115 protein-coding genes (2 of these 115 running past the window's edge) are annotated in these 111,178 nt (G+C 61.9%); 47 read left to right on the plus strand and 68 right to left on the minus strand.

What is annotated here, in order from left to right; genetic code table 11:
• Positions 1-866, plus strand: partial view of a DUF418 domain-containing protein gene (locus SKZ59_RS09600; RefSeq protein WP_319991545.1) — the 3' portion only. Its footprint begins 316 nt before the window's first position; 866 of the gene's 1,182 nt are visible here — the last part of the coding sequence; its start codon lies beyond the left edge, outside the window; it ends in the stop codon at positions 864-866.
• Between the two features lies 1 nt (position 867).
• Here the strand turns inward: SKZ59_RS09600 and SKZ59_RS09605 are convergent, their stop codons facing one another.
• A complete protein-coding gene (locus SKZ59_RS09605) occupies positions 868-1,581 on the minus strand; it encodes an SOS response-associated peptidase (protein WP_319991546.1) in 714 nt (237 codons plus the stop codon).
• Positions 1,582-1,723: 142 nt separating this feature from the next.
• Here SKZ59_RS09605 and SKZ59_RS09610 point away from each other — a divergent pair, with 142 nt between their 5' ends.
• Positions 1,724-1,945: a hypothetical protein gene (locus SKZ59_RS09610; protein WP_034756009.1), complete on the plus strand. Its 222-nt coding sequence runs from the start codon at positions 1,724-1,726 to the stop codon at positions 1,943-1,945.
• 7 nt (positions 1,946-1,952) lie between these two features.
• Here SKZ59_RS09610 and SKZ59_RS09615 read toward each other — a convergent pair whose 3' ends face one another.
• The 10 genes from SKZ59_RS09615 to SKZ59_RS09660 form a co-directional block, all read right to left on the minus strand.
• A complete protein-coding gene (locus SKZ59_RS09615; protein ID WP_319991547.1) occupies positions 1,953-2,198 on the minus strand; it encodes a hypothetical protein in 246 nt (81 codons plus the stop codon).
• 73 nt (positions 2,199-2,271) lie between these two features.
• A complete protein-coding gene (locus SKZ59_RS09620; RefSeq protein WP_034756011.1) occupies positions 2,272-2,577 on the minus strand; it encodes a hypothetical protein in 306 nt (101 codons plus the stop codon).
• Between the two features lie 233 nt (positions 2,578-2,810).
• Positions 2,811-3,017: a hypothetical protein gene (locus SKZ59_RS09625; protein WP_034756014.1), complete on the minus strand. Its 207-nt coding sequence runs from the start codon at positions 3,015-3,017 to the stop codon at positions 2,811-2,813.
• 87 nt (positions 3,018-3,104) lie between these two features.
• Positions 3,105-3,674, minus strand: coding sequence for a manganese efflux pump MntP (gene mntP, locus SKZ59_RS09630; protein ID WP_034756017.1), 570 nt, complete (start codon positions 3,672-3,674; stop codon positions 3,105-3,107).
• Between the two features lie 60 nt (positions 3,675-3,734).
• On the minus strand, positions 3,735-4,589 hold the full coding sequence (locus SKZ59_RS09635; RefSeq protein WP_319991548.1) for an undecaprenyl-diphosphate phosphatase: 855 nt from the start codon (positions 4,587-4,589) through the stop codon (positions 3,735-3,737).
• Positions 4,590-4,699: 110 nt separating this feature from the next.
• Entirely contained in the window at positions 4,700-5,551 is an 852-nt protein-coding gene (locus tag SKZ59_RS09640; RefSeq protein ID WP_319991549.1) for an alpha/beta hydrolase, read from the minus strand.
• Positions 5,552-5,636: 85 nt separating this feature from the next.
• Positions 5,637-6,272 carry a hypothetical protein gene (locus SKZ59_RS09645; RefSeq protein WP_319991550.1) on the minus strand — a complete coding sequence of 212 codons (636 nt, stop codon included), beginning with the start codon at positions 6,270-6,272 and terminating at the stop codon, positions 5,637-5,639.
• Between the two features lie 104 nt (positions 6,273-6,376).
• On the minus strand, positions 6,377-6,709 hold the full coding sequence (locus tag SKZ59_RS09650) for a hypothetical protein (RefSeq protein WP_319991551.1): 333 nt from the start codon (positions 6,707-6,709) through the stop codon (positions 6,377-6,379).
• A gap of 25 nt (positions 6,710-6,734) precedes the next feature.
• Entirely contained in the window at positions 6,735-7,415 is a 681-nt protein-coding gene (locus tag SKZ59_RS09655) for a hypothetical protein (RefSeq protein ID WP_319991552.1), read from the minus strand.
• 97 nt (positions 7,416-7,512) lie between these two features.
• Entirely contained in the window at positions 7,513-9,186 is a 1,674-nt protein-coding gene (locus SKZ59_RS09660; protein ID WP_319991553.1) for a DUF6138 family protein, read from the minus strand.
• Between the two features lie 248 nt (positions 9,187-9,434).
• Here SKZ59_RS09660 and SKZ59_RS09665 point away from each other — a divergent pair, with 248 nt between their 5' ends.
• Both SKZ59_RS09665 and SKZ59_RS09670 read left to right on the plus strand, forming a co-directional pair.
• Complete coding sequence (locus SKZ59_RS09665; RefSeq protein ID WP_034756033.1) at positions 9,435-9,692, plus strand: DUF1488 family protein; 258 nt, start codon at positions 9,435-9,437, stop codon at positions 9,690-9,692.
• A 304-nt stretch (positions 9,693-9,996) separates the two neighbouring features.
• Complete coding sequence (locus SKZ59_RS09670) at positions 9,997-10,689, plus strand: DUF3334 family protein (RefSeq protein WP_034756036.1); 693 nt, start codon at positions 9,997-9,999, stop codon at positions 10,687-10,689.
• Between the two features lie 69 nt (positions 10,690-10,758).
• Here SKZ59_RS09670 and SKZ59_RS09675 read toward each other — a convergent pair whose 3' ends face one another.
• From SKZ59_RS09675 to SKZ59_RS09685, 3 genes are all read right to left on the minus strand, one after another.
• A complete protein-coding gene (locus SKZ59_RS09675) occupies positions 10,759-11,205 on the minus strand; it encodes a GNAT family N-acetyltransferase (RefSeq protein WP_319991554.1) in 447 nt (148 codons plus the stop codon).
• A 65-nt stretch (positions 11,206-11,270) separates the two neighbouring features.
• Complete coding sequence (locus SKZ59_RS09680) at positions 11,271-11,924, minus strand: hypothetical protein (RefSeq protein WP_319991555.1); 654 nt, start codon at positions 11,922-11,924, stop codon at positions 11,271-11,273.
• A gap of 12 nt (positions 11,925-11,936) precedes the next feature.
• Positions 11,937-12,485 carry a DUF2939 domain-containing protein gene (locus tag SKZ59_RS09685; protein WP_319991556.1) on the minus strand — a complete coding sequence of 183 codons (549 nt, stop codon included), beginning with the start codon at positions 12,483-12,485 and terminating at the stop codon, positions 11,937-11,939.
• A gap of 210 nt (positions 12,486-12,695) precedes the next feature.
• Here SKZ59_RS09685 and SKZ59_RS09690 point away from each other — a divergent pair, with 210 nt between their 5' ends.
• From SKZ59_RS09690 to SKZ59_RS09705, 4 genes are all read left to right on the plus strand, one after another.
• Positions 12,696-14,294 (plus strand): ABC-F family ATPase, encoded by a 1,599-nt coding sequence (locus SKZ59_RS09690; protein WP_034756044.1) that lies wholly within the window; start codon positions 12,696-12,698, stop codon positions 14,292-14,294.
• A gap of 214 nt (positions 14,295-14,508) precedes the next feature.
• Complete coding sequence (nadA, locus tag SKZ59_RS09695) at positions 14,509-15,642, plus strand: quinolinate synthase NadA (RefSeq protein ID WP_070302520.1); 1,134 nt, start codon at positions 14,509-14,511, stop codon at positions 15,640-15,642.
• Positions 15,639-16,505, plus strand: coding sequence for a carboxylating nicotinate-nucleotide diphosphorylase (gene nadC, locus SKZ59_RS09700; protein WP_319991557.1), 867 nt, complete (start codon positions 15,639-15,641; stop codon positions 16,503-16,505). The genes nadA and nadC overlap by 4 nt, the downstream gene beginning before the upstream one ends.
• Entirely contained in the window at positions 16,505-17,263 is a 759-nt protein-coding gene (locus SKZ59_RS09705; RefSeq protein ID WP_319991558.1) for a substrate-binding periplasmic protein, read from the plus strand. The genes nadC and SKZ59_RS09705 overlap by 1 nt, the downstream gene beginning before the upstream one ends.
• A 50-nt stretch (positions 17,264-17,313) precedes the next feature.
• On the opposite strand, the gene SKZ59_RS09710 is transcribed toward SKZ59_RS09705, so the two are convergent.
• Complete coding sequence (locus SKZ59_RS09710) at positions 17,314-18,204, minus strand: neutral zinc metallopeptidase (RefSeq protein WP_319991559.1); 891 nt, start codon at positions 18,202-18,204, stop codon at positions 17,314-17,316.
• 153 nt (positions 18,205-18,357) lie between these two features.
• On the opposite strand from SKZ59_RS09710, the gene SKZ59_RS09715 reads away from it, so the two are divergent.
• Entirely contained in the window at positions 18,358-19,251 is an 894-nt protein-coding gene (locus tag SKZ59_RS09715) for a GNAT family N-acetyltransferase (RefSeq protein ID WP_319991560.1), read from the plus strand.
• 9 nt (positions 19,252-19,260) lie between these two features.
• Here the strand turns inward: SKZ59_RS09715 and SKZ59_RS09720 are convergent, their stop codons facing one another.
• Positions 19,261-19,959, minus strand: a complete 699-nt coding sequence (locus SKZ59_RS09720) for a DAPG hydrolase family protein (protein WP_413774539.1) — start codon at positions 19,957-19,959, stop codon at positions 19,261-19,263.
• Between the two features lie 107 nt (positions 19,960-20,066).
• Between SKZ59_RS09720 and SKZ59_RS09725 the strand changes: the two genes are divergently transcribed.
• Positions 20,067-20,741, plus strand: a complete 675-nt coding sequence (locus SKZ59_RS09725; RefSeq protein ID WP_034756065.1) for a TetR/AcrR family transcriptional regulator — start codon at positions 20,067-20,069, stop codon at positions 20,739-20,741.
• Here SKZ59_RS09725 and SKZ59_RS09730 read toward each other — a convergent pair.
• From SKZ59_RS09730 to SKZ59_RS09760, 7 genes are all read right to left on the minus strand, one after another.
• Entirely contained in the window at positions 20,704-21,384 is a 681-nt protein-coding gene (locus SKZ59_RS09730) for a DNA alkylation repair protein (RefSeq protein ID WP_319991561.1), read from the minus strand. The two genes, SKZ59_RS09725 and SKZ59_RS09730, sit on opposite strands and share 38 nt — an antisense overlap.
• 66 nt (positions 21,385-21,450) lie before the next feature.
• Positions 21,451-22,227, minus strand: coding sequence for a peptidylprolyl isomerase (locus SKZ59_RS09735; protein ID WP_319991562.1), 777 nt, complete (start codon positions 22,225-22,227; stop codon positions 21,451-21,453).
• A 111-nt stretch (positions 22,228-22,338) separates the two neighbouring features.
• The gene (locus tag SKZ59_RS09740) at positions 22,339-23,118 is read right to left on the minus strand and encodes a peptidyl-prolyl cis-trans isomerase (RefSeq protein ID WP_034756076.1); all 780 of its coding nucleotides are present in this window, start codon (positions 23,116-23,118) and stop codon (positions 22,339-22,341) included.
• A 113-nt stretch (positions 23,119-23,231) separates the two neighbouring features.
• The gene (locus SKZ59_RS09745) at positions 23,232-23,534 is read right to left on the minus strand and encodes a BolA family protein (protein WP_235194306.1); all 303 of its coding nucleotides are present in this window, start codon (positions 23,532-23,534) and stop codon (positions 23,232-23,234) included.
• The gene (locus SKZ59_RS09750) at positions 23,531-24,160 is read right to left on the minus strand and encodes a septation protein A (protein ID WP_219328973.1); all 630 of its coding nucleotides are present in this window, start codon (positions 24,158-24,160) and stop codon (positions 23,531-23,533) included. The genes SKZ59_RS09745 and SKZ59_RS09750 overlap by 4 nt, the downstream gene beginning before the upstream one ends.
• 80 nt (positions 24,161-24,240) lie before the next feature.
• Positions 24,241-24,642 carry a peptide-methionine (R)-S-oxide reductase MsrB gene (gene msrB / locus SKZ59_RS09755; RefSeq protein WP_034756083.1) on the minus strand — a complete coding sequence of 134 codons (402 nt, stop codon included), beginning with the start codon at positions 24,640-24,642 and terminating at the stop codon, positions 24,241-24,243.
• A 9-nt stretch (positions 24,643-24,651) separates the two neighbouring features.
• The gene (locus SKZ59_RS09760; RefSeq protein ID WP_413774548.1) at positions 24,652-26,157 is read right to left on the minus strand and encodes a protein adenylyltransferase SelO; all 1,506 of its coding nucleotides are present in this window, start codon (positions 26,155-26,157) and stop codon (positions 24,652-24,654) included.
• 199 nt (positions 26,158-26,356) lie between these two features.
• On the opposite strand from SKZ59_RS09760, the gene SKZ59_RS09765 reads away from it, so the two are divergent.
• Entirely contained in the window at positions 26,357-28,009 is a 1,653-nt protein-coding gene (locus SKZ59_RS09765) for a 3-(methylthio)propionyl-CoA ligase (RefSeq protein WP_319991564.1), read from the plus strand.
• Positions 28,010-28,014: 5 nt separating this feature from the next.
• Here SKZ59_RS09765 and SKZ59_RS09770 read toward each other — a convergent pair whose 3' ends face one another.
• From SKZ59_RS09770 to SKZ59_RS09785, 4 genes are read right to left on the minus strand one after another with little or no spacing between them, the layout of a single operon-like run.
• Positions 28,015-29,541 (minus strand): chemotaxis protein CheW, encoded by a 1,527-nt coding sequence (locus SKZ59_RS09770; protein WP_319991565.1) that lies wholly within the window; start codon positions 29,539-29,541, stop codon positions 28,015-28,017.
• Complete coding sequence (locus tag SKZ59_RS09775; RefSeq protein WP_051991744.1) at positions 29,528-30,052, minus strand: chemotaxis protein CheD; 525 nt, start codon at positions 30,050-30,052, stop codon at positions 29,528-29,530. Before SKZ59_RS09775 ends, SKZ59_RS09770 begins: the two co-directional genes overlap by 14 nt.
• Complete coding sequence (locus SKZ59_RS09780; RefSeq protein WP_319991566.1) at positions 30,049-30,873, minus strand: protein-glutamate O-methyltransferase CheR; 825 nt, start codon at positions 30,871-30,873, stop codon at positions 30,049-30,051. Before SKZ59_RS09780 ends, SKZ59_RS09775 begins: the two co-directional genes overlap by 4 nt.
• A 3-nt stretch (positions 30,874-30,876) precedes the next feature.
• Positions 30,877-32,574 carry a PAS domain-containing methyl-accepting chemotaxis protein gene (locus SKZ59_RS09785; protein WP_319991567.1) on the minus strand — a complete coding sequence of 566 codons (1,698 nt, stop codon included), beginning with the start codon at positions 32,572-32,574 and terminating at the stop codon, positions 30,877-30,879.
• A 566-nt stretch (positions 32,575-33,140) separates the two neighbouring features.
• On the opposite strand from SKZ59_RS09785, the gene SKZ59_RS09790 reads away from it, so the two are divergent.
• Complete coding sequence (locus SKZ59_RS09790) at positions 33,141-35,228, plus strand: 3-hydroxyacyl-CoA dehydrogenase NAD-binding domain-containing protein (RefSeq protein WP_319991568.1); 2,088 nt, start codon at positions 33,141-33,143, stop codon at positions 35,226-35,228.
• 144 nt (positions 35,229-35,372) lie between these two features.
• Here SKZ59_RS09790 and SKZ59_RS09795 read toward each other — a convergent pair whose 3' ends face one another.
• The 3 genes from SKZ59_RS09795 to SKZ59_RS09805 all read right to left on the minus strand — a co-directional run bounded on the left by SKZ59_RS09795 (position 35,373) and on the right by SKZ59_RS09805 (position 37,058).
• Complete coding sequence (locus SKZ59_RS09795) at positions 35,373-36,221, minus strand: alpha/beta hydrolase (protein ID WP_319991569.1); 849 nt, start codon at positions 36,219-36,221, stop codon at positions 35,373-35,375.
• Between the two features lie 100 nt (positions 36,222-36,321).
• On the minus strand, positions 36,322-36,720 hold the full coding sequence (locus SKZ59_RS09800) for a VOC family protein (RefSeq protein ID WP_219328978.1): 399 nt from the start codon (positions 36,718-36,720) through the stop codon (positions 36,322-36,324).
• 98 nt (positions 36,721-36,818) lie between these two features.
• Positions 36,819-37,058 (minus strand): DUF2798 domain-containing protein, encoded by a 240-nt coding sequence (locus SKZ59_RS09805; protein WP_070302497.1) that lies wholly within the window; start codon positions 37,056-37,058, stop codon positions 36,819-36,821.
• Between the two features lie 110 nt (positions 37,059-37,168).
• On the opposite strand from SKZ59_RS09805, the gene SKZ59_RS09810 reads away from it, so the two are divergent.
• Together SKZ59_RS09810 and SKZ59_RS09815 are read left to right on the plus strand one after the other, a co-directional pair.
• Positions 37,169-38,107, plus strand: a complete 939-nt coding sequence (locus SKZ59_RS09810; protein WP_319991570.1) for a LysR family transcriptional regulator — start codon at positions 37,169-37,171, stop codon at positions 38,105-38,107.
• A gap of 116 nt (positions 38,108-38,223) precedes the next feature.
• A complete protein-coding gene (locus tag SKZ59_RS09815; RefSeq protein WP_070302494.1) occupies positions 38,224-38,427 on the plus strand; it encodes a hypothetical protein in 204 nt (67 codons plus the stop codon).
• Between the two features lie 88 nt (positions 38,428-38,515).
• Here the strand turns inward: SKZ59_RS09815 and SKZ59_RS09820 are convergent, their stop codons facing one another.
• Positions 38,516-40,216, minus strand: a complete 1,701-nt coding sequence (locus SKZ59_RS09820) for an MFS transporter (protein WP_034756115.1) — start codon at positions 40,214-40,216, stop codon at positions 38,516-38,518.
• Between the two features lie 228 nt (positions 40,217-40,444).
• Between SKZ59_RS09820 and SKZ59_RS09825 the strand changes: the two genes are divergently transcribed.
• The 3 genes from SKZ59_RS09825 to SKZ59_RS09835 all read left to right on the plus strand — a co-directional run bounded on the left by SKZ59_RS09825 (position 40,445) and on the right by SKZ59_RS09835 (position 43,217).
• On the plus strand, positions 40,445-41,623 hold the full coding sequence (locus SKZ59_RS09825) for an acetyl-CoA C-acyltransferase (RefSeq protein ID WP_034756118.1): 1,179 nt from the start codon (positions 40,445-40,447) through the stop codon (positions 41,621-41,623).
• Positions 41,624-41,750: 127 nt separating this feature from the next.
• Positions 41,751-42,053 (plus strand): Dabb family protein, encoded by a 303-nt coding sequence (locus tag SKZ59_RS09830; protein ID WP_219328980.1) that lies wholly within the window; start codon positions 41,751-41,753, stop codon positions 42,051-42,053.
• A gap of 165 nt (positions 42,054-42,218) precedes the next feature.
• A complete protein-coding gene (locus SKZ59_RS09835; RefSeq protein WP_319991572.1) occupies positions 42,219-43,217 on the plus strand; it encodes an NADP-dependent oxidoreductase in 999 nt (332 codons plus the stop codon).
• 73 nt (positions 43,218-43,290) lie between these two features.
• Here SKZ59_RS09835 and SKZ59_RS09840 read toward each other — a convergent pair whose 3' ends face one another.
• Positions 43,291-44,487 (minus strand): FAD-dependent monooxygenase, encoded by a 1,197-nt coding sequence (locus tag SKZ59_RS09840; RefSeq protein WP_319991573.1) that lies wholly within the window; start codon positions 44,485-44,487, stop codon positions 43,291-43,293.
• Between the two features lie 125 nt (positions 44,488-44,612).
• On the opposite strand from SKZ59_RS09840, the gene SKZ59_RS09845 reads away from it, so the two are divergent.
• On the plus strand, positions 44,613-45,413 hold the full coding sequence (locus tag SKZ59_RS09845) for a helix-turn-helix transcriptional regulator (RefSeq protein WP_319991574.1): 801 nt from the start codon (positions 44,613-44,615) through the stop codon (positions 45,411-45,413).
• 68 nt (positions 45,414-45,481) lie between these two features.
• Complete coding sequence (locus SKZ59_RS09850) at positions 45,482-45,907, plus strand: GNAT family N-acetyltransferase (RefSeq protein WP_072453544.1); 426 nt, start codon at positions 45,482-45,484, stop codon at positions 45,905-45,907.
• Positions 45,908-45,981: 74 nt separating this feature from the next.
• On the opposite strand, the gene SKZ59_RS09855 is transcribed toward SKZ59_RS09850, so the two are convergent.
• The 9 genes from SKZ59_RS09855 to SKZ59_RS09895 all read right to left on the minus strand — a co-directional run bounded on the left by SKZ59_RS09855 (position 45,982) and on the right by SKZ59_RS09895 (position 55,492).
• Complete coding sequence (locus SKZ59_RS09855; protein WP_034756126.1) at positions 45,982-46,992, minus strand: ABC transporter permease subunit; 1,011 nt, start codon at positions 46,990-46,992, stop codon at positions 45,982-45,984.
• Positions 46,993-47,028: 36 nt separating this feature from the next.
• Positions 47,029-48,528 (minus strand): sugar ABC transporter ATP-binding protein, encoded by a 1,500-nt coding sequence (locus SKZ59_RS09860; RefSeq protein ID WP_319991575.1) that lies wholly within the window; start codon positions 48,526-48,528, stop codon positions 47,029-47,031.
• A gap of 83 nt (positions 48,529-48,611) precedes the next feature.
• Positions 48,612-49,547: an ABC transporter substrate-binding protein gene (locus tag SKZ59_RS09865; protein ID WP_319991576.1), complete on the minus strand. Its 936-nt coding sequence runs from the start codon at positions 49,545-49,547 to the stop codon at positions 48,612-48,614.
• Between the two features lie 53 nt (positions 49,548-49,600).
• Positions 49,601-50,551, minus strand: a complete 951-nt coding sequence (tal, locus tag SKZ59_RS09870; RefSeq protein ID WP_319991577.1) for a transaldolase — start codon at positions 50,549-50,551, stop codon at positions 49,601-49,603.
• 2 nt (positions 50,552-50,553) lie between these two features.
• Entirely contained in the window at positions 50,554-52,038 is a 1,485-nt protein-coding gene (gene xylB, locus SKZ59_RS09875; protein WP_413774549.1) for a xylulokinase, read from the minus strand.
• Positions 52,039-52,069: 31 nt separating this feature from the next.
• Positions 52,070-53,077: a LacI family DNA-binding transcriptional regulator gene (locus SKZ59_RS09880; RefSeq protein WP_319991579.1), complete on the minus strand. Its 1,008-nt coding sequence runs from the start codon at positions 53,075-53,077 to the stop codon at positions 52,070-52,072.
• 282 nt (positions 53,078-53,359) lie between these two features.
• Positions 53,360-54,097, minus strand: a complete 738-nt coding sequence (locus tag SKZ59_RS09885; RefSeq protein WP_319991580.1) for an NRDE family protein — start codon at positions 54,095-54,097, stop codon at positions 53,360-53,362.
• Positions 54,088-54,378: a DUF4936 family protein gene (locus SKZ59_RS09890; RefSeq protein ID WP_070302473.1), complete on the minus strand. Its 291-nt coding sequence runs from the start codon at positions 54,376-54,378 to the stop codon at positions 54,088-54,090. Before SKZ59_RS09890 ends, SKZ59_RS09885 begins: the two co-directional genes overlap by 10 nt.
• 7 nt (positions 54,379-54,385) lie before the next feature.
• On the minus strand, positions 54,386-55,492 hold the full coding sequence (locus SKZ59_RS09895; protein WP_319991581.1) for a folate-binding protein: 1,107 nt from the start codon (positions 55,490-55,492) through the stop codon (positions 54,386-54,388).
• Between the two features lie 176 nt (positions 55,493-55,668).
• On the opposite strand from SKZ59_RS09895, the gene mltG reads away from it, so the two are divergent.
• The 10 genes from mltG (at position 55,669) to SKZ59_RS09945 (ending at position 62,972) form a co-directional block, all read left to right on the plus strand.
• Positions 55,669-56,655: an endolytic transglycosylase MltG gene (gene mltG, locus SKZ59_RS09900; RefSeq protein ID WP_034756592.1), complete on the plus strand. Its 987-nt coding sequence runs from the start codon at positions 55,669-55,671 to the stop codon at positions 56,653-56,655.
• Between the two features lie 24 nt (positions 56,656-56,679).
• On the plus strand, positions 56,680-57,321 hold the full coding sequence (gene tmk / locus SKZ59_RS09905) for a dTMP kinase (RefSeq protein ID WP_319991584.1): 642 nt from the start codon (positions 56,680-56,682) through the stop codon (positions 57,319-57,321).
• Positions 57,322-57,336: 15 nt separating this feature from the next.
• On the plus strand, positions 57,337-58,365 hold the full coding sequence (locus tag SKZ59_RS09910) for a DNA polymerase III subunit delta' (protein ID WP_319991585.1): 1,029 nt from the start codon (positions 57,337-57,339) through the stop codon (positions 58,363-58,365).
• Between the two features lie 105 nt (positions 58,366-58,470).
• Positions 58,471-58,857: a VOC family protein gene (locus tag SKZ59_RS09915; protein ID WP_034756595.1), complete on the plus strand. Its 387-nt coding sequence runs from the start codon at positions 58,471-58,473 to the stop codon at positions 58,855-58,857.
• A 56-nt stretch (positions 58,858-58,913) separates the two neighbouring features.
• On the plus strand, positions 58,914-59,546 hold the full coding sequence (locus tag SKZ59_RS09920; RefSeq protein ID WP_034756156.1) for a carbonic anhydrase: 633 nt from the start codon (positions 58,914-58,916) through the stop codon (positions 59,544-59,546).
• Positions 59,547-59,638: 92 nt separating this feature from the next.
• Positions 59,639-60,418, plus strand: coding sequence for a TatD family hydrolase (locus tag SKZ59_RS09925; protein WP_034756159.1), 780 nt, complete (start codon positions 59,639-59,641; stop codon positions 60,416-60,418).
• A 16-nt stretch (positions 60,419-60,434) separates the two neighbouring features.
• The gene (locus SKZ59_RS09930; protein ID WP_319991586.1) at positions 60,435-61,085 is read left to right on the plus strand and encodes an ankyrin repeat domain-containing protein; all 651 of its coding nucleotides are present in this window, start codon (positions 60,435-60,437) and stop codon (positions 61,083-61,085) included.
• A 253-nt stretch (positions 61,086-61,338) separates the two neighbouring features.
• Positions 61,339-62,262 (plus strand): methyltransferase domain-containing protein, encoded by a 924-nt coding sequence (locus SKZ59_RS09935; RefSeq protein ID WP_034756162.1) that lies wholly within the window; start codon positions 61,339-61,341, stop codon positions 62,260-62,262.
• A gap of 100 nt (positions 62,263-62,362) precedes the next feature.
• Entirely contained in the window at positions 62,363-62,611 is a 249-nt protein-coding gene (locus SKZ59_RS09940) for a hypothetical protein (RefSeq protein ID WP_034756165.1), read from the plus strand.
• Between the two features lie 163 nt (positions 62,612-62,774).
• The gene (locus SKZ59_RS09945; protein WP_128143192.1) at positions 62,775-62,972 is read left to right on the plus strand and encodes a hypothetical protein; all 198 of its coding nucleotides are present in this window, start codon (positions 62,775-62,777) and stop codon (positions 62,970-62,972) included.
• Between the two features lie 63 nt (positions 62,973-63,035).
• Here SKZ59_RS09945 and SKZ59_RS09950 read toward each other — a convergent pair whose 3' ends face one another.
• The gene (locus tag SKZ59_RS09950; protein WP_070302464.1) at positions 63,036-64,154 is read right to left on the minus strand and encodes a phospholipase A; all 1,119 of its coding nucleotides are present in this window, start codon (positions 64,152-64,154) and stop codon (positions 63,036-63,038) included.
• A gap of 298 nt (positions 64,155-64,452) precedes the next feature.
• On the opposite strand from SKZ59_RS09950, the gene fusA reads away from it, so the two are divergent.
• Both fusA and SKZ59_RS09960 read left to right on the plus strand, forming a co-directional pair.
• Positions 64,453-66,561, plus strand: coding sequence for an elongation factor G (gene fusA, locus SKZ59_RS09955; RefSeq protein ID WP_319991587.1), 2,109 nt, complete (start codon positions 64,453-64,455; stop codon positions 66,559-66,561).
• A gap of 177 nt (positions 66,562-66,738) precedes the next feature.
• Positions 66,739-67,269 carry an SRPBCC domain-containing protein gene (locus SKZ59_RS09960; RefSeq protein ID WP_319991588.1) on the plus strand — a complete coding sequence of 177 codons (531 nt, stop codon included), beginning with the start codon at positions 66,739-66,741 and terminating at the stop codon, positions 67,267-67,269.
• 250 nt (positions 67,270-67,519) lie between these two features.
• Here SKZ59_RS09960 and SKZ59_RS09965 read toward each other — a convergent pair whose 3' ends face one another.
• The 3 genes from SKZ59_RS09965 to SKZ59_RS09975 all read right to left on the minus strand — a co-directional run bounded on the left by SKZ59_RS09965 (position 67,520) and on the right by SKZ59_RS09975 (position 69,790).
• Positions 67,520-67,849: an SH3 domain-containing protein gene (locus SKZ59_RS09965; protein ID WP_319991589.1), complete on the minus strand. Its 330-nt coding sequence runs from the start codon at positions 67,847-67,849 to the stop codon at positions 67,520-67,522.
• Positions 67,850-67,905: 56 nt separating this feature from the next.
• Positions 67,906-68,715 carry a hypothetical protein gene (locus tag SKZ59_RS09970; RefSeq protein WP_319991590.1) on the minus strand — a complete coding sequence of 270 codons (810 nt, stop codon included), beginning with the start codon at positions 68,713-68,715 and terminating at the stop codon, positions 67,906-67,908.
• 169 nt (positions 68,716-68,884) lie between these two features.
• Positions 68,885-69,790 carry an alpha/beta hydrolase gene (locus SKZ59_RS09975; RefSeq protein ID WP_319991591.1) on the minus strand — a complete coding sequence of 302 codons (906 nt, stop codon included), beginning with the start codon at positions 69,788-69,790 and terminating at the stop codon, positions 68,885-68,887.
• Between the two features lie 140 nt (positions 69,791-69,930).
• Here SKZ59_RS09975 and SKZ59_RS09980 point away from each other — a divergent pair, with 140 nt between their 5' ends.
• Positions 69,931-73,131 carry a PAS domain-containing protein gene (locus SKZ59_RS09980; RefSeq protein WP_319991592.1) on the plus strand — a complete coding sequence of 1,067 codons (3,201 nt, stop codon included), beginning with the start codon at positions 69,931-69,933 and terminating at the stop codon, positions 73,129-73,131.
• Here SKZ59_RS09980 and SKZ59_RS09985 read toward each other — a convergent pair.
• Genes SKZ59_RS09985 through SKZ59_RS10000 form a run of 4 tightly spaced genes read right to left on the minus strand, consistent with a single transcriptional unit; the run spans position 73,128 to position 81,567 of the window.
• Positions 73,128-76,016, minus strand: coding sequence for a PAS domain S-box protein (locus tag SKZ59_RS09985; RefSeq protein WP_319991593.1), 2,889 nt, complete (start codon positions 76,014-76,016; stop codon positions 73,128-73,130). The two genes, SKZ59_RS09980 and SKZ59_RS09985, sit on opposite strands and share 4 nt — an antisense overlap.
• A gap of 7 nt (positions 76,017-76,023) precedes the next feature.
• Positions 76,024-77,214: a hybrid sensor histidine kinase/response regulator gene (locus SKZ59_RS09990; protein WP_072453562.1), complete on the minus strand. Its 1,191-nt coding sequence runs from the start codon at positions 77,212-77,214 to the stop codon at positions 76,024-76,026.
• Positions 77,204-78,085, minus strand: coding sequence for a CheR family methyltransferase (locus SKZ59_RS09995; RefSeq protein WP_319991594.1), 882 nt, complete (start codon positions 78,083-78,085; stop codon positions 77,204-77,206). The genes SKZ59_RS09990 and SKZ59_RS09995 overlap by 11 nt, the downstream gene beginning before the upstream one ends.
• Positions 78,085-81,567 carry a response regulator gene (locus SKZ59_RS10000; protein WP_319991595.1) on the minus strand — a complete coding sequence of 1,161 codons (3,483 nt, stop codon included), beginning with the start codon at positions 81,565-81,567 and terminating at the stop codon, positions 78,085-78,087. The genes SKZ59_RS09995 and SKZ59_RS10000 overlap by 1 nt, the downstream gene beginning before the upstream one ends.
• Before the next feature lie 282 nt (positions 81,568-81,849).
• Between SKZ59_RS10000 and SKZ59_RS10005 the strand changes: the two genes are divergently transcribed.
• The gene (locus tag SKZ59_RS10005; protein ID WP_034748582.1) at positions 81,850-82,302 is read left to right on the plus strand and encodes an Hsp20/alpha crystallin family protein; all 453 of its coding nucleotides are present in this window, start codon (positions 81,850-81,852) and stop codon (positions 82,300-82,302) included.
• 367 nt (positions 82,303-82,669) lie between these two features.
• Here the strand turns inward: SKZ59_RS10005 and SKZ59_RS10010 are convergent, their stop codons facing one another.
• The gene (locus tag SKZ59_RS10010) at positions 82,670-84,016 is read right to left on the minus strand and encodes an MFS transporter (RefSeq protein ID WP_034748049.1); all 1,347 of its coding nucleotides are present in this window, start codon (positions 84,014-84,016) and stop codon (positions 82,670-82,672) included.
• A gap of 217 nt (positions 84,017-84,233) precedes the next feature.
• Between SKZ59_RS10010 and cyoA the strand changes: the two genes are divergently transcribed.
• The 7 genes from cyoA to SKZ59_RS10045 all read left to right on the plus strand — a co-directional run bounded on the left by cyoA (position 84,234) and on the right by SKZ59_RS10045 (position 91,002).
• Positions 84,234-85,217: a ubiquinol oxidase subunit II gene (gene cyoA / locus SKZ59_RS10015; RefSeq protein ID WP_046682726.1), complete on the plus strand. Its 984-nt coding sequence runs from the start codon at positions 84,234-84,236 to the stop codon at positions 85,215-85,217.
• Positions 85,218-85,301: 84 nt separating this feature from the next.
• Positions 85,302-87,305 carry a cytochrome o ubiquinol oxidase subunit I gene (cyoB, locus tag SKZ59_RS10020; protein ID WP_034748052.1) on the plus strand — a complete coding sequence of 668 codons (2,004 nt, stop codon included), beginning with the start codon at positions 85,302-85,304 and terminating at the stop codon, positions 87,303-87,305.
• Complete coding sequence (gene cyoC, locus SKZ59_RS10025) at positions 87,298-87,936, plus strand: cytochrome o ubiquinol oxidase subunit III (RefSeq protein WP_034788486.1); 639 nt, start codon at positions 87,298-87,300, stop codon at positions 87,934-87,936. The genes cyoB and cyoC overlap by 8 nt, the downstream gene beginning before the upstream one ends.
• On the plus strand, positions 87,933-88,319 hold the full coding sequence (cyoD, locus tag SKZ59_RS10030; RefSeq protein WP_034748058.1) for a cytochrome o ubiquinol oxidase subunit IV: 387 nt from the start codon (positions 87,933-87,935) through the stop codon (positions 88,317-88,319). Before cyoC ends, cyoD begins: the two co-directional genes overlap by 4 nt.
• Complete coding sequence (locus SKZ59_RS10035) at positions 88,316-89,143, plus strand: SURF1 family protein (protein WP_319991597.1); 828 nt, start codon at positions 88,316-88,318, stop codon at positions 89,141-89,143. Before cyoD ends, SKZ59_RS10035 begins: the two co-directional genes overlap by 4 nt.
• On the plus strand, positions 89,127-90,476 hold the full coding sequence (locus SKZ59_RS10040; protein WP_319991598.1) for an ATP-binding protein: 1,350 nt from the start codon (positions 89,127-89,129) through the stop codon (positions 90,474-90,476). The genes SKZ59_RS10035 and SKZ59_RS10040 overlap by 17 nt, the downstream gene beginning before the upstream one ends.
• Positions 90,466-91,002, plus strand: a complete 537-nt coding sequence (locus SKZ59_RS10045) for a response regulator transcription factor (RefSeq protein ID WP_319991599.1) — start codon at positions 90,466-90,468, stop codon at positions 91,000-91,002. Before SKZ59_RS10040 ends, SKZ59_RS10045 begins: the two co-directional genes overlap by 11 nt.
• Here the strand turns inward: SKZ59_RS10045 and SKZ59_RS10050 are convergent, their stop codons facing one another.
• The 5 genes from SKZ59_RS10050 to SKZ59_RS10070 all read right to left on the minus strand — a co-directional run bounded on the left by SKZ59_RS10050 (position 91,003) and on the right by SKZ59_RS10070 (position 93,693).
• Positions 91,003-91,662 (minus strand): hypothetical protein, encoded by a 660-nt coding sequence (locus SKZ59_RS10050; protein ID WP_319991600.1) that lies wholly within the window; start codon positions 91,660-91,662, stop codon positions 91,003-91,005.
• A gap of 227 nt (positions 91,663-91,889) precedes the next feature.
• On the minus strand, positions 91,890-92,474 hold the full coding sequence (locus SKZ59_RS10055; protein WP_319991601.1) for a hypothetical protein: 585 nt from the start codon (positions 92,472-92,474) through the stop codon (positions 91,890-91,892).
• A 28-nt stretch (positions 92,475-92,502) separates the two neighbouring features.
• Positions 92,503-92,997, minus strand: coding sequence for a GNAT family N-acetyltransferase (locus SKZ59_RS10060; RefSeq protein ID WP_319991602.1), 495 nt, complete (start codon positions 92,995-92,997; stop codon positions 92,503-92,505).
• A gap of 14 nt (positions 92,998-93,011) precedes the next feature.
• Positions 93,012-93,362: a hypothetical protein gene (locus tag SKZ59_RS10065; RefSeq protein ID WP_319991603.1), complete on the minus strand. Its 351-nt coding sequence runs from the start codon at positions 93,360-93,362 to the stop codon at positions 93,012-93,014.
• A 160-nt stretch (positions 93,363-93,522) separates the two neighbouring features.
• The gene (locus SKZ59_RS10070; protein WP_161781473.1) at positions 93,523-93,693 is read right to left on the minus strand and encodes a hypothetical protein; all 171 of its coding nucleotides are present in this window, start codon (positions 93,691-93,693) and stop codon (positions 93,523-93,525) included.
• Between the two features lie 84 nt (positions 93,694-93,777).
• Here SKZ59_RS10070 and SKZ59_RS10075 point away from each other — a divergent pair, with 84 nt between their 5' ends.
• Positions 93,778-94,011 carry a hypothetical protein gene (locus SKZ59_RS10075; RefSeq protein ID WP_319991604.1) on the plus strand — a complete coding sequence of 78 codons (234 nt, stop codon included), beginning with the start codon at positions 93,778-93,780 and terminating at the stop codon, positions 94,009-94,011.
• Here the strand turns inward: SKZ59_RS10075 and SKZ59_RS10080 are convergent.
• From SKZ59_RS10080 to SKZ59_RS10140, 13 genes are all read right to left on the minus strand, one after another.
• Positions 94,004-94,648: a hypothetical protein gene (locus tag SKZ59_RS10080; RefSeq protein WP_319991605.1), complete on the minus strand. Its 645-nt coding sequence runs from the start codon at positions 94,646-94,648 to the stop codon at positions 94,004-94,006. The genes SKZ59_RS10075 and SKZ59_RS10080 overlap by 8 nt on opposite strands.
• Positions 94,649-94,704: 56 nt before the next feature.
• Complete coding sequence (locus SKZ59_RS10085) at positions 94,705-95,070, minus strand: hypothetical protein (protein WP_319991606.1); 366 nt, start codon at positions 95,068-95,070, stop codon at positions 94,705-94,707.
• Between the two features lie 26 nt (positions 95,071-95,096).
• Positions 95,097-95,900, minus strand: a complete 804-nt coding sequence (gene phnE / locus SKZ59_RS10090) for a phosphonate ABC transporter, permease protein PhnE (protein ID WP_072453570.1) — start codon at positions 95,898-95,900, stop codon at positions 95,097-95,099.
• Positions 95,897-96,709 carry a PhnE/PtxC family ABC transporter permease gene (locus SKZ59_RS10095; RefSeq protein WP_072454139.1) on the minus strand — a complete coding sequence of 271 codons (813 nt, stop codon included), beginning with the start codon at positions 96,707-96,709 and terminating at the stop codon, positions 95,897-95,899. The genes phnE and SKZ59_RS10095 overlap by 4 nt, the downstream gene beginning before the upstream one ends.
• 11 nt (positions 96,710-96,720) lie before the next feature.
• Positions 96,721-97,533 (minus strand): phosphonate ABC transporter ATP-binding protein, encoded by an 813-nt coding sequence (locus SKZ59_RS10100; RefSeq protein WP_319991607.1) that lies wholly within the window; start codon positions 97,531-97,533, stop codon positions 96,721-96,723.
• Between the two features lie 131 nt (positions 97,534-97,664).
• Positions 97,665-98,531, minus strand: coding sequence for a putative selenate ABC transporter substrate-binding protein (locus SKZ59_RS10105; RefSeq protein WP_219329010.1), 867 nt, complete (start codon positions 98,529-98,531; stop codon positions 97,665-97,667).
• Between the two features lie 25 nt (positions 98,532-98,556).
• The gene (gene selD, locus SKZ59_RS10110) at positions 98,557-99,621 is read right to left on the minus strand and encodes a selenide, water dikinase SelD (RefSeq protein ID WP_070302355.1); all 1,065 of its coding nucleotides are present in this window, start codon (positions 99,619-99,621) and stop codon (positions 98,557-98,559) included.
• A 45-nt stretch (positions 99,622-99,666) separates the two neighbouring features.
• Positions 99,667-100,758 carry a tRNA 2-selenouridine(34) synthase MnmH gene (gene mnmH, locus SKZ59_RS10115; protein WP_319991608.1) on the minus strand — a complete coding sequence of 364 codons (1,092 nt, stop codon included), beginning with the start codon at positions 100,756-100,758 and terminating at the stop codon, positions 99,667-99,669.
• Positions 100,759-100,848: 90 nt separating this feature from the next.
• Positions 100,849-101,661 carry a hypothetical protein gene (locus tag SKZ59_RS10120; protein ID WP_319991609.1) on the minus strand — a complete coding sequence of 271 codons (813 nt, stop codon included), beginning with the start codon at positions 101,659-101,661 and terminating at the stop codon, positions 100,849-100,851.
• Positions 101,658-102,743, minus strand: a complete 1,086-nt coding sequence (locus SKZ59_RS10125) for an HBL/NHE enterotoxin family protein (protein ID WP_319991610.1) — start codon at positions 102,741-102,743, stop codon at positions 101,658-101,660. Before SKZ59_RS10125 ends, SKZ59_RS10120 begins: the two co-directional genes overlap by 4 nt.
• Positions 102,744-102,807: 64 nt before the next feature.
• Complete coding sequence (locus SKZ59_RS10130) at positions 102,808-103,899, minus strand: hypothetical protein (protein ID WP_319991611.1); 1,092 nt, start codon at positions 103,897-103,899, stop codon at positions 102,808-102,810.
• 94 nt (positions 103,900-103,993) lie between these two features.
• Positions 103,994-104,683 (minus strand): LrgB family protein, encoded by a 690-nt coding sequence (locus tag SKZ59_RS10135; protein WP_319991612.1) that lies wholly within the window; start codon positions 104,681-104,683, stop codon positions 103,994-103,996.
• Entirely contained in the window at positions 104,680-105,138 is a 459-nt protein-coding gene (locus SKZ59_RS10140; RefSeq protein WP_319991613.1) for a CidA/LrgA family protein, read from the minus strand. Before SKZ59_RS10140 ends, SKZ59_RS10135 begins: the two co-directional genes overlap by 4 nt.
• Positions 105,139-105,241: 103 nt before the next feature.
• Here SKZ59_RS10140 and SKZ59_RS10145 point away from each other — a divergent pair, with 103 nt between their 5' ends.
• The 6 genes from SKZ59_RS10145 to SKZ59_RS10170 all read left to right on the plus strand — a co-directional run.
• Positions 105,242-106,150 (plus strand): LysR family transcriptional regulator, encoded by a 909-nt coding sequence (locus SKZ59_RS10145; RefSeq protein WP_319991614.1) that lies wholly within the window; start codon positions 105,242-105,244, stop codon positions 106,148-106,150.
• A 25-nt stretch (positions 106,151-106,175) separates the two neighbouring features.
• On the plus strand, positions 106,176-106,994 hold the full coding sequence (locus SKZ59_RS10150) for a glutaminyl-peptide cyclotransferase (protein WP_319991615.1): 819 nt from the start codon (positions 106,176-106,178) through the stop codon (positions 106,992-106,994).
• An 81-nt stretch (positions 106,995-107,075) separates the two neighbouring features.
• A complete protein-coding gene (locus SKZ59_RS10155; protein ID WP_319991616.1) occupies positions 107,076-107,930 on the plus strand; it encodes a hypothetical protein in 855 nt (284 codons plus the stop codon).
• Positions 107,927-108,574: a hypothetical protein gene (locus tag SKZ59_RS10160; RefSeq protein ID WP_319991617.1), complete on the plus strand. Its 648-nt coding sequence runs from the start codon at positions 107,927-107,929 to the stop codon at positions 108,572-108,574. Before SKZ59_RS10155 ends, SKZ59_RS10160 begins: the two co-directional genes overlap by 4 nt.
• Before the next feature lie 269 nt (positions 108,575-108,843).
• Positions 108,844-110,868 (plus strand): ferritin-like domain-containing protein, encoded by a 2,025-nt coding sequence (locus tag SKZ59_RS10165; protein WP_319991618.1) that lies wholly within the window; start codon positions 108,844-108,846, stop codon positions 110,866-110,868.
• Positions 110,868-111,178 carry the beginning of a DUF692 domain-containing protein gene (locus SKZ59_RS10170; RefSeq protein ID WP_319991619.1) on the plus strand. 625 nt of this gene lie beyond the right edge of the window, so only the first 311 of its 936 coding nucleotides appear in the window; the start codon lies at positions 110,868-110,870; the stop codon falls past the right edge of the window. Before SKZ59_RS10165 ends, SKZ59_RS10170 begins: the two co-directional genes overlap by 1 nt.

The raw sequence follows: 111,178 nt of genomic DNA on the forward strand, positions 1-111,178 counted from the left end.
TCGTGTTTGGCCTGCTGCATGGTTTCCTTATCTGGAGCGGCGACGTGCTGACTTCGTATGCGGTGGCCGGCATGCTGATCCTGCCGCTGGCAGCGGTCAAGCTCAGCCGCATACGCAACCGCGCCTGGCTGGTGGCCGCCGGTTTTCTGCTGTTCATGTGCTTGCTCATTCCCGTGGGCCAGCAGGGCGGCGCGCCGGACATCGCGCGCGACCTGCAAGGCTTTGCGGACCGCTACGCCATCTACACGCAGGGCAATGTGCTGGCCGTGGCCAGACTGCGCGCCAACGATTTCCTCGTCTCCCTGCTATACGCCATCGTCATGCTGCCGCACATCATCGTGCTGTTCCTGCTGGGCATCTTGTCCGTGCGCTTGGGCTGGCTGACGCAGCCGCGGCGCCACCAGCTGCTGTGGTGCCGCGTGCGCGCCGTGGGGCTGGGCGTAGGATTGCCATTCAACCTGCTGGCCGCGGGCGCCGTCGCGTGGCAGGTGGCCGATCCGTATCAAACCGTATTCGACACGGCCCTGTTCGAAGTGGGCCTGTTCGCCGGCGGCCCCGTGCTGGCGGCCGGCTATGTGGCGGCGCTGATGCTGGCCGGTCCTTTCATGCTGCGCTGGCTAGCGGTATGGCTGGCGCCCGTGGGACGCATGGCGCTGAGTAATTATCTGCTGCAATCGATAATCGGCACGTGGCTGCTGCAAGGGCCGGGCCTGGGCTGGGGCGCAACACTGCGTCCGGCCGAGATGCTGGGACTGGCCGTGCTGATCATGGCAGGGCAGGTGCTGCTCAGCCGCTACTGGCTGCGACATTTCCGCCAGGGGCCGATGGAAGCGCTGTGGCGCCGGCTGGCGCGATTGCCCGCCTGAGTTAGTCGCCCCAGTCGAACGCGCCTTGCGCCGCGGCCGGTGGCGGCGGCTTGGGTTTAGCCGACGGCACGAGCGGATTGTCGACGGCATGCCATTCGAACAGCTCCACGTCGAGCATGCAGGTGCGCGCCAGGTGCAGCGCCTGCTCCGGTGTCAAGGCGGGGTCGAGCCAGCGGTGCGCGTCTTCCAGGCTGACGGCCACGGGCCGGCGGTCGTGGATGTCGACCATGCCACCGAGGCTGTCGGCCGTCACCAGCACGAAGCCGGCTTCTTCGCGGCTGTGCTTGTACGGCCCGAACTGGGCCAGCGCCAGCAGGAACAGGGGCGCGCGGTCCTTGCGGTGGATGTGCCACGGCTGCTTGCTGCCTTTTTCTCCCGTCCACTCATACCAGCCGTCCACGCAGACGATGCCGCGTCCCGCGCGCAGCAGGGGCTTCCAGTAGGACGCGGCAAGTTTTTCCAGGCGGGCGTTGATGGCGATGGGGATTTTTTTCTTGCCGGGCGCGGGCACGGCTTGCGCGGCCCAGGCGGGGCGGTAGCCCCAGAAGACATCGTCGACCCTGCGCACGCCATCCTGGATATGCAGCACGGGCCGGTAAGTGCCAGGCGACACGTTCAGGTGCGGCTCGGCCTCGCTGTCGAACACCGCGTCGGTCCAGCCGAACGATGACGCCAGCTCGGGCGCCGTACCATTTTGATCGAGTCGTCCACACATGCTGAAATCATACCCGATCACCGGGCGCCGCGAGGCAGGCGCGTGCGTGCTTTCTGTGTGTGATCAAGCGTACAGACTGCTTGCGCGCGCGGGCGCACAGTAAGGTCTGTCAGGTCCCTGACGCTCTCGCCTCGGAGGAAATATGTCTTTTGAAAATCCCACCATCCACAAAGGTTTTATCATCAGCGCCACGGCCAGCCAGCGCCGTGATGGCCGCTGGGTAGGTTCGTATGTCAGCCAGAACCAGGCGTGCGGCGCCTATGCGGATACCTGCGACTATGACGATTGCAGCAATGAAAAAGAAGCGCAGCAACTGGCCTTGTCGATCGGCTGGCGCTTGGCCGATGGCGTGCCGGCGCGCTGAAGCGGCCTTAGCGCTTGCCCCGCAAGGCCAGCACCAGGCCGGCGAACGGCATCAGCAGGGCGGCGCCCAGGCGCACGGAGGTCAGCGATGCGATCTCCACGCCCAGCACATGGGGCAAGGCCAGCAGTAGCAGGGGTGCGGGAACGGCAATTGCGAAGAAAAACAGATACCACGAGTAGCCGTTTTTCTTGGCCAGCAAGGCGATCAGCGCGCAGCCGACGAGGAAGACCAGCGGTAAATTCACAAATTCCATGGTGTTGAGTTTTCATCCGGGAAAGCGCGTCATTATACGCGCCGCCCCGAATGACCGGACGGGCTTGCCCGTGTCAGTTGCCGACGAAATCCGGCGGCTGCGGCGCCTGTTTTCCGGCTAGCTGGCCATCGGCCGGCAGCAAGGCCTTGATGGCGCCGTTATAGATGAGTTCCTGCGCATACGCCGATGCCTCGATCAAGGCCGCATGCACGGACTTGAAACTGCTCGCCGTTTCTATCAATACGGGCTTGGCATACACCTGCTGCGTATCGCCGCGCTTGCTGATCAAAATCATGCCCCGGTAGCGCCCATCCTTCTCCAGCGCCCCCGCCACATGAAATTCATAGCCCCTGATCTGGTGTTTTTGTCCCTGATCCATGTCTCCCGCCTCCAGACCTGATTGTCATGGCTTTGGACTATCCATTCGATTGGAACGGTTGAGTGTTTGATTTGAATCAATACGTTCACAGAAAAGCTTTAACGAGCGTATCGACGTTTGCCGCAAGCGTAGCGAGCGGAGGGGATGTGTGGCTGAGAAGCGCAACCGCACTGAAGTGCGGTGAGCATCGCCAGCCGCAAAGCCCCCCGCGCAGTAGCTTGCGGCAGCCGTCATCACCCAGCGCGAATGGCGCGGATCTGCTGGGCCGTTTCCTCAATCTCCCGATACGCTTCCTGGATATAGCCATTGATCGGGTGTCCATCCATCCACTCGAAATAGGCGCGCTCGTCGTGTTTGATGGCAAAAGGAACGTGGTGGTCGCGTATCGATTCGGCAGTTTCGCGCACCAGCGAGGCAAAAAGCAGCTCAATAGTTTCCATGATGGTCACCTTGTGAGACAGGAATGCAGAGCATTGAATGTAGCACAAAGCGCGCCGCCGGGGCCGCGCGCATCGCTTGTCCGGACCTCAGGCCGGATGGCCGATATGCTCGTACAGGATCACGCAGCCGATGACGATCAGCACGAGGCCGCCCACCAGTTCGGCGCGCCGGCCCGCCACCGTGCCCAGCACGCGGCCCAGCATCACGCCCAGGGTCACCATGACGAAAGTGGAAAAGCCGATGGCGGCGGCTGTGACGACAATATTCGCGCCCAGCAAGGCCAAGCCCGCGCCCACGACCATGGCGTCGATGCTGGTCGCCAGACCGGTGACGGCCAGTACCCAGAACGAGTGCGACTGGGCCGGCGCTTCCTCCTCGTCGCTATCGCTCAAGGCATTGCGTATCATCAGCAAGCCGATGATGCCGAGCAGGCTGAAGGCGATCCAGTGGTCCCACGCTTCCACGTAGGGCGCCGCCACGCTGCCCAGGGCCCAGCCGATGATGGGCGTGATGGCTTCGATGACGCCAAAAATCAGGCCCGTGCGCAGCGCCTCGCGCCATTGCGGCTTGTGCAGAGCGGCGCCCTTGCCCACGGCAGCCGCGAAGGCATCGGTGGACATGGCAAGCGAGAGGGCGGCGGTGGCGGCGAAATTCATCGTTGGCTTTCAGTAGAACCTGGCTGGGATGGGTAGTTGCAAACTATAAACCCGGCGATTTTACCCTACGTACAGCACCACCAAGGAGGCCAGCAGGCAATACGCGCCAAAGAAATGCCAGCGTCCTTGTTCCAGCCAGCGCGACAGCCAGCGCAGGGCCAGCAAGCCGGCCAGGAACGACAGCAGCATGCCCAGCAGGCTGGGGCCGAGCAGATGCAGCAGGCTGTTGCCGTGTTCCAGATGGTCCAGGCTGCCATTTGCCACGGCCTGGTAAAAGCGCCAGCCTTCCTTGACCAGCACGGCCGGCGTCAGCACGACGGCCAGGGCGAAGCTGAATTCCTCGGCGCGGCGCTGCGGCACGCCCATGGCGATACCGGCGGAAATGGTCGCGCCCGAGCGGGAAAATCCCCGGAAGGGCAGGCACAGGCCTTGCACGGCGCCGATCACCATCGCCTTGCCGATGGACAAGGTGCCATGCTGGCGCGCTTGCTGGCGTGAGGACACAATGATCAGTACGCCGGCGGCGGCCAGCGCGGCGGCCATCAGTTTCGCGTTGCCGAACAGGTGTTCGATTTCAAAGCCGGGCGCATCCTTGCTCATGACGTGCGTAATACCCTTCAGCAAGCCAAAGCCGACGATGCCCGTCAGGGCCGTGGCCGCTGCGAGCAGCAGGACATTGCTGCGAAAAGCGCTGGCCGAACTGAAATACGTGGCGCGCCAGGATGCCCAGAAATACACGATGACGGCGAACATGGTGCCCGTGTGCAGCATCACCAGCAGCATGGTCAGCTCCGGCGATGTCGGATCCAGCCCCATCAGCTTTTCCGCCATGATGACGTGGGCGGAGCTGGACACGGGCAGCAGCTCGGCGAAGCCCTGGACGATGGAAAGAATAAATAGTTGAAGAAAACTCATGGGTATCGGTAATCGGGCGGGGAAAGAAGGGCCGCCGATTTTACCTGCCAGGTCCCGTGCTGGCCCCTTGCGCCAGATTACAGTTTGTCCATGTCTTGCTGCCCGGCCGCTTATTGCGGTTTGAACACGGCGCGGAAAGCCTTCAGGGCTGCCGGGTGATAGATCGTGCCATGGGTTTCTTCCGGCATCTTTTCCACATGCCATTGCAAGCCCGACGGCGCCTGTTTCTCCAGCACGTCTGCCAGGCGCTGCACTTCGATGGCGATGCCTGACTCGCTGCTCGACGCCAGGTACAGGCTGCGCTTGCCTGGCTTGCCCTTGGCCAGCAAGGCTGCCGCTTCGCGCGGCAGGGCGCCGCGATTCCACCACAGGCTGGGGTCGAATGCCAGGTAGTGGTCGAACAGCTGCGGTTCCAGCAGATACGTTTCCACGACGAACAGGCCCGCCAGCGATTCGCCGACGATGGCCGTTTCGCCTGTCGTGCGGTAGCGGCGCGCAATTTCCGGCATCAGTTCATCGCGGATGAAGGCCCGGTAGGCGGACGCGCCGCCCACCACGGGAGCGATCTTGCGGTCTTCCGCGCTGTCCGTCGGCCCCGTCAAGTTGCGCCGGCGCTGCGTGTTTTGCATGCCGACCAGCATGAAGGGGCGCATCGTTCCATTCGCTACCGACACTTGCAGCAAGCCGGCCACGTGCAGGAAATCTTCCGCGACGCCACCGTCCGGCATGTACAGCACGGGCAGCGGTGCATCGGGCGCAGTATCCCAGGCACGCGCCATGTACACATTGATGTGGCGCTTTTCCTGCAGCGCCTGCGAATCGATGTTGAAACTTTCACCGATGACGAGCGGCGTAGCCGCGCTGGAGGCCGCGGTAACGGCGGGCGCGGCAGTGGCGAGATGGAAGGGGCTGGACAGCAGCAGGGCGGCGGTGAGGTGCAGTGCAAGGCAGGGGCGGCGCATGTTTTCCTGTGATAAGAGTTGGATCGATGGCATGTACTCGTATGGACATGCCATCGGGCGATTCTATCTTATCTTTGAGGCAGCATTACTTGATCGTCAAGAGTTGCCGATCGCGCACGATGCCGGCCTTGTCGACCGTGTAGCCAACCAGCAGCGCGCCATCCTCGGCGCAGGCATGGCAGGTCATCAGGGGCGTGGAAAACAGCAGGCGCTGGCCGCCATCGTCGGTGGCCGTGCTGCCGACGAAATCGGCGGGCGCAAACGGGACGGAGTCCGGATGGGCGGCGGCAAACGCGCGCCAGGCCCGTGTGGCGCGGTCTTCCTCGCGCACGGAACCTTCGTCGATGTCGATGGCCGCGCCATCGCTGCCGATCAGCAAGGTGCCTTCATTCGTGTTGGCGCGAAACGGATAGGTGACGGTGGCCAGGGCCGCCTTGCCCAGCGGACGCCAGGCCGAGATGAAGCCCGCCTTGTTTGCTTTCACCAGCATCCTGGCGGCGGCGATGGCTTGCGGACGCGCGCCGCTGCGCTGCATGGTGCGCAGCAGGCAGACGTCGGGCGCCGTCGGCGATTGTTCGCTGCGGCAAGCCGACAGCGAGCGTTCCTGCCAGACGGCGCGCGCGTCGATGGGGCCGGTAGCTTGGGCATGGGCCGCCTGCATGGCGGCCAGGCCGGTGAAAGCAAGGGCGCTCAATACGCGGCGGGAAGATCGTGTGGACATGGGCGTCTTTCAATAGCGGAAACAGAAGAGCTTCCGATTATAGGAGGGGGCTGGAGTGGAAGCGCGCACGGGATGGTCTTGCCGGCGTCCGGCTTGTGCCTCGGTCAGCGCTTTTTTGCCGCCGCCTGGCGCAAGGCCTTGGCTTCCTGCTTGTTGGGGATGTGCGGGCGCGTGGCCAGCTCGGCCTTGACGGCGGCGATGGCGGCGCCGAACAGCTGTTCGGCCTGCTCGACGCTGGCGCCCGCATAGTGCTGCTGGTTGGATTGGGCGGCGCGCAGCCGGCGCAGCAGCGCCAGCAATTGCTTGCCGTACAGGGCGTGCAGATCTTGCGCCAGCACTTGGGCGCCCAGCGTGACCTCCACATGCTCGGGGGCGAGCATGCGCAGCAAGGCCTGGCCTGCGGGTTGGGCGACTGGGGTCAGTTTGGGCTTGTCCATCGGCAGTGTATAGCTCCGTGAAGAATTACAGGTATTCCCAGATTTCATCGAAGGTTTCGCGCGCGAAATCGTTGCGCCAGGCTTCCGAATTCTTTTCGCGGCTGACGGCAAACACGGCGCGCCATGTCTGCTTTGGCGAGCTCGTGTAGGTTGCGGCGATCGTTTGCAGGCCGGCCGTGCATTGCTCGACCTTGCAGCCGCTCTTCGCCAGTTGCTGGGCGGCAGGCGCCCATGCCACGGGCACCTTGACGACCTGGCATTCGAAGCTGACGGCCGTCGTTTGCATGCCGTTTTGCACCGTCACGGGGTCCGCCTTGGTGACTTGGCACACGGCGCCATTCTTGGCGGCGATGACATTGGCGGCCAGCAGTTCGGCGGCCGGCGTGACGGCTGCGCGCATGTCGGCGGGGAACAGGTCGGCGATCAGCTTGCCTGTTTGCGTTGGAAACTGGGCGTCCGCTGCCTTCAGGGCGCTGTACGACGCGTATTCGGCGCTTTGATGGCCCGCCAGGCGCGTGGGGCGCAGGTAGGCGTTGAGTTTGGCGACGCTGGCTTCATCCTGGTTGATGATGGTCTTGATATACAGGTCGGCGACGGCCAGCGGCGCCAGTTCGACGGCGGTGGATTCAGCCGCCATGGCGGACTGCATCAGCGCGGCGGCGAGGGTGGCGGCCAGCAGTCTGGCGGCAGGAAATGGCTTGTGCATGTGTTTTCTCCATGATTCAATGTCAGGCGCCAAAAGATGCTTTTCGGCAATTTCGGCGCCCGCATTATAGATGGTGAAAGTCATAACGTTGCACACTTCAGGCGTGCGCCTTGCTGGCCGCTTCAAGCAAGGCCAGCAGCAGCTCCTTGCGCCGGCCTTGCGCCTTGCGCGCCAGTGCCGCCAGTTTTTCCAGCTTGCCCCAGACCGGATACAGCATGTGCTCGACCAGATAGCCGTCCAGCCCTTGCAGTTGCTGGCAGAACAGTTCCAGTTTCTCGATATCCTCCAGTTCCGCCTGGATCCTGACCTTTGCGTTATCCGTGCACGCGCGCAGGCACGCCGCCAGCACAGGGGCGGAGTCGCGCGTGACGCCATGTCGTTCGGCAAAGGCCGCCGTGAACTGGTCCTGCACGGACTGGTGTTCCTCGTCGACGTTGGCCATGTAGTGCTGCACGAGCGGGAAATAGCGGGCATCGAGCAAGCCCAGCCCAAACACGGCATAGCTGCCGGGCATGCAATTCTTTTCGCCTTCCGTGTCGGCATAGAATTCGAATTGCTCGATGGCGGCGCGCGCATACGCTTCCAGTTGCGGCCGCAGGGACGCATGGGCGAGGGCGTTGGCAAAGAATCGGTGCGTATCGGATTTGGCCAGTCCCTTGATCGGCAAATATGCCTTGACCTTGGATTTGAGCTTGATCTGGTAGCTTTTCGGGAAACCGGCTTGCAGCAGATGCGTGATGAAGGCCAGCGCCTGCGCATACGCGCCGTCCTCTTCCTGTGTGATGGTGATGCTGATCGTGGCAAACACATCGTTGGCGCGGCATTCCAGCAGCGCGTTTTTCACGTGGATGTCGGCATCGGGGAAGGTGCCGCTGCCTTCCTTGAGCATGCGCACGGCCCGTTCGCTGCCCAGTTCGCGCGCGATTTCCAGGAATTTGAGGCCTGTCGATTTGGCATAGCTCGGTTCGTGCCGCAGTATCATGACGGCGCCATACAGCAGCAGGTCGATCGGCGCCAGCGCCTGCGCGTCTGGCGCCGCGCCCGCCTTCAAGCTGTATTCCGCGCTGCGGTAGCTCGATTGCCGCACATCATAGAACTGCGGCAGGAATTGATTTTCCGCCCAGGCCGACACGGCCCGGATGATATCGCCGCGATGTTCGGCCAGCGCCTGCGGGCGTGATTTGTTCAGCTGCTCGATGCGTTCGAATTGCGCCAGCGTCCAGCCGATATCGGGCTGCGGAAACAGCTGGGGATCGAGCAGGTGGCGCGACAGGAAGAAGGTTTCCAGCTTTTTCGTTGGCCGCTTGCCGTGTTCAAGTTTTTGCGTGACGTAGCTGTGTATGCGCTCGAGCAGGGTCTTGCGCTTGCCTTCGTTGACGTAGTCGAGCAGGTTCAGGTGCAGCATGCCCTGTGCCGTCTGGAATTTGCCGCGAAAGTTGAAGCGGTAGTCGATCAGGGGCGTGTCCGCCAGTGTTTCCAGCTTCGCTAGCACAATGGCAACCAGTTGGGGCGCGATGATGTCGCGCACGACGGCTTCATCGAGGCGCGATGGCGTCCTCCTTGGTGCGAAATCCTCGGCATCGGCCAGCTGGAAATCGTCGGCCATGCTGCGTCCAGGTTTGTAGTCGAGCAATAACTCGTTGAAGATGCCCATTTGTAAGGTGGTGCGATTCACGGCGCTTTCCAGGTCGGTGCGCTTCAGGCGCTCGACAAACCACTCTTCTACGGCTGCCATCATTTCCCCCGTTGCCTGCTCTAACAGTGTGCTCATTGACTTCCTTGCATTGTGGGCGACGGTGCCATCGCTTGCCGTCACGATCATGTTTAATATAAAACACTATTTTAGGTGCCATGCCTGGCTGCAACAAGGGCCACACACGAGCGACTACTGGTATGCACTTATGTTCGGTGGCAGACGGTAGCTTGCGCACCTTGCCGCTATTCTCGGCGTATTCCCAGCGGGAAATGGCGCCGAGCTTGCGCCATTGCCGCGACAACCTTGCCAGGAGCCGCCCGGCCATGCCCTATGAAATTCTCCGCGACAGCATCGCGCTCGAGCAGGCGGGTGACGCCATCCGCTTCCACTTGTCCGTCTTCGGGGCGGAAAAGACGTGCCGCATCACCGTCACGGCATTGCACAGCCTGGACCAGGGGCAGGGCGGCGACTTGCTGGCCATCTTCGACACCCACCGCCTGCGCATCGGCCAGCGTGCCTTCTCCTACCTGAGCCGCGATCTGCTGGTCAGCGGCGTGGTGTTGCGCGCACTTGATTTCTAGTCACTTTTTCCTGCGACCATGCCCGTGACCTGGCCAGGTATGGTATTTCCGCACAGATCGTCAAGTAAATGCAGGTATGGCTGGACGGAAATGTTACATCTCGGTATTCTGCGCATGATACTTATTTCTATACAGAAAAAGGTAAGAGGGCGGTTCGGGCCGGCGGCAACGCGGCGCGCGCTGCCACGCAAGGTCAGGCATGCAAAGGTGAAGTCGTCCGCTTGCTGAGCGAAACGGTCGTGTTTCGGCTCGCGGCGGGCAGGGAACAGTGCTGTCATCTTTAAAATAGTAGGAGAGGTTGCTCATGGATGCAGAAAAGGATGTTGTGTACGGTACAGAAGATTTGTTGATGAGTTTGTGCAACTCGGTGGTTCGGGTGCTCAACGTTGCAACACAAAGCAAGGTCAATTATTCAGGCATGGTGCAGCGCATCACCAAGACGGGCCTGAAGCCGGACATCGGCTGCTTCGTGATGTTCGATGGCGGTTTCACGGGCCTGGTCGTGCTCAATTTTGCCGCCGATACGGCGATGGAAATCTACGAGCGCTACATGTTGCACATGGGTATGCCGAAGTCGGAGCTGGCCAGCTTCTACACATCGGACGAAGTGTCGAACATCATGGGCGAGCTGATGAACCAGATCGTGGGCGACTTCACGGGCAAGGTACGCCGCGAGCTGCAAACGAACATCACCCAGAGCCAGCCGAAGATGCTGGTGCTGAACAAGCAGGTGATGCTCAGTGTCGACACGCCGCTGGACCGCCCGGAAATGCGCCGCGTCACTTTCTACACGGAAAAGAACAATATTTTCTATCTGGAACTGGCGATCGACCGTACCGAGTTCATCAAGCTGCACGATTTCGATTCGCGCGAAGTCGATGCCGACTCGCTGATGGATGGCGAATTCGCGAACCGCGAACGTAACGCCGCCCCGGCACCTGCGGCGGAACCGGAAGACGACGACAACGCCGACCTGCTCAAGTCGTTGGGCATGTAAGCAGCGCTTGTTGACCGTGGTTGACAATGGCTGGCGGCAGTTTTGCCGCCAGCCATTGCTGTTTACAGCCTACAAGGTCTTGCTCATGAACACCCGGCTCGTCCCTTCGGGGCTGCAGGCAATGTCGCCGAAGCGGCGCCAGCCGCGGCGCTCGTAAAATTCGGGCGCCTGGAAACTGATGGTGTACAGCACCGCCGAGCCGCAGCCGCGCCGGCGTCCTTCTTCTTCGAACTGCCCCAGTATCTGGCTGCCCAGGCCCAAGCCTCGCAAGGCGGCGGGCAAGTAAAACAAATCGAGAAACAGCAGGCCCAGCGAGGTCCGGCCCATGGCGCCGCCCAGCACCCGCTGGCTGTCGCGGTCGCGCACGACCACGCTCAATACCTGCCTGTCCTGGTATCCCGTGATCGCATCGTTATAGGCGTTCAAGCCCTCGAGGATGGTTTGTTCGACCTCCGCGTCGATCGTGGCGCTGACACAGATGGTGTAGGGTAATTCGCTGAGCGGGTGTGCAGGCATGCTGGGCAGGCAAATAGTAAATAACTGTATAAATATACAGTATTTTGACTATTTTCGCCCGCTTATTATTGCAACGTCAATGTGTCCATGCGGCGCTTGCCGACCATGCCGCCTTGCTGGCTGTCGTCGAGCGACCAGTACTCAAGCGCATACGCATAGCTGCCATCAATGATGGTCAGCGTTTCCTTCTGGCGGCCGTTGGGCGCCTTGTAGTACAGGCGCCGCGCGGGCCTGCCATCCACCGTCTGCTTGAACGATTGCGCCGCCATGCTGGCGCGCTTGCCCGTCTTGCCCGCCATCGACATCGCCGTGATCGTCACGTAGGCCCGGTCCGGGCAGCGGGCCAGCAGGTGGGCGCCGCTGAGGACGGTGGGCTGCGTTTGGTCCAGCGGGAAACCGAACGGTTGCACGCCGACGATATCCTGGCATCCCATCTGTCGCGCCAGGCCGGTCAGCGTTGCCGGATCGAGCGCGCTCGTATAGTGTTTTTCAACGGCCTGCGCCTGACCCAGCGCCAGGCGGCGCTCCAGTTCGGCCAGCGAGATGTCGCTGGGCACGGGCAGCGGCGCGGGCGCGTCGGGATCGGCCGCACTGGATGTTTCCGCCCGCATGCGCGAGGCGACAGAGTGGCTGCTCCCGGCCGTGCCATCGAGGGCATGGGCGAGTGACGTGGCGCTGGCAAGGGCGATTGCCAGCGATAAAGCTGGGTGTTTCAGCATGAAATGTCCCGGTTAACGTGCAGCCATCGCCGACGCAATCTCGATCGAACTCAGTTTCCAGCCCCACACGCCATGGCGCAGCAGGACCAGCGCACCTTCCTGTGCATTACCATCCTTCGCGCGCACGACGAAGGTGTTCAAGCCGGCATAGCCTGCCGAATACCCGGCCTTTTTCTGCGCGCCGTCGGCGGGTGCATCCGCGTTCGTATTCGCATCCGCCTGCGGGCTGACGGCGCTCTTGTTGACCAGCGCGACGACGCCGGCAGGCGAGACCATGGTGTCGACCATCTTGCCCAGCATGGCGCTGGCGATCGACTGGCCCAGGGCGGCCAGCGGGTTGTCGCTGCCGGCGGTCGCTGCGATGCTGCGCTCCATGCTGGCCTCCAGCTGCGTCTTGACGCTGGCGCGCAGGGCGGGGAAGTCCACGTGTTCGGCCAGGGCTTCGGCGTTGCGCTCGGCCAGCGCAGCCTTGATCTGGTGCAAGGCGTAATACGGCGAGGCATAGGCGGTGGCGGCGATGGCAACGATGGCCACGGCCGCGGCAATGGTGATTTTTTTCAAGTGAAGCCTGCTAGGTGGAGGGTGGAAAATGGATGGCACGCAGCGTATCTGCTAAATGGAAATACGGCAATCATATTTTCTTGCCATTATTTCTCCGCATGCACTCGGGGCGCCCTCGGCGGACCACTATAGAGTGATGAGGGTGGGTGCTGTATAATGGGAGAAAAGTATTTAACTAGCTGTTTTAACTGAATAAAGACCCAATATCACATGCTATCTACAGCAAATATTACGATGCAGTTTGGCGCCAAGCCATTGTTTGAGAATATCTCCGTCAAGTTCGGCGACGGCAACCGCTATGGTTTGATCGGCGCGAACGGCTGCGGCAAGTCGACGTTCATGAAGATCCTGGGCGGCGACCTGGACCCGTCGGGCGGCAACGTCATGCTCGATACCAATGAGCGCCTGGGCAAGCTGCGCCAGGATCAGTTCGCGTTTGAAGACATGCGCGTCCTCGACGTCGTCATGATGGGCCACACGGAAATGTGGGCCGCCATCCAGCAGCGCGACGCGATCTACGCGAACCCGGAAGCGACGGACGACGACTACATGCAGGCGGCCGAACTGGAAGGAAAAGTGTCCGAATACGACGGCTACACGGCCGAATCGCGCGCCGGCGAACTGCTGCTGGGCGCCGGTGTCGCCATCGACCTGCACCAAGGCCCGATGAGCAATGTGTCGCCAGGCTGGAAGCTGCGCGTGCTGCTGGCGCAGGCGCTGTTCTCGAACCCGGACATCCTGCTGCTCGACGAGCCGACGAATAACCTGGACATCAACACGATTCGCTGGCTGGAAGACGTGCTCAACGAGCGCAACTCCACCATGATCATCATTTCCCATGATCGCCACTTCCTGAACCAGGTGTGCACCCACGTGGCCGACATGGACTACGGCACCCTGAAGATTTATCCAGGCAACTACGACGAATACATGTTCGCCTCGACCCAGGCGCGCAACCAGCAACTGGCCAACAACGCGAAAGCGAAAGACAAGGTTGCCGAGCTGCAGGAATTCGTGCGCCGCTTCGCCGCGAACAAGTCGAAGGCCCGCCAGGCGACGTCGCGCGCCAAGCAGATCGAAAAGATCAAGGTCGACGACATCAAGCCATCGTCGCGCGCCTATCCGTTCGTGCGTTTCGACGGCGAAAAGAAATTGCACCGCCTGGCCGTGGAAGTCGAGAACATCTCGAAAGGCTTCGATCGCCAGCTGTTCAAGAACTTTTCCATCATGGTCGAGGCGGGCGAACGCATTGCCATCATCGGCGCCAACGGCGCCGGCAAGACCACCATGCTGCGCTGCATCGCTGGCGATATCGCCGGCTTGCAGCCTGATCAAGGCCGCGTGAAGTGGGCGGAAAACGCCAACGTCGGCTACATGCCGCAAGACCCGACGGAAGATTTCGCCAAGGACACGAACCTGACCGACTGGATCGGCCAGTGGACGAAAGAGGGCGACGACGACCAGGCCGTGCGTTCCATCCTGGGCCGCTTGCTGTTCGGCGGCGACGATGTCAAGAAGGCCGTCAAGGTGCTGTCCGGCGGTGAAAAAGGCCGCATGATGTACGGCAAGCTGATGCTGGGCCGCCACAACGTGCTGATGCTCGATGAACCGACCAACCACATGGACATGGAATCGATCGAATCCCTGAACATCGCGCTGGAAAAATACGCGGGCACCCTGATCTTCGTGTCGCATGACCGCGAATTCGTTTCTTCGCTGGCCAACCGCATCATCGAGATCAAGGAAGATGAAGTGGTTGATTACCGTGGCAATTACGAAGACTATTTGAAGAGCCAGGGTATTGATTAATTTGTAGGGTAACGTTGTGTCGGATTATGCGCTGTGCGCTAATCCGACCTACGCTAGTAGGCAGGCCATGTAGGTCGGATTAGCGTAGCGTAATCCGACAATGCCGGCCAGCGAGGCCACCCAGCACCACACCGACGCGCCGCGGTCCATTCGTTCCGGCGCAACTGCTTTATTGCAATCGTGCCGGTCTATCCCGTTTTTGTTTGACACAGCCATGCAAACTTTAGCCATCAAATCCGTCGAGTACGAACATCCACAAGACGGAGCCAGCTGCACTGCCCACGCCTGGGCACGCACGCCAGCGACGCCGTCCCCGGCCGAGAAAGCCGAACTGATCACGCGCATCAAGCGCCTGCTGATCGAGCGCGAAGCCGTGCTCGTTGCCCACTACTACGTTGATGCCGACCTGCAAGACCTGGCCGAAGCCACGGGCGGCTGCGTCTCCGATTCCCTGGAAATGGCCCGCTTCGGGCGCGACCATCCGGCCAAGACCCTCGTCGTGGCCGGCGTGCGTTTCATGGGTGAAACGGCAAAGATTCTCAGTCCCGAGAAAACCGTCTTGATGCCCGACCTCGACGCGACCTGTTCGCTCGACCTCGGTTGCCCGGTCGATGAATTCACGGCCTTCTGCGACGCCCATCCGGACCGCACGGTGGTGGTGTACGCCAACACCAGCGCGGCCGTCAAGGCGCGCGCGGACTGGATGGTGACCTCGTCCATCGGCCTCGACATCGTGGCCCACCTGCATGCGCAGGGCAAGAAAATCCTGTGGGCACCTGACAAGCACCTGGGTTCCTACATCCAGAAGCAAACGGGCGCCGACATGCTGCTATGGCAGGGTAGCTGCCTCGTGCATGACGAATTCAAGGGCATCGAACTCGATCTGCTCAAGGAAGAGTATCCGCAAGCCAAGGTGCTCGTGCACCCGGAGTCGCCCGCGAACGTGGTGGCGCTGGCCGACATGGTGGGTTCCACGTCGCAAATGATTGCGGCAGCGCAAACCATGGACACGGACACTTTTATTGTCGCCACCGACAACGGCATCCTGCACAAGATGCGCGCGGCCGCGCCAGGAAAACGTTTCATCGAAGCGCCCACGGCCGGCAACAGCGCCACCTGCAAGAGCTGCGCGCACTGCCCGTGGATGGCCATGAACGGCTTGCTGAACCTGGCGCAGACGCTGGAAAATATGCACAACGAAATCCACGTCGATCCTGCCGTCGGCCAGCTTGCCGTGCGCTCGATCAACCGCATGCTCGACTTCGCCACCGCCAAGAAGGCGGGCCTCAAGCCGGGCGCGGACCTGGCAAAAGAAACCACATTGTTCCAAGGAATCGGTCCAGCATGAGTACCCTCGTTAATTCTTTCGCCCCTTTCGATCCGGCCCTGGCGCGCGCGTTCGAAGGCAATTTGCTGGCTGCTTTGCTGGAAGACGTGGGCCAGTGCGACCTGACGGGCGAGCTGGTGCCGTCCGACCACATCGTCACTGCCCGTGTGATCGTGCGCGAAGCGGCCGTGCTGTGCGGCGCGCCGTGGTTCGAAGGCATCATGAAAAGCCTGGATCGCAGCATCGACATTGCCTGGCATTACGCCGAAGGCGACATGATGACGGCCGACAGCGTTGTCTGCACGATTGAAGCGCCGGCGCGCGCCTTGCTCACGGCCGAGCGCAGCGCCCTCAATTTCCTGCAACTGCTGTCCGCCGTGGCCACGGCCACGCGCCAGTATGTCGACGTGATCGCCGGCACCAAAGCGTCCATTCTCGACACGCGCAAGACCTTGCCAGGCCTGCGCCTGGCGCAAAAGTATGCGGTGCGCGTCGGTGGCGGCAAGAACCAGCGCCTGGCCCTGTACGACGGCATCCTGATCAAGGAAAACCATATCGCGGCCGCGGGCGGCGTCAGCCAGGCCCTGGAAAACGCGCGCAATCTCGACGCGGGCGTGCCCGTGCAAATCGAGGTGGAAACCCTGGCGCAATTGCGCGAAGCGCTCGATGCGGGCGCTGTCTCCGTCTTGCTCGATAACTTCAGCAACGACATGATGCGCGAAGCCGTGGCCTTGACCGGTGGCCGCGCCTTGCTCGAAGCGTCGGGCGGCATCAATTTCGACACCGTGCGCGCCATTGCCGAAACGGGCGTGGACCGCATCTCGATCGGCAGCCTGACCAAGGATGTGCGGGCCACCGATTACTCCTTGCGCATCGTCGGCTGATGAAAAAAGCAGGGCGGCGCCTGCTGGCCTTGGCGCTGCTGTGGCCGGCATTTGCCGTGCCCCTGCAGGCACGCGAGCTGCTGGCCGTGGGCGCGCAGTTCGAACGCGTGTTCGAATACCAGGAGGGTGGCGAGTATGGCGGACTGGGCGCGGAACTGCTGCGCCTGATGGCGGCACGCACGGGTAACACCGTGCGTTTTCGCATGGTGCCGTGGGCGCGCGCGCAAGCCATGCTGGTGCAGGGCCAGGCCGATATCTTGATCGGTCCCTACAAGACGCCCGAGCGCATTGCCAGCATGGCCTTTTCCGACAAGCCGTTTTACCAGGACCAGATGGTTTTTTATACGCGCCAGAACGCCAGCTTCAGCTGGGACGGCGACTACGCGATGCTGAAGAACCGCAGGGTGGTGCTGCTCAATGGCTGGGCCTATGGCGCGGAATGGGAGCGCGTGCGGCCCGGCTTGCAGGTCAGCGTGGCCAACAACGTGGAAAATGGCTTGAAGATGCTGGTGCACAATCACGTCGACGTCTTCGTCAGCAACCGTCGCAATACCGATCCCGTCATCGCCCGCCTCGGCTATGGACGCCAGGTGAAACCCCTGCCCAGAATCATCGAACTGCAAAACGGCTATTTTGCCTTCCCCCGTTCGCCCACTTTCGACAAGCTGCGTGTGCAGTTCGACCAGGAACTGAATAACCTGATCGAGACGGGCGAGCTGAAAAGACTGGGCAAGCGCTACGACGTCAGCTTGCCTTGATAGACGCATGCCGGCCGGCAGGGCGGCATGCGTGGGTCCTCGTGAATCATTTACAACTGGCGTGCCTCGAACGTATTGCACTGGGCAATCTGACCGCTCTCGATGCCCTTGGTAAACCAGCGTACGCGCTGCTCCGAGGTGCCGTGTGTAAATGAGTCCGGCACGACATGGCCTTGCGCCTGGCGCTGCAGCGCATCGTCGCCGATGGCCGTGGCCGCTTTCAGGGCCGCTTCCACATCGCCCTGCTCGAGGATCTTGCGGTCCTGATTCGCGTGATAGGCCCATACGCCGGCAAAGCAGTCGGCCTGCAATTCCAGGCGCACGGACATGGCGTTGGCCTGGCGCTCCGATTGCGTGCGGCGCGCATTGTCGACCTTTTCCGACAGGCCCATCAGGTTTTGCACGTGGTGGCCCACTTCATGCGCGATCACGTACGCTTCGGCGAATTCGCCCGAGACCTTGAAACGCTGCTGCATCAGGTTGAAAAAATCGAGGTCCAGATAGACTTTCTGGTCGCCGGGGCAGTAGAAGGGCCCGCTGGCGCTCTGGCCCGTGCCGCAGGCCGTCGGGATACTGCCCGAGAACAGCACCAGCTTGGGTTTCACATAGCTGCCGCCCTCGGCCTTGAACAGGGCGCCCCACGTGTCTTCCGTATCGGCCAGCACGGTTTTCACGAAGCGGGCCATCTCGTCCGATTCGGGTGGCTGGCGCGCCGGGACCTGGCTTTGCTGGGTGCTGACCTGGCCGCCACCGCCGCTGAGCAGATTGAGCAAGGTCAAGGGATTGACGCCCAGTACATACGAGCCGACGAGGGCGATGACGATGGTGCCAATGCCGATCGAGCGCCCGCCAAAACCAAAGCCGCCACCGCCGCCTCCGCCGCCATCTTCGCCACGGCGATCTTCCACATTGTCGCTTTCGCGATTGCCTTCCCATTTCATGATATTTACTCCTGCTGCGATTTGCGATTGATTGGTGACGTCTGAATATGTTTCTTGCGACGAATCTTGTTATTATCGCAGTAAACTGCGTCGCGAAAGAGGTGACAATGTTACCCTTTGCAACTTTCCACCCACTCCACAACAGGTACACGCATGGCGCTTGCCAACGATACACTCATTTCGCCAACGGCGGTGGTCCAGGCGCAACTGGACGCCTACAACGCGCATGACGTGCCGGCCTTGCTGGCCATCTACGCAGATGATGCGCAGCAATTCCAGCACCCCGATACCTTGCTGGCGCAGGGCGGCGCGCAGATCGGCCCCCGTTTCACGGCCCGTTTCGCGGCAAGCCGGCCGCGGGCGCAGTTGCTCAATCGTATAGCCTGCGGCAAGCTGGTGATCGACCATGAAATCGTCCATGGCGATACGGACGATGGCGTGTCGGCACAGGAACTGGTGGCGACGTATGAGGTGGAGCAGGGACGCATCAGCCGTGCCTGGTTCAACTTTGGCGCGTTGACGCGCTTGCGCGTGGTGCTGCCGGCCGATGTGCCGGCAATGAATGCGCTGATCGCCCGTTCCGGCGTGGCGCTGAGCGCGGGGTTTTATACGCAGGAACAGGCCGAGGCCGTGACGCGCCACGTGTTCGGCGTCGATACGCAGCTCGTGGCGGACCGGACGTATTTCGTGATCGAACGCGATGGCGCCATGCTGGCTTGCGGCGGCTGGAGCCAGCGCGCCACCCTGTATGGCGCCGACCGCGCCAAGAGCGGGCCGGATCCGCTGCTCGATCCGGCCAGCCAGCCGGGCCGCATCCGCGCCTTCTTTGTCGAACCAGGCGCCGCCCGCCAGGGCCTGGGCAGCATGCTGATGCGCCATTGCGAACGCCAGGCGCTGGCCGCCGGTTTTACCGCCCTGGAACTGGCCGCCACCTTGCCCGGGGTGCCGCTGTATCTGGCCAGCGGCTTTGCCGTGACGGAAGAGTTTCATCTGGACTTGCCCGATGATATCAAGCTGCCGCTGGCGCGCATGCACAAGCAGTTGTAAAACCATGTTTTACCAGGGCAGCGGCGCCTTTTCCCCGTTGGCATGCTCACCGTAATACAGCGATGGCAGGAAGCGCGACAGATAGGTAAATTCGCTGTAGCAATGGCGCAGCAAATTCAGGCCCAGTACGTCGGGCACGTCGCGCACGGGGTCCAGGCTATTGCGGCCCAGCAAGAAGCGGCTGCGCAGCACGCAACCTGTGGGCGTATCACGGGTCAAATGCAGCATCTCGCCATCGAGCGGGTCGCCCAGCGGGTCCAGTTGCACGTGCTCGCCAAAGCCGATGCGCGCGCAGATGGCAGCCGACAGGGTGCCGCTATCCTTGGCCTGCTGCAGTTGCGCCGGATCAAATACCTCCTTCGGATCATGGAACTTCAGCTTGGCTTTCACGGGCGGAATGTCGCCCAGCGATTCCACGGCCTCGATCGAGGCGCCATAGTAACTCTCTCCCTTTTTCCACGCATTGTTCCAGCCGTGATGTGCCACGTGGTCGTGCGGATGCCACCACTTGATGTGCTGGGTCGTTTCGAAAAACGTAAACCACCAATCCAGCATGCGCCCGCTGCAGCCGTGCAGTTCCGTGCGCGCCGCCACCAGCAGACAACCGTCTTCCAGGCGCTTGATGCCGGTTTCCAGGTGCAAGGGAAACGGGTCGAGCAAGTCGCCCGTGCTGATGATGCTCCATGGGAATTCCATATGTTTCGTCATATCGTTCTCCTTTGTTGGGGTGGACCAATTATATATTAAAGAAACGATTTTCGTTTCCTAAATATGTTTCAGTGTAAAATTGCCCATCGATCAAGCTTGGAGCCGGCATGCAGGAAGAAGAGAGCAAGGCTGTGCGTGGACGGGGCCGTCCGGCGCGCCCGCCCGAGGAAGCGCGCGAGGCGGCTGTGCAAGCGGCCACCTGGCTGCTGCTGCACGAAGGCTATGCGGCCACGACCATGGAAGCGGTGGCGCGCCACGCGGGCATGGCCAAGAAGTCGCTGTATCAATACGCGGCCAACCGCGAGGAACTGGTCGCCCTGGTGGTGCGCGGCTGGACGGATGCGTTCCTGCCTGCCATGGCGCACGATGCGGCCGGGCCTGGTGACGTCTTGCCTCTGTTAAAAGAGATATTGCAGGCGATGGCGGCGCGCGTGCTGACGGCGGATGCTGTGGGCCTGTTCCGCCTGCTGTGCACGGAGTTTCCCGCGCGTGCGGACTTGCTGGCCGTGTATCAGCGCAACGGCATCGAGCGGGGCACGGCGATGCTGGCCGAATGGCTGGGCCGCCAGGCCGCGCGCGGCCACATGACGATCAGCAATGCGCCTGAACTGGCTGGCCTGCTGCTGGCCATGGTGATTGCCGAGCCGCTGCGGCAGATGGCGCTGGGCTTGCTGGCGTCCGTGCCGGCCTGGGATGCCGCGCCGCGCATCGACGCCGTGCTGCGTCTGCTGGGCGGGTCGGCGTTCAGCGTGGCTGGTGCTTCAACGCCTCGCGGTAGCTGAGCGCAGACAGTTGCTGGCGGTGCTTCGTTGCAAAAAACAGCACCTCTGCCGGCGCGTGGCGCGCGTAATCGCGCAGGGCCCAGCCGATGGCCTTGCGGATGAAAAACTCGTCTTCATGGGCCAGCGCCAGCGCCGCGCCGAACAGCCAGCCGGCATCTGTGTCGGCGCGCCAGCCCAGCTGGTGCAGCATGGCGATGCGGCGCAGCCAGAAGTCTTCATGGAGCAGCGCGTCATCCATGTGCGCATGGCCGTCGCCGCCGCGCTGGTGCTCCGCCTGCAGCACCTCGCCGACGATGCCCGCCATGCCGTCGACGCTGTCCCACCAGGCCCGCTGGCGCGCCAACGCCAGCAGGGCGGGGAGGTGAGCGATGTTCAGCTGGCGCCAGTGCAGGGCCAGCATGTCGAGCGCCACGTGCTGGTATTCGCGTTCCGGCTGTTGCCACAGCAGCTGCGCGTGCTCGAGCAAGGTCGCGGCATCGATGCCCTTCAAGCCCGCCAGCAAGTCCCTGGCGGCCAGTCGCCGCTGCGGCGCTGCAACGCCCAGGAAAACGAACTGGTCGCGCATATACGCCTGCATGGGCGCCGCGCGGCCCGGTTCGGCAGCAGCTTCGAGTGCGATTTTTAATTCCGTGTGCAAGTCCATGCTGTTTTCCCATGTTCAGACGTAAAAAAAGCGCTCCGTGGAGCGCCTTTTCATCTTCATCCGATATTACTGGATTTTTGCTTTCTTCATCAAGTCATCGCGGTAAGCGGCGAGTTTCTTCTGTTGCAGCGACTCGGCCACTTGACCCTTGACTTCTTCCAGTGCCGGCAGCTTCGTCGGACGGGTTTCTTCCAGCTTGATCACGTGGAAACCGAATTGCGATTGCACTGGCGTTTGCGTGACCTGGCCTGGTTTCAAAGCAACCATGGCGTCGGAGAATGGCTTCACGTACGAAGCTGGGCTGGCCCAGTCCAGGTCGCCGCCATTGGCTGCGGAACCGTCTTTCGATACTTTCGCCAGTTCTTCGAACTTGGCGCCGCCTTTCAGCTTGGCGATGATGTCTTTCGCTTCCGCTTCGGTGGCCACCAAGATGTGGCGTGCATGGTATTCCTTGTCGCCCGCTTGTGCCTTGAACTTGTCGTACTCGGCCTTGATTTCAGCATCCTTGACAGGGTTCTTCTTGACGTAGTCGGCCAGCAGGGCGTTGATGATGATGCTTTGACGGGCATTGTCGATCTGCGACTTGACTTCCGGACGCGTGCCGTAGCCTTGCTTGTCGGCTTCCTGGATCAGCACTTCACGGCCGATCAGGTCTTTTTTGATGGCTTCGCGCAATTGCGGAGAATCCGCTTGCTTGCCTTGGGCGACGACTTGCTTGACGACCTGGTCAACGCGCGACGACGGGATGGCCTTGCCATTCACTGTGGCGACGTTTTGCGCGAACGCAGGGATCGCTACAACGGCGACCAGGGCTAAGATCAAACGGGCTGGCTTCAAAATCATGTTCATTCCTAATAAATATACTAAAAATCGATACGCGCGGCTGTCGCGCAGTGCGCATTCAGGCGCAGAATACACGACCGGCGCCGAAAAGGGCGCCGGGGAGGTCAGTTCTTACTGAACTTTCGCTTTTTTGATCATTTCTTCCTGATACGCTTGCAGTTTCTTTTGCTGCAGCGCTTCGGCGATCTGTGGCTTGACTTCTTCCAGGGTCGGCAGTTTTGCCGCGCGGGTGTCGTCCAGCTTGATCACGTGGAAACCGTTAGGCGTTTGCACCGGGGTGTCGGTGACCTGGCCTTTTTGCAGTTTCACGAAGGCGTCCGAGAATACTTTCGGGAACGACGATGGGGCTGCCCAGTCCAGGTCGCCGCCGTTGTCGGCTGAACCGGTATCTTTCGATTGCTTGGCCAGATCTTCGAACTTGGCGCCGCCTTTCAGCTTGGCGATGATGTCTTTCGCTTCCGCTTCGGTGCCGACCAGGATGTGGCGCACGTGGTATTCCTTGTCGCCGGTCTGGGCCACGAACTTGTCGTATTCGGCCTTGATTTCAGCGTCGTTGACCGGGTTCTTTTTCAGGTAGTCGCCGACCAGGGCGTTGATGACGATGGCCTGGCGTGCGTTCTCGATTTGCTGCTTGACTGCTGCATCTTTACCGAAACCTTTGTTTTCCGCTTCTTGCATCAGCACTTCACGGCCGATCAAGTCTTTCTTGATCATTTCGCGCAGTTGCGGCGAATCCGGTTGCTGGCCTTGGGCGACGACTTGCTTGACGACTGCATCAACGCGCGACGATGGGATAGGCTTGCCATTAACAACGGCAACATTTTGCGCAAAAACAGGTACCGCGACAACGGCGAGTAGTGCGATCAGCAAGCGGGCTGGCTTAAAAGTCATTATTAAATCCTGTTAGGGAAAGTTTCGTAAAAAACGCATGGGAAGAAAACGCGTGCATGGCGCTTGCGGCAAACGGCATACCAAGTTGCCCCGGTACGCCAAAAACGCCGTCCTTACACTACTTCGGACGGCGCCAGGGCCACAATCGCCAATGCATGTATCTCATTATGCATCATATCGTGCACGGAATCATACACCAGTCGATGGCGCATGACGAGCCTGAGCCCTTCAAATTGACTAGAAATTATGCGTAGATTGTAATGGCCTCCGCCCGAGGCGGCGCCCGCATGGCCCCGGTGGCGCGCCGAGTCATCTTCCAGCACACATTCCAGAGGGGAAAGTGCCGTTTCCAGGCGGGTACGAATGCGCTGCATGCGCGTTTCCGGCGCGGTGTTTTCAGTGGTGGAGTTCATCATGCGTCTTCCTTGATATGTTTGGCCAGGAACAGGGTTTGCGCCACGATAAAGGCAAAGAAGATGCCCGTCGCGCCAAACGCCTTGAAGCTGACCCAGGCGGCCATGTCGCCCTTGTACAGCACGAAGGCCACGAACAGGTTCAGTGCGCCGATGGCGCCAAAGAAGATGATCCATGCGGCAAGCAGCTGGTTCCACACAACTTCGGGCAATTGCACTTGCGCTTCCATGGTCTTGCGGATCAGGTTTTTCTTGAAACCCACGTGGGCGATCAAGAGGGCCAGGCCGGACAGCCAGTAGATCAGGGTCGGCTTCCATTTCAGGAAGAAATCGTCATGCAGGTAAATGCTGGCGCCGCCGAACACGACAAAGATGAACAGCGACAGCCACAGCATGCCGTCCACCTTGCGCCCGCGCAGCAGCAGATAGCTGACCTGGCAGGCGGTGGCGACGATGCCGACGAGGGTGGCAAGTATCCACGGCGCCTGGTCGGCCTTGATCAAGCCGCCTGACACGAAGCCGGACAAATATTGCTGCACGAAATCGTGCGTGGCCGCTTCATACATGCCGCCCAGCTTGAAGGCGGCGAAGAAGGCGATCAGGGGGAATAGGTCGAATAGAAATTTCATGGCGAGACTTTACACGGGTCTTGTTACATTCATCTTAGGAATGGCTTAGGAGCAAGATGCCCGCCCGCCATTCCAGTGTCTCACGGTTGCGGATCGAAGCGCAGCGATGCCGAATTGATGCAATAGCGCAAGCCGGTCGGCGGCGGGCCGTCCGGGAAGACGTGGCCCAGGTGGGCGTCGCAGACGGCGCAGACGATTTCCGTGCGCACCATGCCATGGCTGCGGTCGACGATTTCCGTCACGTTGGCCGGGTCGAGTGCCTGGAAATAGCTGGGCCAGCCGCAGCCCGAGTCGAACTTGGTGTCCGAGGCAAACAGGGGGGTGTTGCAGCAGACGCAGGTGTAGACGCCATGTTCATGGTGGTCCCAGAACTTGCCTGTGAAGGCCCGTTCCGTGGCCGCGTGGCGCGTGACTTCGTATTGCATCGAATCGAGCATGGCGCGCCATTCGGCGTCGGTTTTCTTGACTTTATTCGTGGTCATAATGACTCCTCAGGATGAGCAACTGACTTCAAGGTGGCTGGCCCAGTCGGGCGGCAGGGCCGCATAGTGCTGGTGTTCGGGCTGTTCGTCAAATGGCTTTTGCAAAACTTCCAGCAATGCCGCCACTTCCGTGTAGTCCTGCTGCTGGGCTTTCTCGATGGCCACTTGCGCCAGGTAGTTGCGCAGCACGTATTTCGGGTTGACCTGGTTCATCGCTGCTTGCCGCTCGGCATCAACGCTGTGCTCCTGCCGCAGGCGCGCGCGGTATTGTGCCGCCCACGTATCGAAGGCGGGGCGGTCGATGAACATGTCGCGCAGCACGGTGTCGTGCTCGGGCGCGGCCACCTGCAGTGTCGACAGGGCACGGAAGAAGTTCGTGAAATCCACGTGATTGGCTTGCATCAGCGCAAACATGCTGTCGAACAGCTGCGTATCGTCGTCCTGGCTCGTTTGCAAGCCCAGCTTGGCACGCAGCAAGGCATTCATCTTCTCCGCAAAAGCGGGCTGGTAGCTGTCCAGCGCCGCCTGCGCCAATGCCACTTCGCCGATCAACGGCAGCAGGGCCTGGCCCAGCGCATAGCAGTTCCAGTGGCCCACCTGCGGCTGGTTGGCATAGGAATAGCGGCCTTGCTGGTCCGTATGGTTGCAGATGTGCTCGGCGTCAAACGCTTCCATGAAGCCGAAGGGGCCGTAATCGAGGGTCAGGCCCAGGATCGACATATTGTCCGTATTCATGACGCCATGCATGAAGCCCACGGCTTGCCACTGCGCAATCATGTGCGCTGTGCGCACGCACACTTCGGCCAGCAAGGCTTGATATGGATTTGATGCGGCGCGCAAATGGGGATAAAAACCATCGATAACGTAATCGGCCAGGATTTTCAGCTCGTCCGGCTGCTTGCGGTAAAACCAGTGTTCGAACGAGCCGAAGCGCACGAAAGTGGGCGCCATGCGCGTGACGACGGCGGCCGTCTCGACGGTTTCGCGCATGATGCCTTGCTGTGAACCCATGATGGACAGTGCGCGCGACGTGGGGACGCCCAGCGCCGCCATGGCTTCCGAGCACAGGAATTCGCGGATGGACGAGCGCAGCACGGCGCGGCCATCGCCCATGCGCGAATACGGCGTGGCGCCGGCGCCTTTCAGCTGCAGTTCCATCGGGCCATCAGCCGTGGCGATATCGCCGAGCAGGATGGCGCGGCCGTCGCCCAGCTGGCCGGCCCAGACGCCGAACTGGTGGCCCGAATACACGGCCGACAGGGGCATCGAACGCTCGGCCACGGCATTGCCGCTCAGCAGCGCCACATAGTCGGGTTCGGCCAGGTGCGCCGCATCGAGGCCGATGAGGGCCGCGGCTGGCGCGCTGGCGGCCACGAAATACGGGGCGGGCAGGGGCGTGGGCATCAAGCGCGTATAGAACGCGGGCGGCAAGGCCGCAAAGGCGTTATCCAGTGGTAAGGTATGAGCGGTGATGGCAATTCCAGTCAAATAAGAGGTGGCGGCACGGTGCGCCAGCCTGGAATGCGATTTTACCGCACAGCGCCAAGGCGCGTGGCGGGCGCGGTAGTGGGTATCCGCACGGCAAAAAACGGAACCGAAAATTCCATGCTGCGTCGCAATATCGAAATGCGTTGACGATTTCCGCACGACCGTACGAAACTAGGGAAAATCTTTAATTTCCAACAATAAGCAAGTATCCAACCCAGGAGACACGATGTCGGCATTCCCCTTGAGTCCAGTGATGGGCCAGATGATGAATCAGCCCCTGCTGATTTCCAGCATTATCGAGTTTGCAGCGCGTCATTATGGGGGCAGCGAAATCATTTCGCGGCGGGTCGAGGGCGATATGCACCGCTATACCTACCGCGATTGCCACCAGCGCGCGCGCCGGCTGGCGAACGCCTTGCATGGCCTCGGTGTCGGCATGGGCGACCGCGTCGCCACCCTGGCCTGGAATGGCTACCGCCACCTGGAAGCGTACTATGCCGTGTCCGGCTCGGGTGCCGTGCTGCACACGATCAATCCGCGCCTGTTTCCCGACCAGATCGCCTATATCTCGAATCATGCGGAAGACCAGGTCTTGCTGTTTGATTTGACCTTTTTGCCCGTGGTGGAAAAGATCGCCGCCGACTGCACCTTCGTCCGCCATTTCGTGCTGATGTGCGACCGCGAACGCATGCCTGCCACCAGCACGATCCCCGATCTGCTGTGCTATGAAGACTTGATCGCCACGCATTCCGACGACTACACGTGGCCCCTGTTCGACGAGAATTCGGCCGCTACCCTGTGCTACACGTCGGGCACGACGGGCAACCCCAAGGGCGCCCTGTATTCGCACCGCTCGACCGTGCTGCACGCGTACGCGTCAGCCATGCCCAGCGCCCTGAACGTGCGCGCTTCGGACACCGTGCTGCCCGTCGTGCCCATGTTCCACGTGAATGCCTGGGGCTTGCCGTATTCCGTGCCCCTGTCCGGCGCGCGCATGGTGTTTCCCGGCGCGGCGCTGGACGGCAAGTCGCTGTACGAACTGTTCGAGGCGGAAAAAGTGACGTTCTCGGCCGGTGTGCCCACTGTCTGGCTGGGCCTGCTCAACCATGCCTTGCAGAATAATCTGCAATTTTCCACCTTCCGCCGCACGGTGATCGGCGGCGCGGCGTGTCCGCCAGCCATGATGGATACCCTGATCGACAAGTTCGACGTGGAAGTCATCCACGCCTGGGGCATGACGGAAATGTCGCCGCTGGGCACGGCCGGCGGCTTGCAGACCAAGCACCTGGACTTGCCGAAGGACGAGCAGCGCAAGATCCTGCAAAAGCAGGGCCATGCGATCTACGGCGTGGACATGAAGATCGTCGACGACGATGGCAAGGAATTACCGTGGGATGGCGTGGCGTATGGCCATCTGCTGGTGAAAGGGCCGTGGATCATTTCCGCGTATTACAAGAATGAGGGAGGCGACGTATTGCAGGATGGCTGGTTCCCCACGGGCGACGTGGCCACCATCGACACGGACGGCGATATGCAGATCACGGACCGCAGCAAGGACGTGATCAAGTCGGGTGGCGAGTGGATCGGCACCATCGACCTGGAAAACCTGGCCATGGCGCACCCGGCCGTGCTGCAGGCGGCTTGCATCGGCGTGTTCCACCCGAAATGGGACGAACGCCCCGTGCTCGTCGTGGTGCTGCGCCCCGGCATGACGGTCACGCGCGAAGCGCTATTGCAATTTTTCGAGGGCAAGATCGCCAAGTGGTGGACACCCGACGACGTGCTGTTTATCGACGCCTTGCCCATGGGCGCCACGGGCAAGATCCAGAAGAACAAGCTGCGCGAGCAGTTCAAGGGGCACCGGCTGCCGGGGATGTAAGCAAGCTAGGCCGCCTGCGGCAGCGCCGCCCCCAGCGTTTCCAGCAGATGGTCGCACTGGAAGACGGACAGGGTCTGGCGCTGCGCATCCGTGCCGATATCGATCATCTCATCCATTTCGCTGCGCAAGTCCTCATGTTCTCCCGTGCGGATGATTTGCGGCGCCGCAAAGCGCTGGCTGTCGGAGATGGTCATGATGTTGTCGACGTGGTCGACGAGAAAGCCGTAGCGCTCGGCGCCCCGTTCCACGATCAATATCTTGCCGGTGCTATCGTCCGGCAAGGCCGGCATCGCGTACAGCTGGCGCAAGTCGATGATGCTGATCATTTGCTGGCGCAGGTTCAGCATGCCCCGCATGCAGGCCGGCATGCCCGGCGGCGTCGTGATGGCGCCGCTGAAATCAATGATTTCGCGTACTTGCCCGATTTCCACGGCGAAGCGGGTTTCCACCGTAAACGTGATGTAGACGCGGCGTTGCGCCTTGTGCGTGGCGGCCGTGTTCGCGTCCGTGTCGGCCGGATACAGGCGCGCGTGGCCGTCGCGCATCTCGATAATTTCCGCCTGCGACAGGATGCCCTTGTGGTCGAGGAAAATGATGTCGCCCAGCCCCTCTTTCGTGATGCAGCCGGCGAACATGGCGGCGCGCGCCTTGCTCAGCAGGGGAATCGGCAGCACTTCGTCGCCAAAGAAATGCACGATGCTGTCGACGGAGTCGACGAGGAAGCCCACGGTCGTGTCCTCGAGGCGCACGACGATGATGCGTTGGTCCAGCGTGGCCGCCGTGCCGGATGCGGGCGCCTGCAGCAGGGCGCCGAAGTCGACGACGGCCACCTGGCTGCCGCGGAAATGCATGCGCCCCAGGCACAGCTCGCTATTCAGCAGGGAGCTGTGCAGTTCCGGCACCCGTATGATTTCCTGGATGGCCAGCATTTCGAAGGCAAACGTGGCGCCGGCCGCGTGGAAGCTGACGCACTGGCGGCGTTCGCTTTGCGCGTGGTAGCGGGCCGTGCTCAGCTTGGCGCCCGTTGCCTGCAGGGCTAGCACATGGGGCACGTTTTCAATGCGCAGCAGGGCGTGCGGGTCGAGCACCTGCAGCAGGCGCGCGCCGCCATCGAGCAGGATCGTGCCGGCGATGACGGCATGGCTGTCGCCGGCCGCATATTGCAGGGCGCTGCGGGCGCTGGCGGGCACGCGCAGGATCTCTCCCGTATCCTGGAAGACGATGCCGATCAGCACTTGCTGGAAATCGAGGATGGCGATCTTGTCCGTGGCCATGGCGCGTGGCGCATCGGCGCGGAACAAGCGGCCCAGGTTGACCACCGGGATGACGCTGCCGCGCAAGGTGAACATGCCTTCCAGATACACGGGCGACAGGGGCAGGGCGGTGACTTTCGCGGGATAGTTCACCACTTCGCGGATGCAGCTGGCGGGCAGGGCGAATTCATCGCCGCCCAGGTGGAAGGAGCCGAACAGTTCGGTGGCCGTGTCGCTTGTGCCCTGCGCTTGCAAGCCCGTCGCTTCATGCATATCCATATGCGCCTTCCTTGCGTGGAATCAATTCAGGTTGCGCCACCACATCGGTGACGGCGTAGCTGTGCCGGGCGCAATCGATCAGCAACTGGCGCCCGTGGCGGCCGCCCAGCGCGCAAAAGCTGACGTGCAAGCCGCACTGGTCCAGGTATTTTTGCGCCGCTTCCGCGTTTTGCCGGCCTATCTGCAGCCGCCCGTTGCGCGGACCAAACATGCTGGCGCCGCCCGCCAGCACCACGTCGATATCGGGGTAATCGGCCTGGCGCACACCCATCAGGCGCAGCAGCGAAGGCACGGCCTGGCTCACATAGCGCGCGCCAAGGGCGCTGTCGGCGCCGGGCGCTTCCGGCAGCAAACAATGGGCCAGGCCGCAGCATGGGCCATTCTTCCAGATGAAGCCGATGCCGATGCAGGAGCCGAGCAAGGCTTGCAGCTGCTCGCCGTGCGTGCCCACGCTCAGTTGGCCCATGCCGACATGGTGCAGCGGCAGGCGATGATCGATGATGATGCTCATGCGGTACCCGCCTTATAAATCATGGGAAACTCGAATTGGTAGCCGGTGCCGAGGCGGGTGATGGTTTCCGATTCGCCCAGGATCAGCCGGCCTTCATCCTTGAGGCTCAGGCGCGCTTGGCGCAGCACGGTTTCCTGGTGTTCGGCATCGAAATAGATGAGCACATTGCGCAGGAACACCAGGTCGAACTGCCGCGCCGGGCGCAGCGCTTCGAGCAGGTTGTGCTGGGCAAAGCTGACATGTTGCCGCAATTCCTCGTTGACCTTGACGCCATACGGTGCTGGCGTGAAATATTTGCGCAGCAAGTCCGGGTGCGACAAGCGGATGCGCTCGACGGAGCGCCCGCTATACTGGCCGGCCCGCGCCGCGCCCAGGATCTGCTGCGAAATATCGCTGGCCAGGATCTGGTAGCGGAAAGACGGCGCTTGCAGCTTGAATTGCTCGCACAGCATGGCGATCGAATACAGCTCCTCGCCGCTGGCGGCCGCTGCCGACCAGATGGCCAGGCAGCCATCCGGATGCGCGCGCGCCCAGGCGGGCAGGTAGCGGTCGCGGAAGTAATCCCAGATCTGCGGCGTGCGGAAGAACAGCGTGTCGTTGGTGGTCACCAGGTCGATGAAATGGGCCACCTCGTCGCGGTCGCTGGCCACGCGCTCCAGGTAAGCCTGGTAGCTGTGCAGGGACAGCGCCTGCAGCCGTGGCTGCAAACGCCGTTCCAGCAAGACGCTCTTGCGCGCCGTCATGGCGATGCCCGTGTGCTGGCGTACCAGCGCGATCAGGGTCGTCAGCACCTCGGGCGTCAAGGTGGCCGCGTGGCTCATCGCCTACACCACGAAGCCGGAGACAGTCTGGTTCAGGCTGCCTGCGCGCTCGTTCAAGCCATCGGTCGAGCGGGCGATGCTGTCGCAGTTGGCGGCCGACTTTTCCGTTTCCTCGGCGATGTACTGGATGGCAGTGGACACTTCGCGCGCCGTCAGCAGCTGCTCGTTGGCCGCCTTCGAGATGTCGGAAATGGCCAGGGTGGTCTTCGCCACGCCCGAGACGATCTTGTCGAAGGCGTCGCTGGCCTGGCGTGAAATCTCGCTGCCTGTCGACACGCGCTTGACGGATTCGTTGATCAGCTTGGAGATTTCCTTGGTCGCCTGCGACGAGCGCTCGGCCAGCTTGCGCACCTCGTCGGCGACGACGGAAAAGCCCAGGCCGTGCTCGCCCGCGCGCGCCGCCTCGATGGCCGCGTTGAAGGCCAGCATGTTGGTCTGGTTGGCGATCTCGCTGATGACCTTGACGATTTCACCGATGTCTTCCGACGAGCGGTTGATCAAGTCCATCGCCTCGATCGACTTGGCGACGGCGCGCGCGCCCGCTTCCGCTTCCTGCTGCGTGGCTTTCGCCAGGGAATCGGCGTTCGAGGTGTTTTCCGCGATGGAATTGATGGAAAACGTCAGGCCGTCGATGGAGGCGTTCATTTCTTCCACCGTGGCGCCCAGCGCCTGCGTGCCCACGGCCACGCCCGTGGCCCGTTCGGCGATGGCGTTCGACGCGTCGGCAAAGCCGTTGGCCGCCGACACCACGTTGCCGATCACGCCGCGCAAGTCGACGATCATCTTGCTGATGCCGCCGGCCAGCAGGTCGATCGGTTCGCTGCCTTCGGGCACGATATTGCAGGTCAGATCGCCTTGCGCCGCGCGCGCCACCGAGTCGAGCAGGGCATTGACCTTGCGGCTGTCGTTGGCGGCCTTGGCCTGGATGCTGTTTTCCAGGTTCACCTGGTCCGTGATGTCGATGGCGAACTTGACCACTTTATACGGTTTGCCGTTCAGGTCCAGGATGGGGTTGTAGGTGGCCTGTATCCACACCACCTTGCCATGGTTGCCCAGCCGCTTGTAGCGGCCCGCGTCGAATTCTCCGCGGTTGAGCTTTTGCCAGAATTTCTTGTACTCGGTGCTGCTGGCATACTCGGGTTCGCAGAACATGCGGTGGTGCTCGCCCTGGATATCGCTCAAGTCGTAGTCCATGACGGCAAGGAAATTGTCGTTGGCGTCCAGCACATTGCCCTGCATGTCGAATTCGATCACGGCCTGCGCCTTGCCGATGGCGCTGACCTTGCCTTCGTATTCGACATTGCGCTTTTTCAGGGCCGTGATGTCGGTAGCGAACTTGATGACTTTATACGGCTTGCCGTCCGCGTCGAGGATGGGATTGTAGGAAGCATTGATCCACACCTCGCGCCCATCCCTGGCGCGGCGCTTGTATTCGCCCTGGTCGAATTCGCCGCGTCCCAGCTTGGCCCAGAAGTTGCTGTATTCGTCCGTTTTGACATACTCGGGGTCGCAGAAGATGGCGTGGTGCTTGCCTTGCACTTCGGCCAGGGTATAGTCGACGACGCGCAGGAAATTGTCATTCGCATGCAGGATGGTGCCGTCAAGCTCGAATTCGATGACGGCCTGGACACGGTTCAATGCAGTATTTATCGCTTGTAAGTCCAGATCCTGCGAGTGGCTGACATGGCTGGCTGCGTCCATAGTATTTCCTTCGGGGTGAGAAGAGGAATGGGGGCAATAATGCTGCATTTATTATTTTTTCCGCTATCGGTTTAAGGCAGGGATTAAGGCGGCGATGTTATTGCATTGCCGGCATCTGGTGATAATCGGTGAGAATGTGCGCGATCAACGGCCGCCAGTGTTCGTCCTGCGGTTTGCCTTTAGTAGATAAATTGTAGAGTATTGATTTGAATCAACAATTTTATTATTCCCCAGCGTCTGGCGAAAAACAAGGGGCGGGAATAAATAATGTAAAAACTGTCGTAATTGCCCCATGTCGGCATATAACAAACCCATTCTTTTACATAATAAAACGTTGTTATTATTATTGTTATTTTATTATTTAAATGAATATCCAAGTGATAGCTTCTACAAGAGCTTGCCGCTTGCAGCAGAATCTTTCCGCAAACGATGTTGTACCATGGCGTAGCATGCTGGCGCCGGGTGCGCCACGACAAAAATAATACGAGCGTTCTTTTATGCGGTATAGTGAAGCTTCATCCCTTGCAACCACCTCATCGCTGAGCAAAAATCAATAAGGAAGAGACATGAGTGCTGAATATCAAGTGAACGGCGCCGTTGCCGTCATTACCCTGGCCAACCCGCCCGTCAATGGCCTGGGCCTGGCGACGCGCACGGCCGCCGTGGCCGGCATCCGCCAGGCGCTGGCCGACGAGACCGTCAAAGCCATCGTCATCACGGGCGCCGGCAAGGCCTTTTCGGGCGGCGCCGATATCAAGGAATTCAATTCGCCCAAAGCGCTCACGGAACCGACTCTGCACACCCTGATCAACGTCGTAGAGCAATCGACCAAGCCGGTCGTGGCGGCCATCCACAGCGTTTGCATGGGTGGCGGCCTGGAGCTGGCGCTCGGTTGCAACTACCGCGTGGCCGCACCGGGCGCGCAGATGGCCTTGCCGGAAGTCAAACTCGGCATCTTGCCGGGCGCGGGCGGCACGCAGCGCCTGCCGCGAGTGCTGGGCCTGGAAATGGCCCTGAACATGATCGTCTCGGGCACGCCCGTCGCGTCCGAAAAACTGGCCGGCACGGCCCTGTTCGACGAAGTCATCGCGCCTGGCGCCGATTTGCTGGCCGCCGCCGTGGCCTTCGCCACGAAAGTGGCCGACGTGCGTCCGCTGCCGAAGGTGCGCGAGCGCAAGGTCGACTACCCGAACCACGAAGCGTTCTTGCAGTTTTCGCGCAATACCGTCAAAGCCATGTCCGGCCCGTTCCCCGCACCGCTGAAATGCGTCGATGCCGTGGCGGCCGCCGTGACGATGAAATTCGACGACGGCTTGAAGTACGAGCGCGAACTGTTCATGCAGCTGGTGCAGTCGCCCGAATCTAAAGCCCTGCGCCACGCCTTCTTTGCCGAGCGTGTCGCCAGCAAGGTGCCCGACGTGCCGTCCGACACGCCAGTGCGCGCGATCTCCAGCGCGGCCATCGTCGGCGCCGGTACCATGGGCGGCGGCATCGCCATGAACTTCGCCAACGCGGGCATCCCCGTCATCTTGCTGGAAACCAAACAGGAAGCGCTGGACAAGGGCCTGGCCACAATCCGCAAGAATTACGAGAACACGGTCAAGAAGGGCAAGCTGACGCAGGAGAAGGCCGAGCAGCGCATCGCGCTCGTTTCCGGCACCTTGGCCTATGCGGACATTGCGCAAGCCGACATCGTCATCGAAGCCGTCTTCGAAGAGCTGGGCGTCAAGGAAACCGTCTTCAAACAGCTCGATGCCGTCATGAAGCCGGGCGCCATACTCGCCTCGAACACATCGACTTTGGACCTGGACAAGATCGCCGCGTTCACCAAACGCCCGCAAGACGTCATCGGCACGCATTTCTTCAGCCCCGCGAACGTCATGAAACTGCTGGAAATCGTGCGCGGCAAGGAAACGGGCAAGGACGTGCTGGCCACCGCGCTGGCGCTGTCGAAAAAGCTGAAGAAGACAGGTGTCGTCTCGGGCGTGTGCGACGGCTTCATCGGCAACCGCATGATCGAGCAATACAGCCGCCAAGCCGGTTTCCTGCTGGAAGAAGGCTGCCTGCCGGAACAGGTCGACAAGGCGGTCGAGAAATTCGGCTTCGCCATGGGCCCGTTCCGCATGGGCGACCTGGCCGGCAATGACATCGGCTGGGCCATCCGCAAGCGCCGCTACGTGGAAAAACCGGACGTCACGTATTCGAAGACGGCCGACCTGCTGTGCGAACTGGGGCGCTATGGCCAGAAGACGGGCGCCGGCTGGTACGACTACAAGCCGGGCGACCGCAAGGCGTATCCGTCGGAGCAGGTCAACGCCATGATCATCCAGCACTCCGCCGACATCGGCGTGGCGCGGCGCAAGATCAGCGACCAGGAAATCGTCGAACGGCTCGTGTATGCGCTCGTCAATGAAGGCGCGCGCATCCTGGAAGAGGGCATCGCCTTGCGTGCCTCGGACATCGACATGGTGTATTTGACGGGCTACGGCTTCCCGCTGTTCCGCGGCGGCCCGATGTTCTATGCGGACACGGTCGGCTTGCCGAACGTGCTCGACACGATTGCCGGCTACGCCAAGGGCCGCCACGGCGAAGCGTGGACGCCGGCGCCGCTGCTGGTGAAGCTGGCGGGCGAGGGCAAGGGGTTTAATAGCTAAGCCGACGCCAACAATATTGTCGGATTACGCGCGGCTTTGCCGCGCTAATTCGACCTACGCCTCTACGAGGGCTCAAGAGCCGGGTAGATCGGATTAGCGCGCAAGCGCGTAATCCGACACCACCACGGACGCCAGCAAGCATGTTTACTTCTTCTTCGCCACCATCTTGACCGCCTCGTTGACGATGACGGGGTTGTCTTTCTGGATGTAATAGCCGGCGCCCGTGATGCGCTCGATGGCGGGTGCGCCGGACAGGCGCTGCCAATCCTTTTCCTGGGCCCGCACCACGTTCTCGAACGAACCCATTTCCTCGATGCCGAACTTGTCGCGCACCAGAAGCATGGCGGGCACGCGCAGCGGGCTGCTCATGTCGACGTGCTGCAGGCACTGCGTCTGGGCATCGAATTCGGTCGATTCCGTACTGTTGAACATGAGTTTACGCCGCGTTTTGACGAGCATGGCGTAAGTGGACGCGTCCGTCTGCAGGCGGTTCCACTGCTGCGGGTGCGTGGGATCGAGCAGGACCAGCCCGGCCACGTCCTGCGGGTACAACCTGGCATACACATACTGGTACAGCCCGCCCAAGCCATGGCCGACGAGCACATACGGCGGCTTCAGGCCCGCTTGCGTCAGCAGGGCCCGCTGCTGGGCGGCGATGGTGCAGGGATCGCGCGGCGTGGTGGTTTTCTGGCTGTCGCCGTAGCCGGGGCGGTCGTACACGAGCACGCGGTGCTGCTTGGCCACTTCGGGCACGACCTTGGCCCACACATCCTTGCCGTCGCCCATGGCCGACTGGAAGACCACGGGCAAGCCGTTCTGGCCGCTCAGGGTATAGGCGATGCTGGCGTCGGGCAGGGCCGCGGTGGCGGGAATACCTGGCGTGACTGGCGTGGATGGCAACAGGGAGCAGCCGGAAAAACAGCCAGCCAGCAGCAAGCCGGCGCTGGAGAGGAGCATGGTGCGCGCGGGGCGGCCGACGAATAGATGATGCATGAATCTCCTTCTTTGTTCACGGACCGGTATGGCGTGCCAGCCATTATAGGCAAATCGTCCCGAAGTGGAAATGCCGAACAGAGCCGGGTTTCCCGTCCTGTCAGCCGGCGTCGGCGCGATGGCAGACGGCTTCGATGCGGTTGCCGTCCGGATCGAACAAAAAGGCCGCGTAATAACTGGCGTGATAGTGGCGCAGTCCGGGCGCGCCCAAGTCGATGCCGCCATGCGCCAGACCCGCCTGCCAGAACGCTTCCACGGCCGCGCGCGAGGAAGCCTTGAAGCAGCAATGGCGGCGCGGCGCGTCGTCGGGCTGCGGGCCCAGTCGCACGGAAAAGTAGCTGCGCTCAGGATGCTGCGCGTCGCTGCGCTCGCCGTAGCCTATCCAGGCGTTGGCGTGGTCGCTGCCCACCTTGGGCACGTCCAGCGCGGCGAAGACGGCGTCGTAGAAGCGCTCGGCGCGTTCCAGGTCGCTGACGGTTAGGGAAACGTGATCGAGCATGGGCACTCCGCAGTAAAGAAGACGGCTATAGCATAGCCCGGATCAGGGCGGCCGTGGGCGGGAGTGACCGAGTGGTACTGCCGGCGGACGACTGCCGGTCAAGCGCTGCTGGCGAGCCGGGCCACGATGTTGCGGCTCATCAGCTGCACGCGGGGGGCGAACAGCATCACGGCGCAGAAGGCCACGGGCCAGGCGGCAAAGAAGGCATGGCGCCAGCGGGGCAGGAAATCGGCCTGCAGGCCGATATTGAGCCAGGTGACCCAGGCGCTCATCAGCAGGGTCATGAGCAGCGACATCAGGAAGGCAAATACGCAGCGCAAACGCAGGGCTTCGGACATGGAGCACTTTCAAATGGTGAAGATATGGCAGCGTAACAACTTGCAGCAATCTATACTAGAGCCATATTTTTAATTTCAAATTCCGAAAATGCAATCATGCTCGACGAATCATGCTTGATGATTTAGCCCTGTTTGTCTCCATTGTCGAGGCGGGCAGCCTGCATGCGGCGGCCGTCAAGGAAGACTTGCCCGCCGCTACCGTCACGCGCCGGCTGCAAAAGCTGGAAAGCCAGCTCGGCTACCGCTTGCTCAACCGCAGCGCGCGCCGCCTGCAGCCGACGGCGGAAGGCTGGCAATACTATGAGCAGTGCCGTCCCTTGGTACACGCCTTGCGGCAAGCGACGCAGCAGCTCGACGCCAGCCTGTCGGCCGTCTCGGGCAGCATCCGCGTCTTGGCGCCCGTCAACTTCGCCAGCGGCTTGCTGACGCCGGCCTGGGTCAGCTTCATGCAGCAGTACCCGGACATCCGCCTGGAACTGGAGCTGTCGAACCTGCTGCAAGACCTGGTGGGCAGCGGCGCCGACCTGGCCATCCGCGTTGGCGCGCTCGACGATTCCTCGCTGATGCAGCGCCGGCTGGGCAGCGCTTCGCTGGTGATGGTGGCCGCGCCAGCCTACCTGGCGCGCGCCGGCGTGCCGCGCGACTTGCAGGAACTGGAAAAGCACGAGCTGATCGTGGCCGAGCCGCTGCGCAGCTGGCGCTTGCGCCGGCCCGGCGACGGCGCCGAAATGGTGATCGAACCGCAGGCGCGCCTGCGCGTCAATGAAATGCGCCTGGCCGTGGAGATGGCCGACGCAGGCATCGGCATCCTGCTGTGTCCACTGCTGCAATGCCGCGACGAAGTGGCCAGCGGCAGCCTCGTGCGCGTCCTGCCCGACTGGATGCCGCAGCCGCGCCACGTGTATGCCGTGTGGACGCAGCGGCGCTACCTGCCGGCCCGCGTGCGCGTGCTGCTCGAGCACCTGGCGGCGTTCGCGGCCGGCAATCCGCTGTTGAACGAGGATGCCAGCGCCGGTCAGCTCGTTGCGCCGGGAATCCTTTCCATTTAGTAATACCGAGCGCTTGTACTTTCCGCCGGGATCGCGTTAAGATAAAGCTGCTTGCTTATCCAGCGGGCAATCTGGTGTTTTTTCGCGCAATCCCGTCCCTATCCATGAGAGTAGCAATGAAATATCTGATCGTTCCCTTCTTGCTGGCGATGACCGGCTGCGAAGTACTGTATGACGCGAACCGGGACAAGATCGGCGAGTATTGCAACAGCCTCAATAATTTCGACGACCGCAATGCCTGCCGCAAGCGCAACCAGACCAGCTACCAGGAATACGTGCAGCAGCGCGACCAGCTGAAAAAGGGCAAGAGCGACAAGTAAGCTTGCAAGCACATAAAAAAACGCCGCTGACCAGTCAGCGGCGTTTTGCTTTGCGGGCCCCGGCCTTGCGGCCGGGGCTTGCGCCGTATCAGTCGTCGGCGTAGATATTGTTGTCCTTCGTTTCCTTGACGAACAGGGTGCCGATCACGACAGTCGCCAGGGCGACGACGATCGGATACCACAGGCCGTAATAGATATCGCCCTTGAAAGCCACCAGCGCGAAGGCTGTGGTCGGCAGCAAGCCGCCGAACCAGCCGTTACCGATATGGTAGGGCAGGGACATCGAGGTGTAACGGATACGCGTCGGGAACATTTCCACCAGCATGGCGGCGATCGGGCCGTACACCATGGTCACGTACAGCACCAGGATGAACAGCAGCAAGACGACCATCGGCTTGTTGATCTGGTCCGGGTCGGCTTTCGCAGGGTAGCCCGCTTCCTTGATGCCGGCGCCCAGTTCTTTCTTCAGCGCCACTTCTTTGGCCTTGCTGTCCGCATCGAAGTTCAGGCCGTCCGGCGTCATGACGGCGTTAAACGACGTGAATTCCTTCGTGCCGATGCGTACCTTGGCGATGCTGCCGGCCGGTGCGTCTTCCTTCGTGTAGTTCACCGAGCTGTTCGACAGGAAGCCGGTGGCGATGTCGCACGACGATGGGAATTTCTTCGTGCCCGTCATGTTGAACTGGAAGTGGCAGGAAGCGGGATCGGCCACGACCACCACTGGCGAGTTCTTCAGAGCCGCTTCCAGCTGCGGGTTGGCGAAGTGGGTCAGGCCGTTGAAGATCGGGAAGTAGGTGGCCGCGGCGATCAGGCAGCCGCCGAGGATGATGTACTTGCGGCCGATGCGGTCGGACAGGCTGCCGAAGAACAGGAAGAACGGCGTGGCCAGCAGCAGGGCGATGGCGACGAGCACGTTGGCCGTTGCCAGGTCCACTTTCAGGGTCTGGATCATGAAGAACAGGGCGTAGAACTGGCCCGTGTACCAGACGACAGCCTGGCCGGCGGTCAGGCCGATCAGGGCCAGGATGACGATCTTCAGGTTTTTCCACTGGCCGAATGCTTCCGTCAGCGGGGCTTTCGAGGTCTTGCCCTCGGCCTTCATCTTGGAAAACGCCGGCGATTCATTCATGGCCAGGCGGATCCACACGGAAATACCGAGCAGGATGACGGAGACGAGGAAGGGAATGCGCCAGCCCCACGCTTCGAAATCCTTCTCGCCGGTCGCCAGGCGGGTGCCCAGGATGACCATCAGCGACAGGAAGAAGCCCAAAGTTGCCGTCGTTTGTATCCACGCCGTGAACGCGCCGCGCTTGCCTTCAGGCGCGTGCTCGGCCACATAGGTGGCTGCGCCGCCATATTCGCCGCCCAGCGCCAGGCCTTGCAGGATGCGCAGGAAGACGAGGATGATCGGCGCGGCGATGCCGATGGACGCGTGGCCCGGCAGCAAGCCGACGATGAAGGTGGAGCCGCCCATGATCAGAATGGTGATCAGGAAGGTGTACTTGCGGCCGATCATGTCGCCCAGGCGGCCGAAGACCAGCGCGCCGAATGGACGCACGATGAAGCCGGCGGCGAAGGCCAGCAGCGCGAAGATGAAGGTGGTGGTGGGGTCGCCGATGAAGAATTGCTTGGCGATGATGGAAGCGAGCGAACCGTACAGATAAAAATCGTACCATTCAAAAACGGTGCCGAGCGAGGACGCAAAGATGACCTTGCGTTCCTCGGGCGTAATCGGCGTTCCCTTGGTCGAAGTTTTCCGTACGTCGGCCGAGCCGGATGGTGATGCCATGGTTTGTCTCCCTATGTTTTATAGTGAACTGGTGCCGCGGTCTTTTTGACCATTCTTGCAACAGCTGGAGGCGAGTGTGTTCTCCGAACCTTACGTCATGCTTGCTTGAAACTTACACCAAGCTTACAAATCGAAGTCCGGCAGAACTTTGCGAACGACCGTACTTAAATGTGCTATTCTCATTCCGCAGATACCCCACCCAATAATATCCCCACAAGGAGACACAGCATGAATGAAGCCGTCATCGTATCGACCGCCCGCACGGGCCTGGCCAAGTCCTGGAAAGGCGCGTTCAACATGACGCATGGCGCCACCCTGGGCGGCCACGTGCTGGCGGCCGCCGTCGAGCGCGCGCGCATCGAGGCGGAGGAAGTGGAAGACGTGCTGGTCGGCTGCGCCTTTCCCGAAGGCGCGACAGGCGGCAATATCGCGCGCCAGGTGGCCTTGCGCGGCGGCTGCCCCGTGACGACGGCCGGCATGACCGTCAACCGTTTCTGCTCGTCGGGTTTGCAGGCCATCGCCCTGGCCGCGCAGCGTATCATCGCCGGCGAAGGCGATATCTATGCGGCGGGCGGCGTGGAATCGATTTCCTGTGTGCAAAACGAAATGAATACGCATATGTACCGCGAGGTCTGGCTGCAGCAGCACAAGCCGGAACTGTACTGGCCCATGCTGCAGACGGCCGAAACCGTGGCCAAGCGTTACCAGATTTCGCGCGAGCGCCAGGATGCCTACGGCGCGCAAAGCCAGCAGCGCGCAGCAAGCGCCCTGGCAGCCGGCCTGTTCGACGCGGAAATCGTGCCGATGACCACCATCATGGGCGTGGCCGACAAGGCCAGCGGCATGCTCGTGTCGCGCGAAGTGACGATTGCCGCCGACGAAGGGATCCGTGCCGACACGACGTATGACGGCGTGGCGAAGATCCGCCCGGCAATTCCTGGCGGCGTCATCAGCGCAGGCAATGCCAGCCAGTTTTCCGATGGCGCGTCCATGGCCATCGTCATGAATGCGAAAGTGGCCGAAGCGAAAGGCTTGCAGCCGTTGGGCATCTTCCGCGGCTTTGCCGTGGCCGGCTGCGAACCCGATGAAATGGGCATCGGCCCCGTCTACGCGATTCCGAAACTGCTGAAAAAGGCGGGCTTGACTGTCGCCGACATCGGCCTGTGGGAACTCAACGAAGCGTTTGCCGTGCAAGTGCTGTATTGCGCCGATACCCTGGGCATTCCCATGGACCGCCTGAACGTCAACGGCGGCGCGATCGCCGTCGGCCACCCGTACGGCGTGTCGGGTGCCCGCCTGACGGGCCACGCCTTGATCGAAGGCAAGCGCCGCGGCGTCAAATACGTGGTCGTGACCATGTGCATCGGCGGCGGGCAGGGCGCTGCAGGGCTGTTCGAAGTGCTGTGATGTTTGCGTGAACCCGGTCTGCGGGCGGCTTCCAGAGCCGCCCGTTTGCATTGCGCGCCCGGTTCCTGCAAGGCGCGCCGATAGCGGTTACAGTAATGCTTCATTAATAAACAAGCAGCCTGCCACCATGATCAAGCACATCGTTTTCTGGAAACTCAAAGACCAAGCCGAAGGCGCCGACCGCGCCACGAACGCCTTGAAACTCAAGGCTCTGCTCGATTCCTGTTCCGGCCTGGTGCCCGGCATCCTGAAATTCGAAGCCGCCGTGGCCCAGCCGGGCCTGGAAGCGACCTACGACATCGTCCTGTACAGCGAGTTCGCCAGCCGCGAAGCGCTCGATGCTTACCAGAACCATCCCGAGCACGTGAAAATCAAGCCGTTCTTTGGGGCGGTGCGCGAAGCGCGGCAATGTATGGACTACGAAGTGTAGTGACACCGAACCAAACCTACTGCGCGTCGGTATAGGCGGCCTGCGATGCTCACCGTACTAGAGTACGGTTGCGCGTCTCGACCACCTCTCCCTTCCGCTCGCTACGGTTTTGTTCGGTGTCGTGAATATCAATAGTAGTCATCAACTTTATTGACAGGAGCATTCATGACCACCTACCAACGCATCGTCCTCGCCTCGCGCCCCGCCTCCAATGAGGAAGTCCAGCCGGCACATTTTCGCCTGGAAACTCAAGAGATTCCCGCCATCACGGATGGCCAGTTGCTGGTGCGTAACCAGTACCTGTCGCTCGACCCTTACATGCGCGGGCGCATGAGTGCCAATAAAAGCTATGCGGCACCGCAGGCGCTTGATGAAACGATGATCGGCGGCACGGTGGGCGTGGTGCTTGAGTCGAAGCATCCGAAGTTCGCCGTGGGCGACATGGTCGTGGGTACCCTGGGCTGGACGGAAGTGGCTGTATCGGATGGGACGATGCTGCGCAAGGTCGACACGACACACATTCCTGCATCCGCCTACCTCGGTTCCGTCGGCATGCCGGGCATGACGGCCTGGTATGGCTTGAACCAGATCATGGCGCCGAAGTCGGGTGAAACCGTGGTCGTGTCGGCCGCCAGCGGCGCCGTGGGCAGCGTCGTGGGCCAACTGGCGAAATTGAAAGGTTGCCGGGTCGTCGGCATCGCGGGCGGAGCGGAAAAATGCCGCTATGTTGTCGAGGAACTGGGTTTCGATGCCTGCGTCGACTACAAAGCGGGCAATCTCGAGGCCGATTTGGCGGCGGCGACGCCGGACGGCATCGACGCCATCTTTGAAAACGTGGGCGGCGCCATCTTCGATGCGGCGCTGGCGCGTACCAATGCGTTTGGCCGCGTGGCCGTGTGCGGCTGGATCGCCGGCTACAACGGCGAACCGACGCCGCTCGACAATGCGCGCCTGATCCTCACCAACCGCCTGACCGTGCGCGGCTTTATCGTTTCCGAGCAGCCGGAATTCTGGCCGCAGGGACTGGCGGAACTGGGTTCCCTGGTGGCGACGGGCAAGCTGAAATTCCGCGAATCCGTGGCCGATGGCCTGGCCAGCGCGCCGGAAGCCTTCATCGGCCTCTTAAAAGGGCGCAACTTCGGCAAGCAGCTGGTGAAGTTGTAAGCGGGCTGTTTTGAAATGACCGAGCGCGCCGCCAGTTCCTTGCCCGGCTGCGCCCGGTAGCACAGCAATGCTTTCAATAGATCGGCAGCGTGAAATCCTCGTCGATCCTGCGCGCCCTGGTCTTGGCGTTCGCTTGCAACAGCGTCTGGATCAATGCGCTGCCGACGCACCGTTGCAACAGATGCGCGATGGCTATGCCGAGCCGCGTCCGCACGTGCATGAGCCGGATGAGACGAGGGCTGAGCTCCTGCTGTGTACGCTCGGCATACGGGCGAAGGATGCGTTCGTATGCCTGGAAAGCCTGGGTGTGGGTCGCGCACCTCTTGATTTCCCCTGCCAGCACGTAGGCCCCCACCAACGCCAGCGCCGTGCCTTTGCCCGTGAATGGCGTCGGGCAGTGCGCCGCATCGCCCAGCAAGACCAGCCGGCCTTTTGACCAGGTCGATGCTTGCACCTGGCTCATCGGTCCGAAGTAGAAGTCCTGGACGGTATCCAGCTCGGCGATGATACGATCGGCCACCTTGCCCCGGCCTGCCAGCGCCGCACGCAGCATTTCGCGCGGCGACGGCGCCGTCGGACTCCGCACGCCAGGCTCAGCGGCTGGAAAGGTCATCAGCACGGTAGTTTCCGTCAAGCCACCTGGCCTGAGATTGATCATCGTACCGCCTATGCCGTTGACGGAGCAGGCCCAGAAGTCGTCTTCCGGCCGCCGGGGAATGTTGAAAAACGCCATGTAGGCGCCGAGGTAACGCATGCGCGTTTCAGCGGCCAGCACCAGGTCTCTGGTCGGCGAGCTCACGCCGTCGGCGCAGATCACCAGCGCGAAGTCCTCTGCCGTGCCATTGGCAAAGGTTGCCCGCACACCATTTTCAATCTCTTCAACGCGGCTGACGGACGTGCCAAAACGGTATTCGCAAGTGCCGCGGGTCGCATCGAACAAAATACGGGCGAAATCGCCGCGCAGGATTTCGAAATCGCAGGTCAGTCCACCGATACTACCTTTGGGAAAAACAGCCACCACCTTGCCGGCCGCGTCGAGCCACTTCTGTCCGCATTCCAGCGTGTCGCGTGCCTCGACCTGTTCCTTCAAACCCATGCGCTTGATGACCTGCTGCGCGGCGTCCTTCACATCGACGTTCTGCCCGCCGACCCTGAGCGCGCCGGCCTTTTCGACGAGCACCACGGAGTAGCCGTACCTGGTCAGCCACCAGGCACACGCAGGGCCGGCGATGCCGCCGCCGCAGATCAGGATTTTCTTCGTTTGTTCCATATGACAGCTTTCGTGGTTGTGATGTCAGCGCCCATCTTAGGCGCGCCACGTGTTGGTCACAATGAGCCAACAGGCCATGTTATATTGAATTCTTGCCACTGATTCTGACCCTTGAAAGGTGCCCGATGCCTGTTTTCAGCGACGATTCGTCCAGCGACTGGGAAGACCCAGACTGCGTGCCAAGGCCGGTGGTCACGCTTGGCGCCGTTGGCCGCGAGATGGATAGCCGTCAGGAGAAGGATTTTCATCACCATCGAAAAGGCCAATTCCTGCTCTGGATGCGCGGCGTGCTCACCTGCGAGGTCGACGGCGGCTTCTGGCTGGTGCCGCCGGGGAGCGCCATTTGGGTACCCGGCGGCACACAACATCGAATGGATGGGGCCGGCACGGTCGATTGTTATGTCGTGTATGTCGACCCTGCGGTGGACGACGCCTTGTCGCGGGAATGCTGCACCTTGTCGACCACGCCGCTGCTGCGTGAATTGGTGATCCGTTCAGCGGCATTGCCGATGCGCTATGAAGAGGGCGGCATGGCGTCACGACTGATGACACTGCTTCTCGACGAAATGGCGCTGGCGCAGCCCGGCCAGGTTCATCTTCCCCTGACGACAGACAAGCGGTTACGCAAACTGGTCGAGTGGATCATGGCCCGTCCGTCCGATCCAGGCAACATCGAATCGTGGGCGCAGCGGATAGGCATCAGTGCGCGCACGCTGTCACGCCTGGTGTCTCGGGAAACCGGCATGAGTTTCGGACGCTGGCGCAGGCAACTGCATATCCTGCTCGCCTTGCAATGGATGGCCAGGGGCGCCACGGTCCAGCATGTCGCAGAGGGCCTGGGCTACGAGAACGCAAGCAATTTTGTCGTCATGTTTCGCAAGGTACTCGGTGAAACGCCTGGACGTTACCTGAAATCGAACGCTTGAGCCGCACGGCCTGCCAAGGCGTGGCAGGCCGTGCGACAATGGCGGCCTGATTCTTTCTACCGTACACCATGACCAAGCACACCATCCGCCTCGGCGACTGGGCCACCCTGGGCCCTGACGCTACCGCCATCCGTTTTGAAGTCTTTGTCGATGAACAGAAAGTGCCGGCCGAGATCGAACTCGACGACATGGACGCCGTCTGCCTGCACGCCGTTGCCTATGACGCCGTCGGCAACGCCATCGGCACGGGCCGGCTATTGCCAGACGGCCACATCGGCCGCATGGCCGTGCGCCATCCGGGCCGCGGCACGGGCGTGGGCGGTGCCATTTTGACCTTGCTGATGGAGAAAGCCCGCGAGCGCGGCGATGCAGCGGTGGTCTTGAATGCGCAAACCGTGGCCGCGCCATTCTATGCGCGCCACGGTTTCGTGCAGCAGGGGGAACAATTTGAAGAGGCGGGGATTGCGCATGTGGAGATGCGCTTGCAGTTTTAAGTGCTGGGGTCAGACCCCCGATAACGTTGGCGCAGAGCTTTGCGTTAGCGGTGTTGAGGGTCTGACCCCGGATTTTAATTTTGCGCGTGCGACTGGCGCCATTTGTCAAGGATCACCGCCAGCACGATCACGACACCCTTGGCCACATACTGCCAGAACGACGACAGACCCAAAATCGTCAAGCCATTGTTCATCACGCCGATGATCAGGGCGCCGATGACGGTGCCCCAGACGGAGCCCACGCCGCCCATCAGGCTCGTGCCGCCGAGCACGACGGCCGCAATCGCATCAAGCTCATAGCCCGTGCCCCAGTTGCCGTTGGCCGCATACAGACGGCTGGCCGACATGGCGCCGCCCAGGCCGGCGAACAGGCCGCTGATCGTGTAGACAAACATCAGGACGAGGCCAACCTTGATGCCGGTCAAACGTGCCGCCTGGATATTTCCGCCGACAGCGTAGATATGCAGGCCCAGTGTCGTTTTGCGCAGGATGAACCAGGTCAGCAGCACCACGGCCGCGGCCAGCCAGATCAGCCAGGGCACGGCCAGGAAGCTGCCGTTGCCCATCCATTCAAAGCTAGGGATTTCCGTGTTCAGCACGCTGGTGCCGTCCGCCAGCAGGTAGGCGGCGCCGCGCAGGGCCGTCATGGTGCCCAAAGTCACCACGAAGGGATTCAGGCCGACGAGAGCGACCAGCACGCCGTTCAACGCGCCCAGCAGCAGGCCGACGATGAGGAAGGTGGGGATCGAAAAGCCGGCGAACTGGGCCGACAAGGACATCAGCATGCCTGCCACGGCCGAGACGGCCAGCACGGAACCGACGGACAGATCGATGCCGCTGGTCAGAATGACGAAAGTCATGCCGGATGCCAGCACGATGTTGATCGACACCTGGCGGAAGATGTTCATGGTGTTATTGCTGGTCATGAACGTCGACGTGCCGTCGGCAGAGAAATACACGGTCAGGCCATACATGGCCAGGTACAGCACCACCAGCACGGGCAGCATGCCCAGGCGGCGCATCAGGTTCGAGGCATTGAAGGGTTCGCCGGCGCGCGCGGCGCCGCTGGTGGTACTCGTTGTCATGGTTTATCTCCTGAATGATTATGCTAATGCGTATTTTTATGCCGCTTCCAGATGGGTGGCATAGGCAAGGATTTTTTCCTGCGTGATATCGTCGCCCGTGACTTCGCCCGTCATGCGTCCTTCGCACATCACCATCACGCGGTCGCAGATGCCGACCAGCTCGGCCAGTTCGCTGGAAATGCACAGCACGGCCGTGCCCGCGTCCGCCAGTTGGTGGATGATCTTGTAGATTTCGCTCTTCGCGCCCACGTCCACGCCGCGCGTCGGTTCGTCGAGGATCAGCACTTTCGGGGCGATGGCCAGCCAGCGCGCCAGCAAGACTTTCTGCTGGTTGCCGCCGGACAGGCCGCCGACGATGCCGTCCGGTCCCGACACTTTCACGTTGAGGTTGGCAATCGCCTCGCGCGTCAGCTGGGTCAGGGCGCCACGGTTGACGACGCCCGCCGTCGCATGCTTGGACAGGATATTCATCGACATGTTTTCCATGGCCGACAATTGCATGAACAGGCCCAGGCTCTTGCGGTCTTCGGGCAGGTAGCCGATGCCGTGGCGGATGGCTGCCAGCGGCCGGTGGATGTGCACTTCCTGGCCGTCGAGCCACACTTGCCCCGTTTGCTTCTTGTCCGCGCCAAAGATCAGGCGCGCCAGTTCCGTGCGGCCCGCGCCGACGAGGCCGGCAAGACCCGTCACCTCGCCCGCATGCAGGGTGAACGAGGCAGGCTTGACCTTGCCGCCGCCCACGTTTTCCACGCGCAAGCGTTCGGCGCCGCGCGTGGTGCGCCGCTGGTGCGAATAAAAGTCGTCGGCGGGGCGGCCCACCATCATTTGCACGACTTTCTTTTGATCGAGTTCATCCTTGCCCAGCTCGCCCACATAGGCGCCGTCGCGCAGCACCGTGATGCGGCGCGCCAGGCGCTCCACCTCGGCCATGCGGTGGCTGATGTACAGCACGGCCAGGCCCTTGTCGCGCTGCTCTTCGATGATGCGGAATAATTGTTCTGTTTCCCGGTCGGACAGGGCGGCAGTGGGCTCGTCCATGATCAGGATGCGGCTTTCGTGCACGAGGGCGCGGGCGATTTCCACCTGCTGCTGCTCGGCGATCGACAGCGTCGAGACCATGGTGTCGGCATCGAAACGGGAACCGAGGTCGGCCAGGATGGCGTTCGTGCGCGCACGCATCTCGCCGGCCTTGACGGTAAAGAACGGTCCCTTCGGCTCGCTGCCCATGAAGACGTTCTGCGCCACCGTCATGTTCTTGGCCACGCTCAGTTCCTGGTAGATCAGGTTGATGCCGAGCGCGCGTGCCTCGCCCGGGTTGCGGATGCGGATCGGCTTGCCGTCGAGAATGATCTCGCCCGCGTCCGGCGTGTACACGCCCGATAAAATCTTCATCAAGGTACTCTTGCCGGCGCCATTTTCGCCCATCACGGCATGGATTTCGCCGCTGCGCACCGTCAGGTGCACGCCGCGCAGCGCGCGCGTGGCGCCAAAGCGCTTCTCGATGCCGCGCATTTCAAAAATAATATTGTCGCTCATGACTGTCCTTCCTTGCTTTTGAAACTGTTGCCCGCCCTTGGCCCGGGGCCGGGGCGGGCAACACGTGGTTCAGGTCAGGCAGATCAGTTCTTTACCCAGCCCGTGTAGGTGGCGACGTTTTCCTTGGTGATGGCCGGGGTCGGCAACAGCACCATCGTTTGTTTCGGCGTGCGGCCGTTCATGATGTCGTAGCCCATCTGCACGGCGTCGGTGGCCATGCGGTACGGGTTTTGCGCCGAGGTGGCGGCAAACAGGCCGGTCTTGTTTTTCAGGGCGTTCTGGCCATCGGGCGCGCCATCGACAGCCGTGATCAGTTTGACGTCCGTGCGCTTCGCTTGCTTGATCGCCAATTCGGCGCCGATGCCGGTCGGATCGTTGATGGCGAACACGCCGTCGATCTTCGGATAGGCCGTCAGCAAGTTCGACATCACGGTCATGCCGCCGTCGCGGCTGCCGCCCGCGTTCTGGTTGTCGGACAGGATCTTGATATCCTTGAACGCGGCCAGGGTTTTCTTGCAGCCATTGACGCGGTCGATCACGGACGTGACCGGCGGGCCGTTGAGGATCACGACATTGCCCTTGCCGCCGATCTGCTTGGCCAGGTAGGCGCACGACACGTCTCCCGCCATGGTGTTGTCGGACATCACGGTGGCCGAAGCGCCCACGGCGCCCACGTCGACGGCGATCACGACCACGCCCGCATTGCGCGCTTTCTTGATGGCTGGGGCGATGCCCTTGGAATCGACGGCGTTCAGGATGATGATGTCGGTCTTGTTGGCAATAAAGTTTTCAATCTGGTCCACCTGGGTGTTCAGGTCATACTTGCTGGACACCGTGGTGACTTTCACGCCAGGGCCGCCCAGTTTTTTCGCGCTTTCTTCCGCGCCGCGGCCGATGGCGACAAAAAACGGGTTGGCCAGGTCGCCCACGCTCACGCCGATGGATTTCAGCGGTTTGTCAGCGGCGAAAGCGCCACAGGCGGCGGACAGCAACAGGGAGGCGGTAATGACTTTTTTCATGAGGATCTCCAAGGGTTTTTATTGTGAAAAACAAACGGTGCTACGGGTGAAACTTATTGATTGCGTAATTTCTCGATCATGGCGTCCAGCTTGCCCGCGTCGACGGCAAAGCCGCGGATGCCTTCGGCCAGCTTTTCGGTCGCCATCGCGTCGTCGTTCAAGGCGTAGCGGAAAGCGGCCTCGTCATACGTGACGGCCGGCTGCGCGGCGCCCAGGTCGGCGCCCAGGGCGCGCTCGAATGGCACGTCGGATGCTTCGAGTTTCGCCAGCAGGTCCGGGCTGATGGTCAGCAAGTCGCAGCCGGACAGGGCCGTGATCTGCCCCACGTTGCGGAAGCTGGCGCCCATCACTTGCGTGGCGATGCCATGTTGTTTGTAGTAATTGAAGATGCGCGTGACCGACTGTACACCCGGATCGTTGGACAGGCTGCGCGCCGCTTCGTCCCATGCGGCGCCCATCGACTTCTTGTGCCAGTCGTAGATGCGGCCCACAAATGGCGAAATCAGGCGCACTTTCGCGTCGGCGCAGGCGACGGCCTGGCAAAACGCGAACAGCAGGGTCAGATTGCAAAAGATGCCGTCTTTTTCCAGCTCGCGCGCCGCCTGGATGCCTTCCCAGGTGGCGGCGACCTTGATCAGCACGCGCTCGCGGCTGATGCCAGCCGCTTCATACAGGGCGATCAGGCGGCGCCCGCGGGCCACGGTGGCGTCGCGGTCAAAGCTCAAACGGGCATCGACTTCCGTCGATACGCGGCCCGGCACCACTTTCAGGATTTCCAGGCCGAAGCGCACCAGCACCTGGTCGACGATATCGTCGAGCGATGCATGTTTGTGGGCAGCGACCGTGCTTTCCAGCAAAGGCGCGTAATCGGGCTGCAGCACGGCTTTTAAAATCAGCGACGGGTTGGTGGTCGCGTCCTGCGGCGCGAAGCGCGCCAGTTGCAAAAAGTCGCCCGTGTCGGCGACGACGGTGCTGTACTGTTTTAGTTGTTGCAGCTGATTCATTACTATTCCTTATCACTGAGTTGGTGCAAGGCTTGCACGGCGGGAAACAGGCTACGGTAGCGGCCGTAACGGATGCTCAAGGCTGCGCTGTGCGCGGCATCGGGCAGGAAAGTGTTTTTGATGGGCAAGCTGGTGGCCAGCAACTGGCGCTGGCCGATGGCGGCAAAGCCCAGCTTGGCCGCGCCCAGGCTGGCCGACAGTTCGCTGTTGTGCAGGGTGCGCATTTCGCGGCCCAGCACATTGGCCAGCAACTGCGCCCAGTACTGGCTGCGCGCGCCGCCGCCCACCAGCATGCAGTGGGGAACGACGGCACCCGTCGATGTGACGGCGGCCATGGCGTCGCGCAAGGCAAAGGCCACGCCTTCGAGTACGGCATAGCCGAGTTGCGCTGGCGTGCTGTCGTGGCCCAGCTGCAGGAAGGCGCCACGCACTTGCGGGTCGTTGTGCGGCGTGCGCTCGCCCGACAGATACGGCAGGAACAGGGGCGCGGACGGCGCGATGGCGCTGTCCAGCGGCAGGGCGCTTTCCACGAGGGCCAGCAGGGCTGCCTCGTCGGGCTGGCCCAGCACGCCGGTCGCCCAGCGCAGGCAGCTGGCGCCCGACAGGATCGCGCCCATCGCATACCAGCGGCCGGGCAGGGCGTGGCAAAAGCTGTGCACGCCGCCGGCCGGGTTGCCCAAAGGCGCTTCGGTGACGGAAACGATGGCGGCGCTGGTGCCCAGTGATATAAAACTGTCGCCGCCATTGACGGCGCCAATGCCCACGGCCGAGACAGGATTGTCACCGCCGCCGGCTGCCACCACCACGTCCGATGGCAAGCCGAGCTTGTCCGCGACGGCGGCCAGCACGGTACCCGTGGCCGCATCGCCTTCGGCCAAGGCCGGCATCTGTTCCGGCGCCAGGCCGCATGCGGCCAGCATGGGAGCGAACCAGGCACGCTTGGCCTCGTCCAGCCACAGGGTACCGGCCGCGTCGGACATGTCGGTGACCTTGTTACCCGTCAATTGCAAGCGCAGATAATCCTTGGGCGACAGCAGGCAGGCGATGGCATTGAAAGCGTCAGGCTCGTGCGTTTGCAGCCACAGCAGTTTCGGCGCCGTCAGGCCTGCCATGGGCAGGCTGCCCGTCACGTCCGCATAGGCGGGATAGTCGCGCGCCAGACTGGCCGCTTCGGCTTCGGCGCGCGCATCGTTCCACAGGATGGCGGGACGGATCACGTTGTCGTTGCTGTCGAGCAGTACGGCGCCATGCATCTGGCCCGACAGGCCGATGCAGGCGATGCGCGCGTATTCCTGCGGCCAGCCGGCGCGCAGCTGGCGCAGCGCGTTGACGCAGGCGGCCCACCAGTCCTGCGGCGCTTGTTCGGACCAGCCCGGCTGCGGGCGGCTGGTATCGATGCGCAAGGAAGCCTGGCCGCATACCGTGCCCATGCTGTCCATCAGCACGGTTTTCAGTTCGGAAGTACCGAGATCGATACCGAGGGAAATCGCTGGATGCATATTGGTCTGCTGTAAAAGGTCAGGGGCAGCCGCAGGAATTGCGCACGCGCAGGGTCGGCGACAAGCGCTGCACGTGCCGGGCGCGGCCCGGATTGGCGATGCGGTCAATCAAGAGGTCGACGGCCATGGCGCCCAGCTCTTCGAGCGGCTGCGCCATCACCGTCAGGCGGGGGCTGAAATAATCGGCCCAGTCGAAATCATCGAAGCCTGCCAGGGACACGTCTTGCGGTACCGCAATGTGCGCGTCGCGCAAGGCGTGCATGGTGCCGATGGTCATCAGGTTATTGCCGGCAACGATGGCCGTGGGACGCTGTCCGGCGGGCAGGGCCAGCAATTCGCGCGTGGCCGCGCCGCTGCGCTCGAGGTTGGAGTCGCCCGAGCGCAGCAGCGCTGTATCGAAAACGATATTGGCGCGCTGCAAGGCCAGGCGGTAGCCATCGATACGCTCGTCCGTCGTGGACAGGCCGGGCGCGCCCGCGATGAACCCGATGCGGCGGTGGCCGTGGACGGTGATCAGGTGGCCGACCAGTTCGGCCGTCGCCTCGATATTTTCCACGCCCACCTGGTCGAACGGTTGTGCCGACATGCGGTCGACCAGCACGGAAGCGATCTTGTTGCTGGTCAAATAGTCGAGCGTGCGGTGGTGCGTGTCGCCCGACGGCGCCAGCACGATGCCATCGACCCGGCGCTGGTGCAAGTTCTGCACCACTTTGAGTTCCTGCTCGGGATCGTCATGCGTATCGGAAAACAGCATCATCAGGCCGTGGCGCGTGCAGGCCGCCTCGATGGCGCGCACGGTTTCGCTGAAGTAATGATTGGTGAAGGCGGAAATGGCCACGCCGATGGTGCCAGAAGAGGAACCGGCGAGGGCGCGCGCCAGCATGTTCGGCACATAGCCGATCTGCTGCATGGCCGCGTTGACGGCGGCGACGGTTTTCGGGCTGACCTTGCGGGTGCCGTTGAGTACGTGCGAGACGGTCGACAGCGATACGTCCGCCGCCCGCGCTACATCTTCCATGGTGGCCATGGTGTCTCCTGATGGTTTTATTATTATTGTGTGCTGCGATTGAGTACGGCTGTGTCGCCGCGTTTGAATCTATCGTAAACAAAAGAAAGCGCTTGCGCAAGCGCTTTCTTTTTTGTGCGTGCGGATGGCTAGAGGTTTTTTGATGCGAGTCGGGATGCGCGCGTAGGTCGGATTAGCGCGCCGCAGGGGCGCGTAATCCGACGTTGGTGACGGCGGTGATGCCGGTTGAGTGTGGTGGTGTTGTCGGGTTACGCGCTTGCGCGCTAACCCGACCTACCCGACCTACTGTATCACCAGCTCATGCAATTCGCCGGGAGAGTCCGGGAACAATTTGACGACGGTGGACGTGCGCGTGCCGTAGCCCGGCGTTTCGATGCAGACGGCGGACAGCACGCGCTCGAGGTCGAGCGGCACGCCTGTGTCCGGCAAGCGGAAGTCGGGCGCGCGCGCGGTGTCGGCCAGCATGTCGAAATACGCTTCGTCGGGCGCGCCCTGGCACAGCAGGCTGGCGAACTGGGCCTTGGTCTTCAGGACCTTCGGCCACGGCGCGTCGAGCAGGGCGTTCGACAGGCCGTAGATGCCCGGTTCCAAAGGCTGGCCATTGCGCGCATCGCCATCGCCCCGGTTGGAAAACCAGATCAGGGTGTCCGCATCGCCGAGCACCAGATTGAAACCGTTGTAGGCTTTGCATCCGGGGCGGATTTGCGCGATGTAGTCTTGCGGCGACATGTTGCCGGCCAAATAGTCGGCCACGAGGGCGCCGCGCGAGGGGGCGTCGGGGTTGCGGTCTTGCGGGCTGCGGATATTCGTGATGGCGGCAAAGCGCGAGCTGCCGCCGCCGGCCTGGGTGATGCCCATCCAGCTGCCGCCCGCCTGCAGGTCGCGGCCCGCATACACTTGCGGGTGTTCGGGCCAGGCGCCGGCGGGGGCGCTGGCGCGTTCATAGAATTCGTCGCGGTTGGCGGCGGCAATCAGCGGGATGTGCGGATTGACTTTCCAGGCAAAAACGATCAGGCACATGGAGGCAAATCCATGAACACTTCCGTATGGCGCGCGCCAGCCGTCAGGGACAGCAAGCCCGCTTCGTCGGATGCGCCGGCCAGCAGCTCCGTAAAACCTTCACCGACGACAGGGTAGATCTCCATCCACGTCTGCAAGCCATCCTTGGCTTCCGGACGGCGCTTCAGCTGCGGCGCCACGCCGGACGCGGCCGCCAGTTTCGCCTGCATGGCGCGGACCCGGGCTTCCAGCGCCTGGGCGTGCTCTTCTTTTACCTGATAGTAAACGTACAGATCTTTCATGGCATTCTCACAAGTCGAGTGCGTCGAGCACGTAAGGCATGGGCAGGAATTGCACGGCAACGCCCTGGGCCGAGCCGTAGCGCACGGCGCCGGCGGCGCTTGAACCTTCTTCGATCGCCCCCAGCTTCATTTCAACGAGGGCGTCGATGCCGCCCACGCCGTTCGGCGCCGCGTTGACGACCATGCCGCACGGTTGCTCGGGGTCGCTGACGGCGAACAGTTCGCCGCCGGCCACTACCGAGGGATCGGCGATGCTGACGAGGGTGGTACGGCGCTTGAGCTTGCCCAAGTACTGGCTGCGCGCGACGATTTCCTGGCCCGGGTAGCAGCCTTTCTTGAAATTGACGCCGCCCAGCAGCTCGAAGTTGACCATCTGCGGCACGAACTGCTCTTGCGTGGCGGCCGTGATCTGCGGGATGCCCGCATGGATATCGGACAATTGCCAGGCGTCATTGCCGCCCTTGGCGAGAGTTTCGGCCAGCTGCTGCCACACGTCCTGCGCCGTGGCGGCCGACGTCAGCCATTCATAGCGGGCGCTGCCGAACGCATCGGCCACGCGCAGCAGGGTGCCCAGTGCATGCTCGACCTTGCTGAACGGCGTGGCGGGCAGCGCCGGGAACCAGGCGGACAGGGCCGCGCTGGCCCTTTGGCCGCCCAGGCCCAGGACGACTTGATTGGCATCATCGGCGGACGCATCGTGCAGCTTGGCCTTGGCGCGCAGCACGAACATCTGCAGCCGCTTCTGGATGGCCGGCTGTATGGCGCGCGGCAATTGCAGATAAATGGTGGTGGCGTTGCGCCACATCAGGAAACTGGCCAGCAGGCGGCCTTTCGGCGTGCAGTAGCCGGCCAGGCGCACTTGCTCCTGGTTCAGGTGTTCCACGTCGTTGGTCAGCTGGCCGTGCAGGAAACTGGCTGCATCGTCGCCGTTCAAGCCGATCAAGCCCTGGTCCGTGATGGCTGCGACAAAACCTTCTTGCAGCTGGGCCACTGTCAGGGACTGGCCGAAATCGGCGACAGGGGAGTTTGCGGTGCCGTCAGGCGCGCCATCGCCGGCAACGGGGCGGGCGCCTTGAGCGGTTAAAAATTGATTCCAGTTATTCATAATTTCCATTAGATCAGCGATTAAGCATTATCATTACGGGTTCATTATAGTGATGTCGCGCAAATTGCGTCGGCAGCGGCAAGATTGCCAGTGTTGGCGCCGCTTTGCGCGCACTTGCTTCACAAATGAACGATCATAACAAGCGCGCGCTGCCTGCCAGCGGGCGCATCACAAGAATCGGAACAATGGCTTTCTTTAAAAAACTTGTAGTCAGTTCAGTCATCGCCGCCATCGGCGTCGGCGGTACTTTTGTGTATTGGGCGCAGCAGCCCATCACCACGGACGGCGAAGCGATCCCGTTTACGATCAGCCCGGGCAGCGGCGCGCATGCGGCCGGCCAGCAGATCGCGGACGCGGGCGTGCCCATCGTGCCCATCCTGTTCAACATGCTGGCGCGCATCGAAGGCAAGACCTCGAAGATCAAGGCCGGTTCCTACGAATTGAAACCGGGCACCACGCCGCAGCGTCTGATCACGCAGCTGGCACGCGGCGAGTTCGCGCAAGAGTCGCTGACCATCATCGAAGGCTGGACGTTCAAGCAGATGCGCCTGGCGATGGCGAATCACCCGGGACTCAAGCACGATACCGTGGGCCTGTCCGACAAGGAACTGATGGCGAAGATCAGCCCTGAATATGTGCTGCCGGAAGGTCTGTTCTTCCCGGACACGTATCTGTTCGCCAAGGGCGCCAGCGAAATGCAGATTTTCAGGCAGGCGCACACGGCCATGATCGGCCGCCTGTCCGAAGCGTGGGACAAGCGCGATCCGGCCTTGCCATATAAAAACCCGTACGAAGCGCTGATCATGGCTTCCATCGTGGAAAAGGAAACGGGACAAAAGTCCGAGCGCGCCATGATCGCCGGCGTGTTCGTCAACCGCCTGAAGACGGGCATGCTGCTGCAGACGGACCCGACCGTGATCTATGGCATGGGCGACAATTACCAGGGCAAGATCCGCAAACGCGACCTGGAAGCTGACACCCCGTACAATACCTACACGCGCGGCGGCTTGCCGCCCACGCCGATCGCCCTGGCCGGTGCGCAATCGCTGACGGCGGCGCTGGCGCCGGCCCGCACGCAGGCGCTGTATTTCGTCGCCCGCGGCGACGGCACCAGCCAGTTCTCGGCCAACTTGCCCGACCATAACCGCGCCGTGAACCAGTATCAGCGTTAATATCATCACAAGATTAAGAGTTTCATGACACAACACTATCAACCCCGCTTCATCACCTTCGAAGGCATCGATGGCGCGGGCAAGTCGACGCATATCGGCTTTGTCACCGACTACCTGCAGCAAAGGGGGGTGAGCCTCGTCTCGTCGCGCGAACCGGGCGGCACCAGCCTGGGCGAAAAGCTGCGCGAACTGCTGCTGCATGAAAAGATGCATCTGGAAACGGAAGCCTTGCTGATGTTCGCCAGCCGCCGCGAACACATCGCGCAAGTCATCGCGCCCGCCCTGGAACGGGGCGAGTGGGTCATTTCCGACCGTTTCACCGATGCCAGCTTCGCCTACCAGGGCGGTGGCCGCGGCATGGATCTGGGCAAGATGGAAGCGCTGGAAGCGTGGGTGCACCCGCACTTGCAGCCGGACTTGACGTTTTTGTTCGACGTGCCGCTGGCCGTGGCCCGCGCCCGCCTCGATGCGACGCGCGCACTGGATAAATTCGAGCAGGAGCGATCGGACTTTTTTGCCGCCACGCGCAACGAATATCTGCGCCGCGCGGCCCAGTTCCCGGAACGCTTCCGCATCATCGACTCCACGCAAAGCATTGCCGACATCCAAGTGCAACTCGCGCAATTGCTTGATATTTTGCTCGAACAAAGCGTCGCAACACGCTGATTTACAAAGAATAAAATGACCAGTTCTCTCTATCCGTGGCAACAGGACGCCTGGCAGCAATTGCAAGCCTTGCGCCCGCGCATGCCGCACGCCATTTTGTTCCATGGCGCGCAGGGCATCGGCAAGGCCGACTTCATCGAGCATTTCGCGCAAGCGCTGCTGTGCGAAGACGTGCGCGCCGACGGCCATGCTTGCGGCGCCTGCGCCTCGTGCGGCTGGTTTAGCCAGGGCAACCATCCCGATTACCGCCGCGTGCGTCCGGAAGCGCTGGAAGACGAGGTGGCCGACGACGGCGAAGAGGGAGAAGGCGCGAAGAAAAGTACCAAGACCAAGACGCCGTCGAAAGACATCAAGATCGAGCAGATCCGTAACCTGGCCGACTTCATGAACATTTCCACGCACCGCCAGGGCTTGCGCGTGGTCGTGCTGTACCCGGCCGAGGCGCTGAACACGCCCGCGTCGAACGCCTTGCTGAAGACGCTGGAAGAGCCGCCGCCGGGCACCTTGTTCCTGCTGTCCTCGAACAGCCTGGACCGCTTGCTGCCGACGATTCTGTCGCGCTGCAGGAAATTCGCCTTGCCCATGCCCAGCCACGAGCAGGCCTTGACGTGGCTCAAGCAGCAAGGCTTGAACGATGCGGACAGCTGGCTGCGCGAGCAGGGCGGCGCACCGCTGGCCGCGCTGGCCCAGTCCGAGTCGGGCGGCCGCGAAGAGACGGAACAGTTGCTGCAAGTGCTGGCCAATCCCGGCGTCGAAGCGGCCCTGAAGGCTGCCGACAAATTGCAGAAGGCGCCGCTGGCGCCGCTGGTGGCATCGCTCCAGCGCTGGCTGTACGATGTGTTTTCCGTCAAATTGTCGGGCACCATCCGCTACTACCCGCGCCACAGGCGCGAACTGGAAGCCTTGGCAGGACGCATCAACGTGAGCCGTTTGATGGCCGCTATCAAGGCGGCGAACGAGCGCCGGGCGATTGCCGAGCACCCCTTGTCGCCCAAGCTGTTCCTCGAAGATATGCTGCTCGATTACGCTTCCAGTTGCCAATAAAATCAAGTGCTTGCGTTGCTGATTTAATGTAACTTCTCTTTGTTTCGTTTGCCACGCTTGGCCCCTGGTGTTACAGTCAAGGCCTGGACAGCAATGGAGGCGTGCATGAAACGAGTCACTGGCATCGGCGGCATCTTTTTCCAGGCGCAAGACCCGGCCTCGCTGCGCGCCTGGTACCAGCGCCACCTGGGCCTGGACGTGCAGCCGTGGGGCGGCGCCGCCTTTAGCTGGACGGATGCGGACGGCCAGCCCACGGCGGGCACCACCATCTGGTCCGTAGCAGCCAAGGGCAGCGAGCAATTCCTGCCCGGCAAGGCTTCCTTCATGATCAATTACCGGGTCGACGACCTCGATGCGCTGTTGCAAGCCTTGCGCGATGAAGGCTGCACGGTGCTGGACAAGGCGCCCGATTCGGAATATGGCCAGTTCGGCTGGGTCATCGATCCCGAGGGCAACAAGGTGGAGCTGTGGCAGCCGCCACAGGGGCAGTAGGCGGAACCTGCCTCGTTCAGCGATAATACCGGCTCAGATAACGATCCCTATTTATTATGCGCGACATTATTGCTGGATTCCTACGCTTCCAAAAAGAGGTTTTTCCTGAGCGCCGCGAGTTGTTCAAGACCCTGGCCACGGGACAAACCCCGAAGGCCCTGTTCATTTCCTGCTCGGACAGCCGCATGGTGCCGGAACTGGTGACGCAGCGCGAACCCGGCGAACTCTTCGTGATCCGCAACGCGGGCAACATCGTGCCATCGTACGGCCCGGAACCGGGCGGCGTCAGCGCCACGGTCGAATTTGCCGTGTCCGCCTTGAACGTGAGCGACATCGTCATTTGCGGCCATTCCGATTGCGGCGCGATGAAGGCGATCGCCACCTGTGCCTGCCTCGATCACATGCCGGCCGTGCGCAGCTGGCTGCACCATGCGGACGCGGCGCGCATGATCAACGAATCGGTCGACCATCCGACGGAGCAGTCGCGCATCGACGGCATGGTGCGCGCCAACGTGGTCGCGCAACTCAATAACCTGCGCACCCATCCTTCGGTGGCCTTGGCCATGGCGCAACACCGGCTGACCCTGCACGGCTGGGTGTACGACATCGAGAACGGTTCTCTCGACGCGCTCGACGAGTCGACCGGCAACTTCGTCCCGCTCGCGGAACATCCTGCCTCGCAGATGTAATCGGCTGCAAGCCTCCGAACCGCTCCGGCAGGGGATGCGCGCCGCCGCCGTTCCCCTGCCAATTTTTGCTCCCTCCGGTACAATCCCGCCTTATGTATATCGATTCCCATTGCCATATCAATTTCCCCGAGCTGGCTGCTCGCATGCCCGAGATCCTTGCCAAGATGGCGGAGAACAAGGTGACGCATGCCCTGTGCGTGTCCGTCGACTTGCCGGACTTCCCGCAGGTGCTGGCCCTGGCCGAGCAGTATCCGCATATCTTTGCGTCCGTCGGCGTGCATCCCGACTATGAAGACACGCCTGAACCGTCCGTGGAAGACCTGGTGCGATTGGCGGACCACCCGAAGATCATCGCCATCGGCGAGACGGGCCTCGATTATTTCCGTTTGACGGGCGACCTCGAGTGGCAGCGCGAGCGTTTCAGAACTCACATCAAAGCTTCAAGAATCACGCGCAAGCCCTTGATTATTCACACAAGAGCGGCCAGTGAAGACACGATACGCATCATGCGCGAAGAGGGCGCTGGCGTGGCCGACGGCGGCGTGGCCGGCGTCATGCATTGCTTTACGGAATCGCTGGAAGTGGCGCGCGCCGCCATCGACATGGGTTTCTATATTTCGTTTTCCGGCATCGTCACGTTCAAGAGCGCCAAGGATTTGCAAGCCGTGGCCCTGGAAGTGCCGCTCGAGCGCATCCTCATCGAGACGGATTCGCCGTACCTGGCGCCCGTGCCGTTCCGTGGCCGCATGAACGAACCGGGCTATGTAGCCCACGTGGCGGAATACCTGTCGACCCTGAAAGGCATCCCACTGGAGCAGGTGGCGCGCCAGACGACGGACAATTTCTTCAAGTTATTCAATCAGTTGCCATAACTTCTTAAGGTCAGACATGATGAAAAAACTCGCGCTGGCGATGCTGCTGTGCTGCGCTAGCGCCAGCCACGCGGCGCCGGAACCGGACGCCTTCTTCCGTGCCGTGTCCGTCAACAACGCCAGCGGCGTGCGCGACATGCTGGCCGAGGGCATGAACCCGAACCAGCCCGACGCGCAGCGCGGCGACATTCCCCTCGTGCTGGCCTTGCGCGACGATGCGGACAAGGTGTTCAAGTTGCTGCTCGACGCACCCGGCATCGACATCGAAGCCCGTTCGTCCAACGGCAACACGGCGCTGATGATGGCCGCCTATAAACACAAGCAGGATGCCGTGGAAGCCTTGCTGGCCAAAGGCGCCAAGGTCAACCAGAGCGGCTGGACGGCGCTCCACTATGCGGCGTCGGCGGGCGACCTGCCGATCATGAAGATTTTATTGGACCGCGACGCCGTGGTCGATGCGCGCGCGCCCGCCAACGTCACGCCGCTGATGTTTGCCGCCCGCGAGGGACAGGAGGGCGCCGTCAAGCTGCTGCTGTCGTGGGGTGCGGACGCCAGCCTGAAAAGCGACCATGGCTGGACGGCCGTGCAGTTTGCCCAGGCCGGCGACAAGCCGGGCGTGGTCGCCATCATCGAAGCGGCACAGAAGGCGCGCGCCGCCCGTAAGTAATTTTTTGGCAATACTTTCCATGCCAGCGCTGAAACTGGCATGGAATTGCCTCTTAGCTCAGCCCTTTGTTCTCCGTGCCGATTAACGATAATGATCGTGTCGCATTAATCAGGAGATTTTTCGCATGGGCAATCACATCAACGTCAGGCGCCGGCTGGTTTGTCGCCGCCCCTCGCGCAGCCCGTGCGATAACACTGCTTTCTGGAATGACAAAACCGATCGGCCATCGGAGCCAGACTCCAAGAGGACAGACATGCTGAATGAACGAGAAATCGAGAGTTGTTACCTGGGGCAATTTATCCCCGTCCATTACCACCACAATATGTTGATGGACCAGAACCGCATGCACGGGTTCAAGTCGGCGATCGATTACGCGGTGAAGCCTGGCATGAAAGTGCTGGAGCTGGGCGGCGGCACGGGTGTGCTGTCGTGGTTTGCGGCCGCGCGCGCCGACAAGGTGTGGTGTGTGGAGTTCAATCCGGACATGGTCAAGGAAGCGCGCAAGATGCTGGCGCTCAATCCCAACGGTGAAAAAGTGGAAGTCGTCCACGCGGACGCGTTTGAATACCTGCCGCCCGAGCCCGTCGACGTGGTCATCTGTGAAATGATTCATGTAGGCATGCTGCGCGAAAAGCAGGTGGAAGTGATCGAATCGTTCAAACGCCGCTACCTGGCCCGTTTTGGCGGCCCGCTGCCCATCTTCCTGCCCGAAGCCGTCATCATGGCCGTGCAGCCGATGCAGCAGGAATACGATTTCGAGGGCTTTTATGCGCCCATCGTGCAATTCCAGGAAACCACGGCGATCCACCCTGGCGTGCAGGAGTTGGCGCCGCCGTCCGTCTATAGCATCATCGACTTCAGCCAGCCGACGGACAGCGTCTTCGGTTTCGACGGCAAGTTCGTCGTCGAGCGCAGCGGCACCTTGAATGCCTTGCGTTTCGTCACCAAGAACATCCTGGCCGTCGTGCCCGAGCGCTCGACCACCATCGACTGGCTGAACCACTACATGTGCTTGCCGCTGGCCACGCCGGTGGCCGTGAAGGCGGGCGACGTGCTGCAAGTGAGCTTCCAGTACCGCGCCGGCGGCTCGATTCCTTCGCTGGAAACGTCGATCCGCGCGCAGGTGATCTATGACGTGAACTTACAGCCTGTCACGCAGAACGCCGTCTACGCATAAGTAGCGTTAATCCAAAGGCAACGCCGCAGCGATTTCATCCTGCGGCGTTTGTCCATTCAGGGTATATTTCGTCTTTTACCCACTGGACAGCTTTACTATCATGGAACAGATCGATCAGCGTTACCTCGTGCAACAGAACAAAATCAGCGATGGCGAGACCAAGCCGCCCGTGTTTGCCAAGGTAATGCGCAGCAAGGAAGGCGTGTTTGAAGGCGTGTCCTTCATCAAGTCGAAGGACAAGGCCTCGATCCTGACCATCGAAGATGCCAACCAGGCCATCAAATGGGCCACCAGCAAGAAACCGAACGCGCATGAATACATCACGAAAGTGATTTGCGTCGGTCAATAAATGTCTCCGCAGGCGCCGTTCATTCCCGTTTTTGCACCGTTCATCCCCCCAGCACGCAGTTCATCGCACGGCCGTTGCCGCCGTGGCGGCGCTTGCATATAGTGGCCTCACGGTAGCGGGGCAAGCACGGCTTGCTCCGCACATTTCATTCTAGGGGGACGCAATGCTGGGATTTGTGCTGTGGCTGCTGCTCTTGCTCGTGTGCTGGCCCCTGGCCTTGCTGGCCCTCGTGCTGTATCCGCTGGCCTGGCTGCTGTTGCTGCCATTCCGCTTGATCGGCATCGGCGTCGAAGGCGTGTTCGAATTGCTGCGCGCCATCGTCATGTTGCCGGCCCGCGTGCTGGGCGGCGGCCCGCGATAAACCAGATATTTTCCATAAAAAATGGCGCCATCGGCGCCATTTTTGTTTGCGGTACTGCTTGGCTTACAGGTCGACCATGAAACCGGCGCCGATCGATTTCTGCGAATAGTTGTAGTCGATCAAGCTCTGGCCATAGCCGGAGAACAATTGCAGATAGCCTTTCAGGTTGGCCTTCAATGGGAAAGCCCAGCTTGCCTGCATGGAGCCATGCTTCTTGCTGAAATTGCGGCGGGCCGTCACGGCATACTCGTGGCCCTTGTTGCGGTAGCTCACGCGCAAGTCGCCATGCCCCAGGTAATCGGTGATGTCGATATTGTCATTGTCGGTCTTGCCATTGTCGAGGCGGTGCCAGACACGGGCCGTGACAGCCAGATTGTCTTTTTCCATGCCCAGTTCGGCATACACGCGGTTCCAGCTGCGCGATAGCGTCGACGTCTGACCGTTGGACTGGTGCACGAGGCCGAAGTTCAGGTAATTGAATTCCACGCCCGCGAAATTCTTGTTGATCGGCATGATCAGCATCAGTTCCGGCTGGTAATTGGTCTCGCGGAACGGGCTCGAGGCCTTGCGGTTATACGCCTGCCAGAAACTTTGCTGCGTGTAGCCGAACCACATGTCGAGCGGCGTGCCGGCGATGTCTTCCAGCAGCTTCATCTTGAAGCTCAGCTGGAATGTCAGTTCCACATGCTGGCTCTTGATGCCGGCCGGCGTGAAATCCTGGAACGGCTCGTCGTTGGACGCATCGCTGTAATTGGCCAGCAGCAGATAGGTGTCGCGGTGCGGGCGGAAGTTGAACAGGCCGCGTTTCGAGGCCTCGTTGAGTTCCCACGATTGCTGCGTGCGCGAAATCGGCGCTTCCGGCGGCGCCGCGCCTGTCTGTGCGACGGCGGGAATGGCCGCGTTGACGGCGTCCGGCGTGGCCACGCCAGGCGGGCTGACGGGGGTGATGGGGGCGGCCTCGGCTGCCGCTGCCAGGGTGACGGCCGCGGTGGCGGAATCACCTCCGGCGGCGATGGTGGCTTTTTCCGCCGCCTTGGCCAGGGTGTCGAAGCACCCCAGGCGGGCGCTGGCGTCGCCAAGCACGGCGCAACGCTGCATTTGCTGTTCCAGTTCGCCGGCCATGGCCAGCGCCGGCGATGCCAGCAGGGAAGAGAGGATTATTTTTCTTAGTTGGATAGTCATAGGCTGAGTAGGGCATGTCGTTCGGTGCGCACCTGGGCTGCATGCCGGCGGCGTCGCCTTGCATGGCAGGATGCCATGCGTATTGATTTTTATTAATCTTTGTTGAATTAAAGTTCAAAAATTAACGTCTGGAAGTATAGCCGAATCCGCAATTAGTCTCCGTGCGCCTGACGTGTGTGCGCCTGCCAGTGTTGCGTGCATGGTAAACAGCCCGCTGTCGTGCCGGCCAAATCGATGTCTGCTACACTGCAAAACCGGCGCAAACCGAGGCGTGCCGGGGCTAGCCATGGAGATTGTGATGACCCGCAAAACACCTATCGAGCGCTACCGCAACATCGGCATCAGCGCCCATATCGACGCCGGCAAGACCACCACCACCGAGCGCATCCTGTTTTATACGGGGGTCAATCACAAGATCGGCGAAGTGCACAATGGTGCCGCCACCATGGACTGGATGGAGCAGGAACAGGAACGGGGCATCACCATCACCTCGGCCGCCACCACGGCCTTCTGGAAAGGCATGGCCGGCAATTTCCCCGAACACCGGATCAACATCATCGATACGCCCGGCCACGTGGATTTCACGATCGAGGTCGAGCGTTCGATGCGCGTGCTCGACGGCGCCGTGATGGTGTATGACGCCGTCGGCGGCGTGCAGCCGCAGTCGGAAACCGTCTGGCGCCAGGCCAACAAATACCACGTGCCGCGCATCGCCTTCATCAACAAGATGGATAGGGTGGGGGCCGATTTCCTGCGCGTGCGCAAGCAGATCGCCGACCGCCTGAAGGGCGTGGCCGTGCCCATCCAGTTGCCGATCGGCGCCGAAGACCATTTCACGGGCGTGATCGACCTGTTGAAAATGCGCGCCATCACCTGGGACGACGCCAGCCAGGGCGTGCAGTTCAGCTATGGCGAGATTCCCGCCGAGCTACAGGCGCAGGCACAGCAGTGGCATGAGCACATGGTCGAACACGCGGCCGAAGCCAGCACCGAGATGACGGAACGCTACCTGAATGGCGACACCTTTACGGAAGCCGAACTCAAGCAAGCCTTGCGCGCGCGTACCATCCGCAACGAAATCGTGCCCATGCTGTGCGGCAGCGCCTTTAAAAACAAGGGCGTGCAGGCGATGCTCGACGCCGTCATCGAATACCTGCCGTCGCCCATGGAAGTGCCGCCCATCATGGGCCATGACGAGCACGATAACGAGGTGGAGCGCCATCCGACGGACGACGAGCACTTTGCCGCGCTCGCCTTCAAGATCATGACGGACCCGTTCGTGGGGCAATTGACCTTCTTCCGCGTGTATTCGGGTGTGGTGAATTCGGGCGACATGGTCTACAACCCGACCAAGAGCGCGCGCGAACGGCTGGGGCGCATCCTGCAGATGCATGCGAACGAGCGCAAGGAAATCAAGGAAGTGTATGCGGGCGACATCGCCGCCGCCGTGGGCCTGAAAGCCGTCACCACGGGCGACACCCTGTGCGCCATCGACCACATCATCGTGCTGGAAAAGATGATCTTCCCGGAACCCGTGATTTCGCAGGCGGTCGAACCGAAGACCAAGCCTGACCAGGAAAAGATGGGCATCGCCCTGAACCGCCTAGCGCAGGAAGACCCGTCGTTCAAGGTGCATACGGACGAGGAATCGGGCCAGACCATCATGTCGGGCATGGGAGAATTGCACCTCGAGATACTGGTCGACCGCATGCGCCGTGAATTTGGCGTGGAAGCCAATGTCGGCAAGCCGCAAGTGGCGTACCGCGAAACCATCACGCGCGCGGTGGAAGACGTGGAGGGCAAGTTCGTCAAGCAATCGGGCGGGCGGGGCCAGTACGGCCACGTGGTGCTCAAACTTGAACCCTTGCCGCCAGGCACCGGCTACCAGTTCGTCGACGCCATCAAGGGCGGCGTGGTGCCGCGCGAATTCATCCCCGCCGTCGACAAGGGCATCGTCGAAACCTTGAAGTCGGGCGTGCTGGCCGGCTATCCGGTCGTCGACGTGAAGGCGACCTTGACGTTCGGCTCCTACCACGACGTCGATTCGAACGAAAACGCCTTCCGCATGGCCGGTTCCATCGCCTTCAAGGATGGCATGCGCAAAGCCCACCCCGTGCTGCTCGAACCGATGATGCAGGTGGAGGCGGAAACGCCGGAAGAGTTCATGGGCAACGTCATGGGCGACCTGACGGCCCGCCGCGGCATGGTGCAGGGCGTCGACGACGTCCCCGGCGGCGCGGGACGCATCGTCAAGGCGCTTGTGCCGCTGGCCGAAATGTTCGGCTATTCCACCACCTTGCGCTCGCTGACCCAGGGCCGCGCCACCTACACGATGGAATTCAAGCACTATGCGGCCGTACCCAAGCATATCCTCGACCAGGTGGCATCTGCTGGCAAAGCGAAGTAGGTCGGATTAGGCCCAGCGGGCCGTAATCCGACACCATCGTTGGCCTGAGCCGCTGGTGATGGTGTCGGCTTACGCGCTGTGCGCTAACCCGACCTACGCTCAAGATGGCGTACGGGCCTTTCCCATTTTCGGCGCCGCTGTTACATTAACTGCCAGTCCACCAACACAGGAGAGAGCATGGCCACCGCAGAACAGAAGCAGGAAGGACAGCACCGCGACAGCAGCGACTTTGTCATCACGCAGACTTTCGACGCACCACGCGATCTCGTGTTCCGCTCGTGGGTGGAGCCCGAGCGCCTGGCGCAATGGTGGGGACCGGTGGGTTTCGAATTGAGCGTGCTGGCGCTGGACCTCAAACCGGGCGGAGTCTTCCATTACGGCATGCGCGCCGACAATGGCTATGAGATGTGGGGCAAGTTCACCTACCAGTCTATCGAAGCGCCTGAACGCATCGTTTCCATCCTGTCGTTTGCCGACAAGCAGGGGAATGCCGTGCAGCACCCCGTCAGCGCTACTTGGCCGCTGGAATCGTTCAATGTCATGACGCTTAGCGAAGAGAATGGCAAGACGACGATGACTTTGCGCTCGACGCCGCACAAAGCGACGGATGAGCAGCATGAGACTTTCAAGCAGGGGTTTGAGTCGATGACGCAGGGGTTTAAGGCGACCTTCGCCCAGCTAGCCCAGTACTTGGCGCGTGTTCAGTGAGTTAGTGTTGAAGGCTTAAAAACGGCGGGCCAGAGCCGCGGGCCTGAGAAAATGTCCATGGCTGCGTTGCTTGGGCTCGCCGTACATGCGTACTGTCTTCGCCCGCGCGCCTTGCCCTGGCCATTTTTCAGGCTCGCTGGGCCCGGGGAGCCTGGGTTTGGGACTTGGGTTGTTTGGATATTTACAGGTGAAGATGTGTACTAATCAACTCGACTTTTAAGAACATGTGAAAGTAGATATTTGAATCGAATCAGCTTCTGAATTTTTCTGTATATCGGGTAAACACCCAGCCTGTAATTGTAGTGCCATCTCCATATTCGTATACCACCTTCGTCCAATCTCGATCTTTAGATAACACACCAATGACTTGCCCAAATTTCAACTGACCAACAATCGCAGATGTTGAGCTAGGAGTTTCTCTAATTAAGAGAACATTTTTTGTTATGAATCTGTAATCTTTTAGCTCTATAGCCAACTCCGGAAAAGATATTTTCTTAATGATTTTTATTTTTTCTCGCTGTGATGCATCTTTTGCATTGTCGAGATACAAGGTGACATAGGGAGTTAGTAAATTTCCCATTATTCCGCTAGTTACGCCAGGTAGAATTGGAAAAATTAAATTCATAAAAATGAAAATTAGAAAAAATTTAAATATTCCTGGGGTTTTTTTAGTAACTTTGAGAATTCTTGTGATGTTTCTGTAGATCCAATTTCAAGAAGTAAAGTGTCAATATTTTCATTGTCTAGTGAATCAATCTCTGAATGCTCTATTTTTCTTGTTTCTGAGTTTCCCTCTTCAAAATTCTCGAGTAGCAAATCAAAATATTCAGAACTACGCAGTCGCTCTAGTGAACTTGTAAATTGGTTACTGGAACCAACAGAAATTGCCAATTTTTGTAAGGATGTTGTATTGCTAAAATCTTTTAAATATTTACTATATGAACTCCCTACAGAAAATGCGTCGAAAAGTTTCCTCCATGAACCATTTTCGCCAATATTTCTTAATTGATCTGAGATCGCGCTGCTTGCATTGAATGAGTGTGTCATTTCCCGCCATTGCCGACCTACATCAACATTTCTTAACTGTTGCAATAGAGTATTTGATGTGGGAAATGAATTTGCCATTTCTTTCCACTGGCTATGGATGTCAATTTTTTTTAGTTGCTCAGATAGAGTGTTTGTTGCAGTTATTGAACGGATCATTTCCGCCCACTGTCTTTCTATATTAACGCTTCTAAATTGCTCATAAACGAGGTTCGCTGCGGTCAACGAGCGTGTCAATTCTCTCAATCGACTGCTTGAGTCGAAGTTCTTCATCTGTTCTGATAGCGAATTTGCCACATTTAAAGAGTGAGTGATGTTTCTCAATGCGCTATCTTCTTCAATTTTTTTTAGTTGGGCGGCAATTGAGCCGGCACTAGTCAATAACTCGTTACGAATTATCATAATCTCTTTCTTGTAAAAATTTTTGAAAAATTCTTATCTACCGATGGTGTTCTTAGAGAGTATATTAAATATACTCTCTACTGACGCAGAAATAATGCAGAGGGAAGTTGTGTATTCACGCCCATTGTCTGCGCATTGTTGACTGAGTGGTGTCGGCGGCGAACGCTCTTCATTGCGCCTCCATCCCCAACATCCCCCGAACCACCACCAAAATCATCCCCCACGCATTCGACGTCGCCGCAATCTCGTCATAATGACTTGCCCCAGGCAAAATCAGCACTTCCGCATGGTCGCCAGCCAGCGTGGCCTTGGCCGCATAGTCGTGCGCCACGCGGGGCGGGGAGATGGTGTCCAGTTCTCCCGTGACAAGGACGGTGCGGCTGCCGTTGGGGATCAGGTCGGCGGCGTTGGTGTCGCTGTAGATGTCGGGGCGCGTTGCGCTGGGCTGGCCTGCCAGCTGGGCGATGTCGCGCTCGCAGCTGGTCTTGATCAAGTCCTTTTCATGGCGCAGGTCGGCCAGGCCGCCCAGGCTGACGATGTTTTTGACTGGCAGGAACTTGTCGCGGTACAGGGGGCTGGTCTTTGGCAGTTTTTCCCGTCCGGCGATCCATTGCACCAGCTGGCCGCCGGCCGAGTGGCCCATCGCCAGGATGCGATTCACGTCCAGCTGGTATTGGGGCGCGTGCTGTTGCAGGCTGTCGAGTGCCGCGTGCATGTCTTCGTAGGTGCCCGGATAGCCGCCGCCCGGCTCGTCGACGCGGCGGTACTCGACATTCCACACGGCGATGCCTTGCGCGACGAGGGCGCCGGCCACGTTGCGCATCTGCTTGATGCCGCCAAAGGCCACCGTCCAGCAGCCGCCATGCACGAGCACGACGACGGGGAACGGGCCGCTGCCGTCGGGTAGGAACAGCTGCGCGTATTGCGACGGCGCGGGGCCATAGGCGATCTGCGCCGTGGGCGGGGGGCCGTTCAGGGCCAGGTAGTCGTCCAGGCTCATGGGGGCAGCGACGGCGCCGTGGGCACAGGCGAGCAGGGCGGTGGCGATCAGGGAGGACGGCAAGGAGGTAGGCATGCTGGAATTCGCTTGAGAAGAGAGCAACACTTTAGCATAGCGGCACGTGCACGTAGAGATCAAGCGATGCGCTGTTTTCCTCCTGCAAGAGGGTTGCCCCATGGTATATTCCGGGCATCAGTTTTCCCCTTATCGACACGGTGCACGCAAACAACATTCTTTCCTTGCTGGACGCCGAGCATAGTGCGCTGGGCAGCATTGCGGCAGGCGCTGACCTGGCCCACGCATTGGAGCATTTGTTGCTGGCGCTGCAAGCGCTGGCCGACGGCGGCGCCCATGCCTGCCTAGTGCTGATCGACGAGTCCGACCGCTTTTGCGGCTTGTCCGCGCCCAGCCTGCCACAAGACCTGTGCCTGGCCTTGCGCCACGGCGGCGAACAGCCATCCCCGTTCGGCACGGCGGCCTTTTCCGGCGCGCCCGTGTATTGCGGCGATATCACGCGCGACGTGCACTGGAGCGCGGCGCGCAAGGAAGCCTTGCTGCACGGCTACCGCGCCTGCTGGGTTGCCCCCATATTCGGCGCCAAAGGGCATATCCTGGGCGTGCTGGGCCTGTTTTTCCAGGTGACATGCCATCCCACGCAACCGGAGATCGAACTGCTGGCGCTGGCCGCGCGCGTGGCCGCGCATGTCATCGAGCGGGGCCAGCTGGAACAGGCGCTGCACGACAGCCGCGAACACTTTCATTACGCCATCGAACTGAACACGCAAGTGCTGTGGACGGCCGATATCGACGGCAAGCTCGACTATGTCGCGCAGCGCTGGCGCGAATGGACGGGCGGCAACGGCCTGGGCACCAACTGGCTGGAAGCCATCCACCCCGAAGACATTCCCCATTCCTTGGCGGCCTGGAGCGAAGCGGTGGGCAGCGGCCAGCCTTTCGACCAGGAAATGCGCGTGCGCCGGCAGGATGGCCAGTACCGCTGGGTGCATTCGCGCGCATATTGCCGCCGGGACGAACGCGGCCAGGCCGTGAAATGGTATGGCTCGTGCGAGGATATCGACGAACATTGGCAGGCGCGCAATGCCTTGCTAGACAGCGAGGCGCAGTTCCGTTCGCTCGCGTCCACCATGCCCAACCAGGCCTGGCTCGCGCATGGCAGCGGCGCCACCTACTGGGTCAACGAACAGGTGTGCGAATACACGGGACAATCGATGAAGTCGCTCGTGTCCAGCGGTTTCCGCCACTGCGTGCATCCAGACGACGTGCAGACCACGCAGAGAAGCTGGGACCGGGCCGTCGCCACCGCCAGCGCCTATGAACAGGAGTTCCGCATGCGCCGCGCCAGCGATGGCGCCTACCGCTGGTTCCTCGCGCGCGCCTTGCCCCTGTTCGACGAGGCGGGCAAGGTGCTGCGCTGGGTGGGCACGAATACGGACGTGCAGGAACAGAAGAACGTGCTGGAAAAGATGGCCTACCTGAATTCCTCGCTGGAAGTGGAAATGGCCAACCGCACGGCCGACCGCGACCGCATGTGGCGGCTGTCGACCGACATCATGCTGGTGGCCGATCTGTCCGGCATGATCATCGCCGTCAATCCCGCTTGGAGCAAGATACTCGAGCGCCCGGAAGTCGAATCGCTGGGCATGGACTTCATCAGCCTCGTGCATCCCGACGACCGCATGGCAGCCTTGCAGGACTTGTCGCGCCTGGCCCATGGCGCGCCCACCTTGCGCATGGAAAACCGCTACCGGCGCCGCGATGGTGGCTACCGCTGGATTTCCTGGACGGCCGTGCCGGCGCAAAAGCTGATCCATGCCATCGGCCGCGACGTCACCGATGAAAAAGAGGCGCGGCTGGCGCTGGTGCGCAGCGAGCAAGCTTTATTGCAGGCGCAAAAGCTCGAATCGATCGGCAAGCTGACGGGTGGCGTGGCCCACGATTTCAATAACGTCCTGCAGATCATTTCCGGCAATTTGCAGTTGCTGAAACTGACGGTGGCCGACAATCCGCAGGCGGCCCGCCGCCTCGATTCGGCCGCCTCGGCCGTCGAGCGGGGCGCCAAGCTGTCGTCGCAGCTGCTGGCCTTTGCGCGGCGCCAGCCGTTGAAACCGCTGGTGACGGACCTGGGCCGGCTGCTGCGCCGCATGCATGAGCTGATCCGCCGCGCGCTGGGCGAGGCGATTACCGAAGAAACCTTCATCAGCGACGGCCTGTGGCATACGCTGGTCGACCCGAACCAGATGGAAAACGTGCTGCTGAACATGGCCATCAATGCGCGCGATGCGATGGACAAGGGCGGGCGCCTGACTTTTACCCTAAGCAACGTCACGCTCGACGCCGCCTACGCCAGCCAGCATGCGGACGTGCTGGAAGGGCAATACGTGCTGCTGACCATCACCGACACGGGCCATGGCATGGAGCGCGACGTGATCGACCAGATCTTCGAGCCCTTCTTCACCACCAAGCGCGAAGGCGAGGGCACTGGCCTGGGCCTGTCCATGGCGTACGGCTTCATCCGCCAGAGCGCGGGCCACATCAAGGTGCACAGCGCGCCGGGCGCCGGCACGACGTTCAAGATTTATCTGCCCCGTTCGTTGGAAAAACTGGCCGAACCGCCACCGAGCCTGACGGGCCCCGTGCTGGGCGGTGGCGAGACCATCCTCGTCGTGGAAGACGATGCGCCCGTGCAGCACACGGTGGTCGATATGCTGCGCGGCCTCGGCTACGACGTGCTGCATGCCGATGACGGCGCCTCGGCCCTGGCCCTGCTGGGCACGGGCGTGGCCATCGACCTGCTGTTTACGGACGTGGTCATGCCCGGCCCCGTCAGCAGCAAGGAACTGGCACAGCAGGCCAGGCTGCTGCTGCCGGAACTGGCCGTATTGTTTACCTCGGGCTACACGCACAACGCCATCATGCAGGGCGGCCGGCTGGACCCGGGCGTGGAGCTGTTGAGCAAACCGTACCAGCGCGAAGACCTGGCGCGGCGCATCCGCCATTTGCTGGCCGACCGCCGCCTCGTGGGCGCGCCCGACCCTTCCGGGCGGCGCATCCTGCTGGTGGAAGACAATGACGATGCGCGCGAAATGACGACGGAAATGCTCAATATGCTGGGACACACCGTGCACGGCGTGGCCAGCGCGGAAGCGGCCATGCCGCTGTTGGCCATGCCGGGCCTGGACGTGCTGGTGACGGACATCAGCCTGCCCACGATGTCCGGCCTGGAACTGGCGCGCCATGCGCGCGCGCACTGGCCGCAGCTGGACGTGGTGTTTGCTTCCGGACACGACTGGGGCGCCAGCCTGATGCAGGACGCCAGCGCGCGCTTCCTGCGCAAGCCGTTTGGCCTGGAAGAGCTGGCCGGCGCACTGAAGGCGCGCCGGCTCGACGTTTACTAGTTTGGTGTCAGCAAGGCTTGCTGCAACTGCTCGACGCTAAATGGTTTGACGAGGAAGCGCGCTTGCGGGTCCAGCACGCCGGAATTGGCCGGCGCATGGCCGGTGGAAAACACCACTTCCAGCTGCGGCTGCTCGCGGGCCGCCAGCTCGGCCAGCTCGACGCCCGACATCCGCGGCAGGCTGATATCGGTCAGCAGCAGTTCCAGTCCCGGCGTGCCCAGCAGGGGCAAGGCTTCTTCGGCCGTGCCCACGGCCAGCACCGTGTGGCCGAGCATGGCCAGCAGGTCGCCTGTCATCGCGCGCGCGTCCGCATTATCTTCCACCAACAAAATATGTCGTCCCGCCGGCTGTGCGGGTGCGGCAGGTTGCGGCGGCGCCAGCTGCGCGCGGTACTGGTGCAGGGCCGTCACGTGGCGGCCATTGGCCAGCAGGTGGCGGATGCGCCGCGCCAGGTCTTCGCGCCGGTACGGTTTGCTCAACAACTCCACGCCCGGTTCCAGCCGGCCGCCCTGCATCATGGCGTCCTGCGTGTAGCCCGAGGTAAACAACACGGCCAGCTGTGGCAGCAGCACGCGGGCCTGGCGCGCCAGCGCCGTGCTGGCCACTTTGCCTGGCATCACCACGTCCGTAAACAGCAGGTCGATGGGCACGCCGCTGCCGATGACGGCCAGTGCGCTTTCGCCATCGCTGGCGCGCAGCACGACGTAACCGAGGCCGCGCAGCATGTCGACCACCGTCGTCTGCACCTGCACGTCGTCTTCCACGACGAGGATGGTTTCCTTGCCGCCCAGCACGGGGCCATCCAGCTGCAGCGGCAGTTCCGTTTCCGCTTCCAGCGAGCGCGGCAGGTAGATGCGGAAGGTGCTGCCATGGCCAGGCAAACTGTCCACCGTCAGGTGGCCGCCGCTCTGGCGCAGGAAACCATAGGCCATGGACAGGCCCAGGCCCGTGCCTTCGCCTTCTTTCTTTGTCGTGAAGAACGGCTCGAAAATCTTGTCCAGCAGCTCGGCCGGAATGCCCGCGCCCGTATCCGAGACGGCCAGCAGCACGTAGTCGCCGGGCGCCACGTCCGCATGGCGGGCCGCGTAATCGCTGTCCAGCACGATGTTGCTCAGCTCGATGGTCAGCTGGCCTTGGCCATCCATGGCGTCGCGCGCATTGATGGCCAGGTTGAGGATGACGTTTTCCAGCTGGTGCGGGTCGACCAGGGCACGCCAGCAGTCGTCGGCCAGCAGCCAGCGCGTTTCGATGGTTTCGCCCGTGGCGCGCCGCAGCAGCTCTTCCGTCGAGCGCAGCAGCTGCGCCAGGTCCGTCACCAGCGGTTTCAATGGCTGGCGCCGCGCAAAGGCCAGCAGCTGGGCCGACAGCTTGGCACCCCGTTCCACGGCGGCCGAGGCGCTGGCGATGCGCTTGGCGGCCAGCGGGTCGTTGTCCAGGCTCAGCTGCAGCAGCTGCAGATTGCCCGAGATAATTTGCAGCACGTTATTGAAATCGTGGGCCACGCCGCCCGTCAGCTTGCCCAGCGCTTCGAGCTTTTGCGATTGCAGCAGGGCCATCTCGCTGTGGCGCAACGATTCCTGCATGAGGCGCAAGGTGTTTTGCGCCTCTTTTTCCACGGTGACATGGCGCCCGGTGGCAAATATCAGGTCGCCTTCGGTGGCCGTCACCCACGACAGCCAGCGGTGGCTGCCATCGCGGTGCCGGTAGCGGTTTTCAAAGCTGGGCCTGGCCTCCTGCGTCACTTGCGCCAGCGCCTGGCGCGTGGCGGCCGCATCTTCGGCCAGCACGAAGTCGAACAGGCTGCGGCCCAGCATTTCCTCGGGCAGCCAGCCCAGGATGGCGCCGGCGGCCGGGTTGACGGCGGCAAAGCAGCCTTCGGCATCGATGGCCACCATCAGGTCTTGCGCGCTGCGCCACAGGCGCTCGCGCTCGCTGTTGCGCGCGGCCAGTTCCGCTTCCAGCTTCTTTTCCACGGTAATGTCGCGCGCGCTGCAATACACCTTCTCGCCCTCGGGCACGGCCACCCACGACAGCCAGTGCCAGCCGCCCAGCTTGTGGCGGTAGCGGTTTTCGAAGCGCAGCGCCGGCTGGCCCTGGTTGGCCGCATCCCAGGCCGCATAGGTGCGCGGCAAGTCGTCCGGATGGATCAGTTCAAAAAATTTCGTCGTGCGGATTTCCTCCACGGACCAGCCCAAGGTGGCTTGCCAGGCGGGGTTCGAGTGTTCGAAATAGCCGTCGAGGTTAAGCACGCCCAGCAAGTCGGGACTGACGTTCCAGGTGCGGCCGAATTCGCGCGTGCGCTCGGCCACTTGCGTTTCCATGCTGGCAGTCAGGGCGCGCAAACGCGATTCCGCCCGGGCCCGCAAAATGGTCGACCAGACGCGTTCCGACACTTGCACGGCCAGTTCGATCTCGTCCGCATGCCACAGGCGCGCCGCGCTGCTGTGCACGACGAACAGGGCCTCCAGCTGGCCATCCTTGGCAATCGGAATGTTCAGGAAGGCACGGATGCCCAGGCGCGTGAACGCGGCCAGCGCGGCCGGCATGGTCGTGCGAGGATCACTCGCCACATCGCTGACGGCCAGCGCCTGGCCGGCGGCAAGGGCATCGGCCAGGCCTGCCGCGTAATCGCCGAGGAAATACTCGCTGGCGGCGCCCGGCGCCAGGCCATCGCTCCACGCATGCTGCAAGGTGGGGCACTGCAGGGTCTGGTCGATATCGAAACAGGCCACTTGCTGGGCGCCCAGGCGTTGTCCCAGCAGCTGGGCCGACAGGGAAAGAATCTCGCCCGTGTCTTGCAGCAGGCGCAGCCGGCGTTCCAGTTGCAGCAAAAAAGCGACGCCGCTGGCGCCGGCCTGGCTGCGGGGGACGGGGGTGCTGGTCATGCCGGCCTCAGCTGCCGGCCAGCGGCAAGGTGACGCTGAACAGGGCGCCATTGCCGGGCTGGCTTTGCAGGGTGATGGCGCCGCCATGCGCATCGACCAGCTGCTTGGTGATGAACAGGCCCAGGCCCAGTCCGCCCGTGCGGTCCTGGTGCATGACGCGCTCGAACGCATCGAAAATGCGCTCCTGGTCGCGCGCATTGATGCCGATGCCATGGTCGCGCACTTCGATGACGGCGCTGTTCTGCGTGTGCGCCAGGCTGATTTCCACGGGCTGACCCTGGCCGTAGCGCACGGCGTTGCTGATCAGATTGACAACGATCTGTTCGACGCGGAAGGCGTCCCAGAAACCGTGGATGGGCTCGAAGGCCATCACTTCCAGCACGCTGCCCGATGCGGCCGCATACGGGCCCAGGTCGTCCGCCACGCGCCGCACGAGGCAGGTCAGGTCGACGGCTTCGCGGCGGATCGACAGCTTGCCGCTGGTGATGCGCGACACGTCGAGCATATCGTCGATCAGGCGCACCATGCTGCGGATTTGCCGCCCGTCGCGCGCCACCATCTTGCCCAGCTTGTCCGGCTCGAAGGCGGCCAGGTTGCCCCGTTCCAGGTTGACGGTGCGCATCTGCGTTTCCAGGAACAGCGTGTTCAACGGCGTGCGCAGTTCGTGCGCCACCATGGACATGAATTCGTCGCGCAGGCGCAGCGAGCGCTGCAGTTCAGCCTGCGTGGCGCGCAATTCCTTCAATAACGCTTCCTGCTGCTGGCGGCTGTGCTCGAGCGCCTGCACCTGGCGCCGTGTCTCGCTGCGCTGCTGGTGCAGGGCGACAAACACGTTGACCTTGCTTTGCACGGCATTGATGTCGAGCGGCTTGTGCAGGAAATCGACAGCGCCGCTTTCATAGCCCTGGAAGGAAAAATTCATTTCCTTGCCGGCCGCCGTGACGAAGACGATGGGGATGTGGCGCGTCTTTTCCGTGCCGCGCATCAATTGCGCCAGCTCAAAACCATCCATCTCCGGCATTTGCACGTCGAGGATGGCCAGCGCGAAATCGTGCTCGAGCAGCAGGGCCAGCGCTTCTTCGCCGGACGAGGCCTGATAGACGCTGCGGTCGCTCTCGCGTATCAGCGCGTTGAGCGCGCGCAAGTTCTCCGGCAAGTCGTCGACGATCAGCAGTTTGGTGCTTGTTTCATTCATCATGTTTCATTCCTGGCATGTGCCATCCAGCGTAGTGGGAAGCGGCGTGCGACGGCGCACGCTTGCGGTAGAGCTTTTCAGGACCCGGCAATGGCTCGAAGTCGGGGGCAAAGCGCGTGAAATGCGTGCTTTCCTTGCTGCCCAGGCCCAGGAATCCCCGGTGGCACAGCGAATCGTGGAACAGGCCCAGGGCCCGTTCCTGCAAGGTTTTATTAAAGTAAATCAAGACGTTACGGCACAAAATCAATTGCGTTTCAATAAACACGCTGTCCGTGGACAGGCTGTGGTCGGCAAAGTTGATCTTGTCGAGCAGACGCTGCTGGAAACGCGCCGTGGCATGCTCGACCGTGTAATAGTCGGCCAACTGGCCCAGGCCGCCTGCGGCCAAGTAGTTGGCGCCATATTCTTCAAGCCGGTGCAACGGATAGGCGCCGCGCGCGGCCGTGGCCAGCGCTTGTGGATTGATATCGGTGGCGTAGATCGTGCTGCGTTCGAGCAAGCCTTCCTCGTGCAGCACGATGGCCAGCGACAGCGCCTCTTCTCCCGTGCAGCAGCCGGCCACCCAGATGGTCGGCGACGGGTAGGTTTTCAGCACGGGCACCACGTGTTCACGCAAGGCGCGGAAAAATGCGGGGTCGCGGAACATTTGCGTGACGGGCACGGTCAAAATCTGCAGCAGATCGCCAAAGGCGGCCGGGTCGTCCAGCACGCGCTGCTGGAGGGCAGGCACATCTGCACAATGCAAACGGTCTAGCGCATGATTGAGGCGGCGCCGCTGCGAGGGCAGGGAATAGTCGCGAAAATCATAGCTGTAGCGCTGATACAGCGCTTCCATCAGCGCGTGCAGTTGCGCGTCGGTGCTGCGCTGGGACATCAGATGCGTTCCATCTTCGGCATCCACACGCGCAGCAGCGAATACAAACGATCAAGGTCGATCGGCTTGGCCAGGTAATCGGACGCGCCCGCCTGCAGGCATTCTTCCTGGTCATTCTTCATGGCCTTGGCCGTGATGGCGATAATCGGCAGCTTGTTGTAGCGGCCATCGGCGCGGATCAGGCGGGTCGCTTCCAGGCCATCCATGCCCGGCATCATGACGTCCATCAGCACGAGATCGATATCGTCCACGCTGTTGAGCTTGCTGATGGCTTCGAAGCCGTTGCGGCCGATTTCCACCACCACGCCTCGCTGTTCCAGCGCATTGGTGAGGGCAAAGATATTGCGCACGTCGTCGTCCACGAGCAAGATCCTGCGTCCTTCAAACACGCGTTCGCGGCTGCGCACCTGCTGCAGCATGCCCTGGCGCTCGCTCGACAGTTCCGATTCCACCTTGTGCAGGAAGAGGGTGACTTCGTCGAGCAGGCGTTCGGGCGAACGGGCGCCCTTGATGATGATCGAGCGCGAATACTTCATCAGGTCCGCTTCTTCCTCGCGGCTCAGGTTGCGGCCCGTATAGACGATGACGGGCGGGAACGAGCACAGCTCTTCATGTTCCATGCGTTCGAGCAATTCGTTGCCCTGGATGTCGGGCAGCTTCAAGTCGATGATCATGCAGTCGAAAATCTGCGTTTTGAGCAATTCCAGCGCCTGCTCGCCCAGCGCCACGGCCGTGATTTCCACGTCGTCGTCGCTGATCAGGTGCACCACGCTTTCGCGCTGGCGTTCGTCGTCCTCGACCAGCAGGATGCGCTTCATCTGCTGCGTGAATTTCGATTCGAGCTTGCGGAACACTTCCTTCAGCTGCTCGCGCGTGCGCGGCTTGGTGGCGTAGCCGATGGCGCCCAGTTGCATCGCTTCCTGGATCTGGTCGTTGCCGGAAACGATGTGCACGGGAATGTGGCGCGTCAGCGGGTTTTCCTTGAGCTGCTGCAAGACCAGCAAGCCCGGTCGGTCCGGCAAGCCCATGTCGAGCAGGATGGCGTCGGGCAGGAATTCCTCGGCCAGGCGCAAGCCTTCATCGGCGCCGTGCGCCACCAGGCAGCGGTATTGCATTTCATGCGCGAGGTCGAACAGGATGCCGGCAAACGACGGTTCATCCTCGATCACCAGCACGGAACGCTGGCCCGTCTTGGCGGCCGGCACGCTGTCGCGGTCATCCTGGAAGGTGGGCAGCGGCACGGGCTTGGCGGCGGGCGCCGGCTTGGGCGCGGCGGCAGTGATTTTTGCAGGCGCTTGCGGCACTGCGGCCGGGGCCGGCTCTGCTTCCACGGCGCGCTCCGGCATGACGGCCGGCAGCACCAGGGTAAACGTGCTGCCCTGGCCTGGCGTGCTGGCCAGCTCGATGCTGCCGCCCAGCAAGGCGGCCAGGTCGCGCGAAATCGACAGGCCCAGGCCCGTGCCACCATAGCGGCGGCTGGTGGTGCCGTCGGCCTGGTGGAAGGCGTCGAAAATCTTGTGCTGCTGGTCGTCGGCAATGCCGATGCCCGAATCCTGCACCTGGAAGCGCACCAGGCCATCCGCGCCGCTGCTCACGTGCAAGCTGACGGTACCCGTATCGGTAAACTTGATGGCGTTCGACAGCAGGTTTTTCAGGATTTGCTCGAGGCGCTGGCGGTCGCTGACGAGCGACGGCGGCGTATCCGGCGCTACCTTGACGCTCAGCGTCAGTTTCTTTTGCTGGGCCTGGGCGCCGAACAGCATTTTCATGCTGCTGAGCAGTTCGTCGAAAGGCACGCTTTCCGGCGTCAATTCCAGCTTGCCCGCCTCGACCTTGGAAATGTCGAGGATATCGTTGATGAGGGTGAGTAAATCGTTGCCGGCCGAATAGATGGTTTGCGCAAACGTCACTTGCTCCGGCGTCAGGTTGCCGCTGGTGTTGTCCGACAGCAGTTTCGACAGGATCAGCGAGCTGTTCAGCGGCGTGCGCAGCTCGTGCGACATGTTCGCCAGGAATTCGGACTTGTAGCGGCTGGCCCGCTGCAATTCTTCCGCGCGCGCTTCCAGCTGGGCGTGCGCCTGGACGATGGCCATGTTTTTCTGGTCCAGCGACAGCGCCTGAACGGCCAGTTGCCCGTTCGACTGCTCGAGCGCCGCCTTTTGCTCTTCCAGGTGGGCTTGCGACTGTTCCAGCACGCGCGACTGCTCGCCCAGCTCTTCATTGGCTGTGCGCAGTTCTTCCTGCTGCACTTCCAGTTCTTCATTCAGTTGCTGGGTTTCTTCGAGCACATTTTGCAGGCGCTGGCGGTACAGGGCCGCCTCCAGCGAGGTGCCGACGTTTGCCGCAATCAGGTTCAGCCATTCCTTGGCGCGGGCGCTGACGGGATGCGTAAAGCCCAGTTCGATGACGCCGTTGACGACGCCTTCATTGTTGACGGGCGCCAGGACCAGTTCCAGCGGCGCGCCGCGGCCCAGGCTCGACGTCACGGTCAGGTAGTTCTCGGGCACTTGCTGCACATGCTTGAGGCGCTTTTCGCGCGCCGTCTCGCCCACCAGGCCTTCGCCCACCTTGAACACCTGTTTTTCCTTCACACCCTGTTCGTTGAAACCGTACACGGCCGTGCGGCGCAGGCTGCCATCCTCGTCGACGACGTACAGGGTGGCGATGGCCACGTCGAGGCGGTGGGCGAGGAAATCGAGCACGTGCCGTCCCAGTTGCGGCAAGCCCAGCTGGCCGCTCGTGTGGGCCGCCAGTTCCGTCTGCCCCGTGCGCAGCCAGGCTTGCTCCTGCAGCACGTCGTTGTCCTTGCCGCGCTGTTCGAGCGCATCGTTGTAGATATCGGACAGACGCAGCAGTTCGCGCCGTCCCAGGTAGGCGAGCAAGCCCGACAATCCCAGGCTGAGGATGAGAAATACGACGACGGCCAGCATGGTGCGGCTTTCGGCTGTATCGGCCCGTTCCTGGCGCAAGCGCTGTTCCATGGACAGGAAGGCGAGGAATTCGCGGCGGATTTCGTCAAACTCCAGCTTGCCTTCGCCCTGGCGCACGCGCGCAAGGAATTCCTGGTTGTTGCGGCGCTGTGCGATCACACCTTCGGCGTAATCGAGCCACTGGCCTTGCAACGCGCGGATGCGGCGCAAGCGGTCCACCTGAATGGGGCTGTCGGACACCAGGTCCAGCAGGGTGGTCATTTCCACGGCGATCTTGGCCTTGCCCGATTTATACGGCGCCAGGAAAGTTTCATCGCCCGTCAGCAGATAGCCGCGCATGCCCGTTTCCAGGTCGACCGACAATTTCATGACTTCATTCGCGTTGCCGATCACCCGTTCGGAATGCTCGACCGAGCGCAGGGCCGAGAGCAGGTAGGCGATCAGGGCGACGAACACGAGGGCCGTGACGACCCCAATGACCAGCGGCAAGGTCACGTTGCGGGCGAGGATGCGGCGAAAGCTGAAGGAGTCGATCGGGGTCTTGGTATTCATCATGTCCGTGTAAGGCTGTCGCGAAAAAATCAATTTTAATTGAAATGCAAGATTTCTGGTGGTCAAGCATAGCGTGCGCTAGCATAACAGCCTTGGGGCATTTTTCGCAGGCGCAAGGTAGTGCAATGCGGGGCAGCGCACAGATGAAGGTTGAGGAAAAATCAAGCCGGCCACGATTGAGGCAGATCAAAGAGATTGGTTGTTGACATCCTAAGATGCAGGAGGTGGCGACGTCCAAGCGGACGGCCGCCGTGTGCAAACCAGCCCATGCAGGAGGACATCATGGCTAATCAACTGATCCGTCGCGATCCGCAAAACCCGCTGGCACGTTTCGACCCGTTCAGCGACATGGAAGAATTCATGCACGACTTTTTCGCGCCCGCCTTGCGCTTGCGCGATGGCGGTTCGGCACGCATGCGTGTCGACATTTCCGAAACCGAACAAGCCTATCAGGTACAGGCGGACATTCCCGGCGTCAATAAGGACGATATCAAGGTCTCCATCGACGGCAACCGCGTCTCCATCAGCGCCGAGCTCAAGGATGAAAGAGTGACGCGCGACGGCGGCGGCAAGACCGTGCGCAGCGAACGCGAGTACGGCCAGCAGTACCGCAGTTTCGTGCTGCCGCACGAGGTGGACGAGGCCGGCGCGCAGGCCCGCTATGAAAATGGCGTGCTGCTGCTGGACTTGCCGAAGAAGGAAGGCACGGGCGGGCGGCAACTGTCTATACAGTGAGCCGGGCCGGGTTTTAGCTGCATAGGTGAGATTAGCGCAGCGCAATCCGGCAATCTTCGTGGCGGCGCCTGTCGGCTTACGCCCTGCGGGCTAAGCCGACCTACGAAAAAACGCCGGACGGTGCCGGCGTTTTTGGGGTGTTCCGGGTGGCGGGGCGCTGCCACCCGGATTGCCTCAATATATATGTCAGTTTTAGCTGCGTAGGTCAGATTAGCGCAGCGTAATCTGACAATCTTCGTGGCGGCGCCTGTCGGCTTACGCCCTGCGGGCTAAGCCGACCTACGAAAAAACGCCGGACGGCGCCGGCGTTTTTGGGGTGTTCCGGATGGCGGCGCGCTGCCACCCGGATTGCCTCTCTATATATATGTCAGTCGCGGATTTCCAGCGCCCGGTTCAGGCTCAGGGCGGCCAGCGAGGCGACGGCACCCGACAGCAGGTAGAAGCTGACATAGGCGAGGCCGAAGTTGGCCGACAGGCCCAGCGCCACGAGCGGGGCGAAGCCGGCACCGACCAGCCAGGCCAGGTCGGACGTCAGGGCCGCGCCCGTGTAGCGGAAGCGGGCAGGGAAGTTGGCCGTCACGGCGCCGGCTGCCTGGCCGTAGGACAAGCCCAGCAGGCTGAAGCCCACGAGGATGAAGACGTCCTGGCCCGTATTGCCGCCACCCATCAGGGTTGGCACGAAGGCGCTGAAGATGGCGATCAGCACGGCCAGCACGCCCAGGGTGGTGCGGCGGCCCACTTTATCGGCCAGCACGCCGGAAATCACCACGCCGACGGCGGCCAGCACGGCGCCCAGCATCTGGATTTGCAGGAAGTCCGAGGCGGAACGCGTCTGGTAGACGGAAATCCACGACAGCGGGAACACGGTGACGAGGTGGAACAGCGCGTAGCTGGCCAGCGCGGCGAGGGCGCCGATCAGCACGTTACGGCCTTGGCCGCGGCTCATTTCAAACACGCTCACGGGCTGCAGTTCGCGTTCGTCGAGCAGGCGCGCATATTCATTCGTCGACACGAGGCGCAGACGGGCAAACAGGGCTACCACGTTGATGGCGAAAGCCACATAGAAAGGATAGCGCCAGCCCCAGTCGAGGAAATCTTCATCCGTCAGGGTGGTCAGCATGAACCAGAACAGGCCGGCGGCGATCAGGAAGCCGACCGGTGCGCCCAGCTGGCCCAGCATGGCGTACCAGCCGCGCTTGTTTTCCGGCGCGTTCAGTGCCAGCAGCGATGGCAGGCCATCCCACGAACCGCCCAGCGCCACGCCTTGGCCGATGCGCAGCACGGACAGCCAGATGATGGCGGCAAAGCCCAGGTGGGAATACGTCGGCAGGAAAGCGATGCCGGCCGTCGACACGCCCAGCAGGAAGAGGGCGAACGTCAGCTTGGCGCTGCGTCCCATGCGGCGCTGGATCTCCATGAAGATCACGGTGCCGAACGGACGGGCGATGAAGGCGAACGAAAAGATCAGGAATGCATATAATGTACCCTCCAGGCGTTCTTCAAACGGGAAGAAGACGCGTGGAAACACCAGCACCGAGGCGATGGCGTAGACAAAGAAGTCAAAGTATTCGGAAGCGCGGCCGATGATCACGCCGACGGCGATCTCACCGGGGTCGATATGCGATTCGACCGTGCCGGCCCCGCGTGCGTCGCGCAGGGAGTGGGGGGAAAAGTCGGCGGGTACATCCCCGCTGTGTATGCGCGTGCTGGACATGATGATCGTCTCCAATATAGTTTCGAGTTCGGCCAACGCGTAACATACCCCGGGTGTCTCACGCCCGGAGTAGGACTATTCAATAGATAGCTGTAGGAAAACTCCGCAGCCACCCAGTGAAAATCCGAGCAAGGGGGTGGACAAAACGTCCAATTGCCAACGCGCTCCAGTGAGAATACAGTACCATATCTTCATCCCCTGTACTGGACTTTCCTGTATGTTTTCATTAAAAGTTCGTCGCGGACTGCTTCTTTTACCTCTCGCATTGTTGGCTGGTTGCAATACGGTGGTACTGAATGCGTCTGGTGACATCGCAGTTCAGCAAGGCAATTTGATTGTCATCTCTACATTGCTGATGCTGTTGATTATCGTTCCGGTAATCGCCCTGACCCTGCTTTTCGCATGGCGCTATAGAAAAAACAACACCGCGGCCAAATACGAGCCGGACTGGGACCACTCGACTCGCCTCGAGCTGATTATCTGGGGCGCGCCCCTGTTGATCATTATCGTGCTGGGCCTGCTGACCTGGATCAGCACCCACACCCTCGATCCATACCGCCCATTGAGCCGTATCGACGCCAACCGTCCTATTCCTGCCAGCCACAAGCCGATGATCGTCGAAGTCGTGGCCCTGGACTGGAAATGGCTGTTCATCTACCCGGAGCAAGGCATCGCTTCCGTGAATGAACTGTACGCGCCTGTCGATCGTCCAATCCGCTTCAAGATCACCGCGTCGTCCGTCATGAACTCGTTCTTCATCCCCGCACTGGCAGGTCAGATCTACGCCATGCCGGGCATGGAAACGCAGTTGAATGCCGTCATCAACAAGCCTGGTGTCTACAAGGGCTTCTCCGCGAACTACAGCGGTGCCGGTTTCTCGGGCATGCGCTTCAAGTTCCACGGTGTCAATGATGCGGACTTCGACAAATGGGTGGAATCGGCACGTGCCGGTGGCGGCGCGCTGAACCGCGACGACTACCTGTCGCTGGCCCAGCCTAGCGAACGCGATCCGGTCCGCCGCTACAGCGCCGTGCCAAACGACCTGTACAAGGCAATCCTGAACCGCACCATCGTTTCCGACGCCCTGTGCGTGACGCCGGTCCAGCCATATAAGTTGACGATGGCAAATAGCCCGGTAGCGGCCGTAACGGCAGTAGTCGCTAGCGATGCAGTGGTTGAAAAGGGCGTTCAAGCCAAGTAACAACTGCATGAATCCCGCAGCGCATTGCGCTGCAGATACTGGCGCCGTTTGCCTGGCGCCTCCCTTTTTTCTCTGAGAGTAACAATGCTAGACCATATTGATCTGACGAAGCTTATATTCGGCCGTCTGACTTGGGATGCAATTCCATTTCACGAACCTATCCTGCTGGTGACCTTTGCCATGGTTGCCCTGGGCGGTATCGCACTCGTTGCGGCACTGACGTATTTCCGCGTCTGGGGTACCCTGTGGCGCGACTGGATCACCAGTATCGACCATAAAAAAATCGGTATCATGTACATGATCCTGGGTCTCGTCATGCTGCTGCGCGGCTTTGCCGATGCGCTGATGATGCGTACCCAGCAGGCTGTCGCCTTTGGCGACAATGCCGGCTTCCTGCCACCGCATCACTACGACCAGATCTTCACCGCTCACGGCGTGATCATGATCTTCTTCGTCGCGATGCCTTTCGTGACGGGTCTGATGAACTACGTGGTGCCGCTGCAAATCGGCGCGCGCGACGTGGCTTTCCCATTCCTTAACAACTTCAGCTTCTGGATGACCACCATGGGCGCCGCCCTGGTCATGGCGTCGCTGTTCGTCGGCGAATTCGCCCGCACGGGCTGGCTGGCGTATCCACCGCTGTCGGGCATCGTCGGCAGTCCGGACGTGGGGGTAGACTATTACATCTGGTCCTTGCAGATTGCCGGGGTCGGGACGCTATTGTCCGGTGTCAACCTGATCGCCACCATCGTCAAGATGCGCGCGCCAGGCATGACCTGGATGAAAATGCCCGTCTTCACCTGGACCGCACTGTGCACCAACATCCTGATCGTCGCCGCTTTCCCGGTGCTGACGGCTGTGCTGGCCATGCTGTCGCTGGACCGCGTTGCAGGCTTTAACTTCTTTACGACGGAACTGGGCGGCAACGCCATGATGTATGTCAACCTGATCTGGATCTGGGGCCACCCAGAGGTCTACATCCTGATCCTGCCGCTGTTCGGCGTGTTCTCGGAAGTCGTTGCCACGTTCAGCAGCAAGCGCCTGTTCGGCTACGCCTCGATGGTGTACGCCACGTGCGTCATCATGATCCTGTCGTACCTGGTATGGCTGCATCACTTCTTCACCATGGGGTCGGGCGCCAGCGTCAATTCCTTCTTCGGCATCACGACGATGATCATCTCGATCCCGACGGGCGCGAAGATCTTCAACTGGCTGTTTACCATGTACCGCGGCCGTATCCGCTTCGAACTGCCTATGCTGTGGACGATCGGCTTCATGGTCACCTTCACCATCGGCGGCATGACCGGCGTATTGCTGGCCGTACCACCAGCTGACTTCGTGCTGCACAACAGCCTGTTCCTGATCGCCCACTTCCATAACGTGATTATCGGCGGCGTGGTCTTCGGTGTCTTCGCTGCGATTAACTACTGGTACCCGAAAGCCTTCGGCTACAAGCTCGACGTGTTCTGGGGCAAGTGCTCGTTCTGGTTCTGGTTCGTCGGCTTCTACCTGGCCTTCATGCCGCTGTACGTGCTGGGCCTGATGGGCGTGACCCGTCGTGTCAATCACTTCGAAGATCCATCGTTGCAAATCTGGACCATCATCGCCTGGTTTGGCGCCGTCTCGATCGCACTGGGTATCGCTTCCATGCTGATCCAGTTCTTCGTCAGCTACCGCAACCGTCACGCCCTGCGCGATGTGACCGGTGACCCATGGGGTGGCCGTACGCTGGAATGGTCGACGTCGTCGCCACCGCCAGACTATAATTTCGCCTTCACGCCACAAGTGCACGAACTCGATGCATGGACTGACATGAAGAAACACGGTTACCAGCGTCCGACGTCCGGTTTCACGAAGATCCACATGCCGAAGAACACCTGGGCTGGTTTCGTGATCGCCGCACTGTCCGCACTGGTCGGTTTTGGCCTGATCTGGCAAATGTGGCTCGTCGCCAGCATTGGCTTCGTGATCATGATGGTTACCATCATCGTCCATACCTTTAACTACAAGCGCGATTACTACATTCCTGCGGAAGAAGTGGTCCGTACCGAAGACGCTTATACTAAATTGCTGAGCAGCCATGTCTGATACCATCGCCCATAACACCGGCGCCGCTGGCGCCGCACCAAGCACGCGCAGCTACTTTGTGCGCGAGCACCACCCGGAAAACGGCAGCCTGCTGGGTTTCTGGCTCTACCTGATGAGCGATTGCCTGATCTTTGCCTGTCTGTTCGCCACGTACGCCGTGGTCGGCCGCAGCTACGCGGACGGCCCGACGGGCGCCGCGCTGTTCGACCTGCCACTGGTGGCCGTCAACACGGCCATGCTGCTGCTGTCGTCGATCACCTACGGCTTCGCCATGCTGGCCATGCAGCGCAAGCAATTGCGCAGCACCCTGGTCTGGCTGGGCATCACGGGCCTGTTCGGCCTGGCCTTCCTGTCGCTGGAAATGTATGAATTCATTCATCTGATCCACGAAGGCGCCGGTCCGCAGCGCAGCGCGTTCCTGTCGTCGTTCTTCGCCCTGGTCGGTACCCACGGCTTGCACGTGACGTTCGGCGTGATCTGGCTCGTGACCTTGATGTTCCAGTTGAACAAGCATGGCCTGACCCCGGAAAACGGCCGCCGCATGATGTGCCTGTCGCTGTTCTGGCACTTCCTAGACGTCATCTGGATCGGCGTCTTCACCTTTGTCTACCTGATGGGAGTGCTGCCATGAGCGACCACCACACACACGGCGATAGCCACCACCATGACAACCACGATCATGGCAGCCTGAAAAGCTACACGATCGGTTTCATCCTGTCGGTGATCCTGACGGCCATTCCGTTCTGGCTGGTGATGACGAAAGCCATCACCAACTCGGGCACCATGGGCTTGGTCCTGCTGGCGTTCGCGGCTGTTCAAGTGGTGGTACACATGGTGTACTTCCTGCACATGAACACCAAGTCCGAAGGCGGCTGGAACATGATGGCGCTGATCTTCACCATCATGATCGTGGGCATTGCCATGGCCGGTTCCCTGTGGGTCATGTACCACATGAACCACAACATGATGCCGGATCTGATGCCTGAGTACATGCATACGAAAACGGCTCCATGATGAGTAATACGCGCCTAAGCAACACCGGGCGCGCCCCTGGCGCCGCATCGCAAGATGCCGCGCCAGGCCCACGCGGCATGGCTGTGCGCTACGCATTAGCCTTGCTGGCGGGGATCTTGTTTGCCGGTTTCTGTGCCTTGGGCACCTGGCAAGTCAAGCGCCTGTTCTGGAAGCTTGACCTGATCGAGCGCGTCGAACAACGCGTACATGCGCCCGCAACGGACGCCCCTGGACCCGCAGCCTGGGCCAGCATCACGCAGCAAACGGACGAATACCGCCATGTGCGACTCTCCGGTACCTATCTCCCCATTTTTAATACCCTGGTGCAAGCAACGACGGCACTGGGCAGCGGTTACTGGCTGATGACGCCCTTGCGTCTGGCCGATGGCAGCACCGTGCTGGTCAACCGCGGCTTCGTGCCGAAACGCGAAGGCATCGCCGCCAGCACGCCGGCCGGCATCGTGCACGTCGACGGCTTGCTGCGCGTCAGCGAAACGGGCGGTGGTTTCTTGCGCGAAAACAGTCCTGCCACGCAGCACTGGTATTCGCGCGACGTGGCCGCCATTGGCGCCTCGCACATGCTGACCAACGTGGCGCCATATTTTGTCGACGCAAAGGCAAAATCGGAAACGGCCAGCGACGCACCGGTCGGCGGCCTGACCGTGATTTCCTTCCACAACAACCACCTCGTGTACGCCCTGACGTGGTTCGCGCTGGCCCTGATGGTGGCCGGCATCACGTGGTGGATCGTGCGCGAAGACAAGCGCCGCCGCGCGCGCCGTCGCGCCGGCACGCAAGAGAGCGACCATGCCGGGCAGGATTGAGATCCTGCCCAACCGCGAAGTGTTAGAGCGCGGCGCGGTGGCGGCCGAGATGGAACATCCGGCCGGCCACCAGAACATGAAGCTGCTGATCCAGCTGCGCTGGCTGGCCGTGATCGGCCAGATCAGCACGATCTTCGGCGTGGGCGTGGGACTGGGCATCGCCTTGCCCGTGCCCTACATGCTCGAAGTGCTGTCCTGCCTCGTCGCTTTTAACCTTGCCAGCCTGCTGCGCTGGCATGAACGCCAGCCCGTTTCCAACACGGCCCTGTTCCTCGCGCTGCTGGTCGACGTCACCGTGCTGACGGCCCAGCTCTACCTGAGCGGCGGCATCAGCAACCCGTTTGCCTTCCTGTACCTGCTGCAAGTCATCCTCAGCGCCGTGCTGCTGGAAGTGTGGTCGACCTGGATCATGGTGGCCATCACCAGCCTGTGCCTGGCCGGCCTGGCCTTGCTGCCCGGCCCCTTGATTCTGCCGATCGACCCCGAGCGGGGCTTTTCCAGCCTCTACGTGCAGGGCTTGCTGATCTGCTTTATTTTGAACGCCGCCTTGCTCGTGGTGTTCATCACGCGCATCAACCGCAACCAGCGCGCCGGCGACGCCAAGGTGGCGGACTTGCGCCAGCGCGCGGCGGAAGAAGAGCACATCATCCGCATGGGCTTGCTGGCTTCGGGCGCCGCGCACGAGCTGGGCACGCCGCTGGCGACCCTGTCCGTCATCCTCGGCGACTGGCGCCGCATGCCGGAACTGAGCAAGAACAGCGAATTGCTGGAAGAAATTACGGAAATGCAGGCCCAGTTGCAGCGCTGCAAGAGCATCGTCAGCGGCATTTTATTGTCCGCGGGCGAGGCGCGCGGGGAATCTTCCGTGAAAACGACGATCAATACCTTCCTCAACGACCTGGTCGACGAGTGGCGCACCAGCCGCCCGATCCAGGATTTCGAGTACGATAACCGCATCGAGCAAGACGTGCCCGTCGTCTTCGATTCAACCCTGAAACAGACCATCTGCAATGTGCTCGACAATGCGCTGGAAGCATCGCCCGAGTGGCTGCGTTTCGAAGCGACGCGCGAAGCGGACGCCTTGCACCTGGTCATTACCGATGCGGGCCCTGGCTTCGAGCCGTCGATGCTGACGCACCTGGGCAAGCCGTACCAAAGCAGCAAGGGCAAGCCCGGCGGCGGCCTCGGTTTGTTCCTGGTGGTCAATGTCGCGCGTACCCTGGGCGGCACGGTGACGGCACGCAACCGGGTGCAGGGCGGGGCGGTGGTGCACCTGGCCTTGCCGCTGGCGGCCATCAAACTGGAAAGAGAAAGCGACCACCATGCAGGATGACCGTCTGTTACTGATCGTGGAAGACGATGCCGCATTTGCCCGCACCCTGGGCCGCTCGTTCGAACGGCGCGGCTACCAGGTCATCCTGGCCACGAATTTCGACGAAGCGAGCGTCTTGCTCGAGCAGCATTGCCCAGACTACGCCGTCGTCGACCTGAAACTCAACGGCAATACGTCGGGTCTGGCCTGCGTGCAGATGCTGCACCAGCACGACCCGGAGATGCTGATCGTCGTGCTGACCGGCTACGCCAGCATCGGCACGGCCGTCGAAGCGATCAAGCTGGGTGCCTGCCAGTACCTGGCGAAACCGTCGAACACGGACGACATCGAAGCTGCCTTCGGCCACGTGGCCGGCAACGCCGACATCGAACTGACGAACCGCGCCACCAACATCAAGACCCTGGAATGGGAACGCATCCACGAAATGCTGGCCGAGACGGATTTCAATATCTCGGAAACGGCCCGCCGCCTCGGCATGCACCGGCGTACGCTGGCGCGCAAGCTGGAAAAGCAGCGGGTGAAATAATCACCGCGCAGCTTGTTCATTGTCGAACGTCAGCTCGACAACGCTGTCATCGCTCCAGTCCTGCTCCCGCAGCGGCGGCGTAAACGACGAGCCGCTGAAGGGCACGGGCGCGCTTTTGCCGTTGTAGCTGATAGTCGCGGCCGTGATGCGCCGCGGTTCGGAAAAGCTGTAGGTTCCCTTTTGCGACACGAAATTGCAGGGTCCGCCCAATGCGCCCATCGCCGTGCGCATGGCAAAAGGCAAGGTGTCCTTGTCGATGGCCCAATGGACTTCGCACGCCAGCCGCAGGTCGCCCAGGCGGCGCAACGTGTCGCTGGCCGCCGCGCTCCTGACGTAGGGAATCCACCTGACCGAGCCCGCCTTGCGGTTCACGGTCAGCTCGGCCTTCTCATACAACGGCCCCTGTTCGACGGGCAAGGTGAAGATATTGCGCTCCCCCAGCGGTATGGCCATAGCCGCGTCATCGCTTTCCAGCCGCAGCGCGATGGCGTGCATGTCGACGTCGGCACGGCGCGGCTCCAGGATGAAGCGCAGCTGCGCGCCTGGCGCCAGACCATGTTTTTCCTCGAATCGCTTGACGCCCTTGAGCATGGCACTGTAGGGCTTCCAGTCCGGATCCCGGATGCCCTTTACATTGACGGACGCTGTCTCATCCTGCATGGATGGCTCTGTGGCTTGCGCCGTATCCGCCTGGGCCTGTACCGCGGCGCCGTATAAACACAGCATAAGACCAGCTATTGCACGCATATTCATCCTGTTCATTTGAATCCCAAGTAATCTCACCTCGGCAGAGTGTAGAAAAAAACACAGGCGCCAGGTGGTTTTTAAGACAGGATGTCAATCGGGATGAATGGAGTGCCTGAAATCGCGTTTATCCGGATTCACCATCAATGATCCGCAGCTTGCACGGCGACGCCCGACGTGACCAGGACTTCATGTTCATAGGCGCCCAGATGGCCGTAATGGCCTTTGGGACTGAGATAACCGGCAATATGCACGCGCGGCTTCTCATAGCTTGAATTGGGCGCCACCAGGCCGACGTCGCGCCACGCGACGCTGCCGAAGGAGTTGAACCACCATGCGCCGGCGTCACTGTCCAGATCAGCATGGGCCGGTTGGAAAACGCTCTTTTCAAAGCCCCGCGACCAGACGCCATCGCGCTCGATGGCACGGTAGCCATAGCCTGCCATGATGTTGGTCCGTTCGGACGGATGATCGCGCCAATAGCGTTGGCCATTCACGTAGGCATCACGCATGGCGGCCGATTGCGTCACGATGCCGCCTGAGGGATGGGTCAAGCCTTCAAAGAACCATTGCGCGTAGTCGGCTGGCGGCGTGGATGCTTGCTCGTCCGCCGCCTGTGTTTGCGCAAACGCATGGGCATATTCAAGAACGATATCGGGAATATTCGCTGCGCTCGCCTTGCCGGCAAGGACAGTCAACAGCAGGAGTGTGGAAATAGATCGCAGCATCGCTTTGCACCTTTCTACTGATTAATACCTATGCCGGCGCCAGCCACTCCATCTTCTGCACCTGGATATGCGGATGGCTTTCCAGCGCTTCCCACTCCGGTAAAAAGACAAAGCCCTGTTTCCGGTAAAACGCGGCCGCGCGTGCATTTTCCGGCGCCACGTCGAGCATCAGGCGACGATGGCCATTGCCGACAGCGCATTGTTTCACGGCGTCGACCAGGCCTTGCGCTACGGCCATGCCCCGATATTCGCGATGCACCCACATGGCGATCAGGTGGCACTCGCCATTGCCGGCCACCACTTGCGCGGCCAGGCCGATGGGGTGTTCTCCATCAAAGGCGAGGAAAAACGTGCGCTGGGGCGTGCTGGTGGCGCGCTGCTGCCAGTCGGCATCGGAAAAACCGGCGGCGCTGGCGTGGCTGGCGCCAAAGGCCGTGGGCGCGTCGAGCAGGGCGGCCAGACGCGTGGACTTCAGTGCCGGCCAGTCGGCGGCGGTGGTGGGGCGGATGATAATGTGATTCAATTCTGCGACTTTCCCTAACTGGACGGTGCGTCCGTGGACGATGAAATCTTTTTGTACGCTTCCGCCAGCATCGTGACTGTCGCCACGTCGTTCACGCTGCGTGCTTCGATGACCGTTTCGCCCGCGGAGATGGTGACATCGCCGTTCACATAGCTGGCGGGAAAGCGCCGCTCCGTGATCTTGTTGCTGATGACATTGCGCGTATAGCGCAACGCCACGAGCCGCTCGCCTTCCTGCTTGATGACGATATAGTTCGGGACGGTGGTGCGTTCCAGTTTCCAGGTGCCGATAAAGTCTTCGACAGGCGCGGCGCTGGCGTGCAGCGAGCAGCAGGCGGCCAGGACGCCCAGGAGCAGTTTTTTCATGGTATTGACAGCCTATGCAAGAGTGGCCTGCAGCGCAGGAAAATACGTCACATATGCTTGAATGGCGTGGCGCCTGTCCTTGGGATGGCGCCCGTCATTGAAGTATCTGGCAATATTAACAGGATCACCGCGTTGCTTGCCGCCGCTCGCATAATTTTGCTCACGCCGTGTCGTATGCACGTCCTGACAATTCCAATAGCGCCTTGGCCTGGGCTACCACCAGCAAGGCTGCGCGATAAAAGGCATCGGGCGAGGAGCTGATATCGTCGATCAGGACTTCCGTGATCCACAAGCCGCTGCTTGCCAGATATTGCGGAAAAGCGCCGCTCATTCCCTCGTGCAAGCCTTGCAGAATGGCGGCTTGGTATTCCTCGGGACACGCCACCCTCCAACGGATGCCAGCTTCCTGATTATCATGAAATTGAATGCGCAATCCTGCCGTACGGAAGCGCCCACCCAGGTGCTGGCTGAACCAAGCGAGGTGTTCTATCTGCAGGGGAACCTTGCTGTGCTGATTTGTCATGCAGGCAAGTCGATGTCAGCGTTTGGCATTAATGGCTGGATGGTAGTTGAGACTGCCAGGCATCGGAAAAAACCAGCCGCGCTGGCGTGGCTGGTGGCGGTGGTGCGTATCAGCATGCTCAATTGAAGACGATCGCCGTCTTGTGCTCGATGCTGAGCCGGCATGCCTCGTACGCGGCCAGCCAGGCGACCAGTTCGCGTTCCAGACCGTCTTCCGCGTCGATGCGCGCATTGATGCGGGCTGCTTCTTCATCGCTCAGTTCGTCACCCAGCAGGAAGATGCCCAGCGCGGGTGCGACCGTGACCAGTTCAGCGCGCAGGCTGTACGAGGAGCCCAGCATGCCACCCAGCAGCGCGTGTTCCTCATCGGCAAAAATGACTTCCTCGAAGACGAGGGGGAAATAAAAACCTTCGCAATCGGAATGGCAGATCAGGTGGCTGTCAAAGTCATCCTGCGCGGCATCGAGCACCGGATCCTCCGTTGCATCCTCGCCGTCGGCCAGTGGCGTGGCACGCCATTGCGCATCGAGGCGCGCATGGGCATACGCGCGGCGCAGGGTGTGCAGGAAGCTATATGGAAAGGAATCGAGCATGACGCGCGAGTCCAGTTGCGGCAGCGTGGCCGGTTCGCTGTGCTGTGGCAGCCCCGCCTTTTGCAGCAGCAGATTGGCTTCCTCCAAAGCGGTGACGAGCCACTGCGCGCCTTCCGGGTCTTCTTCCTGCAGGTCGGCAAGGGCGCCGACCGAAATTGCCAATCCCATCATGAACTCCTCTAGTTGCAGCTGCGCATCAGTCTAAACCATTTGCCTTTAATCATCATTTACGATTGATCCCACACTTCGATGGTCAGCAGTTGACCCGGTTCACAGGCGGCGATGCGGTCCTGGTGCACGGTAATGCAGCCGGGCCAGCCTGTGAGCCGGTCCTGTGGAAATTCGCCATCCTGCGCTTCGGCGATGCCCGCCTGCAGCAGGGGCACGACGACGTTCGCCAGCGCCGTGTAGCGGTTGGGAAAGCCGTTGAAAGCCAGCTGGGTTGCCTTGCCATCGTGGCACAGCTGGGCGATCCAGTCGGCGCCGAACAGGCCCGCTTCCCACGTGGCGAGAAAAGCGTCCTTGTTGACTTTCGTCATGTCGGCCATTTGCTCCGGCGTGTCTGTCGAGATAATGGTCCACCAGCCTGACATGGGTTTTCCTTGTGAAAAGTAAAAAATTAACGGGTCATGGCGCGGCGCAGCAGGTAGCTGAGGCCATCGACGGCGGCCACCATCAGCAGCATGGCGACGATGACGGTAGCGGCGTTCTGCATCTGGAACAGCGACAGATGGTATTTCAGCATTTGCCCCAGGCCGCCCGCACCGACGACGCCGAGGATGGCGGCGGCGCGGATATTGTTTTCCCAGCGGTACAAGGTGTAGGACATCATCTGCGGCCCGCACTGCGGCAAGGTGGCGTACAGGAAGGCCACGGCGGGGCGCGCGCCATTGATGCGCAAGGTGGCGGCCGGCAAGGGCGGGCAATTCTCAAACGCATCGGCAAACAATCGGCCCAGCACGCCCATCGTATGCAGCGCCAGCGCCAGGGTGCCCGCGAACGGGCCCAGGCCGGCGGCGATCAGCAGAATCGAAGCCCATACCAGTTCGGGAATCGAGCGCAGCACGTTGAGCACCGCGCGCGTGGCATTGCGCGCCAAGCGACCAAAGCGGCCGCTGGCGGGCAGGGCCAGCAGCGCGCCCACGAGTGCCGCGATCACCGTGCCGATGGCCGACATGGCCAGGGTCTCGAACGTGGCGACGCCCACTTTCATGAGGAAGTTCGGCGCCAGTTCGGGCGGGGCGAAGCCGTGCAGGAAGTCGGCGCTCGTGCGCACGGCGTCGGCGCTGAAGAATTCGCCCCATTTCAGGGGCAGGGTGGCGAAGCTGGCGATGACCAGCAGCAGCAAACCGGCCAGCAAGGCCCAGGTCGACCAGCGCACGGGTGCAGGCGCGGGCATCGCGCCGAAATTCGGATGCTTCATGCCAGCCTCCGGCGCAGCATGGCGGACACGGCGTCGGCGCCCGCCACCAGCAGCACGAACACCATCAGCATGGTGGCCAGTTCACTGCCCGCCATCATCTTCATCGATTCATCCATGCGCTGGCCCAGGCCGCCCGCGCCGACAAAACCCATGACGACGGAGCCGCGGATCGCGCATTCCCAGCGGTAAATCGTGTACGACACCAGTTCGGCGGCCGACTCGGGCAGGGCGCCGTACAGCAAGGCTTGTAATCTGCCGCTGCCATTGTGGAGCAGGGCGTTGCAGGCGGACGCATCCGACGATTCAAGGATTTCCGCGTACACCTTGCCCAGCATGCCGCAATAGGTGAGGGCAATGGCGATCACGCCCGCCGTCGGTCCCAGTCCCACGATGCGCACTAATAATAGAGCCCAGACCAGTTCCGGCACGCTGCGTAGCAGCACCAGCAGCGCACGGACTGCGTGGCGCACGCTGGCAGCCAGCGGCGACACTCGGCCTGAGCCGATGCGCGAAATCGACAGGCGCTCCGTCACCAGCAGGGTCAGTGGGATGGCGCCCAGCATGGCCAGCGCCATGCCGGCCGTGGCCATGGCTATGGTTTCCCAGCTGGATATGGCGACCAGTTGCAGGAATTCCAGCGAGTGGGCGGGCGGCACGAAGCTGGCGATGAATTGCCAGGTGGCGGCCAGGCTTTGCGCATCCCATAAGATCCACGGCTTGAATTCGGCCTGCACCAGCATCGGCCACAGCACGAGCAGCACGACGGCGGCGCCGGTCAGGCGGCCGCGCCAGGCGGGGTCGCGCGGCATGGCGGTGCTCTTCAGCAAAGGGGCCTCGCCGCGTCCAGATTTGTTTCCACGGCCTCGAATTGCGGCGCGTGGTCTGCCTTGTTGCGGTACAGCGCTGCGATCATCGCGTCGCTGACCTCGGCGCCAGGCAAGTCGAAGACGATCTCGCCATCGCGCAGTGCGACGATGCGCGTAAAGCAGGCGCGGGCGATTTCCACCTGGTGCAGGCTGCAGATCAGGGTAGCGTTGCGTTCCGTTGCTTCGGCCTGCAGCACATGGATCGTCTGCAAAGCCAGTGTGGGATCGAGCGCGGACAAGGGTTCGTCGACAAGGAACACTTCCGCGTTCGACACGAGCGCGCGGGCCATGCCGCAGCGCTGGCGTTCGCCGCCGGATAGGCGGTCGACACGCGCATACAGTTTGTCTTGCAGATTGAATTTACCGAGCGCTTCCCACGCGGCGCGCGGATCGGCCGGCGCCAGCAGCGAGCGGATAGCCGTCCACAAACTCCATTGCGGCAAGCGGCCCGCCAGCACGGCGTTGACGACCCGCTGGCGCGGCGGCAGCGGCGGCGTCTGCGGTGCCAGGAACAGGCGCGCGCGCAAGCGGTGGCGCGCGGCGCTGGCGACTTGCCAGGGTGAAGTGCCAAGAATGTTCAATGTACCCGATTCCGGGCGCAGCGCGCAGGCCAGGGTGTGCAGCAAGCTGGTCTTGCCAGCGCCGGAAGGGCCGATCAGGGCGATCTGTTCACCTTGGGCCACGTCCAGGCTGAGTTCGCGCAGGGCCAGCGCATTGCCGGGCGCGCCCGCGTGGTGGACGCTGACCTTGTGAAGTTGGAATGTCATGCGATGTTTCGGTTTTTTTTGGGGCGGTGTCGGATTACGCGGCTGCGCCGCTAATCCGACCTACGCCATACAACGGACAGCGTAGGTCGGATTAGTCCGCAGGACGTAATCCGACAGGTTCGGCAATAAAGTTACTTCAACAGCTTCGCATCGCGCGCGGCCGCTTCGATATCCTTGTAGTTCTCGGCCTTGGTCGGGATGAACTTGGTGGCGCGCTGCAATTCGAGGATTTCCTTGCCTTCGGCCGTAGACGGGTCCAGCGCCAGGAAGGCGTCCGTCAGTTTCTTGCGCACGGCGGGGTTCATGTCGGCGCGCACGCTCCAGTTGTAGTCGTAATAGCCTGGTGTCGTGTAGAACACGCGCACCTTGCTTGGGTCGACCTTTTTCGCTTCGACCAGTTTTTCCCAAACAGAAATGTTCAAGGTGCCCGCATCGACCTTGCCGCCGGCCACTGCCGCCACGGTGGCGTCATGCGCGCCGGAAAACGCGATGCGTTTCATGTCCGTGTCCGGGTTGATCTTGGCTGCCAGCAAGTAGTAGCGTGGCATCAAGTGGCCCGAGGTCGACGATTCCGAGCCGAACGTGAAATTCTTGCCTTTCAGGTCGGACAACTGGTTGATGTCCTTGCTGGTGGTCACAAAAACCGAGCGGAATTTCGTGTCTTCCTCGCGCTGCACCAGCGGCACGATCTTGCCGCCGCTGCGCACGTTCGCTTGCACGAAAGTAAAACCGCCGAACCAGACCATGTCGAGCTTGTTATTGATCAAGCCTTCCACGGACGCCGCGTAATCGGTGACGGGCGTAAATTCCACTTTCATGCCCAGCTTTTTCTCCAGGTAGCTGCCCAGCGGCTTGAACTTGCGCTGCAATTCCGTCGGCGCTTCGTCGGGAATGGCGGACACGCGCAACACTTGCTGCGCTTGCGCCAGGCCGCTGTGGATGGCCAGGGTGGCGGCGACGGTGGCCAGGATGGCGGGAAATTTCGAGAATGTGGTCATGGGACTGCCTTTAAAAAATTGTTCATTAAAATACGGAAACCCCGGTCGTGCCTTCCAGCACGTCGCCAATCACTGTGGCGTCGGCAAAACCTTCTGCGCGGAAAATCGCCAGCACTTGCTCGACGGCTTCCGGCGCGCAGGCCACCAGCAGGGGGCCGGCCGTTTGCGGGTCCGTCAGAATCGCCTTGTCGATGGCGCTCAGGCTGTCGGCCAGCGCCACTTGCGCGCCATATCCCTGCCAGTTGCGGCCGGAGGCGCCCGTGATGTTGCCGTTTTGCGCCAGTTGCTGCACTTGCGGCAGCAGCGGCACGGCATCCATGGCGATACGCGCCTGCAACTTGGCGCCGCGCGCCAGTTCCAGGGTATGGCCCAGCAAGCCGAAGCCCGTCACGTCCGTCAGCGCATGCACGCCATCGAGCAGGGCCAGCTTCTTGCCCGGGGTATTCAATTTGGTGGTGTTGTCGATCAGGGAAGCGTAACCGCCCGCATCGAGCGCATTCTTCTTCAGCGCGGCCGACAAGATGCCCACGCCGATCGGCTTGCCCAATACCAGTTTGTCGCCGGCGCGTGCGCCCGCGTTGCGCTTCACTTGCGACGGGTGGACCAGGCCCAGCACGACGAGGCCATAGATCGGTTCGACGGAATCGATGGTGTGGCCGCCCGCGATGGGAATGCCGGCCTGGGCGCAGATGGTTTCGCCACCTTTTAATATGAGGCCGATGGTTTCCACCGGCAGCTTGTTGATCGGCATGCCGACCAGGGCCAAGGCCATGATGGGCGTGCCGCCCATGGCGTACACGTCGGAAATGGCGTTCGTGGCGGCGATGCGGCCGAAGTCGAACGGATCGTCGACGATGGGCATGAAGAAATCCGTCGTGGCGATCAGCGCCTGCTCGTCGTTGAGCTGGTAGACGGCCGCATCATCCGAGGTTTCTATGCCGACCAGCAATTCCTTCGGCAGGGGAAAGCCGCCGCTGCCCTTTAAAATGTCGGCCAGCACGCCCGGCGCAATTTTGCAGCCGCAGCCGCCGCCATGGGCAAATTCGGTCAATCGGATCGGTGTATTAGGTGTTGCTGCGCTATCGGACATGGTCTTCATCCTGCTGAAATAGGTAATTGGGTGGCAAGCCAGGCATCACGCGGCGCTGGCGGTACGGTTGCCGCCGACGATAGCACATAATGCGCGTGCGGCTTGCTCAAAGGCATGTTCTGAAATGTCGGGCAGCACCAGCGGCGTCGCCTGGGCGTAGCGGCTGAAGTTGCGGGCGATCGACTGGCGGTAGACGGGGTCGTAATGCTGGACCAGCAATTCTTCCACCAGCTCGGCCATGCGGCCAGAGGTGGCCAGTTGCTGCCAGTGGGCAATTTTTTCCTTGCCATGCAGCTGCGTCAGCAGGGCCAGCTGCACGTTCAGGCGGGCCGGGTCGCCGACGAAATGCGCATAGTCCTGCATCAGCAATTGCACGCGCTGGTCCGTGGCCAGGAGCACGTCCGTGCAATCGGCCGCGCGCATCTTTTCCATCAGCGCATCGGGCACGCGCAAACGGCCCACTTTCTTGCTTTCCGATTCGATGAACACGGGCAGTTGCGGGTCGAAAGTGCGCAGTTGCTGCCATAGCGCGCTTTCAAACGCTTTTTGCGATGGCTGGTCTTCCTCGGGCAAGCCGCCCAGCACGGAACCGCGGTGGGCCGCCAATTGCTCCAGGTCGATCACTTGCGCGCCTTGCGTGTCCAGCACTTGCAGCAAACGGCTTTTGCCGCTGCCCGTGGGGCCGCATAGCACGTTGATGAAGTCGAAGCGTTCGGGCAGGGTGGCCAGCTCGGCGTTCACGTGGCGCCGGTAATCCTTGTAGCCGCCCTCGAGCTGCGTGACGGGCCAGCCGATGCGCGCGAGGATATGCGCCATGGCGCCGCTGCGGTTGCCGCCGCGCCAGCAATAGACGAGCGGTTTCCAGTGCTGCGGGTGGCCGAGCAAACCGTCTTCGATATGCCGCGCGATATTCTTCGCCACCAGCGCCGCGCCCAGCTTCTTCGCTTCAAACGCGCTAGTCTGCTTGTATAAAGTGCCCACGCGCACGCGCTGTTCGTCGTCGAGCACGGGCAGGTTGATGGCGCCCGGCAAGTGGTCTTCCGCGAACTCGGACGGGCTGCGCACATCGATGATGGCATCGAACTCGCTCAAGCGGGGCAGGATGTCGCTGAAAGGCTGAACTGCGGGGTATTTCATCGTGGCGCGGGTGCTGGCAAGGGGAAAGACGTATTATCCCCGATAAACGCCCGTGCCGTCAGTCCCTGCAAGCAATGGACCTCAGGCGGCTCAAGCCGCATCCGTGCCTAGGGTGGCCAGTTCCGTGCTGGCGGCCGTCGCCATCAGGGCAATGACGACCGCGGCGTCGCCCGCGTCCAGGTCGCCGCTGACCTCGAGCAAGTCGCTGACGAGAAAATTGACGGCGTTGCGCACGCCTGACATGCTGGCGGCGAGGCCCTGGCAATCCGTGCCCAGCTGCTGGCACGCCGCCTTCATGCCATTGAAGGCGCCGATCTGGCCATTCAAGCCGCCGATCTGGCCTTGCAGGTCGCTGACATCGGACTTCCATTTCAAGTACAGGCCCAGCGCCACGGCCAGGCCGACGAGGCCGAACGGACCCAGCGCCAGCAGATAGTAATAGCGCTTCTGCGCCGCATCGAGTTCGCTTTGTGCGTCGCCCAGTTGCCCCTGCAAGGCCGTGACCTGGCTTTGCAAGCCCGCTTCGACACCGGCAAGCTGGTTGAAATAGCCCATCAATTGCGCCGTTTGCGCCGTCAGCGTGCCGGCCGTGCCGTTGGCCGTGCCTTGCAGCTGCTGTGCCTGCTGTTTCAGGGCCGACATCGCCGCCTTGATATCGGGCAGCGGCGCTTGCGCCGCCAGCATGCTTTGTACTTGCGCCAGCTGCGGCGTTGCCGTCTGGACGAAGGCGGCAACAGCCTGTTGCAGCGCGCGCGTCTGCGTCACCATGGGCTGGATCAAGGCGTTGCAGCCGGCCTGGATCTGCTGGGCGGCTGGCGGCAAGCCACCAAGGGCCGCGATCTGCTGCTGCGCGGCCAGCAGGTTGGCGAGGGTTTGCGTCAGCAGGCCGGCCATGGCGCTCACGCCGCTGCGGCAACGGCCGCTTCGCCCACCGTCTGGCCCTTGGGCGCGACGATGCTGGTGACGCCCGTCATCTGGCCCTTGATGGTGGTGATGTCCGTGGTGACGGCTTGCATTTCCGTGTTGGCGGCCGTCAGGAACAGGGTGCGGATGGTGTCCGTGTTTTGTATGCCTTGCTGGAGGTCGCTGATCAGGCTGCCCAGGTCGCTGCTGAGGAATTCCCACGCGTTTTCCATCTGCGTGGCCGATTGCACGGCCGCCTGCACCTGGTTCGACAGGCTGGCATAGCCGCTGCTGATGCCGGTGGCCAGCTTGACTTCGGCCGTCAGCGACGCTTCCTGTCCCAGCAGGGTCGCCTTTTCATCGTTGAGGTTTTTCAGGGTGATGGCCGACGCCACTTCGCCGCCTATACCGGCGGCCACGACGGCAACACCGGCCACCACGAGCGGCGTCGACGTGCCTGCCGTGACGAAATCGGCCACGCCGCCGACGACGACCATGAAGGTGCCGCCCACGATGGCCAGCCCGCTCAGCACGGTGCCGGCAATGGCGCCGTCGATCTGTCCCTGGATGGTACCGAGCTGGCTGTTGATGGAGCTGAGCACGCCATTGTCGCCATTCACGGCCGCGTTCAAGTCGCTGACGGTGGTGGAAAACGAGGCGGAATCCGTGGTCAGGTTGTCGTGCAAGGTCTGCAGGGCGCTGACGACGCCATTCGCGGCCGTCTGGTATTGCTGGGATTGCTGTTGCAGCGCCGTCAGGGTGGCGATCCATTGCGCCTCCGTCGAGCCGGTTGGCAAGGCCGTCAGCACGGCATTGTTGAGCGCGTAGTAATTGCCGATATTGGCGATGTTGGCAATGATCGTGGGTTGGATGACATTCAGGTAGGCCGTGGCGTGGGTTTGCGCCTGGCTCAGGCCATCGTTGATTTGCGACTGGTATTTCAGCAAATTGGCGTCGCCCGAAAAATCCACGCTGGGCTGCTCGTTGATGCTGTTGGCGTAGGTTTGTATCAGCAGCGCTTGTGAACACTGCGATTTGTTGGCGGTGGTGATGCCTTGTGCTGCCTGGTTTTGATTCGACATGCGCGGCTCCTGGTCGGATGGGTCATTGTGTGGGCGGTCGGATAAACAAGCGGTGGCGCACCGTTCAGGAAGCGCCTGTCATGGCTTGCTCCAGCGGCGCCAAGCTGGCGGCCAGCAGCTGCCACGCCGTGTTGGCGTAGTCGAGCTGCCCGCCCAGCGTTTCGGCGTCGGCGCTGCTGGCCATGCCGGCGACGGCGTCGGCAAAGGCGGCCAGACCGGCGCTGATGCCCGTCGCTGGCGGTGCTTGCGGCGACTGGCCCCAGTCCTCGGCCAGTACCTGGGCCGTGTCGAGTGCGTTGTGAAAGGCGCTGCTGAACTGGCTGTTCTGTACCTGCACCACCTTGGCCACGGCCACCAGCGCATCGGCGCCGGCCAGCTGCTGGTAGGCGCTGGCCAGCAGGGCATTGTTGGCGTTCAGGGCAGCGCGGGCCTGGGCCGTCTCGGCCACGCCCTGTTCCGCCGCATCGATGCCTTGCACCACGAAGTCGCCCGATGGCGCGGCCTTTCCACCACTCTGGGCGTCGCTGATCGTGGTCATGGTCTTGACGATCAATTCCGTGACGGCAGCGCCCGTCTTGTTCGCGCCCGCGACGATATCGGCGATATTCGTGTTGATGGCGGCCTTCAGCTGGTCGATGCTGGCCGATGATGCGCTGGCAGCGGCGCCCAGGGCGGCGATAGTGGCGGACAGCGCCGTATTGAAGCCCGCGTTGAGCGGCGCCAGTTCGCCGGCGATGACGCGCATGTCGCCCGTCAGCGCCTGGGCCTGCTGGTTGATGTGCCCCGATTGCGCCGCCAGCTGCCGGTAGACCTGCGCGAGGTCGGCGCGCGTGCTGGCATCCTGCGCCGCTTGCGCCAGCCGGGGCCGTTGCAGCTGGTAGGCGGTGTTCCATAGCGCGGCAAAGGCCGTCGCCTGGCTCAGCAAACCAATGTAGGCGGGCAAGATGCGGTCGCCGGTGGTCATCGCCCGGCTCTTCATTTGCGACTGGAACTGGCTGACCTGGTAGGCCAGGCCGGCATCGACTTGGGCATCAAGGTCGAGATTGGCCTGCTGCTCCAGCAGATCGGCAGCCGTCTGCGTGAACAGGAACTGGTCGCTGGCGGAAAAATAGTCAACTTGCAGGGCTTGCGGCCCTGGATTGGATGTGCTTGCCATAGGGTTTCCGGGAGGGTGGGCGGACGGGACTCCGCACACTATCGCCCAACCCGCGCTTGCCGCTTTGACCTGCCGCAATCGCGCCGAGGGAACGTTAAGCTAGCAAGCGCCCCAGCAGCGGCGCCAGCAGTACCGTCACGACGCCGGAAAAAATCATCGTCAGGCTGGCCACGGCGCCTTCTTCCGTGCCGACCCGGCGCGCCACGGACAGGCCAAAGCCGTGCGCGGCCGCGCCATACGGGGCGCCACGGGCGATGCGCATGCGCAAGGGCAGCAGTTTTAATAACGGTTTGCCCAGCATCAGGCCGAACAAGCCCGTCATGACGACGAAGATACCCGTCAGCTGGGCCGAGCCGCCCATGTGGCGCGACGCTTCCAGCGCGAACGGCGTCGACACGGAACGGGCCAGCAGGCTGCGCGCCATGTCTCCATGCACGCCCAGCAAGCGGTCCAGCAGCAGGGTGGCGGCGACCGATGCGACGATGCCGGCGCAACTGCCCAGCGACAGGGCCAGCCAGTGTTTGCGGATCAGCTTGCGCTCCTGGAAGATAGGTAGCGCGAAGGCGATGGTGGCCGGTCCCAGCAGCCACGGCAGCCAGCGCGTCTCGCCGAAATACGTGGCGAACGGCGTCGAGGTGGCCTGCACGATGACGATCAGTAACGCCGAGGTGCAGATGGCGGGCGTGAGCAAGAAGTGCGGATGGCGGCGATGCAGCGCCTGGTTGGCGTAGAACAGCACCAGGGTCAGCAGCAAGAACAGCAGGGGCAGGAGCACGGTGTTCATGCTTGCGTCCTCGCTGCGCGCTGGCGCAGCAGTTTTTGCAGGCGCAGCTTGCGTTCATAGCGGCACACCCATTCCACGGTGAAGGCCGTGGCCAGCATCACGCTGGCAAAGCCCAGGCCGATATTTACGAACAGCATCACACCCTGTGATTTCAACAACTGCGTAAATTGCACCACGGACACGACCAGTGGGATAAAGAACAGCAGCATATTGGCCAGCAGCCAGTTCGCGCCCAGTTCGATGGCGGCTGGCCGCACCCAGCCTGCCAGCAGCAAGGCCACCAGCACGAACAGGCCGACCACGCCGCCGGAAAATGGCAAGTGCAGGGCGGAGGCGGCCTCGTCGGCCAGCCACCAGGCGGCGATCAAGATGCCCACTTGCCACACGGTCTGCGCGGGCTGGCGCCAAGCAGGGACGGAGAGTGGGGCGGTAGTGGAATAAGTGACGGCTTTCACGGCAGGCTTTCTAGCGGCAGGGGGAAGGTTTCATTGTAGGGACCCCGCATCAAAAGATAAAATGACTTAAACTCATGATTATCATTCGAGTTTGGAATGCATCATGGATATCCGCTCCTTGCGCTACTTCGTCGAAGTCGTCGAGCAAGCCAGTTTTACGCGCGCGGCCGCCAGGCTGCACGTGACGCAACCCACCGTCAGCAAGATGGTCGCCCAGCTGGAACAGTCGCTGGACCTGGCCTTGCTCGACCGGGCCGGTAAACGTTTTACCCTGACGGACGCGGGCAAGGTGGTGCTGTCGCGCGCACATGAACTGCTGGCCCTGCACGGGGAACTGAAGGTAGAATTGCGCGACCTGCAGCAGCTGGAACGGGGGGAACTGCGCGTTGGCGTGTCGCCGCAAACGCACTCGACCCTGGCGCCGTGGCTGGCCGAGTACCACCAGCGCTATCCGGGCATCGAGCTGAAGATGTACGAAAGCGGCACGCAAGCGATCGAGCGCGACTTGCGCACCGGCACGGTGGAACTGGGCACCATGCTCGATTACCCGGGCAATGCAGCCACCTGGCAGGATTTCGAAGCCTTGCCCCTCGTGCGCTCGCCGCTGTGCCTGCTGGCCGCGCCCGGCTCGCCGTGGCAGGGACGCGCCTCGGTGTCCCTGGCCGAGCTGGCCGACAGTCCCTTCATTTTCTACGGCGCCGCGTTTGCCCTGAACGACATCGTGCTTGACGCCTGCCAGCGGGCCGGTTTCGCCCCGCGTATCACGGGCCGCAGCGGGCAGTGGGATTTCATTGCCTCGCTGGTGCAGCTGGGCGTGGGCATCTGCCTGCTGCCGAAGATGTATTGCGATACCCTGGATCAAAGGCAATTTACAGTCATTCCCCTCGATGGCCCGCCCGTGGAGTGGAATCTGATGCTGGCCTGGCGCCGCGGAGGGCGGCTGTCGTTTGCCGCCCGCGCCTGGCTCGAGCTCGTCAGGGCGCGCATGGCGCAGCCCGGGCGATTACAATAGCCGCTCGCCAACCACCGCCAAGCATATGAAGAACACAGGTAAAACCAGACTGAAACGCACGGCAGGCTCGCTGCTGCTGGGATTGTTATGCACGGTGGGCCTGATGAGTGAAATGGGCTATGCCCAGGCCGCCATTCCCGTGTATGGCTATTTCGTCAAGAATACCTATCCGCACGACCCTCAGGCATTTACCCAGGGTTTGCTGTTCAAGGATGGCCATCTGTATGAAAGCACGGGCCAGAACGGCCAGTCTTCCTTGCGCAAGGTGGAATTGACGACGGGCAAGGTCCTGCATAAAAGCATGCTCGACAAAAAAGTGTTTGGCGAAGGCATCACGGACGTGGGCGATGAAATCCTGGGCCTGACCTGGGTGTCGAAGACCGGCTATGTCTTCGACCAGAAAACCTTCAAACTCAAGCGCACCTTCAGCTACCAGGGCGAAGGCTGGGGCCTGGCCAGCGACGGCAAATTCGTCTACATGAGCGACGGCAGCTCCGCCATCCGCGTGCTCAATCTGAAAACCCTGGCCGAGGTGCGCCGTTTCGAGGTGAAGGCCGAGGGCCGCCCCATCGAGCGCCTGAACGAACTGGAAATGGTCGACGGCGAGCTGTACGCCAATGTGTGGGGCGCGGACGTGATCGCCCGCATCGATCCGGCCAGCGGCAAGGTCGTCGGCTGGATCGACCTGACGGGCTTGCTGCCGCCGGAACAGCGGGGCACGGCCAATCCCGACGCCGTGCTCAACGGTATCGCCTGGGATGCACGGGGCAAACGCCTGTTTGTCACGGGCAAACTGTGGCCCAAGCTGTTCGAGATCGAGCTGATCGAAATCCAGCGCCGTTGATGATTCCAATTGGGCAGTGTTGCTGGCGAGGAATCGTTTAGAATTCTGATTCTTCGCCTAGTGCGACCTTTACAGGATGTCATGCTGTCTCTCTCTTTATGCCGTTTGGCGGCCGCCGCCAGCCTGCTTGCCGCCGTCTGGTCCGCCGCACAGGCGCAGACGCCCAACATGCCGGTGGTCAGGCAATACGGCGACTTTGCCGTCACGAATGGCCGTTACGACGCTCTCCTCACCTTGTCTTTCCGCCGGCACGGCTACTGGCCCGGCGGCGCGCGCGAAGTGGTGGAAGTGCGGCCCATCAAGGCCACGCGCGAAGGCCAGCCCATGCTGCTGGCCTTTACCAAGGGCTATACGGGCCAGGGCACGATACTGATCGGCGTGCAGAATGGCGAACCGCTGATGCGCCCCATCAGTCCCTTGCAGCGCGACAACATGGTGCGCACGGAACGCGACCCCGAATGGGGCGTGCCGCAGCCTGGCCGTCCCGAGCTGCTGCTGTTTCCCCGCGACGGCCGCGCGCTCGATACGGGCACGGGCGAGCTGCTGTGGTTTGATGTGCCGGGCAACGTCAGCGGCGACTATCCGCGTGCCATGCTGGTTTCCGTCTCGCCAGACGGGCGGCGCGGCGCCTATCTGACGAATGCGCTGACGAAGGTGGGGATCATCGTCGCCACGCGCGACGACGGCGTCGCCGGCGTGCTGGCCTTGCCGCCCGATACCTATCAACGGTGGTTGAAACCCTTGTCGGAGACCGCTTCCGCGCAGGCGAGCGCCGCCATCAAGGCGGGCAAGGGCCGCACGGATTCGATCCGCATCCGGCGCGAGCTGGAACTGGCCTGGTTCGGCCAGCAATTTCAATGGAAACAAGGCAAGAACGGCTTGCAAGTGACGGGGCTGGGCCTCATTTCCGCGCCGCCGGAAGGAAAACAGCCATGACAATATCCAAACTGATCGCCGGCTGCTGCGCCGCCTCCTTGCTGGCCGGCTGCGTGCACGGCGAAACGTTCCCCAAGGATTATCTGGCGCAAGATATCGACAAGCAACAAGCCTTGCTGGAACTGGACGTGGTCTTCGGCAAAGAGCCCGATGACAAGCTGACGTCGCGCGTGACGGCGCGCAATACCGTCGAGTACACGGGCGCGCCGCATATCGTCGTGCCGTTTTACCAGAAGGGACTCGGCTTCGACCAGGGGTTTGCCGGCACCTATATCTTTGGCGTCGTGTATCCGGTTGCCAAGGTCGAGACGGCCACGGCCAGCAGCCGCGTCTTTGGCCAGAAACTGGATGGCCAGCAGCCGGGCAACCCGCGCTACCGCTTCCGCGTGCCTGGCAAGGCGCAGTGGAACAGCAATGAAACCTTCATGCTGAGCTTTGAGCGCAAGGGCCGCCGCGAAGAAATCACTTTCCGCTTCAGCAACGAGCAAAGCTGCTCATCCGCCTTCCTGGCCACCACGCCACACTATGGTTTTCCCATCAAGGTCGTCGCCACGTTCAAGGACAACAAAGGCTGCCTGAAAGTGTGCGACAGCCGGGAGCAGTGGCCCGGTTTCTGCGCCTTCCAGCCGCCGCCGGCCGCCTGACTATCACCATGCAAGCCACGCGCCGGCGCCTGCCGGTGCGGCGCTTATACACGCCCAGCTTTTGCCGATTCTATTCAATTGTCATCGAATGGCAGCTGAAAACGCCTATTTTCACGGTGTAAGGCGGTCTGCATTGACCCTTGATCAGCGCATAAATCTTGCCGCAAAAGTATCTTTCCCAGGCGTATGATTTCTTGCCGTAATCAGCGCGCGCAGATGGCGCGGTGCGGCCCGATATCCGAAACGCATCCTTCCTGTGGAGAGACAGAATGAAAATGCCCGTTTTAGGAAGCACCCAGCCCGCCATCAGCAACCGTCCGCTCGACATGCTGGCCACCGACACGGCGGCCGTGCGCGCCATCGCCCAGGCGGCCGTCAGCGTGGAACTGTTCACCATTCCCCTGTACATGGCCACCATGTATTCGATCCAGGGCACGCACCAGATCAACTCGAAAGGCATCACGTATTACGAAGGCCGCCAGTGGCCGGGCATGGGCACGACAGCCCGTCCCGAACTGGCCGAGCAGAAAGCCTTCAATATCATCTTCAGCGTCTTCATCCAGGAAATGCTGCACCTGCAGATGGCGGCCAACCTGGCCACGGCCATCGGTACGGCGCCATGCTTCACGGGGTCGGAGCTGCAATCGCAGGAACATGGCTGGACCTGCTACGGCGAGCACTGCACCGTGATCCCGCACATCGTCGACTTGCAGGACACATCCGGCTATCGCCACGTGCGCGTCAACCTGGAAGAACTGAACGACAACCAGTGCGACCTGTTCCTCGCCATCGAGCAACCGGAACAGCAGGCCCGCGCCCAGCTGGCCGAGTTCGACAGCCAGGATCACACGAAATACTTCCCGGAAGTGCCGCTGCCGGGCTGGACGCCGGGCAAGCACGTGCACGATCTGCCCCTGTTCGGCACCATCGGCTACATGTACGAATGCTATGCGCGCTATATCAGCATCGAATACACGGATGGCCAGACCCTGTGGCAAAAACTGTTCGTCAACGGCTCGGTGCAGCAAGACATGTTCAACAGCCGGGTCCAGGGCCATGCGCGGGCGGAATTTCCCCGCTTCGACACCTGCTTCGGCCCTCAGGACCAGGATAGCGGCCAGACGGGTTCGTTCAACAAGGCCATCGACATGATGGCGGCCATCACGGACCAGGGCGAGGGCAGCGAAGCGGCCATCCAGCGCTACCGGCGCGACGCGGCGCAGCGCCTGATGGCCGTGCAGCCCGACTACCGCGAAGACCTGGCCGCCTTGCAGTGCGATTACCCGTCCTACGCGAACAATGGCAAGGAGGCCGAATCGCGCGACGCGCAGGCGCGCCACGACAGCGCCCCGTTCGACCATTACGAGCGCTTCGGCCAAGTCAAGTCCATGCTGCCCGTGAAGACCTGGGCCGGCTGGCACAGGGAAGGCCAGCGCTGGAGCGAAGCCATGCTGACCAACGAGCGCTACAATCCGGCCACCGCACCGAAGAACATCCCCGCGCCGGCCGACGTGGCGGGCGCCCTGAACCGCCTGAAGGATACCAGCGGCACCTTGGGAATGCTGAGCACGGTGGCCACGGGCGCCATCTACGGCATCACTTCCGTGCTGGACCAGTACTGGCTGAACCAGCAACTGGACTTCCCGTATCCGTCGATGGTGGGCGCGGGCGACCGCATGGCCATCTGCTGGGCCGTGCTGGGCCAGGCGCCAAACCTGGCGACGGGCGTGCCGCTGGCCGACAAGAGCGTGCTGTACCACGCCTGCCAGGGCATGCACCTCGAGGGCGAAGCGTCGTCCACCTGCGCCGCGCTGGCCGTCTACCATACGTGCCGCGGCTCCAACGGCTGCCACGCCCAGGGCGGCTGCGGCTTTGCCCAGGCCGACACGGGCGGCTCCTCCTGCGGCCATTCGGTCAAGGCCGCCGCAGCGCCGGGCTCGCCATGCTATGTGCCGCCACCTCCGCCGGCGGACGATAAAGTCTACAGCGCGCCCAGCGACAACAAATGCGCGAGCTTCGGCGGCTGCGCCGTGCCGATTTCGGCCTCGCAGCTGTATCCGAACACCACGGGCAAGGAACCGCCCGAGCCCGCCACCATGATCCTGTACGATTTCGGCCCCGCGCCCGAGCACCGCAGCAAGCCTCTGGGCCAGACCATGAGCTTTACGCTGGGCGACAACGTCTATGACAAGGCCTGGGAAGCCTACGGCAAGGTGATGGCGGCGCGCGGCACGCCGGTGGGAGCGCCGCCGGCGCCCACCGACCTGCGCCTGGCCTTGCCGCCGTCGACCTGATGCGGGGCATCCTGCACGAGGCGCGGCCGCGCCTGGGCCTACCGAACGTGGGCCTGGGCGTGGGGCTGCGCCCGCCGCACTATGAGCACATCCTGCGCCACGGGCCGCAGGTGGACTGGTTCGAGATCATCAGCGAGAATTTCATCGACAACCACGGCTATGCGCGCCATGTGCTCGAGCAGGTGGCGGCGCAGGTGCCCATCGTCATGCATGGCGTGTCGCTGTCGATCGGCAGCAGCGATCCCCTGAGCCTGGCCTACCTGCGCAAGCTGCGCCAGCTGGCCGCCGAGATCCGGCCCGCATGGATTTC

Source organism: Janthinobacterium sp. GMG2 (assembly GCF_033949445.1).
GTDB lineage: Bacteria > Pseudomonadota > Gammaproteobacteria > Burkholderiales > Burkholderiaceae_D > Janthinobacterium > Janthinobacterium aestuarii.

Bases quoted from the DNA above. Each gene is read 5' to 3' on its own strand.
- tal (WP_319991577.1), bottom strand. From the start codon at position 50,551: ATGAATCAGCTGCAACAACTAAAACAGTACAGCACCGTCGTCGCCGAC.
- SKZ59_RS09725 (WP_034756065.1), top strand. From the start codon at position 20,067: ATGCAGGAAGAAGAGAGCAAGGCTGTGCGTGGACGGGGCCGTCCGGCG.
- SKZ59_RS09690 (WP_034756044.1), top strand. From the start codon at position 12,696: ATGCTATCTACAGCAAATATTACGATGCAGTTTGGCGCCAAGCCATTG.
- mltG (WP_034756592.1), top strand. From the start codon at position 55,669: ATGGCTTTCTTTAAAAAACTTGTAGTCAGTTCAGTCATCGCCGCCATC.
- SKZ59_RS09680 (WP_319991555.1), bottom strand. From the start codon at position 11,924: ATGCTGAAACACCCAGCTTTATCGCTGGCAATCGCCCTTGCCAGCGCC.
- SKZ59_RS09885 (WP_319991580.1), bottom strand. From the start codon at position 54,097: ATGTGCCTGATCGTTTTTGCCTGGAAAGTCAATCCGCACATCCCGCTG.
- SKZ59_RS09940 (WP_034756165.1), top strand. From the start codon at position 62,363: ATGGAACAGATCGATCAGCGTTACCTCGTGCAACAGAACAAAATCAGC.
- SKZ59_RS10130 (WP_319991611.1), bottom strand. From the start codon at position 103,899: ATGGCAAGCACATCCAATCCAGGGCCGCAAGCCCTGCAAGTTGACTAT.
- SKZ59_RS10150 (WP_319991615.1), top strand. From the start codon at position 106,176: ATGAAGAACACAGGTAAAACCAGACTGAAACGCACGGCAGGCTCGCTG.
- cyoB (WP_034748052.1), top strand. From the start codon at position 85,302: ATGCTAGACCATATTGATCTGACGAAGCTTATATTCGGCCGTCTGACT.
- SKZ59_RS09780 (WP_319991566.1), bottom strand. From the start codon at position 30,873: ATGAGCCACGCGGCCACCTTGACGCCCGAGGTGCTGACGACCCTGATC.
- nadA (WP_070302520.1), top strand. From the start codon at position 14,509: ATGCAAACTTTAGCCATCAAATCCGTCGAGTACGAACATCCACAAGAC.
- mntP (WP_034756017.1), bottom strand. From the start codon at position 3,674: ATGAATTTCGCCGCCACCGCCGCCCTCTCGCTTGCCATGTCCACCGAT.
- SKZ59_RS10055 (WP_319991601.1), bottom strand. From the start codon at position 92,474: ATGCTGCGATCTATTTCCACACTCCTGCTGTTGACTGTCCTTGCCGGC.
- SKZ59_RS09835 (WP_319991572.1), top strand. From the start codon at position 42,219: ATGACCACCTACCAACGCATCGTCCTCGCCTCGCGCCCCGCCTCCAAT.
- SKZ59_RS09820 (WP_034756115.1), bottom strand. From the start codon at position 40,216: ATGGCATCACCATCCGGCTCGGCCGACGTACGGAAAACTTCGACCAAG.
- SKZ59_RS09945 (WP_128143192.1), top strand. From the start codon at position 62,775: ATGCTGGGATTTGTGCTGTGGCTGCTGCTCTTGCTCGTGTGCTGGCCC.
- SKZ59_RS09850 (WP_072453544.1), top strand. From the start codon at position 45,482: ATGACCAAGCACACCATCCGCCTCGGCGACTGGGCCACCCTGGGCCCT.
- SKZ59_RS10135 (WP_319991612.1), bottom strand. From the start codon at position 104,683: ATGAACACCGTGCTCCTGCCCCTGCTGTTCTTGCTGCTGACCCTGGTG.
- SKZ59_RS09815 (WP_070302494.1), top strand. From the start codon at position 38,224: ATGAAATATCTGATCGTTCCCTTCTTGCTGGCGATGACCGGCTGCGAA.
- SKZ59_RS09975 (WP_319991591.1), bottom strand. From the start codon at position 69,790: ATGCCTACCTCCTTGCCGTCCTCCCTGATCGCCACCGCCCTGCTCGCC.
- SKZ59_RS10045 (WP_319991599.1), top strand. From the start codon at position 90,466: ATGCAGGATGACCGTCTGTTACTGATCGTGGAAGACGATGCCGCATTT.
- SKZ59_RS09675 (WP_319991554.1), bottom strand. From the start codon at position 11,205: ATGCCTGCACACCCGCTCAGCGAATTACCCTACACCATCTGTGTCAGC.
- SKZ59_RS09865 (WP_319991576.1), bottom strand. From the start codon at position 49,547: ATGAAAAAAGTCATTACCGCCTCCCTGTTGCTGTCCGCCGCCTGTGGC.
- SKZ59_RS09785 (WP_319991567.1), bottom strand. From the start codon at position 32,574: ATGGACGCAGCCAGCCATGTCAGCCACTCGCAGGATCTGGACTTACAA.
- SKZ59_RS10165 (WP_319991618.1), top strand. From the start codon at position 108,844: ATGAAAATGCCCGTTTTAGGAAGCACCCAGCCCGCCATCAGCAACCGT.
- SKZ59_RS09855 (WP_034756126.1), bottom strand. From the start codon at position 46,992: ATGACAACGAGTACCACCAGCGGCGCCGCGCGCGCCGGCGAACCCTTC.
- cyoD (WP_034748058.1), top strand. From the start codon at position 87,933: ATGAGCGACCACCACACACACGGCGATAGCCACCACCATGACAACCAC.
- SKZ59_RS09925 (WP_034756159.1), top strand. From the start codon at position 59,639: ATGTATATCGATTCCCATTGCCATATCAATTTCCCCGAGCTGGCTGCT.
- tmk (WP_319991584.1), top strand. From the start codon at position 56,680: ATGACACAACACTATCAACCCCGCTTCATCACCTTCGAAGGCATCGAT.
- SKZ59_RS09715 (WP_319991560.1), top strand. From the start codon at position 18,358: ATGGCGCTTGCCAACGATACACTCATTTCGCCAACGGCGGTGGTCCAG.
- SKZ59_RS10035 (WP_319991597.1), top strand. From the start codon at position 88,316: ATGATGAGTAATACGCGCCTAAGCAACACCGGGCGCGCCCCTGGCGCC.
- SKZ59_RS10065 (WP_319991603.1), bottom strand. From the start codon at position 93,362: ATGAAAAAACTGCTCCTGGGCGTCCTGGCCGCCTGCTGCTCGCTGCAC.
- SKZ59_RS09960 (WP_319991588.1), top strand. From the start codon at position 66,739: ATGGCCACCGCAGAACAGAAGCAGGAAGGACAGCACCGCGACAGCAGC.
- SKZ59_RS09825 (WP_034756118.1), top strand. From the start codon at position 40,445: ATGAATGAAGCCGTCATCGTATCGACCGCCCGCACGGGCCTGGCCAAG.
- SKZ59_RS09990 (WP_072453562.1), bottom strand. From the start codon at position 77,214: ATGATGAATGAAACAAGCACCAAACTGCTGATCGTCGACGACTTGCCG.
- SKZ59_RS10000 (WP_319991595.1), bottom strand. From the start codon at position 81,567: ATGAATACCAAGACCCCGATCGACTCCTTCAGCTTTCGCCGCATCCTC.
- SKZ59_RS09930 (WP_319991586.1), top strand. From the start codon at position 60,435: ATGATGAAAAAACTCGCGCTGGCGATGCTGCTGTGCTGCGCTAGCGCC.
- SKZ59_RS09890 (WP_070302473.1), bottom strand. From the start codon at position 54,378: ATGAAAGATCTGTACGTTTACTATCAGGTAAAAGAAGAGCACGCCCAG.
- SKZ59_RS09635 (WP_319991548.1), bottom strand. From the start codon at position 4,589: ATGAGTTTTCTTCAACTATTTATTCTTTCCATCGTCCAGGGCTTCGCC.
- SKZ59_RS09985 (WP_319991593.1), bottom strand. From the start codon at position 76,016: ATGACCAGCACCCCCGTCCCCCGCAGCCAGGCCGGCGCCAGCGGCGTC.
- SKZ59_RS09765 (WP_319991564.1), top strand. From the start codon at position 26,357: ATGTCGGCATTCCCCTTGAGTCCAGTGATGGGCCAGATGATGAATCAG.
- SKZ59_RS09720 (WP_413774539.1), bottom strand. From the start codon at position 19,959: ATGACGAAACATATGGAATTCCCATGGAGCATCATCAGCACGGGCGAC.
- SKZ59_RS09735 (WP_319991562.1), bottom strand. From the start codon at position 22,227: ATGATTTTGAAGCCAGCCCGTTTGATCTTAGCCCTGGTCGCCGTTGTA.
- SKZ59_RS09605 (WP_319991546.1), bottom strand. From the start codon at position 1,581: ATGTGTGGACGACTCGATCAAAATGGTACGGCGCCCGAGCTGGCGTCA.
- SKZ59_RS09860 (WP_319991575.1), bottom strand. From the start codon at position 48,528: ATGAGCGACAATATTATTTTTGAAATGCGCGGCATCGAGAAGCGCTTT.
- SKZ59_RS09950 (WP_070302464.1), bottom strand. From the start codon at position 64,154: ATGACTATCCAACTAAGAAAAATAATCCTCTCTTCCCTGCTGGCATCG.
- SKZ59_RS09965 (WP_319991589.1), bottom strand. From the start codon at position 67,849: ATGGGAAATTTACTAACTCCCTATGTCACCTTGTATCTCGACAATGCA.
- phnE (WP_072453570.1), bottom strand. From the start codon at position 95,900: ATGAAGCATCCGAATTTCGGCGCGATGCCCGCGCCTGCACCCGTGCGC.
- SKZ59_RS09840 (WP_319991573.1), bottom strand. From the start codon at position 44,487: ATGGAACAAACGAAGAAAATCCTGATCTGCGGCGGCGGCATCGCCGGC.
- SKZ59_RS09660 (WP_319991553.1), bottom strand. From the start codon at position 9,186: ATGAGCACACTGTTAGAGCAGGCAACGGGGGAAATGATGGCAGCCGTA.
- SKZ59_RS09625 (WP_034756014.1), bottom strand. From the start codon at position 3,017: ATGGAAACTATTGAGCTGCTTTTTGCCTCGCTGGTGCGCGAAACTGCC.
- SKZ59_RS09710 (WP_319991559.1), bottom strand. From the start codon at position 18,204: ATGAAATGGGAAGGCAATCGCGAAAGCGACAATGTGGAAGATCGCCGT.
- SKZ59_RS09810 (WP_319991570.1), top strand. From the start codon at position 37,169: ATGCTTGATGATTTAGCCCTGTTTGTCTCCATTGTCGAGGCGGGCAGC.
- SKZ59_RS09645 (WP_319991550.1), bottom strand. From the start codon at position 6,272: ATGTCCACACGATCTTCCCGCCGCGTATTGAGCGCCCTTGCTTTCACC.
- SKZ59_RS09910 (WP_319991585.1), top strand. From the start codon at position 57,337: ATGACCAGTTCTCTCTATCCGTGGCAACAGGACGCCTGGCAGCAATTG.
- SKZ59_RS09770 (WP_319991565.1), bottom strand. From the start codon at position 29,541: ATGGATATGCATGAAGCGACGGGCTTGCAAGCGCAGGGCACAAGCGAC.
- SKZ59_RS09750 (WP_219328973.1), bottom strand. From the start codon at position 24,160: ATGAAATTTCTATTCGACCTATTCCCCCTGATCGCCTTCTTCGCCGCC.
- SKZ59_RS09805 (WP_070302497.1), bottom strand. From the start codon at position 37,058: ATGTCCGAAGCCCTGCGTTTGCGCTGCGTATTTGCCTTCCTGATGTCG.
- SKZ59_RS09880 (WP_319991579.1), bottom strand. From the start codon at position 53,077: ATGGCCACCATGGAAGATGTAGCGCGGGCGGCGGACGTATCGCTGTCG.
- cyoC (WP_034788486.1), top strand. From the start codon at position 87,298: ATGTCTGATACCATCGCCCATAACACCGGCGCCGCTGGCGCCGCACCA.
- SKZ59_RS10070 (WP_161781473.1), bottom strand. From the start codon at position 93,693: ATGAGCGGCGCTTTTCCGCAATATCTGGCAAGCAGCGGCTTGTGGATC.
- SKZ59_RS10145 (WP_319991614.1), top strand. From the start codon at position 105,242: ATGGATATCCGCTCCTTGCGCTACTTCGTCGAAGTCGTCGAGCAAGCC.
- SKZ59_RS09665 (WP_034756033.1), top strand. From the start codon at position 9,435: ATGCCCTATGAAATTCTCCGCGACAGCATCGCGCTCGAGCAGGCGGGT.
- SKZ59_RS09830 (WP_219328980.1), top strand. From the start codon at position 41,751: ATGATCAAGCACATCGTTTTCTGGAAACTCAAAGACCAAGCCGAAGGC.
- SKZ59_RS10075 (WP_319991604.1), top strand. From the start codon at position 93,778: ATGAAATTGAATGCGCAATCCTGCCGTACGGAAGCGCCCACCCAGGTG.
- SKZ59_RS10005 (WP_034748582.1), top strand. From the start codon at position 81,850: ATGGCTAATCAACTGATCCGTCGCGATCCGCAAAACCCGCTGGCACGT.
- SKZ59_RS09845 (WP_319991574.1), top strand. From the start codon at position 44,613: ATGCCTGTTTTCAGCGACGATTCGTCCAGCGACTGGGAAGACCCAGAC.
- SKZ59_RS10085 (WP_319991606.1), bottom strand. From the start codon at position 95,070: ATGTCAGGCTGGTGGACCATTATCTCGACAGACACGCCGGAGCAAATG.
- selD (WP_070302355.1), bottom strand. From the start codon at position 99,621: ATGTCCGATAGCGCAGCAACACCTAATACACCGATCCGATTGACCGAA.
- SKZ59_RS09670 (WP_034756036.1), top strand. From the start codon at position 9,997: ATGGATGCAGAAAAGGATGTTGTGTACGGTACAGAAGATTTGTTGATG.
- SKZ59_RS09970 (WP_319991590.1), bottom strand. From the start codon at position 68,715: ATGATAATTCGTAACGAGTTATTGACTAGTGCCGGCTCAATTGCCGCC.
- SKZ59_RS09620 (WP_034756011.1), bottom strand. From the start codon at position 2,577: ATGGATCAGGGACAAAAACACCAGATCAGGGGCTATGAATTTCATGTG.
- mnmH (WP_319991608.1), bottom strand. From the start codon at position 100,758: ATGAAATACCCCGCAGTTCAGCCTTTCAGCGACATCCTGCCCCGCTTG.
- SKZ59_RS09920 (WP_034756156.1), top strand. From the start codon at position 58,914: ATGCGCGACATTATTGCTGGATTCCTACGCTTCCAAAAAGAGGTTTTT.
- SKZ59_RS10160 (WP_319991617.1), top strand. From the start codon at position 107,927: ATGACAATATCCAAACTGATCGCCGGCTGCTGCGCCGCCTCCTTGCTG.
- SKZ59_RS09730 (WP_319991561.1), bottom strand. From the start codon at position 21,384: ATGGACTTGCACACGGAATTAAAAATCGCACTCGAAGCTGCTGCCGAA.
- SKZ59_RS09775 (WP_051991744.1), bottom strand. From the start codon at position 30,052: ATGAGCATCATCATCGATCATCGCCTGCCGCTGCACCATGTCGGCATG.
- SKZ59_RS09610 (WP_034756009.1), top strand. From the start codon at position 1,724: ATGTCTTTTGAAAATCCCACCATCCACAAAGGTTTTATCATCAGCGCC.
- SKZ59_RS10010 (WP_034748049.1), bottom strand. From the start codon at position 84,016: ATGTCCAGCACGCGCATACACAGCGGGGATGTACCCGCCGACTTTTCC.
- SKZ59_RS09995 (WP_319991594.1), bottom strand. From the start codon at position 78,085: ATGTCCCAGCGCAGCACCGACGCGCAACTGCACGCGCTGATGGAAGCG.
- SKZ59_RS09650 (WP_319991551.1), bottom strand. From the start codon at position 6,709: ATGGACAAGCCCAAACTGACCCCAGTCGCCCAACCCGCAGGCCAGGCC.
- SKZ59_RS09800 (WP_219328978.1), bottom strand. From the start codon at position 36,720: ATGCTCGATCACGTTTCCCTAACCGTCAGCGACCTGGAACGCGCCGAG.
- SKZ59_RS10080 (WP_319991605.1), bottom strand. From the start codon at position 94,648: ATGATGGGATTGGCAATTTCGGTCGGCGCCCTTGCCGACCTGCAGGAA.
- SKZ59_RS09705 (WP_319991558.1), top strand. From the start codon at position 16,505: ATGAAAAAAGCAGGGCGGCGCCTGCTGGCCTTGGCGCTGCTGTGGCCG.
- SKZ59_RS09935 (WP_034756162.1), top strand. From the start codon at position 61,339: ATGCTGAATGAACGAGAAATCGAGAGTTGTTACCTGGGGCAATTTATC.
- SKZ59_RS10105 (WP_219329010.1), bottom strand. From the start codon at position 98,531: ATGACCACATTCTCGAAATTTCCCGCCATCCTGGCCACCGTCGCCGCC.
- SKZ59_RS10095 (WP_072454139.1), bottom strand. From the start codon at position 96,709: ATGCCGCGCGACCCCGCCTGGCGCGGCCGCCTGACCGGCGCCGCCGTC.
- SKZ59_RS09915 (WP_034756595.1), top strand. From the start codon at position 58,471: ATGAAACGAGTCACTGGCATCGGCGGCATCTTTTTCCAGGCGCAAGAC.
- fusA (WP_319991587.1), top strand. From the start codon at position 64,453: ATGACCCGCAAAACACCTATCGAGCGCTACCGCAACATCGGCATCAGC.
- SKZ59_RS10050 (WP_319991600.1), bottom strand. From the start codon at position 91,662: ATGCAGGATGAGACAGCGTCCGTCAATGTAAAGGGCATCCGGGATCCG.
- SKZ59_RS10100 (WP_319991607.1), bottom strand. From the start codon at position 97,533: ATGACATTCCAACTTCACAAGGTCAGCGTCCACCACGCGGGCGCGCCC.
- SKZ59_RS09640 (WP_319991549.1), bottom strand. From the start codon at position 5,551: ATGCGCCGCCCCTGCCTTGCACTGCACCTCACCGCCGCCCTGCTGCTG.
- SKZ59_RS10125 (WP_319991610.1), bottom strand. From the start codon at position 102,743: ATGTCGAATCAAAACCAGGCAGCACAAGGCATCACCACCGCCAACAAA.
- msrB (WP_034756083.1), bottom strand. From the start codon at position 24,642: ATGACCACGAATAAAGTCAAGAAAACCGACGCCGAATGGCGCGCCATG.
- SKZ59_RS10040 (WP_319991598.1), top strand. From the start codon at position 89,127: ATGCCGGGCAGGATTGAGATCCTGCCCAACCGCGAAGTGTTAGAGCGC.
- SKZ59_RS09795 (WP_319991569.1), bottom strand. From the start codon at position 36,221: ATGCATCATCTATTCGTCGGCCGCCCCGCGCGCACCATGCTCCTCTCC.
- SKZ59_RS09615 (WP_319991547.1), bottom strand. From the start codon at position 2,198: ATGGAATTTGTGAATTTACCGCTGGTCTTCCTCGTCGGCTGCGCGCTG.
- SKZ59_RS09790 (WP_319991568.1), top strand. From the start codon at position 33,141: ATGAGTGCTGAATATCAAGTGAACGGCGCCGTTGCCGTCATTACCCTG.
- nadC (WP_319991557.1), top strand. From the start codon at position 15,639: ATGAGTACCCTCGTTAATTCTTTCGCCCCTTTCGATCCGGCCCTGGCG.
- SKZ59_RS09895 (WP_319991581.1), bottom strand. From the start codon at position 55,492: ATGGAAATTATGAATAACTGGAATCAATTTTTAACCGCTCAAGGCGCC.
- SKZ59_RS09740 (WP_034756076.1), bottom strand. From the start codon at position 23,118: ATGACTTTTAAGCCAGCCCGCTTGCTGATCGCACTACTCGCCGTTGTC.
- SKZ59_RS09745 (WP_235194306.1), bottom strand. From the start codon at position 23,534: ATGATGAACTCCACCACTGAAAACACCGCGCCGGAAACGCGCATGCAG.
- SKZ59_RS10155 (WP_319991616.1), top strand. From the start codon at position 107,076: ATGCTGTCTCTCTCTTTATGCCGTTTGGCGGCCGCCGCCAGCCTGCTT.
- SKZ59_RS09655 (WP_319991552.1), bottom strand. From the start codon at position 7,415: ATGCACAAGCCATTTCCTGCCGCCAGACTGCTGGCCGCCACCCTCGCC.
- cyoA (WP_046682726.1), top strand. From the start codon at position 84,234: ATGTTTTCATTAAAAGTTCGTCGCGGACTGCTTCTTTTACCTCTCGCA.